This is a genomic window from Streptomyces sp. NPDC040610, assembly GCF_055594065.1.
In genome coordinates this window covers 1-111,916 of the sequence record NZ_JBVIXA010000012.1, presented here as the reverse complement: position 1 = coordinate 111,916, position 111,916 = coordinate 1, and the positions used below count along the sequence as shown (strand labels likewise).

104 protein-coding genes, 1 other RNA gene, 1 pseudogene and 1 riboswitch (1 of these 107 cut by a window edge) are annotated in these 111,916 nt (G+C 73.1%); of the genes and pseudogenes, 57 read left to right on the top strand and 49 right to left on the bottom strand.

The genetic code is table 11. The features are described from left to right. The 3 genes from efeB to ACZ6AA_RS32785 form a co-directional block, all read left to right on the top strand. Positions 1-1,012, top strand: the 3' portion of a protein-coding gene (gene efeB / locus ACZ6AA_RS32795; protein ID WP_471462084.1) for an iron uptake transporter deferrochelatase/peroxidase subunit. It extends 299 nt beyond the left edge of the window; 1,012 of the gene's 1,311 nt are visible here — the last part of the coding sequence; its start codon lies off the left edge, out of view; it ends in the stop codon at positions 1,010-1,012. A gap of 4 nt (positions 1,013-1,016) precedes the next feature. Continuing rightward, positions 1,017-1,880 (top strand): iron uptake transporter permease EfeU, encoded by an 864-nt coding sequence (efeU, locus tag ACZ6AA_RS32790; RefSeq protein ID WP_471462082.1) that lies wholly within the window; start codon positions 1,017-1,019, stop codon positions 1,878-1,880. 91 nt (positions 1,881-1,971) lie between these two features. Then, positions 1,972-2,946, top strand: a complete 975-nt coding sequence (locus ACZ6AA_RS32785; protein WP_468449391.1) for an SCO2278 family lipoprotein — start codon at positions 1,972-1,974, stop codon at positions 2,944-2,946. Positions 2,947-3,003: 57 nt separating this feature from the next. On the opposite strand, the gene ACZ6AA_RS32780 is transcribed toward ACZ6AA_RS32785, so the two are convergent. After that, positions 3,004-3,774, bottom strand: a complete 771-nt coding sequence (locus ACZ6AA_RS32780; RefSeq protein WP_471462080.1) for a bifunctional DNA primase/polymerase — start codon at positions 3,772-3,774, stop codon at positions 3,004-3,006. 170 nt (positions 3,775-3,944) lie between these two features. Between ACZ6AA_RS32780 and ACZ6AA_RS32775 the strand changes: the two genes are divergently transcribed. Next, a complete protein-coding gene (locus ACZ6AA_RS32775; protein ID WP_471462078.1) occupies positions 3,945-4,868 on the top strand; it encodes a glycerophosphodiester phosphodiesterase in 924 nt (307 codons plus the stop codon). On the opposite strand, the gene ACZ6AA_RS32770 is transcribed toward ACZ6AA_RS32775, so the two are convergent. Then, positions 4,811-5,443: a TetR/AcrR family transcriptional regulator gene (locus tag ACZ6AA_RS32770; protein WP_468449394.1), complete on the bottom strand. Its 633-nt coding sequence runs from the start codon at positions 5,441-5,443 to the stop codon at positions 4,811-4,813. The genes ACZ6AA_RS32775 and ACZ6AA_RS32770 overlap by 58 nt on opposite strands. A gap of 155 nt (positions 5,444-5,598) precedes the next feature. Here ACZ6AA_RS32770 and ACZ6AA_RS32765 point away from each other — a divergent pair, with 155 nt between their 5' ends. Further along, the gene (locus ACZ6AA_RS32765) at positions 5,599-5,778 is read left to right on the top strand and encodes a DUF6243 family protein (RefSeq protein WP_468449395.1); all 180 of its coding nucleotides are present in this window, start codon (positions 5,599-5,601) and stop codon (positions 5,776-5,778) included. Positions 5,779-5,974: 196 nt separating this feature from the next. After that, positions 5,975-6,802, top strand: a complete 828-nt coding sequence (gene ddaH / locus ACZ6AA_RS32760; RefSeq protein ID WP_468449396.1) for a dimethylargininase — start codon at positions 5,975-5,977, stop codon at positions 6,800-6,802. A gap of 66 nt (positions 6,803-6,868) precedes the next feature. On the opposite strand, the gene ACZ6AA_RS32755 is transcribed toward ddaH, so the two are convergent. The 5 genes from ACZ6AA_RS32755 to ACZ6AA_RS32735 form a co-directional block, all read right to left on the bottom strand. Next, a complete protein-coding gene (locus ACZ6AA_RS32755; RefSeq protein WP_471462076.1) occupies positions 6,869-8,806 on the bottom strand; it encodes a glycoside hydrolase in 1,938 nt (645 codons plus the stop codon). Positions 8,807-9,308: 502 nt separating this feature from the next. After that, positions 9,309-10,313, bottom strand: coding sequence for a small ribosomal subunit Rsm22 family protein (locus ACZ6AA_RS32750; RefSeq protein ID WP_468480969.1), 1,005 nt, complete (start codon positions 10,311-10,313; stop codon positions 9,309-9,311). 9 nt (positions 10,314-10,322) lie between these two features. Then, a complete protein-coding gene (locus tag ACZ6AA_RS32745) occupies positions 10,323-11,504 on the bottom strand; it encodes a serine hydrolase domain-containing protein (RefSeq protein ID WP_471462074.1) in 1,182 nt (393 codons plus the stop codon). Between the two features lie 11 nt (positions 11,505-11,515). After that, positions 11,516-12,892 (bottom strand): multidrug effflux MFS transporter, encoded by a 1,377-nt coding sequence (locus ACZ6AA_RS32740; protein ID WP_468449399.1) that lies wholly within the window; start codon positions 12,890-12,892, stop codon positions 11,516-11,518. A gap of 351 nt (positions 12,893-13,243) precedes the next feature. Continuing rightward, positions 13,244-14,872 (bottom strand): alkaline phosphatase D family protein, encoded by a 1,629-nt coding sequence (locus tag ACZ6AA_RS32735; RefSeq protein WP_468480966.1) that lies wholly within the window; start codon positions 14,870-14,872, stop codon positions 13,244-13,246. A gap of 133 nt (positions 14,873-15,005) precedes the next feature. Between ACZ6AA_RS32735 and ACZ6AA_RS32730 the strand changes: the two genes are divergently transcribed. From ACZ6AA_RS32730 to ACZ6AA_RS32720, 3 genes are all read left to right on the top strand, one after another. Further along, positions 15,006-15,782: an SDR family oxidoreductase gene (locus ACZ6AA_RS32730; protein WP_468449401.1), complete on the top strand. Its 777-nt coding sequence runs from the start codon at positions 15,006-15,008 to the stop codon at positions 15,780-15,782. Between the two features lie 162 nt (positions 15,783-15,944). Next, positions 15,945-16,409 carry a lamin tail domain-containing protein gene (locus ACZ6AA_RS32725; RefSeq protein ID WP_468449402.1) on the top strand — a complete coding sequence of 155 codons (465 nt, stop codon included), beginning with the start codon at positions 15,945-15,947 and terminating at the stop codon, positions 16,407-16,409. 67 nt (positions 16,410-16,476) lie between these two features. Further along, complete coding sequence (locus tag ACZ6AA_RS32720) at positions 16,477-17,361, top strand: PhzF family phenazine biosynthesis isomerase (protein ID WP_471462071.1); 885 nt, start codon at positions 16,477-16,479, stop codon at positions 17,359-17,361. A 57-nt stretch (positions 17,362-17,418) separates the two neighbouring features. Here ACZ6AA_RS32720 and ACZ6AA_RS32715 read toward each other — a convergent pair whose 3' ends face one another. Next, positions 17,419-17,742, bottom strand: coding sequence for a nuclear transport factor 2 family protein (locus ACZ6AA_RS32715; protein ID WP_468449404.1), 324 nt, complete (start codon positions 17,740-17,742; stop codon positions 17,419-17,421). A gap of 77 nt (positions 17,743-17,819) precedes the next feature. Here ACZ6AA_RS32715 and ACZ6AA_RS32710 point away from each other — a divergent pair, with 77 nt between their 5' ends. Continuing rightward, entirely contained in the window at positions 17,820-18,287 is a 468-nt protein-coding gene (locus ACZ6AA_RS32710) for a MazG-like family protein (RefSeq protein WP_471462068.1), read from the top strand. 19 nt (positions 18,288-18,306) lie between these two features. Beyond that, a complete protein-coding gene (locus tag ACZ6AA_RS32705) occupies positions 18,307-19,197 on the top strand; it encodes an SAM-dependent methyltransferase (RefSeq protein WP_471462066.1) in 891 nt (296 codons plus the stop codon). A 16-nt stretch (positions 19,198-19,213) separates the two neighbouring features. On the opposite strand, the gene ACZ6AA_RS32700 is transcribed toward ACZ6AA_RS32705, so the two are convergent. Together ACZ6AA_RS32700 and ACZ6AA_RS32695 are read right to left on the bottom strand one after the other, a co-directional pair. After that, on the bottom strand, positions 19,214-20,137 hold the full coding sequence (locus ACZ6AA_RS32700; protein WP_471462064.1) for a phosphotransferase family protein: 924 nt from the start codon (positions 20,135-20,137) through the stop codon (positions 19,214-19,216). 165 nt (positions 20,138-20,302) lie between these two features. Further along, entirely contained in the window at positions 20,303-20,770 is a 468-nt protein-coding gene (locus tag ACZ6AA_RS32695) for a hypothetical protein (RefSeq protein WP_468449408.1), read from the bottom strand. A gap of 416 nt (positions 20,771-21,186) precedes the next feature. On the opposite strand from ACZ6AA_RS32695, the gene ACZ6AA_RS32690 reads away from it, so the two are divergent. Beyond that, on the top strand, positions 21,187-22,071 hold the full coding sequence (locus ACZ6AA_RS32690) for a glycosyltransferase family 2 protein (protein WP_468449409.1): 885 nt from the start codon (positions 21,187-21,189) through the stop codon (positions 22,069-22,071). A 31-nt stretch (positions 22,072-22,102) separates the two neighbouring features. On the opposite strand, the gene ACZ6AA_RS32685 is transcribed toward ACZ6AA_RS32690, so the two are convergent. Continuing rightward, positions 22,103-22,879 carry an SAVMC3_10250 family protein gene (locus ACZ6AA_RS32685; protein ID WP_471462061.1) on the bottom strand — a complete coding sequence of 259 codons (777 nt, stop codon included), beginning with the start codon at positions 22,877-22,879 and terminating at the stop codon, positions 22,103-22,105. A gap of 345 nt (positions 22,880-23,224) precedes the next feature. Here ACZ6AA_RS32685 and ACZ6AA_RS32680 point away from each other — a divergent pair, with 345 nt between their 5' ends. The 3 genes from ACZ6AA_RS32680 (at position 23,225) to ACZ6AA_RS32670 (ending at position 25,667) form a co-directional block, all read left to right on the top strand. Next, positions 23,225-24,568, top strand: a complete 1,344-nt coding sequence (locus tag ACZ6AA_RS32680; protein WP_468449411.1) for a diacylglycerol/lipid kinase family protein — start codon at positions 23,225-23,227, stop codon at positions 24,566-24,568. 510 nt (positions 24,569-25,078) lie between these two features. After that, positions 25,079-25,276 carry a hypothetical protein gene (locus ACZ6AA_RS32675; RefSeq protein ID WP_471462059.1) on the top strand — a complete coding sequence of 66 codons (198 nt, stop codon included), beginning with the start codon at positions 25,079-25,081 and terminating at the stop codon, positions 25,274-25,276. 55 nt (positions 25,277-25,331) lie between these two features. Next, a complete protein-coding gene (locus ACZ6AA_RS32670; RefSeq protein ID WP_471462057.1) occupies positions 25,332-25,667 on the top strand; it encodes a hypothetical protein in 336 nt (111 codons plus the stop codon). Positions 25,668-25,867: 200 nt separating this feature from the next. Here ACZ6AA_RS32670 and rnpB read toward each other — a convergent pair. The 3 genes and pseudogenes from rnpB to ACZ6AA_RS32655 form a co-directional block, all read right to left on the bottom strand. After that, an RNA gene (rnpB, locus tag ACZ6AA_RS32665) (RNase P RNA component class A) lies at positions 25,868-26,276 on the bottom strand. 70 nt (positions 26,277-26,346) lie between these two features. Next, positions 26,347-27,177 (bottom strand): annotated as a pseudogene (locus ACZ6AA_RS32660) (DMT family transporter); the annotation flags it as partial. Positions 27,178-27,240: 63 nt separating this feature from the next. Then, the gene (locus ACZ6AA_RS32655; RefSeq protein ID WP_471462055.1) at positions 27,241-28,149 is read right to left on the bottom strand and encodes an AraC family ligand binding domain-containing protein; all 909 of its coding nucleotides are present in this window, start codon (positions 28,147-28,149) and stop codon (positions 27,241-27,243) included. A 267-nt stretch (positions 28,150-28,416) separates the two neighbouring features. Between ACZ6AA_RS32655 and ACZ6AA_RS32650 the strand changes: the two genes are divergently transcribed. Together ACZ6AA_RS32650 and ACZ6AA_RS32645 are read left to right on the top strand one after the other, a co-directional pair. Continuing rightward, complete coding sequence (locus ACZ6AA_RS32650; RefSeq protein ID WP_471462053.1) at positions 28,417-29,226, top strand: MerR family DNA-binding transcriptional regulator; 810 nt, start codon at positions 28,417-28,419, stop codon at positions 29,224-29,226. Then, positions 29,223-29,891: a hypothetical protein gene (locus ACZ6AA_RS32645; protein ID WP_471462051.1), complete on the top strand. Its 669-nt coding sequence runs from the start codon at positions 29,223-29,225 to the stop codon at positions 29,889-29,891. Before ACZ6AA_RS32650 ends, ACZ6AA_RS32645 begins: the two co-directional genes overlap by 4 nt. On the opposite strand, the gene ACZ6AA_RS32640 is transcribed toward ACZ6AA_RS32645, so the two are convergent. Further along, a complete protein-coding gene (locus ACZ6AA_RS32640; protein WP_468449423.1) occupies positions 29,842-31,293 on the bottom strand; it encodes an RNB domain-containing ribonuclease in 1,452 nt (483 codons plus the stop codon). The two genes, ACZ6AA_RS32645 and ACZ6AA_RS32640, sit on opposite strands and share 50 nt — an antisense overlap. Before the next feature lie 156 nt (positions 31,294-31,449). Here ACZ6AA_RS32640 and yaaA point away from each other — a divergent pair, with 156 nt between their 5' ends. Further along, positions 31,450-32,250, top strand: coding sequence for a peroxide stress protein YaaA (gene yaaA / locus ACZ6AA_RS32635; protein WP_471462047.1), 801 nt, complete (start codon positions 31,450-31,452; stop codon positions 32,248-32,250). A gap of 460 nt (positions 32,251-32,710) precedes the next feature. Next, positions 32,711-33,346 (top strand): bifunctional 4-hydroxy-2-oxoglutarate aldolase/2-dehydro-3-deoxy-phosphogluconate aldolase, encoded by a 636-nt coding sequence (gene eda, locus ACZ6AA_RS32630; protein ID WP_468449425.1) that lies wholly within the window; start codon positions 32,711-32,713, stop codon positions 33,344-33,346. 121 nt (positions 33,347-33,467) lie between these two features. Here eda and ACZ6AA_RS32625 read toward each other — a convergent pair whose 3' ends face one another. The 4 genes from ACZ6AA_RS32625 to ACZ6AA_RS32610 form a co-directional block, all read right to left on the bottom strand. Continuing rightward, a complete protein-coding gene (locus tag ACZ6AA_RS32625) occupies positions 33,468-34,874 on the bottom strand; it encodes a bifunctional RNase H/acid phosphatase (protein WP_471462043.1) in 1,407 nt (468 codons plus the stop codon). A 12-nt stretch (positions 34,875-34,886) separates the two neighbouring features. Beyond that, positions 34,887-35,630 carry a zinc ribbon domain-containing protein gene (locus tag ACZ6AA_RS32620; protein WP_468450143.1) on the bottom strand — a complete coding sequence of 248 codons (744 nt, stop codon included), beginning with the start codon at positions 35,628-35,630 and terminating at the stop codon, positions 34,887-34,889. Continuing rightward, positions 35,627-36,520, bottom strand: a complete 894-nt coding sequence (locus ACZ6AA_RS32615) for a Nif3-like dinuclear metal center hexameric protein (protein WP_471462040.1) — start codon at positions 36,518-36,520, stop codon at positions 35,627-35,629. Before ACZ6AA_RS32615 ends, ACZ6AA_RS32620 begins: the two co-directional genes overlap by 4 nt. Before the next feature lie 121 nt (positions 36,521-36,641). Then, positions 36,642-37,697 (bottom strand): ABC transporter substrate-binding protein, encoded by a 1,056-nt coding sequence (locus ACZ6AA_RS32610; protein WP_468449428.1) that lies wholly within the window; start codon positions 37,695-37,697, stop codon positions 36,642-36,644. 1,050 nt (positions 37,698-38,747) lie between these two features. Between ACZ6AA_RS32610 and ACZ6AA_RS32605 the strand changes: the two genes are divergently transcribed. Beyond that, a complete protein-coding gene (locus tag ACZ6AA_RS32605) occupies positions 38,748-39,827 on the top strand; it encodes a hypothetical protein (RefSeq protein WP_471462213.1) in 1,080 nt (359 codons plus the stop codon). 469 nt (positions 39,828-40,296) lie between these two features. On the opposite strand, the gene ACZ6AA_RS32600 is transcribed toward ACZ6AA_RS32605, so the two are convergent. The 3 genes from ACZ6AA_RS32600 to ACZ6AA_RS32590 all read right to left on the bottom strand — a co-directional run bounded on the left by ACZ6AA_RS32600 (position 40,297) and on the right by ACZ6AA_RS32590 (position 43,333). Then, positions 40,297-41,238, bottom strand: a complete 942-nt coding sequence (locus tag ACZ6AA_RS32600; RefSeq protein ID WP_468449429.1) for a 3-oxoacyl-ACP reductase — start codon at positions 41,236-41,238, stop codon at positions 40,297-40,299. 49 nt (positions 41,239-41,287) lie between these two features. Beyond that, positions 41,288-42,370, bottom strand: coding sequence for a Zn-dependent alcohol dehydrogenase (locus ACZ6AA_RS32595; RefSeq protein WP_468449430.1), 1,083 nt, complete (start codon positions 42,368-42,370; stop codon positions 41,288-41,290). Positions 42,371-42,460: 90 nt separating this feature from the next. After that, positions 42,461-43,333, bottom strand: a complete 873-nt coding sequence (locus ACZ6AA_RS32590; protein ID WP_468449431.1) for a MaoC/PaaZ C-terminal domain-containing protein — start codon at positions 43,331-43,333, stop codon at positions 42,461-42,463. A gap of 544 nt (positions 43,334-43,877) precedes the next feature. Here ACZ6AA_RS32590 and ACZ6AA_RS32585 point away from each other — a divergent pair. Both ACZ6AA_RS32585 and ACZ6AA_RS32580 read left to right on the top strand, forming a co-directional pair. Beyond that, positions 43,878-45,176: a sensor histidine kinase gene (locus ACZ6AA_RS32585; RefSeq protein ID WP_468449432.1), complete on the top strand. Its 1,299-nt coding sequence runs from the start codon at positions 43,878-43,880 to the stop codon at positions 45,174-45,176. Then, a complete protein-coding gene (locus tag ACZ6AA_RS32580; protein ID WP_468449433.1) occupies positions 45,173-45,778 on the top strand; it encodes a response regulator in 606 nt (201 codons plus the stop codon). Before ACZ6AA_RS32585 ends, ACZ6AA_RS32580 begins: the two co-directional genes overlap by 4 nt. 81 nt (positions 45,779-45,859) lie before the next feature. On the opposite strand, the gene ACZ6AA_RS32575 is transcribed toward ACZ6AA_RS32580, so the two are convergent. Together ACZ6AA_RS32575 and ACZ6AA_RS32570 are read right to left on the bottom strand one after the other, a co-directional pair. After that, positions 45,860-47,302 carry an MFS transporter gene (locus ACZ6AA_RS32575; protein ID WP_471462032.1) on the bottom strand — a complete coding sequence of 481 codons (1,443 nt, stop codon included), beginning with the start codon at positions 47,300-47,302 and terminating at the stop codon, positions 45,860-45,862. Positions 47,303-47,456: 154 nt separating this feature from the next. Next, the gene (locus tag ACZ6AA_RS32570) at positions 47,457-48,650 is read right to left on the bottom strand and encodes a thiolase C-terminal domain-containing protein (RefSeq protein ID WP_468480953.1); all 1,194 of its coding nucleotides are present in this window, start codon (positions 48,648-48,650) and stop codon (positions 47,457-47,459) included. Positions 48,651-48,878: 228 nt separating this feature from the next. On the opposite strand from ACZ6AA_RS32570, the gene ACZ6AA_RS32565 reads away from it, so the two are divergent. The 5 genes from ACZ6AA_RS32565 (at position 48,879) to ACZ6AA_RS32545 (ending at position 54,934) form a co-directional block, all read left to right on the top strand. After that, on the top strand, positions 48,879-50,648 hold the full coding sequence (locus ACZ6AA_RS32565) for an MFS transporter (protein ID WP_471462029.1): 1,770 nt from the start codon (positions 48,879-48,881) through the stop codon (positions 50,646-50,648). A gap of 265 nt (positions 50,649-50,913) precedes the next feature. Then, positions 50,914-51,576, top strand: a complete 663-nt coding sequence (locus ACZ6AA_RS32560) for a class I SAM-dependent methyltransferase (RefSeq protein ID WP_468449437.1) — start codon at positions 50,914-50,916, stop codon at positions 51,574-51,576. Positions 51,577-51,586: 10 nt separating this feature from the next. Further along, a complete protein-coding gene (locus tag ACZ6AA_RS32555) occupies positions 51,587-52,600 on the top strand; it encodes an N-acetylmuramoyl-L-alanine amidase (protein ID WP_471462027.1) in 1,014 nt (337 codons plus the stop codon). A 279-nt stretch (positions 52,601-52,879) separates the two neighbouring features. Then, positions 52,880-53,770: a hypothetical protein gene (locus tag ACZ6AA_RS32550; protein WP_471462025.1), complete on the top strand. Its 891-nt coding sequence runs from the start codon at positions 52,880-52,882 to the stop codon at positions 53,768-53,770. Positions 53,771-53,920: 150 nt separating this feature from the next. Next, entirely contained in the window at positions 53,921-54,934 is a 1,014-nt protein-coding gene (locus ACZ6AA_RS32545; RefSeq protein WP_468480950.1) for an LLM class F420-dependent oxidoreductase, read from the top strand. A 16-nt stretch (positions 54,935-54,950) separates the two neighbouring features. On the opposite strand, the gene ACZ6AA_RS32540 is transcribed toward ACZ6AA_RS32545, so the two are convergent. The 3 genes from ACZ6AA_RS32540 to ACZ6AA_RS32530 are packed head-to-tail and all read right to left on the bottom strand — an operon-like array spanning position 54,951 to position 58,565. Then, positions 54,951-55,739 (bottom strand): hypothetical protein, encoded by a 789-nt coding sequence (locus tag ACZ6AA_RS32540; protein WP_468449441.1) that lies wholly within the window; start codon positions 55,737-55,739, stop codon positions 54,951-54,953. After that, entirely contained in the window at positions 55,726-57,303 is a 1,578-nt protein-coding gene (locus ACZ6AA_RS32535) for a substrate-binding and vWA domain-containing protein (RefSeq protein ID WP_471462021.1), read from the bottom strand. The genes ACZ6AA_RS32540 and ACZ6AA_RS32535 overlap by 14 nt, the downstream gene beginning before the upstream one ends. Further along, complete coding sequence (locus ACZ6AA_RS32530; RefSeq protein WP_471462018.1) at positions 57,300-58,565, bottom strand: hypothetical protein; 1,266 nt, start codon at positions 58,563-58,565, stop codon at positions 57,300-57,302. The genes ACZ6AA_RS32535 and ACZ6AA_RS32530 overlap by 4 nt, the downstream gene beginning before the upstream one ends. A gap of 946 nt (positions 58,566-59,511) precedes the next feature. Here ACZ6AA_RS32530 and ACZ6AA_RS32525 point away from each other — a divergent pair. Together ACZ6AA_RS32525 and ACZ6AA_RS32520 are read left to right on the top strand one after the other, a co-directional pair. Then, positions 59,512-60,306 carry a matrixin family metalloprotease gene (locus ACZ6AA_RS32525; protein WP_471462015.1) on the top strand — a complete coding sequence of 265 codons (795 nt, stop codon included), beginning with the start codon at positions 59,512-59,514 and terminating at the stop codon, positions 60,304-60,306. 349 nt (positions 60,307-60,655) lie between these two features. Beyond that, complete coding sequence (locus tag ACZ6AA_RS32520; RefSeq protein ID WP_468449445.1) at positions 60,656-60,991, top strand: DUF6281 family protein; 336 nt, start codon at positions 60,656-60,658, stop codon at positions 60,989-60,991. A 46-nt stretch (positions 60,992-61,037) separates the two neighbouring features. Here ACZ6AA_RS32520 and ACZ6AA_RS32515 read toward each other — a convergent pair whose 3' ends face one another. Further along, the gene (locus ACZ6AA_RS32515) at positions 61,038-61,577 is read right to left on the bottom strand and encodes a hypothetical protein (protein ID WP_471462009.1); all 540 of its coding nucleotides are present in this window, start codon (positions 61,575-61,577) and stop codon (positions 61,038-61,040) included. Between the two features lie 170 nt (positions 61,578-61,747). On the opposite strand from ACZ6AA_RS32515, the gene ACZ6AA_RS32510 reads away from it, so the two are divergent. Beyond that, a complete protein-coding gene (locus ACZ6AA_RS32510; RefSeq protein WP_468449447.1) occupies positions 61,748-62,041 on the top strand; it encodes a hypothetical protein in 294 nt (97 codons plus the stop codon). Positions 62,042-62,059: 18 nt separating this feature from the next. Here the strand turns inward: ACZ6AA_RS32510 and ACZ6AA_RS32505 are convergent, their stop codons facing one another. From ACZ6AA_RS32505 to ACZ6AA_RS32495, 3 genes are read right to left on the bottom strand one after another with little or no spacing between them, the layout of a single operon-like run. Then, positions 62,060-63,133, bottom strand: coding sequence for a prenyltransferase/squalene oxidase repeat-containing protein (locus tag ACZ6AA_RS32505; protein WP_471462003.1), 1,074 nt, complete (start codon positions 63,131-63,133; stop codon positions 62,060-62,062). Further along, positions 63,130-63,894: a class I SAM-dependent methyltransferase gene (locus ACZ6AA_RS32500; protein WP_468449449.1), complete on the bottom strand. Its 765-nt coding sequence runs from the start codon at positions 63,892-63,894 to the stop codon at positions 63,130-63,132. The genes ACZ6AA_RS32505 and ACZ6AA_RS32500 overlap by 4 nt, the downstream gene beginning before the upstream one ends. After that, entirely contained in the window at positions 63,888-65,354 is a 1,467-nt protein-coding gene (locus ACZ6AA_RS32495) for a glycosyltransferase family 4 protein (protein ID WP_468480943.1), read from the bottom strand. The genes ACZ6AA_RS32500 and ACZ6AA_RS32495 overlap by 7 nt, the downstream gene beginning before the upstream one ends. A 298-nt stretch (positions 65,355-65,652) precedes the next feature. On the opposite strand from ACZ6AA_RS32495, the gene ACZ6AA_RS32490 reads away from it, so the two are divergent. Further along, positions 65,653-66,288 carry a TetR family transcriptional regulator gene (locus tag ACZ6AA_RS32490; RefSeq protein WP_405653623.1) on the top strand — a complete coding sequence of 212 codons (636 nt, stop codon included), beginning with the start codon at positions 65,653-65,655 and terminating at the stop codon, positions 66,286-66,288. A 59-nt stretch (positions 66,289-66,347) separates the two neighbouring features. Here the strand turns inward: ACZ6AA_RS32490 and ACZ6AA_RS32485 are convergent, their stop codons facing one another. Next, a complete protein-coding gene (locus tag ACZ6AA_RS32485; protein WP_468449451.1) occupies positions 66,348-66,581 on the bottom strand; it encodes a ferredoxin in 234 nt (77 codons plus the stop codon). Then, positions 66,581-68,059 carry an aldehyde dehydrogenase gene (locus ACZ6AA_RS32480; RefSeq protein ID WP_471461997.1) on the bottom strand — a complete coding sequence of 493 codons (1,479 nt, stop codon included), beginning with the start codon at positions 68,057-68,059 and terminating at the stop codon, positions 66,581-66,583. Before ACZ6AA_RS32480 ends, ACZ6AA_RS32485 begins: the two co-directional genes overlap by 1 nt. Positions 68,060-68,289: 230 nt before the next feature. Between ACZ6AA_RS32480 and ACZ6AA_RS32475 the strand changes: the two genes are divergently transcribed. Then, complete coding sequence (locus tag ACZ6AA_RS32475) at positions 68,290-68,931, top strand: DUF6461 domain-containing protein (protein ID WP_471461996.1); 642 nt, start codon at positions 68,290-68,292, stop codon at positions 68,929-68,931. Positions 68,932-69,130: 199 nt separating this feature from the next. Further along, a complete protein-coding gene (locus ACZ6AA_RS32470) occupies positions 69,131-70,228 on the top strand; it encodes an MBL fold metallo-hydrolase (protein ID WP_471461993.1) in 1,098 nt (365 codons plus the stop codon). Between the two features lie 66 nt (positions 70,229-70,294). Here ACZ6AA_RS32470 and ACZ6AA_RS32465 read toward each other — a convergent pair whose 3' ends face one another. Continuing rightward, positions 70,295-71,128, bottom strand: a complete 834-nt coding sequence (locus ACZ6AA_RS32465; RefSeq protein ID WP_471461991.1) for an SDR family oxidoreductase — start codon at positions 71,126-71,128, stop codon at positions 70,295-70,297. Between the two features lie 196 nt (positions 71,129-71,324). After that, a riboswitch (cobalamin riboswitch) is annotated at positions 71,325-71,401 on the top strand. 137 nt (positions 71,402-71,538) lie between these two features. On the opposite strand from ACZ6AA_RS32465, the gene ACZ6AA_RS32460 reads away from it, so the two are divergent. The 6 genes from ACZ6AA_RS32460 to ACZ6AA_RS32435 all read left to right on the top strand — a co-directional run bounded on the left by ACZ6AA_RS32460 (position 71,539) and on the right by ACZ6AA_RS32435 (position 78,006). Continuing rightward, positions 71,539-72,780 carry a prenyltransferase/squalene oxidase repeat-containing protein gene (locus ACZ6AA_RS32460; protein WP_471461987.1) on the top strand — a complete coding sequence of 414 codons (1,242 nt, stop codon included), beginning with the start codon at positions 71,539-71,541 and terminating at the stop codon, positions 72,778-72,780. Beyond that, complete coding sequence (locus ACZ6AA_RS32455; protein ID WP_468449457.1) at positions 72,777-73,469, top strand: SCO2322 family protein; 693 nt, start codon at positions 72,777-72,779, stop codon at positions 73,467-73,469. The genes ACZ6AA_RS32460 and ACZ6AA_RS32455 overlap by 4 nt, the downstream gene beginning before the upstream one ends. Next, positions 73,462-74,658: an energy-coupling factor transporter transmembrane component T gene (locus tag ACZ6AA_RS32450; protein WP_471461982.1), complete on the top strand. Its 1,197-nt coding sequence runs from the start codon at positions 73,462-73,464 to the stop codon at positions 74,656-74,658. The genes ACZ6AA_RS32455 and ACZ6AA_RS32450 overlap by 8 nt, the downstream gene beginning before the upstream one ends. A 2-nt stretch (positions 74,659-74,660) precedes the next feature. Further along, positions 74,661-76,400 (top strand): ABC transporter ATP-binding protein, encoded by a 1,740-nt coding sequence (locus tag ACZ6AA_RS32445; protein ID WP_471462211.1) that lies wholly within the window; start codon positions 74,661-74,663, stop codon positions 76,398-76,400. Next, entirely contained in the window at positions 76,397-77,239 is an 843-nt protein-coding gene (locus ACZ6AA_RS32440; protein ID WP_468449459.1) for an ECF transporter S component, read from the top strand. Before ACZ6AA_RS32445 ends, ACZ6AA_RS32440 begins: the two co-directional genes overlap by 4 nt. 347 nt (positions 77,240-77,586) lie before the next feature. Further along, positions 77,587-78,006 (top strand): aggregation-promoting factor C-terminal-like domain-containing protein, encoded by a 420-nt coding sequence (locus ACZ6AA_RS32435; RefSeq protein ID WP_468449460.1) that lies wholly within the window; start codon positions 77,587-77,589, stop codon positions 78,004-78,006. Between the two features lie 245 nt (positions 78,007-78,251). Here ACZ6AA_RS32435 and ACZ6AA_RS32430 read toward each other — a convergent pair whose 3' ends face one another. Then, entirely contained in the window at positions 78,252-79,841 is a 1,590-nt protein-coding gene (locus ACZ6AA_RS32430; protein ID WP_471461975.1) for an oxidoreductase, read from the bottom strand. 252 nt (positions 79,842-80,093) lie between these two features. After that, the gene (locus ACZ6AA_RS32425; protein ID WP_468449462.1) at positions 80,094-81,263 is read right to left on the bottom strand and encodes a steroid 3-ketoacyl-CoA thiolase; all 1,170 of its coding nucleotides are present in this window, start codon (positions 81,261-81,263) and stop codon (positions 80,094-80,096) included. A gap of 336 nt (positions 81,264-81,599) precedes the next feature. On the opposite strand from ACZ6AA_RS32425, the gene ACZ6AA_RS32420 reads away from it, so the two are divergent. Together ACZ6AA_RS32420 and ACZ6AA_RS32415 are read left to right on the top strand one after the other, a co-directional pair. Beyond that, the gene (locus ACZ6AA_RS32420; RefSeq protein WP_471462208.1) at positions 81,600-82,844 is read left to right on the top strand and encodes a cytochrome P450; all 1,245 of its coding nucleotides are present in this window, start codon (positions 81,600-81,602) and stop codon (positions 82,842-82,844) included. 203 nt (positions 82,845-83,047) lie between these two features. After that, complete coding sequence (locus tag ACZ6AA_RS32415; RefSeq protein ID WP_471461970.1) at positions 83,048-84,694, top strand: hypothetical protein; 1,647 nt, start codon at positions 83,048-83,050, stop codon at positions 84,692-84,694. On the opposite strand, the gene ACZ6AA_RS32410 is transcribed toward ACZ6AA_RS32415, so the two are convergent. After that, positions 84,651-86,936, bottom strand: coding sequence for a bifunctional glycosyltransferase 87/phosphatase PAP2 family protein (locus tag ACZ6AA_RS32410; RefSeq protein WP_471461967.1), 2,286 nt, complete (start codon positions 86,934-86,936; stop codon positions 84,651-84,653). The genes ACZ6AA_RS32415 and ACZ6AA_RS32410 overlap by 44 nt on opposite strands. 467 nt (positions 86,937-87,403) lie before the next feature. Here ACZ6AA_RS32410 and proP point away from each other — a divergent pair, with 467 nt between their 5' ends. Both proP and ACZ6AA_RS32400 read left to right on the top strand, forming a co-directional pair. Continuing rightward, entirely contained in the window at positions 87,404-88,834 is a 1,431-nt protein-coding gene (proP, locus tag ACZ6AA_RS32405; protein WP_468449465.1) for a glycine betaine/L-proline transporter ProP, read from the top strand. Positions 88,835-89,221: 387 nt separating this feature from the next. Beyond that, the gene (locus tag ACZ6AA_RS32400; RefSeq protein WP_468449466.1) at positions 89,222-89,896 is read left to right on the top strand and encodes an O-methyltransferase; all 675 of its coding nucleotides are present in this window, start codon (positions 89,222-89,224) and stop codon (positions 89,894-89,896) included. A 51-nt stretch (positions 89,897-89,947) separates the two neighbouring features. On the opposite strand, the gene ACZ6AA_RS32395 is transcribed toward ACZ6AA_RS32400, so the two are convergent. Beyond that, on the bottom strand, positions 89,948-90,343 hold the full coding sequence (locus ACZ6AA_RS32395) for an FHA domain-containing protein (RefSeq protein ID WP_471461960.1): 396 nt from the start codon (positions 90,341-90,343) through the stop codon (positions 89,948-89,950). A 107-nt stretch (positions 90,344-90,450) separates the two neighbouring features. On the opposite strand from ACZ6AA_RS32395, the gene ACZ6AA_RS32390 reads away from it, so the two are divergent. From ACZ6AA_RS32390 to ACZ6AA_RS32380, 3 genes are all read left to right on the top strand, one after another. Next, positions 90,451-90,855 (top strand): DnaJ family domain-containing protein, encoded by a 405-nt coding sequence (locus ACZ6AA_RS32390; protein ID WP_471461957.1) that lies wholly within the window; start codon positions 90,451-90,453, stop codon positions 90,853-90,855. Between the two features lie 64 nt (positions 90,856-90,919). After that, positions 90,920-91,264 (top strand): antibiotic biosynthesis monooxygenase family protein, encoded by a 345-nt coding sequence (locus ACZ6AA_RS32385; protein WP_468449468.1) that lies wholly within the window; start codon positions 90,920-90,922, stop codon positions 91,262-91,264. 5 nt (positions 91,265-91,269) lie between these two features. Next, positions 91,270-91,779 (top strand): GNAT family N-acetyltransferase, encoded by a 510-nt coding sequence (locus ACZ6AA_RS32380; protein ID WP_468449469.1) that lies wholly within the window; start codon positions 91,270-91,272, stop codon positions 91,777-91,779. 142 nt (positions 91,780-91,921) lie between these two features. On the opposite strand, the gene ACZ6AA_RS32375 is transcribed toward ACZ6AA_RS32380, so the two are convergent. After that, complete coding sequence (locus ACZ6AA_RS32375) at positions 91,922-93,970, bottom strand: DHA2 family efflux MFS transporter permease subunit (RefSeq protein WP_471461950.1); 2,049 nt, start codon at positions 93,968-93,970, stop codon at positions 91,922-91,924. A gap of 124 nt (positions 93,971-94,094) precedes the next feature. Here ACZ6AA_RS32375 and ACZ6AA_RS32370 point away from each other — a divergent pair, with 124 nt between their 5' ends. Continuing rightward, positions 94,095-95,114 (top strand): peptidoglycan-binding domain-containing protein, encoded by a 1,020-nt coding sequence (locus ACZ6AA_RS32370; protein WP_468480938.1) that lies wholly within the window; start codon positions 94,095-94,097, stop codon positions 95,112-95,114. Between the two features lie 54 nt (positions 95,115-95,168). On the opposite strand, the gene ACZ6AA_RS32365 is transcribed toward ACZ6AA_RS32370, so the two are convergent. Continuing rightward, the gene (locus ACZ6AA_RS32365; RefSeq protein ID WP_468449472.1) at positions 95,169-95,825 is read right to left on the bottom strand and encodes an HAD-IA family hydrolase; all 657 of its coding nucleotides are present in this window, start codon (positions 95,823-95,825) and stop codon (positions 95,169-95,171) included. A 144-nt stretch (positions 95,826-95,969) separates the two neighbouring features. Further along, positions 95,970-96,548 (bottom strand): TMEM165/GDT1 family protein, encoded by a 579-nt coding sequence (locus ACZ6AA_RS32360; RefSeq protein WP_468449473.1) that lies wholly within the window; start codon positions 96,546-96,548, stop codon positions 95,970-95,972. A 530-nt stretch (positions 96,549-97,078) separates the two neighbouring features. Between ACZ6AA_RS32360 and ACZ6AA_RS32355 the strand changes: the two genes are divergently transcribed. The 4 genes from ACZ6AA_RS32355 (at position 97,079) to ACZ6AA_RS32340 (ending at position 102,282) form a co-directional block, all read left to right on the top strand. Then, the gene (locus ACZ6AA_RS32355; protein ID WP_468449474.1) at positions 97,079-97,726 is read left to right on the top strand and encodes an HNH endonuclease family protein; all 648 of its coding nucleotides are present in this window, start codon (positions 97,079-97,081) and stop codon (positions 97,724-97,726) included. A gap of 120 nt (positions 97,727-97,846) precedes the next feature. Next, complete coding sequence (locus ACZ6AA_RS32350; RefSeq protein WP_468450150.1) at positions 97,847-99,538, top strand: alkaline phosphatase D family protein; 1,692 nt, start codon at positions 97,847-97,849, stop codon at positions 99,536-99,538. Positions 99,539-99,736: 198 nt separating this feature from the next. Further along, positions 99,737-101,749: an FAD/NAD(P)-binding protein gene (locus ACZ6AA_RS32345; RefSeq protein WP_471461938.1), complete on the top strand. Its 2,013-nt coding sequence runs from the start codon at positions 99,737-99,739 to the stop codon at positions 101,747-101,749. 71 nt (positions 101,750-101,820) lie between these two features. Then, positions 101,821-102,282 carry a DoxX family protein gene (locus tag ACZ6AA_RS32340; protein WP_471461935.1) on the top strand — a complete coding sequence of 154 codons (462 nt, stop codon included), beginning with the start codon at positions 101,821-101,823 and terminating at the stop codon, positions 102,280-102,282. Between the two features lie 111 nt (positions 102,283-102,393). Here the strand turns inward: ACZ6AA_RS32340 and ACZ6AA_RS32335 are convergent, their stop codons facing one another. Further along, positions 102,394-102,936 carry a superoxide dismutase family protein gene (locus ACZ6AA_RS32335; RefSeq protein WP_468449477.1) on the bottom strand — a complete coding sequence of 181 codons (543 nt, stop codon included), beginning with the start codon at positions 102,934-102,936 and terminating at the stop codon, positions 102,394-102,396. 275 nt (positions 102,937-103,211) lie between these two features. Between ACZ6AA_RS32335 and ACZ6AA_RS32330 the strand changes: the two genes are divergently transcribed. Then, positions 103,212-103,832: a DedA family protein gene (locus ACZ6AA_RS32330; RefSeq protein WP_468449478.1), complete on the top strand. Its 621-nt coding sequence runs from the start codon at positions 103,212-103,214 to the stop codon at positions 103,830-103,832. A 72-nt stretch (positions 103,833-103,904) separates the two neighbouring features. Here the strand turns inward: ACZ6AA_RS32330 and ACZ6AA_RS32325 are convergent, their stop codons facing one another. Then, positions 103,905-104,129 (bottom strand): DUF2277 domain-containing protein, encoded by a 225-nt coding sequence (locus ACZ6AA_RS32325; RefSeq protein WP_468449479.1) that lies wholly within the window; start codon positions 104,127-104,129, stop codon positions 103,905-103,907. A 131-nt stretch (positions 104,130-104,260) separates the two neighbouring features. Between ACZ6AA_RS32325 and ACZ6AA_RS32320 the strand changes: the two genes are divergently transcribed. The 3 genes from ACZ6AA_RS32320 (at position 104,261) to ACZ6AA_RS32310 (ending at position 106,002) form a co-directional block, all read left to right on the top strand. Beyond that, on the top strand, positions 104,261-104,632 hold the full coding sequence (locus ACZ6AA_RS32320) for a hypothetical protein (protein ID WP_471461928.1): 372 nt from the start codon (positions 104,261-104,263) through the stop codon (positions 104,630-104,632). 198 nt (positions 104,633-104,830) lie between these two features. Next, complete coding sequence (locus ACZ6AA_RS32315; RefSeq protein ID WP_468480935.1) at positions 104,831-105,133, top strand: hypothetical protein; 303 nt, start codon at positions 104,831-104,833, stop codon at positions 105,131-105,133. 137 nt (positions 105,134-105,270) lie between these two features. Continuing rightward, positions 105,271-106,002, top strand: coding sequence for a hypothetical protein (locus tag ACZ6AA_RS32310; RefSeq protein ID WP_471461925.1), 732 nt, complete (start codon positions 105,271-105,273; stop codon positions 106,000-106,002). On the opposite strand, the gene ACZ6AA_RS32305 is transcribed toward ACZ6AA_RS32310, so the two are convergent. Together ACZ6AA_RS32305 and ACZ6AA_RS32300 are read right to left on the bottom strand one after the other, a co-directional pair. Further along, the gene (locus ACZ6AA_RS32305; protein WP_471461922.1) at positions 105,972-106,922 is read right to left on the bottom strand and encodes a GlxA family transcriptional regulator; all 951 of its coding nucleotides are present in this window, start codon (positions 106,920-106,922) and stop codon (positions 105,972-105,974) included. The two genes, ACZ6AA_RS32310 and ACZ6AA_RS32305, sit on opposite strands and share 31 nt — an antisense overlap. Positions 106,923-106,976: 54 nt before the next feature. After that, positions 106,977-107,876 carry a S1 family peptidase gene (locus tag ACZ6AA_RS32300; RefSeq protein WP_471461919.1) on the bottom strand — a complete coding sequence of 300 codons (900 nt, stop codon included), beginning with the start codon at positions 107,874-107,876 and terminating at the stop codon, positions 106,977-106,979. 175 nt (positions 107,877-108,051) lie between these two features. On the opposite strand from ACZ6AA_RS32300, the gene ACZ6AA_RS32295 reads away from it, so the two are divergent. Both ACZ6AA_RS32295 and ACZ6AA_RS32290 read left to right on the top strand, forming a co-directional pair. Then, entirely contained in the window at positions 108,052-109,107 is a 1,056-nt protein-coding gene (locus tag ACZ6AA_RS32295) for a GlxA family transcriptional regulator (RefSeq protein WP_471461917.1), read from the top strand. A gap of 134 nt (positions 109,108-109,241) precedes the next feature. Next, positions 109,242-109,478, top strand: coding sequence for a hypothetical protein (locus ACZ6AA_RS32290; RefSeq protein ID WP_468449486.1), 237 nt, complete (start codon positions 109,242-109,244; stop codon positions 109,476-109,478). Positions 109,479-109,634: 156 nt separating this feature from the next. On the opposite strand, the gene ACZ6AA_RS32285 is transcribed toward ACZ6AA_RS32290, so the two are convergent. The 4 genes from ACZ6AA_RS32285 to ACZ6AA_RS32270 form a co-directional block, all read right to left on the bottom strand. Then, positions 109,635-109,934, bottom strand: a complete 300-nt coding sequence (locus tag ACZ6AA_RS32285; protein WP_468449487.1) for a hypothetical protein — start codon at positions 109,932-109,934, stop codon at positions 109,635-109,637. 160 nt (positions 109,935-110,094) lie between these two features. Beyond that, entirely contained in the window at positions 110,095-110,358 is a 264-nt protein-coding gene (locus ACZ6AA_RS32280) for a hypothetical protein (protein WP_471461913.1), read from the bottom strand. Positions 110,359-110,620: 262 nt separating this feature from the next. After that, a complete protein-coding gene (locus tag ACZ6AA_RS32275; protein ID WP_471461911.1) occupies positions 110,621-111,277 on the bottom strand; it encodes a class I SAM-dependent methyltransferase in 657 nt (218 codons plus the stop codon). Positions 111,278-111,516: 239 nt separating this feature from the next. Further along, on the bottom strand, positions 111,517-111,916 hold a 400-nt coding region (locus tag ACZ6AA_RS32270; RefSeq protein ID WP_471461908.1), incomplete at its 5' end, for a transposase.

The window sequence follows — 111,916 nt, the reverse complement described above, 5'->3', positions numbered from 1 at the left end:
GGAGTTCGTCACGCTCCTGAAGGACTGGACGAAGGCGGCCGCGCGGATGACCGCCGGGCACGCCGTCGGCGAGGGCGCGTTCGGCGGGCTCGCCGAGGCGCCGCCGGACGACACCGGCGAGGCCCTGGGCCTCAAACCCGCACGGCTGACCCTCACGATCGGCTTCGGCCCGTCCCTGTTCGCGAAGCACGGCAAGGCGTTCGGCCTCACGGACAGGCGGCCCGAGGCCCTGGTCGACCTGCCGAAGTTCCCCGGCGACAACCTGGACCGGGCCCGCAGCGGCGGCGACCTGTGCGTGCAGGCGTGCTCCGACGACCCGCAGGTCGCGGTGCACGCGATCCGCAACCTGGCCCGCATCGGCTTCGGCAAGGTCGCCGTCCGCTGGTCGCAGCTCGGCTTCGGCAAGACGTCATCGACGACTCCCGAGGCCCAGACGCCCCGCAATCTGATGGGCTTCAAGGACGGCACCCGCAACATCTCCGGCACGGACGAGAAGGCCCTCGCCGAGCATGTGTGGGTCGGCGCGAAGGAAGGCCCCGACTGGATGGTCGGCGGCTCCTACCTGGTCGCCCGCCGCATCCGCATGCACATCGAGACCTGGGACCGCACCTCGCTCCAGGAGCAGGAGGACATCTTCGGCCGCGACAAGGGCGAGGGCGCCGCCGTCGGCAAGGCCAAGGAGCGCGACGAACCGTTCCTGCGGGCGATGAAGCCGGACGCGCACGTGCGGCTCGCGCACCCGAGGAGCAACGGCGGCGCGACGATCCTGCGCCGCGGCTACTCCTTCACCGACGGCACCGACGGCCTGGGCCGCCTGGACGCGGGCCTGTTCTTCCTGGCCTACCAGCGCGACGTCCGCAAGGGCTTCATCCCGGTGCAGCGCTCCCTCGCGGCCTCGGACGCGCTCAACGAGTACATCCAGCACGTGGGTTCGGCGGTCTTCGCGATCCCGCCCGGAGTGCGGGACAAGAACGACTGGTGGGGCCGCGCGCTGTTCACCGGGAAGGCATGAGGCGATGCTCGGCAACTACCTGATCGGCCTGCGCGAGGGCCTGGAGGCCAGCCTGGTCGTCTGCATCCTCATCGCCTACCTGGTGAAGACCGAGCGGCGGGACGCACTGCGTCCGGTGTGGGCCGGTGTCGGGGTCGCGGCGGCGCTGTCGCTCGGCTTCGGCTGCGCGCTGACCTTCGGCTCGCAGGAGCTGACGTTCAAGGCGCAGGAGGCGCTGGGCGGTTCGCTGTCGATCGTCGCGGTGATCCTGGTGACGTGGATGGTCTTCTGGATGCGGCGCACCGCCCGCCACCTCAAGGCCGAACTGCACGGCAAGCTCGACGCGGCGCTGCAGATGGGCACGGCGGCGCTGGTCGCCACGGCGTTCCTGGCGGTGGGGCGCGAGGGCCTGGAGACGGCGCTGTTCGTGTGGGCGTCGGTGCGGGCCTCCAACGACGGCACGCACGCGCCGCTCGCCGGTGTGCTCCTCGGCCTGCTCACCGCGGTCGTCCTCGGCTGGCTGTTCTACCGCGGCGCGGTGCGCATCAACCTGGCGAAGTTCTTCACCTGGACCGGCGCGATGCTGGTCGTGGTCGCGGCGGGCGTGCTCGCGTACGGCGTGCACGACCTCCAGGAGGCCGAGTTCATCGGCGGTCTGCGCAACAAGGCGTTCGACATCAGCGCGACGATCCCGCCGGACAGCTGGTACGGCACGCTCCTGAAGGGCGTGTTCAACTTCCAGCCGAACCCGACGGTCGTCCAGGTCGTGGTGTGGTCGCTGTATCTGGTGCCGGTGCTCGCGCTGTTCCTGGCCCCCTCCACGGCCCGGCCGCGCACGCCCGCCCCCAAGCAGGCGAATCCGGCCAGTGCGGACACTGCGGGCTCTTGAGGACGTCTGCCGCACTGCCGGAGCCCGGCGTCCGGCGCCTTCCCGGCCCCGATAGGGTTCGGGCCCGGGAAGGGGTAGGTGAGGACATCCGATGAGCAGGGTTCGCAGACTCGGACGGCCGGTCTCGTACGCGGCGGCGCTGGCGGTGCTCTCGCTGACCGCGAGCGGGTGCGTGACGGTGCACGGCGAGCGGGAGGTCGTGCGCACGGCCACCAAACCCGAGGCCGCCCGCGCGCTGAAGGACTTCCTCACCGCCTACAACAAGGCGGACAAGACGTACGACCCGACGCTGAACGCCGCCCGCGTCACCGGCCCCCTCGGCGCCATCAACCAGGCGGGCCTGAAGGCGCGGCACGCGCAGCACCCGGACGGCAACTCCCGGTACGTGCCGCTGAAGCTGACGGATGTGACGTACTCCATCCCCAAGAAGGCCGGCTGGCCGCGGTGGTTCGTCGTCGACGCGGAGGCCAACCGCAAGCCGCACGGCTACCGCTGGCTGATCGCCTTCACCCGCGCCGACGCGGACTCCTTGTGGGAGGCGACGTACCTCAACCTGGTGCTGCCCGACCGGCTGCCCGAGCTGAAGAAGGACGAGGACGGCCACGTCGAGCCGGTCGCCGTCGGCGGTTCCGGGCTCGCGGTGGCGCCGCGGCGGCTCGGCGGCGAGTACACCGCGTTCCTGAAGTCGGGCGGCGACACCTTCGAGCCGGGCCCGCACACCACGCAGTGGAAGGCGGCCCGCGACCGCAACAAGCGGCGGCTCGGCCTCGCCGTCCAGTACATCGACGAGCCGCGCGACGCGGGCGCGTTCGCCCCGCTCGGCCTGCGCACGAAGGACGGCGGCGCGCTGGTGTTCTTCTCCACGCACCACTACGAGAAGCAGACCGCGTCCAAGGGCCTCAACGTCACCGTGGAGGCGGACGTGAAGGCGCTGATGAAGGGCGAGGCGAAGCAGTCCGTCATGCTGGAGCGCGTCTCGAACCAGGTGGCCCTCGACCCCGAGGGCACGGGCAAGGTGAAGGTTCTCAGCCGGATGCAGGGGCTGGTGGGGGCGAAGGGCGAGTAAGCCCGGGCGGCCCTGCGGCACGCGCTTCCCCCCGGGCCCCACGGGCCCGCCCCCGCGCTAGCCCCGCAGTGGCCAGGCCCCCGCGCCCGCCGCGTCCTCGGCGCCCTCCCCCGGCTCCTGCGCGTACCGCGCGCACTCGTCGGTGAGGGTCTCCAGGAGCGTCAGCGGGTCGGGCAGCGCGAACTCCGGTCCGCGGACCCAGCCGACGGCGAGGTCACCGGGCAGCCGCGCGGGCGGCACCAGGACGTACGAACCGCGGCAGTGCCAGCGCAGGCCGGGGTGCTCGTCCATCGTCTCCGGGTGGCAGTCCAGCTCGCACGGCCACCACTCGTCCTCGTCCTCGGGGGTGCCGCGGGTCGCCGTGAAGAACAGCATCCGCCCCTGGTCGCCCGCGCCTTCGGACTCCGCGACGGGGCCGACCTCCACCTCGGCGGCGAGCAGCCTCGCCAGGGCGGCGCGGCCCGCGTCGAGGGGGACGTCGAGGACGTCGTGCACCATGCCGGTCGCGGTGATGAAGTTGGCCTGGGGCTGGTGCCGGGCCCAGCGCTCGATCTGCGCGCGGTCGGTGGTGGACTGCGTCTGCCAGGCGAAGGACACGGGGTGCCGGGCGGGGGTGGGACAGCCGATGCGGTCGCAGGAACATCGGTACCCGGCGGGGTGGGCGGCGGGGGCCAGTGGCAGCCCCGCGGCGGCGACGGCGAGCAGCAGGTCCTCGCGGCGGGCACTCTCGGCGCCCGCGCTCGCCTCGGCGCCGGAACGCGCGCGTCGGCGGAGCCACTGGGAGATCCTGCCCTGCGCGCCGGACGTCCGGCCGAACTCTGCGCCCATCTATCCCCTCACCTCGCCATTGTGCGGAACAGCATGACCTATGGTCCCACCATCCTGCGCCCCGGGTGGCCGTAGTCCACATCCGGGGTACCTGGGGTGATGCCAGCCGCTGGGTGACATAGCGCGTCATTTCACGCTGTGCGGCGAATCGCGCACCTACGGTGTTCGACATGGCCACTAGGACTGTGCTGACGGGACTCACCGCCCTCGCCCTCGCGGGCCCGGCCGGTTTCCTGACCCCCCTGGAGTGGGGCGGCGGCCCGCTCACCGTCGACGCGCTCCCCCCGGTCGTGTACACGGCGCACCGGGGCGGCGCCCTCGAAGTGCCGGAGAACAGCATGTCCGGCCTGATGGCCGCCTTCGAGCGGCGCACGGCGCAGGTCATCGACGTCGACACCAGGATGCTGCGCGACGGCACGCTGGTGGTGATGCACGACGCGACCCTGGACCGCACCACGTTCTCGCGGGGTCCGGTGCGCGCGCTGACCCTGCCGGAGTGGCAGCGGGTGCGGCTGCGCCCGCCGACGGGCGTACCGGGCCGCTGGCGCGCCGAACGGCCGCCGACGGTGGCAGAGGTCCTCGACCGCTTCGGCGGCCGCGTGGTGCTGATGCTGGAGGCCAAGGACCCGCAGAGCCTGGCCCGGCTCGGCACGATGATCCACGCGCGCGGCCTTGCCCGCTCGGTGTTCGTCAACACCAACAAGCCCTGGGTGGCCCGGCGCGCCCACCACCTGGGCCTGCTCGCCCAGCTGTGGCGCTCCCGGACCCAGCTGCGCTCCGACCGCCCGCGGGACTGGGTGCCGTTCGTCGACGTCCTCGACGTGGACTACAAGGCGCGGGACGCGGATCTGCTGCGGGCCGTGAACTCCGGCATCCCCCGAGTGTGGGCGCACACCGTGACCACGCCCCGCCAGCGCGACCGGGTGCTGCGGCTCGGCTGCGACGGCGTGATCACGGACGCGCCCGGCCTGCTCTCGCGCACGCCGGTCAAGGACCGGGCGAAGGCGGCGCGGGCCACGGTCCGGCCGGCCGCGGGTCAGCGGGGCGCGATGCCGTACAGGGCGTACTCGACGAGGGTGTCGGTGTACTCGTAGCCGAGCGGGGCGGTGCGCTGGAGCCAGCGCTGGGCGAGCGGCCCGGTCCAGAGTTCGAGGGCGATGCGCGGGTCGACGTGCGGGGCCACCTGGCCGCGCTCCTGGGCGGCGCGCAGCCGGTCGACGTAGAGCTGGAGCTGCGGCTCGAGCAGCTTCTCGACGAATTCGGCGCCGAGCGCCTCGTTGACGACGCCCTCGGCGGCCAGGGCGCGGGCCGGGGCGTCGAACTTGGGGTTGGTCATCTCGTCGACGGTGGCGCGCAGCACGTACTTGAGGTCGGCCTCCAGGTCCCCGGTGTCGGGGATGGCGGTCGCGACCTCGTCGAGCCCGGCCTTCGCGCTCAGCTCGGCGGAGGCCTGCTCGGACAGGTCGAGGAAGGCGTCGAGGAGGACGGCGCTCTTGGAGGGCCACCAGCGGTAGATCGTCTGCTTGCCGACACCGGCGCGGGCGGCGATGGCCTCGATCGTCATCTTGCCGTAGCCGGCCTCGCCGACCAGGGAGAGGGCGGCGTCGTAGATGGCGCGGCGCGAGCGCTCGCTGCGGCGGGTGGAGTCAGGGGCGGTTTTCTGAGCCATGACAACGAATGTAGCAGCGCCGCGAGACGCCGCGTCTCACCAGCGCCCCGGCCGCGCGTAAAACCACTCGACAAGACGGCACGTCTCGCCTACTCTCGACCAAGACGAGACGATACGTCTCGCCACCTGTATGCACTCTCCCCTGGAGGTACGACATGTCACGAGGCGGATCCGGAATGCTCGGCGTCGGCGGTACGCGCACCAACCTCTCCCGCAAGGCGCTGCGCGGCGGCCGCGGCTCCGGCCGGGTCGGCGGCGGCCTCAGCCCGCAGGAGCAGAAGCGCGAGCTGCTGCGCAAACTCCAGGAAGGCCGGGCGGCGAAGAACGAGTCATGACCCCCAGCACCCGACCGACGAGCGGCCAGCGCCCCCGAAAGCGCCGGTCGAAATACAACTCAGGGCCCCAAAAGCGCCCGGTTCATGAGTAAATACCCGCCCAGATCGCAGCAGATAGGGCTCAGATCGCTGCGCGAAGGCTCCTCAGACCGCACCATGGGCAGCACCAGCCCCTGCGGTCCGTGAGGAGCCTTCGTTGCATCGAGTTGCCCGGCGCGCCACACCCCGGCGCTACCTGATGTGCGCACCCGCACACTTCAAGGTCACGTACTCCATCAATCCCTGGATGGACCCCACCAAACCCGTCGACGTCCCGCTCGCCGTCGCCCAGTGGGAGGACCTGCGCGACCGCTACCGCTCGCTCGGCCACACCGTCGAGGAGCTGACGCCGCACCCGGACCTGCCGGACATGGTCTTCGCGGCGAACGGCGCGACCGTCGTCGACGGCCGCGTCCTGGGCGCGAGCTTCGTCCACCCCGAGCGGCAGCCCGAGGCGGCCGCGCACCTGGAGTGGTTCCGGGCCAACGGCTTCACCGAGGTCCAGGAGCCGACCCACATCAACGAGGGCGAGGGCGACTTCGCCGTCACCTCCAGCTATGTGCTCGCGGGCCGGGGCTTCCGTGCCAGCCCGCTCTCGCACGGCGAGGCCCAGGAGGTCTTCGGCCGCCCGGTGATCGGGCTCGACCTCGTCGACCCGCGCTATTACCACCTGGACACGGCGCTCGCGGTCCTCGACGACGCCACCGACGACGTCATGTACTACCCGGACGCGTTCTCGCCCGGGAGCCAGGCGGTCCTGCGCCGTCTGTTCCCCGACGCGCTGATCGCCACGGAGACGGACGCCCTCGCCCTCGGTCTGAACGCGGTCTCCGACGGCCTGCACGTGCTCCTCCCGCAGGCCGCCGTCGGTCTCTTCGAGCCGCTGCGCGAGCGGGGCTACGAACCGATCGGCATGGACCTCGGCGAACTGCTCAAGGGCGGCGGCAGCGTGAAGTGCTGCACGCAGGAGCTGCGCGCCAAGTAGCGCACGGCACACGACAGGTGCGGGTGGTCACGGACCACCCGCACCCCTTCGACCGTCGGCCTCGCGTCAGCGCAGGTCCGCCGGGCACAGGCGACGCGGCCGGTCGTCACCGCGCAGCCGGGCGTCCACGCAGCCGCCGGGCAGCCCGTCGCGGGCGGTGGCGCCGAAGTTGGCGGTGACCGTCAGCTTGCCGTCGCCGAAGACCGTGCGCTGGACCTGGCGGTCGGCGGTGAGGAACCGGAAGGACGTGAGCCGTTCGGCTCCGGCGGCCCGGTGCAGCGGCGCGAAGTACTGCTGCAGCGCCGCGATCTCCCGCCCGTGCCGGGCCAGCGTCGGGCCGTCGAGGACATGGTTCAGCGGCCGGTTGTAGAGCATCGCGAGCAGCGCGCGGCGGGTCTTCTCGGCGGGCAGCTTCTCGTACGACAGCTCCCAGCGCTCGGCGCTCACGGTCGCCCCGTGCAGGGCTGTCCCGTACAACGGGACGCGGTAGCGCGGGTCGTACATGGCCGTGGAGAGCGAGGCCGGGAGCCGGACCGGCTTGAAGAAGACGCCCGGGGCGGCCTCCGGGTAGTAACCGCCCCACTTCTCCCGGTCCTTCTGCAGCGCCCACAGTCCGTCGGCGACGGGCGTGGCGCTGCCGTGGTCGAAGGCGACCGCCTCGTTGGCCCAGGCCTGGGCGGACTCGGAGCCGAGGACCAGGCCGGAGTCGGCGATGCGGCGCATCCGTGCCAGGCGGTGGGCGCGGTCGCCCGCCTTCGTCATCGGGTGCGCGGCGGTGTGGTCGCGGAACAGCTCGCCGGTGGCGTCGACGTCCAGGAAGTAGCTGTCAGCCCCGTTCCGCACCATCGCGCGGGTGCGGTGCGCGAGGAGGTGCCGGGTGGGTTCGGCGCGCTCGAAGGCCGCCGAGCTCAAGTAGCAGCCGCGGCCGCCGAATCCGGTGCGGGGGCGGCCGTCGGCGTCGCGGACGCAGAAGTCCGGGTAGACGCTGCCCGGCCACACCGACGTGGGGCTGTCCGCGGCCTTCGGATCCTGGCCGTTGGCGAACGTGTCGTACGGGCCGACGAGGTACCCCGCCTTCCTGGCCGCCGCGACGGCCGCCTTCCCCATCGGGTCGGGACCGGCGTCGTACCCGAGCCACATCCCGTCCACGCCGAGGGCGCGCAGGCGCCGGATGCCCGCCGGGGTGCGGGCCTCTCCCCACACGTACGCGTGCGAGGCGCCGAGGAGACGCTTCGTCGCCGGGTTGCGGCGGATCTTCTCCTTCAGGCTGCCGAGGCGGCCGCGTTCGGAGAGGTACGCGCGGTAGTCCGCGGCCGGGGCTGTGGGGGTGCCGTCGGTCAGGGCGAAGGTGACGGTGTACGCGCGGGTGCCTTCGCCCTTGTCGAACGTGTGGGCCGCTGTGGTCCGCAGATGACCCCCTGCCCTCTTGCTGAACGCCAGATCCGTCCCGATATCCGTCGGTATGAGGTAACTGACGCCGTGGCGTCCCGCCGAGTACCCCCACAGGGGCAGGGTCAGGTCGGCGCTCACGTCGGCCGTCGTGCCCGTGAGCTTCTGCTCGCCCGAGGTCCAGAAGGGGTCGGCCGTGGGGATGTCCAGGCCCTCCCCTCGCGGGAGTTGGAGGCTCCCCCTGGCCCCCGTCACCGGCCACCTGACCTTCGTGTCCCGGTCCGCGGTGAGAGTGAGCGCCAGGCGGCCGTGGTCGACGCGGGCGGTGGCCTTCAGCCCCCTCTCCGGATAACTCCACCCCGCCCGCCCCTTGCCGGCGCGCCGCACGGGGCCGGGGCGGCCGAGGTCCGTGGCCGCGGGGGCGCTCAGGCGCTGGGTGCGGCCGTCGTCCCTGCGGGCGCTCACCGCGAGGGTCTCGGGGTCGACGCGCGCCGTGCCGCCGTCGACGGCGAAGGTCACTCCGTGGGGGTGGGCGGGGGGCGGCTCGGGGGCCGCCGCGGCGGTGAGGGTGGCGGCCGTCGCGACGGCCAGGGCGAGGGTTCGCTTGGGGGGCATGGGGATTGGATAGTTGGTGGGGTTAAGAGGGTTCTAAGAAGGTGCGGTCCGGGGTCCCTGCCGGGGGCTCCCCAACCCCGCCCCTTTCCCGAAACCGGGGCTGCGCCCCTGGACCCCGGGGGTGGGTGTCCCCTCCGGGTGGGACGGGGGCACCGCCGAATCGGCGCTCCGCGCCTCGTCCTCAAACGCCGGACGGGCTGAGAACTTCGCCGGGGCGGGCCAGAAGGCACTGCGGGGCCAGGCCGGGAAGACGCCGTGGGGCCGGGCCGAAGGGGCGCTGCGGGGCCGGGCCGGAGGGGCGCAGGGGGCCGGGTCGGGAAGGTGACGTTGTGGGGTGGGGTGGGGTGGTGTTGTGGGGTGGGGTGGTTCGGGGCCCGCGAGTGCCGGGCTGTTGTCCAGCCCGTGGACAGGTGGGGCGGGTGGGTGGGAGAGAGCCTGTCCGGCGATTGAGGACGAGGCGCGGAGCGCCGATAGCGGGGGTGAGCCCGGGGCAGCCGTGGGGTCAGGTCCCGGGTGGGGGCCAGGGGTTGCCCCAGGCGGCGTCGCGGGCCTCGCGGTACAGGGCGCCGTGCCGCTTCGTCACCGTCTCCCGGCGCAGCGCACCCTCCACGTCGCACAGATCGAGCAGCACCATCCCCTTACGGATCTGAGGCTTGCGGACGACACGGGCGGGCGAGGGGACGGGAGAGACAGCGCCGGGCCGGACTGCGGCGACGTACGAGAACTTCTCGTCCTCGTAGGCGAGGGACCCCCCCTTGACCTGCCGGTGGAGGGAGGACCGGGCGACGCGGACGGAGAAGTGGCACCAGTCCTCACCGGGCACGATGGGACAGGCGTCGCTGTGGGGGCAGGGCGCGGCGACCCGGAACCCGGCATCGAGCAGCCGCGAGCGGGCGTCGAGGACCCGCGCGTACCCATCGGGCGTACCGGGTTCGACGATGACGACGGCGTCGCCGGCGGCCCGCGCGGCGGCGTCGACGACGGCGCCGCGGTCGTCCTCGGTGAGCTCACCGAGGACGTACGAGACGGTGACGAGCGCGGCGGACGGCACGTCGAGGGACCCGCTGATGCGGGCACGCTGCCACCGGACGGGACCCAGCTCCGGGTTGGCGGCGGCGATCTCCCTCCCGAGGGCGAGCGCGGGCTCGGCCCAGTCGAGGACGGTGACGGACCGCTCACCGGGCCAGGTGGCGTTGACGGCCCAGGTGGCGGCGCCGGTGCCGCCACCGATGTCGGTGTGCCCGGCGGGGCTCCAGCCGGCGGGCACGGCGGCGGCGAGCGCGTCGAGCGCGGAGCGGGCCGCTTCGAAGGTGGCGGGCATGCGGTACGCGGCGTAGGCGCTGACGTCGGCTCGGTCGCGCAGGACGGGCGCGCCGGTGGGGGTGGTGCCGCGGTAGTTCGCGATGAGCCGGTCGACGGCCTGGGCGGCCGCCTTGGGCGGCAGGTCCTCCAGGAGGCCCGCGAGGGCGGTACGGAGGGTCTCTGCGGGGGAAGCTTGGTCGCGCACCCCGTGAGTTTAGTGGCCCGCGGTGCCGGGAGGCCGCCGGGCGGCCCCGGGCCGGGGCACCGCCGCCACCGCCCGGGCCAGCGTCGTGGCCGCACGGACCCGGGGACCGTTGTCGTGGGGCTGCCGCCGGGGGTGGACGGTGTTGGCGAGGAGCACCAGGAACGTGTCCGTGGCGGGGTCGAGGACGAGGGACGTACCGGTGAAGCCGGTGTGCCCCGCGGCTCCCCGCCCCGCGAGGTCCCCCATGAACCACGCCTGGTCCACGCCGAAGCCGAGGCCGGGCGCGGCCAGCATCAGGCGGACGTGGTCGGGCCCGAGGATCCTGGCGGAGCCGTACGTACCGCCGTTCAGCAGCGTCCGGCACAGCACGGCCAGGTCACGGGCGGTGCCGAAGAGCCCGGCGTGCCCGGCCACACCCCCGAGCGCCCACGCGTTCTCGTCGTGCACCTCGCCCCGCAGCATGCCCCGGTCCGCCTTGGCCCACGGCCGCCGCTGGTCCTCGGTCGCGGCGGCGCCGGGGCACGGCCCGAACCCGGTGGCGCTCATGCCGAGCGGCCGGGTGATCCCGTCCCGGATCAGCACGTCGAGGCGGCGGCCCGTGACCCGCTCCAGGACCTGCTGGAGGAGCAGCATGTTCAGGTCCGAGTAGACGTACGCGCCCACCTCGCCGGAGGGCGCCTCGGCGCGCAGCGCCCGCAGCCGCGACGGCACGTCGGGCGACTCGTACAGCGGAAGTTCGGGCCGCAGCCCCGAGGTGTGCGTGAGCAACTGCCGCACCGTGATGCCGTGCGCGACGACGCCCGTGCACTCGGGGGCGTACCGGCCGACCGGCGCGTCGAGGACGAGCGCACCGCGCTCCAGCTGCTGCACGGCGGCGACGGTGGTGCAGAGCTTGGTGAGGGAGGCGAGGTCGAAGGGGGTGTCGACGGTCATGGGTACGCGGTCGGCCGGGGGCAGTTCGACGGGGGCGCCGTCGGCCGCGCCGGGCACGGCGGTCCCGTCCGCCCCGGCGTACCGCACGGCCCACCCCACCGCCTCCGCCACCGCGATCACCGGGCCTCGCCCGGCGAGGACGACGGCACCGGCGCACCACGGGCGGGGGCCCTCGGGCAGGGACCGCACGTCGTGGACGAGTCGGCGCAGTTCGGCCGCGTCGAGTCCGGCGTGCTCCGGGGTGCCGGGGCGCAGCACCGGGGATGCGGTCAGTGGTCCGACTTCCGGGGCCGGGGCACGGTCGCGGTCCCCTCCGCCGCCGACGCGGTCCCCGGCTCCGTCGCCTGCGCGTTCTGGTTGTGCTGCCACGGGCGGCACAGTCCCACGAAGCAGACGACGGCCGCCAGCGCGCACGACAGCTGGACGACGGCCATCGGCACGGCCGTCCGTTCGCCCGCGATGCCGACCAGGGGTGAGGCGATCGCGCCGATGAGGAAGGAGGACGTACCGAGCAGCGCGGAGGCGGAACCGGCGGCGTGGCGGGTGCGCATCAGGGCGAGGGCGTTGGTGTTGGGCATGGCCAGACCCATCGCCGACATCAGCACGAACAGGCCGACCGCGATCGGCGCGAGCCCGATGTCGTCGCCGAAGACGCCGCTGGTCATCAGGAGCAGCGCGGTCGCGGCGAGCGTGATGACCGCGAGGCCGAAGCCGAGGGCCTTGTCGAGGCTGACGCGGCCCACGAGCAGCTTGCCGTTGATCTGGCCGACGATGATCAGGCCGACCGAGTTCACGCCGAAGAGCAGGCTGAACGTCTGCGGCGACGCGCCGTAGATCTCCTGGATCACGAACGGCGAGGCCGAGATGTACGCGAACAGCGCGGCGAAGGCGAAGCCGCCCGCGACCATGTAGCCCGCGAACACGCGGTCCGCGAGCAGGCCGCGCATCGTGCGCAGCGCCTGGACCGTGCCGCCGTCGTGGCGGTCCGCCGGTGCCAGGGTCTCCGGCAGGCAGCGCCACACCAGGACGGTCAGCGCGATCCCGATGACCGTCAGGACGACGAAGATGCCGCGCCAGTCCGTCAGGCGCAGGACCTGGCCGCCGATCAGAGGCGCGACGATCGGGGCGACGCCGGAGATCAGCATCAGTGTGGAGAAGAACTTGGCCATCTCCACGCCGTCGTACAGGTCGCGGACCACCGCCCGCGCGATCACGATCGCCGCGGCGCCCGCGAGGCCCTGGAGGAGGCGGAAGGCGATGAGGAGTTCCGCGGTGGGGGCGAGGGCGCAGATCGCTGTCGCGAGGATGTAGACGAGGAGGCCGCCGAGGAGGGGGCGGCGGCGGCCCCACTTGTCGCTCATCGGGCCGACGACGAGTTGGCCGAGGGCCATGCCGGTGAGGCAGGCCGTGAGGGTCAGCTGGATCGTGGCCGCGGGGGCGTGCAGGGCGTCGGTGACCTCGGGCAGGGCCGGGAGGTACATGTCCATGGACAAGGGGGGCATGGCGGTGAGGCCGCCGAGGATGAGGGTGACCAGGGCGCCGGTGGCCACGCGCAGGGCGGCGGGGTCCTTGGCTCCGGTGGGCCCCGCCGCCCCGGGTATCCGGCCCTCGGTCTGTCTCTCCGCCGCCTGTCCGCGCTCCGGCATCGCGCCCCTCCCCGGTAGTTGGTAGTGCCCCCTATCGTCTCAGGACGCGGGGTGTGCTCGGTCCTCGCGGGGCGCCCCGGTCCCACCCCTTCTCCGAAACCGGGGCGCTGCGCCCCCCGGACCCCAGCCCGGCGCCGACGTCCCGTGCGGGTGGGACAGCCCACCGCCGATCGCGCTGCGCGCTCGTCCTCAAACGCCGGACGGGCTGAAACGTCCTGGGCCAGAGGGTGCCGGGCTTGTGGGTGGCCCGGGGGAAGGTTGGGCGGGTGGGTGGGAGATAGCCCGTCCGGCGATTGAGGACGAGGCGCGGAGCGCCGATATCGGGGGTGCCCCCGGCCCACCCGCACCGGGTCAGGCAGGCCGCAGGCCCGGCTCCCCCGCCTCCACCACGAACGACGCCGCCGTCACGATCGGCGCCCCCGGCGTGGTGACGGCCGACACCGTCTTGAAGTCGGCCCGGGCCTGCCGCCGGTCCAGACCGACGGTCACATAGCCCCGGCGCCCGTTGTAGAACTTCAGGTGCGGGTTGGCCTTCATGTACGTCTCCCAGTTGGCGGGCCGCTCCGCCCCGTCCTTGCCGCTGGCGATGGACGTGGCGACGATCTCGGTCCCGACGACGTCGGACGACGGGTCGTCGAAGTCCTCCTTGATGTCGAAGGCGTACCCGACGTGCACGTCCCCGGTGAGCACCATGAGGTTGTCGACCCCGGCGGCCTCGGCCCCGGCGAGCACCCGGGCGCGCGAGGCGGCGTAACCGTCCCAGGCGTCCATGCTGACCTTGGCGACGGGGTTGAGGTCGAACTTGCGCTGGGAGAAGGTGACCTGCTGCGGGACGACGTTCCAGACGGCGCGCGAGCGCCGCCACCCGTCGATGAGCCACCGCTCCTGGCTCGCGCCGGTGATGGTGCGCTTGGGGTCGAGGGACTCGGGCCCCGGCACGTGCGCCCCGTCGCCGTAGGCCTGGTCGGACCGGTACTGCCGGGTGTCGAGGATGTCGAACTGGGCGAGGCGGCCCCAGCCGATGCGGCGGTAGAGCTGCATGTCGGACCCGGTGGGCCGCTGTGGGCGGCGCAGCGGCAGGTTCTCCCAGTACGCGCGGTAGGCGGCGGCGCGGCGCAGGAGGAACTCCTCGGGCGGGTTGCCGTTCTCGTCGACGTCGTCGGCGTAGTTGTTCTCGACCTCGTGGTCGTCCCAGGTGACGACGAAGGGGTGGGCGGCGTGCGCGGCCCGCAGGTCGGGGTCGGTCTTGTAGAGCGCGTACCGGCGGCGGTAGTCGTCGAGGGTCTGCGTCTCGCGGTTGAAGACGTCGGGCAGCACGCGGTCGGTGTACTTGCGGGCTCCGCCGACGGAGTTCACGGCGTACTCGTAGAGGTAGTCGCCGAGGTGGAAGACGACGTCGACGTCGTCTTCGGCGAGGTGCTTGTACGCGGTGAAGTAGCCGTCGTGGTAGGCCTGGCAGGACACGGCGGCCAGGGTGAGCGCGGACCGGCTGGAGGCGTGCGGGGCGGTGCGGGTGCGGCCGGTCTCGCTGAGCCACTTCCCAGCACGGAAGCGGAAGTAGTACGTCCGGTCGGCGTCGATGTGGTCCACCTGGACGTGCACGGAGTGGGTGAACTCCGGGTGCGCGGTGGCCGTGCCGCGTCTGACGACGCGTTTGAAACGCGGGTCGCGGGCCAGCTCCCAGTGGACGGTGACGCGCTCGGCGGGAAGCCCGCCGTTCTCCTCGAAGGGCCTGGGCGCGAGCCGGGTCCACAGCAGCACGGAGTTCGGCTGCGGGTCGCCGGAGGCCACGCCGAGGGTGAAGGGGTCGTCGGACACGCGGGCGGCGTCCATCTCGGCGGCGCCCGCGACCCCGGCGGTGGGCAGGTTGGTGGCGAAGGCCAGGGCGGCGGCCGCTCCGGTGCCGGTGAGGAACCGGCGGCGCCCCAAGTGGCGTGCGGCGGCGCGGAGTTCGGGTGCGTGCGGTGCTGCGGGTGTCATGTGCCCCTCCCCTGACGATGGTTGCAAGATGCATTGGAGTGTCTGGGGACGACACCCGACTGTCACGTACACAACAGCCAAATGGCGGGCAGATGAGGTCCGGGTGGCGGACCCTCCCGTACGCTGCGGGGCCATGAACGCTGAGCCAACGGCACCGCCGAAGAACGCCGTGGTCACCGGAGCGGGCTCCGGAATCGGCCGCGCCGTCGCCCTCGAACTCCTCCACGCGGGCTGGTCGGTGGCGCTCGCGGGCCGCCGCGAGGAGACGCTGCGCGAGACCGCGGCCCTGGCCAGCACCCCGGCGGCGGCCCGCGCCCTCTGCCTGCGCACGGACGTCACGTCCCCCGACGACGTCGCGGCCCTCTTCGCCGCCGCGGCCGACCGTTTCGGCCACCTCGACCTGCTCTTCAACAACGCCGGTACGTTCGGCCCCCGCGGCACGCCCGTCGAGGAGCTGGACTACGCCGAGTGGCGCCAGGTCGTGGACACCAATCTGAATGGCGCGTTCCTGTGCGCCCGGGCCGCGTTCCGGCAGATGCGGGAGCAGCGCCCGCAGGGCGGCCGCATCATCAACAACGGCTCCGTCTCCGCGCACGTCCCGCGCCCGCACTCCGTCGCGTACACCACCACGAAGCACGCGCTGACGGGCCTGACCAAGTCCCTGTCCCTGGACGGACGCCCGTACCGCATCGCCGTCGGACAGATCGACATCGGCAACGCGGCCACCGACATGACCGACCGCATGCGCTCGGGGATCCTCCAGGCCAACGGGCAGCTCGCGGTAGAGCCGGTGATGGACGCCGCGGACGTGGCCCGCACCGTGCGGCACATGGCGGAGCTGCCGCTGGAGGCGAACGTTCAGTTCGCGACCGTGCTCGCCACGACGATGCCGTACGTCGGACGCGGCTGACGGCGAGGCCCCCCGACGGACCGTGCGTAGGCCAGGGCGGGCCGATTGCAGTACGGCGAGGAGGGCTGAGTTCCAGTCATATGCCCGGAGCGGCCCCCGATGTCGTACAACGACGCACTAAGCTCGCTGCTCTCCACGGGAACTTCACATACGGAGCACAAGTTGCGCATACGTTCGATGGCCACCGCCGTCCTCGCCGCCACCGCCGTCGCGGCCCCGCTGCTCGTCGCCGCGCCGGCGTCCGCCGCGGCCCACCAGGGCGGCCTGCACCTCGGCTTCATCCAGTACGACAGCCCGGGCCGTGACACCGGCTCCAACTCCTCGCTGAACGCGGAGTGGGTGAACATCCACAACAACACCCGCGGCGCCATCCAGCTGAAGGGCTACAAGCTGAAGGACAACACCGGCTACACGTACACCTTCGGCAGCTACAAGATCGGCGCGGGCAAGACCGTGAAGGTCCGCACCGGCAAGGGCACCAACGCCTCGGGCGTGCGCTACTGGGGCCGGGGCTCGTACGTGTGGAACAACACCAGCGACAAGGCCCGGCTGCTCAAGCCGAGCGGCACGCAGGTCGACTCCTGCTCCTGGACGACGCGGGACGGCGGGACCAAGAACTGCCACTGAGAAACACGAGGTGAAAGCCGCCGCGTGACCGGGAATGGACCCGGCCGCGCGGCGGTTGTCGTCCGGCATGAGCCACAGTGAATCCGCCCCGGACCGCCCCGACGTGCTGCGCTACACCGCCTTCGCCACCGACCCCGCGGGCGGCAACCCCGCCGGCGTCGTCCTGGACGCGCGGGGCCTCGACGACGCGGCGATGCTCGCCGTCGCGGCCGAACTCGGCTACAGCGAATCGGCGTTCCTCACCCCGGGCCCTGCCGTGCCCGACACCGAGGGCCGCTCCTTCACCGTGCGCTACTTCAGCCCGCAGGCCGAGGTCCCCTTCTGCGGGCACGCCACGGTCGCGACAGCCGTCGCCCTCGCGGAGCGCGACGGGCCCGGCGACCTCGTGTTCACCACCCGCGCCGGGACCGTGCCGGTGCGCGTCACCGAGTCCGGCGGCGCGCTGCGGGCGACCCTGACCAGCGTGGAACCGCACATCGAGGAGGCCGCGGCGGCCGACGTCGAGGAGGCGCTCGCCGCGCTCGGCTGGCGCGCCGACGAGCTCGACCCCGGCCTCCCGCCCCGGATCGCCTTCGCGGGCGCCCGGCACCTGGTCCTCGCCGCCGCCACCCGCGCCCGCCTCGCCGACCTCGACTACGACTTCGACCGCCTGAAGTCCCTGATGCTCCGGCTCGACCTGACGACCGTGCAGCTGGTGTGGCGGGAGAGCGCGACGGTCTTCCACGCCCGCGACCCGTTCCCGGTCGGCGGCGTCGTCGAGGACCCGGCGACGGGCGCGGCGGCGGCCGCCTTCGGCGCGTACGCCCGCGCACTCGGCCTGGTCCCCGCCACCGCCGAACTGACCCTCCACCAGGGCGCGGACATGGGGCGCCCCGGGCTGCTCACGGTGACGCTGCGGGACGGGGACGCGCGGGTGCGGGTGGCGGGGGCGGCGGTGCGCATCCCGGAGTGAGGGGGCGTACGGGGCCGGGGGCGCGCCCCGACGTGACGGTCGTACGGCGGACCGGTGTCAGGCCTGGCCCGTCTCGAACCGGGACACCTTGTCGCCGTCCACCGTGAACCGCCACTTCGTGCGCATCTCGCCCCAGGTGTCGTTGCGGTAGCTGACCAGGAGCGTGCGCCCGCCGTCCGACTCCGACTCAACGTCCATGTGGCCGTTGGAGGAGAAGATCTCGCGCTCGGTCCAGTCGGCGATGTCCCGGTCGGAGCCGTCGTCGGACATCGTCGCGTCCGGTGTGAGCACGGCCTGGAAGGCGGCCTGGTCGTTGGCGTTCACCGCGGTGACGAAGGCCCGGACCGTGGGGTCGCTGAGCCGGTTTGTCTGAATGCTCATGCGCCCACGCTCGCACCGGGCCCGCCGCCCCGCCACCCGGGCACGCCCGCCCCCGCGGCCGTGGCAGGCTGCACCCCATGTCCGACCCGAAGCCCGCGCCGCCCCTGACCGCACCCGACCTGTGGGAGACCGTCGACCGGCTGCACGGCTGGCTGGAGTCCCACAGCAGGCACCCGGCCCGCGAGACCCTGCTCCTTCGGATGCTCAAACTGTCGGAGGAGGTCGGCGAGGTCGCGCAGGCCGTCGTCGGCGCCACCGGGCAGAACCCGCGCAAGGGCACCACGCACACCTGGGACGACGTGGAGTCGGAGCTGTGCGACGTGGTCATCACGGCGCTGGTGGCCCTGCGCACCCTCACCCCGGAGCCGGAGGGCGCGCTCGCCGCCCGGCTGCGCGCGGTCGCGGCCCGCTCCACGCCGCCGCCGTCGCCGGGGCCCGCTGACACTCCGGCTCCGGGCCCGGGTCCCGCTCCGGTTCCGGCTCCCGGCCCCGCCGAGGCCGTACGCCCCGAGACCGCCGAAATCCAGGAGCGTCCCGGCACCTGACGAGTTAGCGTCACCCGCCATGGACTCCACCAGCACCAGCACGAACACAGGCACCACCGACACCGCCGCGAACGCCACCACCACCAGTACCGCCCCGCACGCCGACACCACCGGCCCCCACGTCACCGACCCCGACGCCGCCCCGCCCCGCCTCACCCGCCTCACCTTCCACGGCCCCCTGTCGCAGGCGCGCGCCGACCGCATCGTCCAGCGCGCCGCCGAGCCCCTCGTGCGTGCCGGCGGCGGTACCGTCCTCGACCTCGGCTGCGGCTGGGGCGAGACGCTGCTGCGTGTCCTGGAGGCGGCCCCCGGGTCCACGGGCATCGGCGTGGACCTCAACGAGGAGGACCTGGAGCGGGGCCGCGCGTCCGCACGCGCACGCGGGCTCGGCGCGCGGGCCGAGTTCCTCGCCGAGTCGGCCACGGACACCGCGCGCGGCCCCGCCGACGTCGTCCTGTGCTTCGGCTCGGCGCACGCCCTGTGCCCGGCCGACGCCCCGCCCCCGTACTCCGCCGACGCCCTGCGCGCGCTGCGCCTCCTGGTCGCGCCGGGCGGACGCGTCGTACTCGGCGAGGGCTTCTGGCAGCGCACGCCCACGGCCGCCGACCTGGCCGCGCTGTGGCCGGACGCCCGCGCCGACGAGCACCTCGACCTGGGCGGCCTGGCCGACGCGGCGGTCGCCGCCGGTTTCCGGCCGCTGTGGGTGGAGACGGCGGGCGAGGAGGAGTGGGAGGAGTTCGAGTCCGCGTATCTCGCCGACACCGAGGAGTGGCTGGCCTCGCACCCGGACCACCCGCGGGCCGCGGAGCTGCGCGAGCGCAACGACCGCCACCGCGCCACCTTCCTGCGCGGCTACCGCCGACTCCTGGGCTTCGCCTACCTCACGCTGGTGCCGGTGGCCACGGACTGAGCGGGCGCGCGCCGGGTCAGTGCCCGAACCACGCCTCGGCCAGCGCGTCGAGCGTCGATTCGGGCGGCGCGGGCAGTTCGCGCAGGTACCAGGGCAGATTGCTGTACACGTGCAGCAGCGTGTAGGCGAGGAGCAGCCGCGGCTCGAAGGTGCGGCCGTACGCGGCCATGAACCGGGTGAGCAGCCGGGGCTCCGCGCGCGTGACGAAGAGGCCGACGCCCACGAAGTCGTAGGCAGGGTCGCCGATCATCGCGGGCTCGAAGTCGAAGAGGCCGGTGAGGCGGTGGCCGTCGCCCGGGTCCACCAGCAGGTGCTGGCGCATGAACTCCGTGTGCAGCAGGGCGGGTCGGGGCGCGGCGGGCAGCGGGACGGCGTCCAGGAAGCCGGGGATCTGCTCGGCCCAGCTCTCCGGGAGCCCGCGCTCGCGCTGCCGGTCGACGGCGCCCGCGCGCTGCCGGGCGGTGAACTCCCGCCAGTCGCCGGGCCCGAGGACGTCGGCGAGCGGCGCGTGCCCGAGCGTGTGCAGCGCGGCGAGGGCCTCGCCCGCCCGGGCCACGACCCGGTCCCGGTCGGCCGCCGGCATCCGGGGCCACGCGAGGTGCAGGCCCTCGCCGGGCAGCCGGGACATCAGGACATAGCTCCAGCCGTTGACGTACGCCCCGAAGTCGTGCAACTCCGGCGTGGGCACGGGCAGTTGTCCTTGTACGTGGCCGAGGACCCGCGCCTCGGTGGCGCCGTCGTCCGCCGCGGAGCCGGGGAAGAGCTTGAGGACGTGCCGCTCCCCCACCGCGTACACGGGCTGCGAGCCCTCGCCGTAGCGCGTGAGGGGCGCGCCCGCGAGGCCGAGCCGGGCGCTGAGGTCCTCGGCGGCGGGCCGCATGACGGCTTCGTCGGGGACGACGGCGTCCCAGTCCTGGTCGGTGTCCACGGGGGGCAGCATGATCGGCACGGTAAGGGGCGCGGGTGGGGGCGGCAACGCGTTTTCGTCCGGCGCGGGGGGCGCGGTGGGCGGTCTCGTACGCGGAAGGGTGTCGCGGTCCGCCGTCCGGACCGCGACACCCTCGACACCGTACGTGCGGGCCCGGAACCCGGGCCGGGGACTTGATCAGAACTTGAACGGTCCCGGCGCCTGCGCCGAGGTGGCGTTGCAGGTCACCGTGATGCCGAAGACGACGATCTTCAGGGAGGTGGCCTCCAGGCTGTCGCCCGCGGCGACGGTGCCGCCGAGCGGGCCGGTGGAGACGGGGCTGCCCGCGGGGATCGCCGGGTTGGAGTTGCCGCTGAACGTCGTGGTGCCGGAGCCGTTCTTGGTGAGCGTGAGCGTGGAGTTGACCGCGCCCGCGCCGACGTCGATCGGCGCGGTGATCGCCGACGTCGACACGTCGATGGTGGCCGCGGTGCCGTTCTGCGTCGCCTTGAGCGTCGCCGAGCCCGAGCCGAACGAACCGCAGTCGAAGCCTATGGTCGCCTCCTGCGGCTCCACCGCGCCCGCGGTCGGCGCGAGGACCAGGGCGCTCACGGCGAGCGCACCGGCACCGAGGGCCGAGCCGAGGGCCAATCTGCCATGCCTCATGGGGGGCCTGCCTTCAATGGGGGGAGTGTGGGGTCCCCCGCATCGCCGACGGCCGCCGGTGTCCCGCTGCCCGCTTGCCCGAGGAGCGACGCGCCCGCCTCTAGCGACGGTCGGCTACTGACGGACAGTCAGCGATGTGGGTTGGGGTCATTGAGACACAGGGCCCTTGAGAGAACAAGACACATCCTCATGATTTTTGACATGTCACAGCCAAATCTGGCCATGCCGTGCGACGCCACCGGGGTGAACCCGGCCGCCTCACCCGACATGAACGACCCACGTCCCGGATGAAACACATCAGTGAACGGCTACCATCGCGAACGTCAGACCATATGACCGCGCCGCCACACCGGCCGCGCGGCAGCCCCCGGGACCGACCCCGCGCGCCCCGGCCCGACCCGCCCTGGAGGCCCGCCTTGTCCGAACCGCGCCTGGGTGTGGCCATCGTGACCATGGGCAACCGCCCTAAGGACGTCGACGCCCTCCTGGCGGCCGTGGCCAAGCAGGACGTCGCGCCGACCCGCCTGGTCATCGTCGGCAACGGCACCCCGCTGCCGGACTTCCCCGCCTACCCCGGCGAGGTCACGACGATCGAGCTCGACGAGAACCTGGGCTGCCCCGGCGGCCGCAACGTCGCCCTGCGCCGGCTGCGCGAGTTCGGCGACGTGGACGTGGCCGTCGAGCTGGACGACGACGGCCTGCTCGTCGACCCGGACGTCTTCCGCACGGTCCGCCGCCTGTTCGCCGAGGACCCGCGGCTCGGCATCGTCGGCTTCCGCATCGCCGACGAGCACGGCGAGACGCAGCGCCGCCATGTGCCGCGGCTGCGCGCCAAGGACCCGATGCGCGGCGGCCTCGTCACGTCCTTCCTCGGCGGCGCGCACGCCTTCTCCATGGAGATGCTGGCGCAGACCGGCGACTGGCCCGCGGACTTCTTCTTCACGCACGAGGAGACGGACCTGGCCTGGCGCGCGCTCGACGCGGACTGGAAGGTCCTTTACGAACCCTCGCTGCTGCTCCAGCACCCGAAGACGTCCCCCGCCCGGCACGCCGTCTACCACCGCATGACGGCACGCAACCGCGTCTGGCTGGCCCGCCGCCGTCTCCCCCTCCCCCTCATCCCCCTCTACCTGACCGTCTGGACCCTCCTCACGGTGGCCCGGACCAGGTCCCTCGGCGGCCTGAAGGCCTGGGCGGGCGGCTTCGTCGAGGGCTGCCGCACGTCGGGGGGCGAGCGGAAGCCGATGCGGTGGGCGACGGTGTGGCGGATGACGCGGCTCGGGCGCCCGCCGCTGATCTGAGGGCCCCGCCTTCTTGTCGGTACGCCACGCGCTACTCGGCCACGTACTCCACGTGCTCCACGTACTCCACGTACTCCACGTACAAGGGAGTCGCGACGACGTACCGCACGGCGCCGCTGCCCAGCGCGGCGGTGACGCGGGCGTAGCCGCGCATCCAGGCGGCCGTCTCCACCGGCAACTGCCGGTCCAGGGCGGCCAGGAGCTGCCGGGTGCCCTCGACGAGGGTCACCGGGCTGACGGGCTCGTGGGCCTGGTCCTCGCTGATGGCGTCGGGCCGGTCGGTGAGGGAGCCGAGGAGCGCGGAGGCGTGGGTGGTGACGAGCTCGACCCAGTCGCCGCCGGCGCTGCTTCCCCACGAGCCGCCCTCGTGGTGCACCTCCTCCGACAGGGCGGGCGGCTCGGCGACGACGGGCACGCGGCCGCCCGCCAGATGCTCCACGGACCCGTGCAGGAGCAGCCGCACCTCGCCCCCGGTCCCGTACCCGTCCACACCCTCCGGCGGATCGACGAACAGCACCATCCCCGGAGCCACGTCCCGCAGCACGCGGAAGTTCAGCGGCGCCTCGAACTGCACCCAGCTCCCGGCCCGGAGCCCCGGCTCCGCGAACCACCCCGCCGCGGCCGACACATGCCGCACGATCCGCCGCAGCCGCTCCCCGCGCTCCCGCTCGGCGTCCGGCACCTCCTGCTCGACCCCCACCCCGCCCACCGGAGTCGTCAGCTGCCACCCGCCCCGGACCAGCCGCCGAGGCCTCTCCGGCATGAACTGCCGCAACTTCCGGTCCGACAGATAGACAAGCTCGCGCACGGCGCTCCTCGGGGGGTGAGCTGACTCCACGACGACTCCACACGGCGGTAGTTCACGCCGGTGAACGTCATTGTGGGGTCGCCCGGCCCCTGAAGCGGACCGGACGGTCGAACCGGGAACAAGTGCCCGAGACCCGTATCAATGCCTGACGCGACAGCCGTCGATGCGACGCGACAGACATCAACGCCTGACGCACGGCAGCGCGGGCCCCTCACCCATTGCGGTTGAGGAGCCCGGGGCCCGCCGGGGTGTGCGTGGAGCTGCGCCCCCGGGTGCCCCCGCGAAAAGGCATGACGCACCTCCTCGCAGCAGCCTGTTCACCCCCGGCAGGGGTACCCGGCCGCCATGCGAACCCACGAATCGCCTCCCGTCGCCCGCACGAAGCTCGCATCCCTGGCCGCGAAGGCTCTGACCGGCAACCGCAGCACACGCCGGGCCGCCCTGCGCGGCACCGGCTCGCTGGCCCTGGCCTGCGCCGCCATCCAGGCGGCCACCAAGGTGCTCGACAGCCGTCGGCCGCTGAGGCAGCCGCCGAGCGACGCGTCGTCGTCCCACCGCACGGCCGGAGCCGCCGCCTTCGCGACGGCCGCCGCCCTGGAGACACCCCGGCTGGGGGCCGCCCTCATACCCGTCGCCGCGGGCATCGCCCTCGCCCGCGTCCGCGCGGGAACGCCCGCTCCCCGCCACGTTCTCGTGGACGTCGCCTTCGGCGTGGGGGTCGCCGCCGCCACCTGCCGCTGGTGGCCGCTGCACCACGACAAGCCCGCCGACAGTGCCCGGCCGCAGCTCCCGGCTCCCGCCCTGCCCGCCGGCGAGGGTCTTGTCGTCGTCGTCAACAGCGACGCCGGCGGCGAGGCCCCGGCCGAAGTCGAGCTGAGGGCCCTGCTGCCGAAGGCGGACGTGCGGCTCTGCGATGCCGGTGAGGACCTGGACACCGTGCTCCGGCAGGCCGCCGCACAGGTGCAGGCGCGCGGCGGCGCACTGGGGGTGGTCGGGGGCGACGGCACGGTCAACGCGGCGGCCGTGCTGGCCGTCGACCATCAGCTGCCGCTCGCGGTGTTCCCCGGCGGCACCCTCAACCACTTCGCCGCCGACCTCGGCCTCGTGACCCTCCAGGAGGCCGCCGACGCCCTGGAGGCGGGCCGCGCCGGAACCGTCGACCTCGGCCGGGTCACCGGCGACGGCAGCTGCGCCTACTTCCTCAACACCTTCAGCATCGGCGTCTACCCCGAACTCGTCCGGGCCCGCGAAGCCCGCGAGACGGCCCTGGGCAAGTGGCCCGCCCTCGCCGTCGGCCTGCTGCGCGTCCTCGCCGACGGCACCCCCGTCGACGTCACCCTCGACGGAAGGCCCCGGCGGCTGTGGCTGCTCTTCGCCGGCAACGGCCGCTACGACCCGCCCGGCTTCGCCCCCACCTACCGCCCCACCCTCGACGACGGCCTCCTCGACCTGCGCCTCGTCGACGCGAAGCGCCCCTTCGCCCGCACCCGCCTCGTCGCGGCCTTCCTCACCGGGACCCTCGCCCGCTCCCGCGTCTACCGGGAAACCACCGTCACCCGCCTGCGTATCGACGGCGTGAGCAAGGCGGGCGACTACTCCCGCGACGGGGAGGTCAGCCCCGCCACCGACACCCTCGTCCTCGACAAGAGGAGCCGCGCCCTCACCGTCTACCTGCCCGCCCCACGCTGATTCCCACGTCGTCGGCCGCGGTGCCGCACAGGAGGTGGTCGCCGCACGCAGGGCACCTACGTCACCGGTGGTGGAGGAGGGCGAACAGGAGCACGAACACGGCGGGCCTCCCGGGAGCGGAACGAGGCATCGCCGCCGGGACACCGGGGCCTCACCCCCACGCCGGTCCTGCCCAGAGCCTTGGAACACCTCGCCGTGTCACCGCGGGCCCGCCGTATCCGCTGTATCCGCTGTATCCGCTTACGTAGATGTGTACTTGACGTCTGGTCAGTGACCGCGACCGCGGCTAGCGTGCGCCGTGCCGCCCCGGCCCCCGGCAGGCGAGCGCCGAACAGCCCTCGCGCCCCCCTGGGCGCACCGTGCGCATCGCTGCCGGAACCGCCGCGTCACGAGCGTGGCCGCTCCCGCACCCGCTCCGCGCCATGTGATCCGGGCGCGGCCCGATGCGCTCCCCGCGGGCATCGATCTGCTGCCCGCCGCGTCGCACGCATCTGACTCCAGGCGGTACGCATGTACGCGCTGATCGTTCCGGCCGCGGCCCCCTTCGTCCTGCTCGCCACCCTCATGGGCCTGTCCTGGTGGGAGGATCACGTCCTGCCCCCGGCCGAGCACGCCGAGGTTCCCGACGGGACTCCGACCACCCCGGCCCCGTTCCCCCAACCCGCCCGCCCCAAGGGTTCGTTGACAAGGGATGCCGCCGGGAGTTGACTCGCCCGGACCCCGCGGAAGCCAGGAGCACTCCCCGCGATCTGGAGGCCCGGCCATGATCATCGCCGTAGTCGTCGCCGTGCTCGTCGTCGCGGCCGCCGCCCTCTTCCTCGTCCGGCGAGGGCGAGCCCGGGGCGGTGGTGGACGCGGCGGCCTGAAGCGGCGCTTCGGACCCGAGTACGACCGTGCTGTCGCCCGGCACGACGGCGACACCAAGGGTGCCGACCGGGAGCCCGGTGAGCGGGTGAAGCGGTACGACTCCCTCAAGGCACGCCCCCTTTCGCCCGAGGCCCGCGCCCTCTTCGAGATCCTGGCCACCGGGCAACCGGCCGACCCCGACCGGCGCGCCCCGCGGTCCTCCGACGATCGCGCCACGCGCCGTCGGCAGTGAGCCGACGTCATGCGACGAAGCCGTCACCCAGCTGACCGAGACCCTCACGGAGCAACGCCGCGCCCTGCGCACGGGCTGCTGCGCCTGTAGCGCCAGCGCCTGCCGGGCAGTGAAGCGACCCTTCACAGGACTCGCGGGAAAGGGCACGAGCACGCATGCGTCGGAAAGCATGCGCCCTGACCTGCGAAGACGGAGAGCGGCAGACGAGTCGGGCTGTACGCCGGGTTCTGTCGCCCGGGCGCCTCGCGGCGGCCGGGGAGACGGCCATCCATCTAGGGTCGGCATTGCTGCCGGCCTCGTGCGGTCTACCCGCGGACTCGGGCGGGCAGCCCTCGAACGTCCGCGCAGAGCCGCTTTTCACGGCGGCTCCTTTTGACCTTGCTCCAGGTGGGGTTTACCTAGCCGCCTGAGTCACCTCAGGCGCTGGTGGTCTCTTACACCACCGTTTCACCCTTACCCGGCGCCGAAGCGCCGGGCGGTCTGTTCTCTGTGGCACTGTCCCGCGGGTCACCCCGGGTGGCCGTTAGCCACCACCTTGCCCTGTGGAGCCCGGACGTTCCTCGGGAAGGGCCCCCGAAGGGGTCTTCACGCGGCCGTCCGCCCGGCTCGTCTGCCGTGTCGACCATGGTACCCGCCGGGGTGCGGGCCGGGTGCCGGTGGCGGCCGTGGCCAGGAAGGAACCGGCGAGGATCAGGGTGAAGGCGGCGGCGAAGGTCGCGGTGAGGGATTCGGAGAGGAAGGCGAAGCCCGCGGCGGCGGCGACGGCGGGGTTGATGTAGGTGAAGACCACCGCCCGCGTCGGACCCGCCTCGCGGATCAGTTCGAGGAAGACGATGAAGGCGAGGGCCGTGCAGATGACGCCCAGGCCCGCGAGCGCCGCCAGGGTCCGGCCGTCCGGGAGCGTGTCGGGCCAGGTCACCGCGGCCGCGGGGGCGTAGACCAGGGCCGCCAGGGTCAGGCAGGGCGCGATGAGCTGGAGGGTCGGTACGTCCTTGAGGTGGCGGGCCACGATCAGGGGGGCGATGGCGTAGCCGAGCGCCGTGAGCAGGACCTCCGTCAGGGACCAGGCGTCGCCTCCCGCCAGGTGCGGGACGGTGAGCACCGCGACCCCGGCGAAGCCGAGCGCCAGTCCCGTCACCCGGCGCGGGCCGAGGCGTTCGGTGTCGCCGAAGAAGCGGGCCAGGAGCGCCCCGATGATCGGGACCGCGGCGATCAGGAGGCCCGCCGTGGAGCTGGACAGGTGGCGCTCCGCGTCCGTCAGGGTCCACCAGGGGCCGAGGATCTCCACGCAGGCGAAGGCCAGCATCGGGCGCCAGTGGGTGCGCAGCACGGCGGGCATGCCGCCCTGGCGTATCGCGAAGGGGAGCAGCAGCGCGGCGCCCAGCGCGCAGCGCGTGAACACCACCATCGACGGTGTCAGATCGCTGTCCACCGCCACTTTGATCATGAGGTACGGGATGCCCCACAGGACGCCCATGACGGAGAAGAGAAGCCAGCCTCGTGCGGTCATGGGGGGAGTTTCGGACAGGGGGGAGGGCCGTGTCTTGAACGTTGTTGCGGCCTCCGGTGCCGGTTACTCGCGGTCGGCCTCGCACGGGCGCTCTCCCGCCCGCACGCTGTTGCGGTACGCCGCCGGGGTCACCCCGACCACGCGCCGGAACCAGCGCGTCAGATGCGCCTGGTCGGCGAAGCCCACCCGGCCCGCCACCGCCGCCGGGCGCAGGCCGCTCTCCAGGAGCGCGCGGGCCCGGGTGACGCGGTGCTGCGCCAGCCAGGCGTACGGGGGCATCCCCATCGTCGTACGGAAGGCGCGGAGCAGTTGGTAGCGGGACAGGCCCAGTTCCGCGGCCAGTTGGGCGAGGGTGGGGGGTGTGAGGACGTCGTCGGCGAGGCGGTCGCGGACGGCCAGGGCGATGGTGGTTGCGCCGGGGACGGGGGCGGCCGGGTCGGAGGCCGGGCGGGCGCTGCCGTAGCGGTCGGCCAGGGCGGTGAACAGGCCGGTCAGGCGGCTCTCCGCGGTGAGCACGGCCAGCCGGTCCTGCGGGCCGGGCGCCCGGGCGGCCGCGCTCAGGCCGGTGTGGGCGGCCCGCAGCGCCGCCGCGAGGCGGGGGTCGTCCAGGACCGCGTCGCGGAAGTGCGGCGGGGTGCGGGCGCCGTCGGCGAACAGGTCCGGGGAGGGGTACATCGAGCGGTACGCGTAGCCGTCGCCGGTGGCGGGGCGGCCGGTGTGCGGTTCGCCGGGGGCGAGGATCACGATGGAGCCGGGGCCTATGTCGAGGCGGCCGCCCCGGTAGTCGATGATCTCGGTGCCGCCCACGCAGACGCCCACGGTGAACTCCTCGTGGGCGTGCGGGGCGTAGCGGTGCCGGTCGAAGCGGGCGGTCAGGAGGTCGAGGGACGCGCCGCCGCCCAGGGGCGCCCGGGTCCACAGGGCGCGCTCGCCGGGCGAGGTGCCGTGCGGCGGGTCGGTGCGGTTCTCCATGGGGCCCACCCTCTTCCGTGCCTGGGTGTGCGCCCACGGCAGTACGGTTCCGGTTCCGCGTGTGCTTCTCGGCGTGTGCTTCTCGGCGTGCGCTTCTCGGCGTGCGCTTCTCGGCTGCAGCATGCCCGCGCTCCGGCGGTGCGGTCAGCCTCGTCTCACCTCTTGAACGCGGCCGCGCCCGCCTTTCATACCCGTGCCCGATGTCCGTTCGCGCCCCCGCCCGCGTCCGCTTGACCTTGCCGCAGCGTCAACGTTTCTACTGAGGGCATGCGAATCGGAGAGATCGCCGCCGCCGTCGGGCTCACGACGCGCGCCATCAGGCACTACCACCACCTGGGGCTGCTGCCGGAGCCCACGCGGCGGCCCAACGGGTACCGGGACTACGGGCTCCGCGAGGCCATCGTCCTCGCCCGCGTCAAACGGCTCACCGAGCTGGGGCTCGGCCTCGACGAGGTGCGGGACGTGCTCGCGGACGACGCGGGGCGCGAGCTCACCGAGGTGCTCGCCGAGCTGGACGACGACCTGGCCCGGCAGGAGGCGGACATCAAGGCGCGGCGGGCCCGGCTCGCCGAGCTGCTGCGGATGGCCGAGGAGGGGCTGCTCACCGGGGAGGGGCCGGTCTCGGCGGGGCTCGCGGAGCTGTTCGGGCGGTTCGGGCCCGCCGCCGCTGGCGGGTCGCCCACCGCCGCCAAGGACCTCGAACACCTGGCCCTCTTCGACGCCACCCTCGACCCGGGCGTACGCGACCGCCTCTACGGTGCGCTGCACCGGCTCGCCGACGACACCGAACTCGCCGCCCGCGTACGCGCGTTGTACGCCCGCATCGACGAACTCGCCGACGCCCCGCGGGACGACCCCCGCATCGAGCCGCTCGGCCGGGATCTCGCGGCCGTCGTCCCGGAGGACTTCCTCGCCGCCCTCACCGAGGGGCACGGGGAGGCGGAGGAGGGTGCGGGGCGGCCCCGGCACGGCGGCGCCTTCGGCGAGGCCTTCCTCGACGACTTCGCCCCCGCCCAGGCCGCCGCCGTGCGCGCGATGCTGAGGCACCTCGGCGACCGGACGGGGTGGACGCCGTGAAGCGCCTGGTCCGGGTCGTGCGGCGGCTCGCCGTGCACGAGCTGCGGGGGTTCCACAGCCTCGCGCTGTGGGTGGCGCGGCGGCGGCACGGGCTCGGGGCGGGGACGCGCCCGGCCGCGTACACCGGGCCGCAGACCGCGATGCTGTTCGGCTTCGCGTTCGTGGCTGTCGTGGAGACCGTCGTCCTCGCGCTGATCGTGCCGTGGCCGCTGGTGCACTCGGCGCTGCTCTTCGTGGACCTCTACACGGTCCTGCAGATCCTCGCGCTGCACGCGGCCTGCGTGACGCGGCCTCATGTGGCGGGCGGGGACGGGTCGCTGCGGGTGCGGTACGGACAGTTCCTCGATCTGCGGATCGCGGCCGCCGACATCCTGCGGGTACGGGTGGAGCGGCGCTACCCCGAGGGGCGCACCGTCCAGCTCCACGAGGACGGCACCCTCGACGTCGCCGTCGGCAACCAGACCACCGTCACCGTCGAACTCGCCCGGCCCGTCGCCTTCGTACGCCCGCTGGGGCTGCCCGCGACGGCCCGCGTGGTGCGGCTGCACGCCGACGACCCGCGCGCCCTGGTCGACGCGCTCACGCGGCCCGCCGCCGACGACGTGCCGAGTCCCCTCACGCCGGAGCGAACAGCACCTTCGCCCGCCCCGGATCGGCCTGTGTGAGCCGCACCCGCAGCCGCTCCCCCAGCGGCAGCGCACCCGCGCCGCCCGGCCCCGCCTCGATCCGGGCGACGACCGCGGGCTCCGCCAACTGCACGGTTCCCACCGCCGGTTCACGCTCCTTCACCTCGACCACCACCCCGTCGAACACCTCGCCCACCCGGTCCTTCAGGAGCGCCGCCTCGACGATGTCCACGCAGCCGCGCTCCACGGCGTTGGCGCGCCGCGTGCCCTCGGCCATCTCCCGGGGCAGCTCGGGCAGGGCGGCGAGCACCCAGTCCGGCGGCGGCGTGCCCGCGCACGCGGCGAGGCAGAGCTCGGCGGCGTAGCGGTCGACGAGGCGGCGCAGGGGCGCCGTGCAGTGCGCGTACGGGGCGGCCACCGCGGCGTGCGTCGTCAGCTCCGGGACCTCGCCGCCGCTGAACGCCGTGTACCCGGCGCCGCGCAGCAGCGTCGTGCACTCCTGGAGGAACGCCGCGTGGCGCGGGTCGCGCGGGTCGAGGGAACGGACGAGGCGGGCGTACGGGACGTGGTGCGGCCAGTCGATGCCGAGGGCCTTCGCGGTGTGGCGCAGGCGGGCGACCGCGCCGTCGGGGGCGAGCGGCAGGGTGCGCAGGACGCCGGCGCCCGAGGCGATCATGAGGTCGGCGGCGGCCATGCCGGTGAGCAGGGAGATCTGAGCGTTCCAGCCGTCGGCGGGCAGCGGGGCGCGGAAGCCCAGTTCGTACGTCCCGTCCCTCTCGGTGACCTCCTGCTCGGGCACGTTCAGCGAGATGCCGCCGCGCTCGACCTCCAGTCGCTCGCGCAGCCGCCCCACCTCGGCGAGCAGCGCGAGGGGCTCCTCGGCGGTGCCCGCGTCGATGGCGTGCTGTACGCCCTCGTAGTCGAGCTTGGCGCGGCTGCGGACCAGGGCGCGGCGCACGTCGGCGCCTTCGGTGCGGCCGTCCGCGTCCAGGTCGAGGGTCCACAGGACGGCCGGGCAGGTCTGGTCCGGGAGCAGGCTGGCCGCGCCCTCGCTGAGCGGGGTGGGGTGCAGGGGAACCTTCCCGTCGGGGAAGTAGAGGGTGGTGACGCGGCGGTGCGCCTCCGCGTCCAGCGGCCCCTCGGGGGTGACGTACGCGGCCACGTCCGCGATCGCGTACCGCACCCGGAAGCCGCCGCCCGGCCGCCGCGACAGGTGCATCGCCTGGTCGAGGTCCACGGACGTCGGCGGGTCGACGGTGAAGAAGGGGACGCCCGTCGCGTCCTCGTCCGGGAGGCGGGGGGCCGCCGCGGCGCGCTCGGCCTCCGCGAGCACGTCGGCCGGGAACGTCTCCGGTACGTCGAGTTCGGCGCGCAGGTCACGCAGCGCGGCCCGCAGCGGAGCCTCGGCTGCGCCGGTCACATGCAGATGGCGGCGGGGCATGCACCGAGCGTATGGCGGGGGCCGGGGGTCGGCACCCCGTACGCTTTCGCGGGGGCCGCACCCCCCGTACGCACCCGGCTGACGGAGCCCGTACCCGGCCGCGAAGACGGTCGGCGGGGCCCGTGCCCGGCCGAGAAAGAAAACGGAGAAGCGATCGTGCTCGTCCTGTTGCCGCCGTCCGAAGGCAAGGCCCCCTCCGGACGGGGGGCGCCCCTGAAGCCGGAGTCGCTGTCCCTGCCCGGGCTCGCCGACGCGCGCGCCGCCGTCCTCGACGAGCTCGTCGAGCTGTGCGCGGGCGACGAGGACAAGGCGCGTGAGGTGCTCGGGCTCAGTGAGGGGCTGCGGGGGGAGGTCGCCAAGAACACCGAGCTGCGGACCGCCGGGGCGCGGCCCGCCGGGGAGATCTACACCGGTGTCCTCTACGACGCCCTCGGCCTCTCCTCCCTCGACGCCGCCGCCAAGCGGCGCGCCGCGCGCTCCCTCCTCGTCTTCTCCGGCCTGTGGGGGGCCGTCGGCGTCACCGACAAGATCCCCTCCTACCGCTGTTCCATGGGCGTCAAGCTGCCCGGGCTCGGGGCGCTCGGGGCGTACTGGCGCGGGGCCATGGCGTCCGTGCTGCCCGCCGTCGCCGGGGACGGGCTCGTGCTCGACCTGCGGTCCGCCGCGTACGCCTCCGCGTGGAAGCCCAAGGGGGAGGTGGCCGGGCGGACCGCCACCGTGCGGGTGCTGCACGCCCAGGTCGTCGACGGGGTGGAGCGGCGGTCCGTCGTCTCCCACTTCAACAAGGCCACGAAGGGCCGGATCGTCCGGGCCCTCCTCACCGCGGACATCTCCCCCACCGGCCCCGCCGAACTCGTCTCCGCCCTCCGCGACCTCGGCTACGTCGTCGAGGCCGAGCCGCCCTCGCGGGCCGGGCGGGCTTGGGGGCTGGATGTTGTGGTGCGGGAGATTCATTGAGGGTGCGGTCCGGGGGCCCTGCCGGGGGCTCCCCAACCCCGCCCCTTCTCCGAAACCGGGGCTGCGCCCCTGGACCCCAGAGGTGGGACTCCCCTCCGGGTGGGACGGGGGCACCCCCGAATCGGCGCTCCGCGCCTCGTCCTCAAACGCCGGACAGGCTGAAAACTTCGCCGGGGCGGGCCAGAAGGCACTGCGAGGCCAGGCCGAAGGGGCGCAGGGGGCCGGGTCGGGAAGGTGACGTTGTGGGGTGGGGTGGTGTTGTGGGGTGGGGTGGTTCGGGGCCCGAGGGTGCCGGGCTTTTGTGAGTCGGGGGGATAGGTGGGGCGGGTGGGTGGGAGAGAGCCTGTCCGGCGATTGAGGACGAGGCGCGGAGCGCCGATAGCGGGGGTGAGTCAGGCAGGCGTTGCGGGGTGTGCAACGAGCTTTGCGCACGGTGCGTACCGCGGGGCACGATGACCCCATGAACCCCCCTGCCGCCGCCAAGGCCTCCGTGCTGGACCTAGCCCCGGTCATCCCCGTAGTCGTCATCGACGACCCCGCGGACGCGCTCCCCCTGGCGCGAGCCCTGGTCGCGGGCGGCCTCCCGGCGATCGAGGTGACCCTGCGGACACCCGTCGCCCTGGACGCCATCCGAGCCATCGCGGCCGACGTCCCGGACGCGGTCGTCGGCGCCGGGACGGTCGTCTCCCCGGAGAACGTCACCGCCGCGGCCGACGCGGGCGCCCGCTTCCTGGTGAGCCCGGGCTGGACGCCGAAGCTGCTCGACGCGATGGCGGCGTCGGGCCTGCCGTTCCTGCCGGGCGTCTCGACGACGTCGGAGGTCGTGGCGCTGCTGGAGCGCGGCGTGGAGGAGATGAAGTTCTTCCCGGCGGAGGCGGCGGGCGGCACGCCGTATCTGAAGTCGCTCGGGGGCCCGCTCCCCCAGGCCCGCTTCTGCCCGACGGGCGGCATCTCGGCGGCGTCCGCCCCCGCCTACCTCGCCCTGCGGAACGTGGGCTGCGTGGGCGGCAGTTGGATGCTCCCGGCGGACGCGATCGCGGCGAAGGACTGGTCGCGGGTGGAGTCCCTGGCCCGCGAGGCGGCGTCCCTGCGCTGAGGCCCGCCATGTGAGGGGCGGGGGGCAGGGGACGACCGACCCCGCAGCGTAAAGGCCGACCCCGCGACGTAAAGAGGGGCGAGGGCCGGACCCCACCGGCACCACCGCCCCTCCCCCTGCCTCAGCGCAAATGCGCCGTGTCGTTCAGCAGCCGCAGGCTCGCGTTGCCGTCCGCGTAGTACGCCACCGCCGACAGCGAAGCCGCCGACAGTTCCATCCGGAACAGGGACTCGGGCGGCGCGCCGAGGGCGAGCCGGACGAGGGTCTTGATGGGGGTGACGTGCGTGACGAGCAGCACGGTGCGGCCCGCGTAGGCGGCGACGAGGCGCTCGCGGGCGGCCTCGACGCGGGTCGTGACCTCGGCGAACGACTCGCCGCCGGGCGGCGCGACGTCGGGCGAGGCCAGCCACGCGGTCAGCTCGTCGGGCTGCCGCTCGCGCACCTCCGCGAAGGTGAGACCTTCCCAGTCGCCGAAGTCCGTCTCGCGCAGCCCCTCTTCGAGGTGGACGTCGAGGCCGAGCCGGGCGGCGACGGTGCGGGCGGTCTCCTGGCAGCGCAGGAGCGGTGAGGAGACGACGGCCTGGACGGTGCCGCGCGCGGCCAGCGCCGCGGCGACGCGGACGGCCTGCTCCCGGCCGACGTCGGAGAGGGAGGGGTTGCTCCCGCCGCTGCCGGAGAAGCGCTTCTGGGGCGTGAGGGGGGTCTCGCCGTGCCGGAGGAGTACGAAGGTGGCGGGCGCGCCCAGGTCGGCGGCGGCGCCCCAGCCGACGGGCGGCACCGCCGTACCGGGCACGTCGGCCGCGGCGACCGCACCGTTCCCGCTCGCGGCAGCGCCCTCGCCGACCCCGGCCGCCACGGACCACGCGGCCCGCACGTCGGCCGCCTGGGCCACACCCGATGAACCCTGCGCCCCCGCGGTCGCGTCGCCGAGGGAACCGGCGGTGAACCCACCGCCCCCGGCCTCCGCGCCGCGCCCCGCGGACGCCCCGGCCAGCGCGGCCCGAGCCTTCGCCGCGCCCGCGGCCGCGTCCCCGGGCGGCCCGGCGGGCGCACCGGTGCCCGCCGTGCGCGCGGGCCGGTCCAGCTCGGCGGTGGACGCCGACGGCGACCACTGCTCGCCGCGCTTGCCCGCGTCCATGGCCTCGTTGGCGAGCCGGTCCGCGTGCTTGTTCTTCTCGCGCGGGATCCACTCGTACGTCACCTGGGACCCGGGCAGGACCCGGGCCGCCTCGGCGGCGAGGGGCTTCATGTCGGGGTGCTTGATCTTCCAGCGGCCCGACATCTGCTCGACGACGAGCTTGGAGTCCATGCGGACGTGCACGCTCGCCGTCGGATCCAGCGCGTGGGCCGCCTTGAGGCCGGCGACCAGGCCTTTGTACTCGGCGACGTTGTTCGTCGCGACGCCGATGTACTCCGCGGCCTCGGCCAGGGTCTCCCCGGACTCCGCGTCGATGACGACCGCGCCGTAGCCCGCGGGCCCCGGGTTGCCCCGGGAGCCGCCGTCGGCCTCGACGATGAACTCCCGCACCGTACGCGCCCCTTACAGACCGGACTCGGAGGTGCGCACCAGGATGCGGCTGCAGTTCTCGCAGCGCACGACCTTGTCGGGGGAGGCCGCCTTGATGTCGTTCACCTCGGTGATGTCGAGCTCCAGGCGGCAGCCCTCGCAGCGCCGCTGGTGGAGCTTGGCCGCACCGATGCCGCCCTGCTTGGCACGCACCTTGTCGTAGAGCCCGAGCAGGTCGGCGGGGATGGCGGCGGCGACGACCTCGCGGTCCTTGGTGACCGAGCCGGCCTCGCGGTCCAGCTCGCCGGTCGCCGCGTCCCGGCGGCCCGTCGCGTCGTCGATCTTCGACTGGACGGAGCCGACGCGCTCGGTCAGCTCGCTCACGCGCTCCTGCGCGGACTCGCGGCGCTCCATGACCTCGAGGACGACGTCCTCCAGGTCGCCCTGGCGCTTGGCGAGGGAGGCGATCTCCTTCTGGAGGTTCTCCAGGTCCTTCGGGGAGCTGACCGTGCCGGAGTCGAGGCGCTTCTGGTCACGGGCGGCGCGCTGGCGCACCTGGTCCACGTCCTGCTCCGCCTTGGTCTGCTCGCGGGCGCAGTCGCTCTCCTCGGTCGTCGCGGCGACGAGCAGGTCGCGGAGCTGCGTGAGGTCCTTCGTCAGCGACTCGATCTCGGCGTGCTCGGGCAGCCCCTGGCGCTTGTGCGCGAGCTGCTTGAGGCGTACGTCCAGGTCCTGGAGGTCGAGGAGACGGATCTGGTCGGCGGGCGCGGCGTTCAGTTGGGGGCTCCAAGGGAATCGGGTTCGGAAGGCGCGCGCGTAGCGCTCGCTGCGAGGGTGGTGGTGGACGACGCCGCGTGGGCGGTCCAGGGGTCGGTGACGGTCTTCGACACGTGGACGCGCAGGCCCCAGCCGTGCCGGTCGGAGATCTCGTCGAGCTGCGCCGCGGCCAGCTCGCACCACGGCCACTCGGTGGCCCAGTGCGCGGCGTCGAGCAGCGCGAGCGGCGCCTGTGCGCGGGCCTCCGACACCGGGTGGTGGCGCAGGTCGGCGGTGAGGAACGCGTCCACGCCCGCGGCCCGGACGGCGTCGAAGAGGCTGTCGCCGGAGCCGCCGCTGACGGCGACCCTGCGGATGGTCTGCCCGGGGTCGCCCGCGACCCGGACGCCCTGCGCGGTGGCGGGCAGGCACGCGGCGGCGTGGTCCGCGAACTCGGCGAGCGGCAGCGGGTGTTCGAGCTCGCAGACCCGGCCGAGGCCGCGGCGTCCCGCGGGGTCGGACGGGTCCGGCACGAGCGGCCCCACGACGCGCAGGCCGAGGGCGCCCGCGAGGGCGTCGCTCACCCCCGGGTCGGCGGAGTCGGCGTTCGTGTGCGCGACGTGCAGGGCCACGTCGTGCTTGATCAGGTCGTGCACGACGCGGCCCTTGAACGTCGAGGCCGCGACCGTCGTCGTACCCCGCAGATACAGCGGGTGGTGCGTGACCAGCAGGTCCGCGCCGAGGCGCACCGCCTCGTCGACGATCTCCTGGACGGGGTCGACGGCGAACAGGACCCGCGAGACCTCGGCCTCGGGGTCGCCGCACACGGTGCCGACGGCGTCCCACTGCTCGGCCCGCTCCGCGGGCCACAGGGCGTCGAGGGCGGCGATGACTTCAGACAGACGGGGCACGCAGCAAGGCTACCTGGCCCCCTTGTGCGCCTGAACCGGCGCCGCTCTCGCGGACCCGGCCGACCGGCGTCCGGTTCCTCGACCGACGGCAGCGGTGACCGTCACCACCGCTGCCGTCGCCCTACTTGGCCAGGTGGTTCCTCAGGTCGTCCAGGACCTTGTCGGCCGCCGTCACACCGAGGCCGAGGTACCAGGTCTCGTCGGGGACGTCCTTGGCCCGGCCGTTCTTGACGGCGTCGAGCTTCTTCCACAGCGGGTTCTTCTCGGCGCCGGAGCGGCCGGTCTTCTTGGCGTCGCCGTAGACGCCGGTGAAGATCCAGTCGGCGTCGGCCTCGTCGATCTTCTCCGGGCTGATCTCCACGGCGAGGTCGTTGACCTGCTGGTTCTTGGGCCGCGGCAGACCGGCATCCTGGAGGATGGTGCCGACGAACGACGCCTTGGCGTAGAGCCGGATGCGGTCGGGCATGTAGCGCAGCATCGTGACGGTGGGCTTGTCCGCGCCGAGGTCCTTGTCGAGGGCCTTCGCCTTCTTCTCGTACGCGCCCAGCTGGGCCTTGGCCGCGGCGGTCCGGTCGAGCGCGGCGGCGTTGAGGAGGTAGTTCTCCTTCCAGGTGAAGCCGGGGCGCACCGAGAAGACGGTCGGGGCGATCTTGGCGAGCTGCGGGTAGAGCTTGGCGGCGCGCAGCTCGCTGCCGAGGATCAGGTCGGGCTTGAGGTTCGCGATCGCTTCGAGGTTGAGCGCGTTGATGGTGCCGACGTTCTTCGGGCTCCCGGCGTTCTTCCTCAGGTACGAGGGGACGCCGTCGTCGCCCTCGGTCGGGGCGTAGCCGACGGGCTTCACGCCGAGGGACACGACGTTGTCCAGCTCACCGACGTCCAGGACCACGACCCGCTTCGGCGCCCGCTTCAGCTCCGTCTTGCCCAGCGCGTGCTCGATCGTGCGCGGGAACTGCCCCGGCTTCGCACTCGTACCCATCTTCGCCGTCTTCTCCGCCGCCTTGGCGAAGTCGTCCCCGCCCTGCGCGACGGCCTTGCTGCCGGTGCCGCGGTCGGACTTCCCGGAGTCGTCGCCCGACCCGCACGCGGACAGGGCGAGAGCACCGGCCACGGCGAGGGCGAGGGCGGCTGTGCGGTGGTGGGGGCGGCGAGGGTGGTGCGGGCGGCGGCGCGGGGACATCGGGGCTCCAGGGGGCTGTGCGGGGGTGGTGCTGTTGGGGGGGGTGGTGCTGGGGGTGGTGGTGCTGGGGGTGTGGCGGGCCGGTGGGGTGACCGGCACCGGGCTCCGGCCCCCGGGCGGACTTAGGTTCGCCTAACCATAAGCGCCGTTTTCCAGCCAGCACAGTCGCCCCCTCCCCCTCAGGCGAATCGTCACTTCGCCACACGTACGCGTGAAGCGGGGAGCCTCGTCTGCCACGCCAGTGCGTGCGAAAACTAGCGTCGCGGACGGAGGTGACCCCAGATGACAGCCCCTGTGGCCGAGCCCTCACCCGTGCCCCCGCCCCCGCGGTCCGCCCCTCCGGGGAGCGAGGACGCGGCCGGAATCCGACCGAAGCGTGCGGCCGGGGCGGAGGCGGCACCCGCTCCGGCGCCGGGCCTTGGCCCGACACCGGCCCCGGCACCGGGTCCCACCCCCGCCCCGGCTCCGGCTCCGGCTCCGGGCTCGGCTCCGGTCCCGGCTTCGGTTCCGGGCCCCGTCGCTCCGGTTCCGGGCCCCGTCCCGGACTCGGCCTTCGGTCGGGCCTCGGCTTCGGGGGCGGTGTCAGGCTCTGCGCCCGCCTGGGTTCCGGCTTCAGATCCGGCTTCGGTCACGGGCCTGGCCTCGGTCCAGATCCCGGCTCCGGCTCCGGCTCCGGCCAAGCCTGGCTGTGGTGTCGGGGCACCTGCGCCGTCGCTGGGCGAGGGTGCCGGGCGGGTGAGGGGTGGTCCGGCCTCGTTCGATCGGGTGGGTGCTCCTGGGGCGTTCGATCAGGTCGGTGGACCGGCTCCGCCCGGGGGGCTCGACGCGGCGGCTGGATCCGGTGGGCGAGGCGTATCGGCTTCTTCCGGCGGGGATGATGCACCGACGCCCTCCGGCGGAGCAGGCGCGTCGGCGCCCTCCCGTGCGCCGAGCGCGCCGACTCCCCCCGGCGAGGCGCGCGCCCCAGCCACCCCCGGCGGGCCCCCCGCACCACCCCCACCCGGCCGCGCCCCTGCCCCCACCCCCGCCCTCAGCCCCCCACCCCCCGCCATCACCGCCGACGGCGCCTACGCGGCGCGGCTCGCGCACCGGGGTGGGTGCTGGTTCCCGGAGCGGTGGACGCTGGACTCCGCCGAGCCGTACGCGGTGCCGTTGCCCGCGCATCAGCCCGAGGAGCCCGGTACGCGGGTGCTGCCGATGGCCGACGGGCGGGTGCTCGTCCACCGGCGTGCGGCCGGGCGGCACCTCTTCTCCCTGCTGTACCCCTCCGGGCCGAGCACCGGGGAAGTACCGCTCGGCGGCGTGGAGTGCGAAGGCGCCGACCTGACCCTGCTGCCGCCCGCCCCCCGCGGCGCCTACGCCTACGCCCTCGCCGTCGGCGCGCGCTCCACCGCCGTCTGGATGGTCGCGGGCGGCTCCTTCGGGCCCGAGCACCTCGCCGAGATCCCCGGCCGCTGCACCGGCGGCGTCTGGCTCGACCGCACCAACCGCATGCTGGCCCTCGACCGCGAACTGGACGGCCCCACCAAGACGGTCGCCGTCGACCTGGAGCGGGGCGGCGAGGTCACCCCGCTGCTCCAGATCGCCGCCGACAGCGACGACCGGCTGCTCCTCGCCGACGCCGACAGCGGGCTGCTCCTCATCCGCTCCGACGCGCCCGGCGAAACCCGCCTCGGCTGGGGCGTGTTGGGCAGCTCCCGGCCCGTACGCTTCCCCGAATGCCTGCGGATGCCCGGGCGGGCGGTGACGCCGTTCGCGATCCAGCCCGGGCAGGTGCTCATGCCGGAGAGCTGCACGGTGGCCCTACGGGTGGATGAGGGGTCCGGCAACTCCGCCCCCCGGCTGTGCGGTTGGCGCCCCTCGGAGCGGCGCGTTCATCAACTCGCCGCCCCCGAGGGGTGGTTGTCCGGTGCCGGGCGGTGCACCCGTGACGGGGTTCTTGAGTTGCCCTACGTCACGGGGACCGTGCCCTGCGGGATGGCCCGGGTCGAGGTGCCCTCTGCCCGGTCCGGTCCCGAGCCGGGGAGTGAGGCGTCCGGGCAGGTCACGGGGGTCGTCGGGGCCGTGCGGGCGCCTCGGCCCGTGCCGTTGCAGCAGGCGCCTCTCGGGGGGCGGGGGGTGGGCGGTTAGACTCGCCCGGCTGTACGAACGATCTTTGCTACGGGGTGAGTTTGTTGAAGACCGAGAATGTGGCTGTCGAGCCGCGGCAGCAGGGTGTGGTGGACCCTCGGGAGGGGGTTTCGCTCTCCGGGGGTGCGGAGGTTGGCGGTGCCGGGCGGCATCGGGGGCCGGTGTCAGACCATGACGAGGAGGCGGTGCCGCGGGGGCGGCATCGTCGGGAGGGCGGGGCCTGAGGCCGGGGGCCTTGCCGGGGGCTCCCCCATCCCACCCCTTCCCGAACCCGGGGCTCCGCCCCAGACCCCGCTCCTCAAACGCCGGAGGGGCTATACAAGTCGCCGGTGCGGCACGGTTTTGGCCCGTCCGGCGATTGAGGACGAGCCGCGGAGCGGCGATAGCGGGGGTCTGGGGGCGGAGCCCCCAGTTTCGGGAAGGGGTGGGGTTGGGGAATGCCCCGCAGGGCCGCCGCCCCCACCCCTCCTCACCCCCTCCTCAACCCCAACACCTCCGCCGCCCCGAACGTCTCCCCCTCCGGGCGGCCCGCGAAGTACGGGGACACCGCCTCGTCAAGCTCCTCGAAGCTGAACACGCCGTCGGCGGAGTCGAACTGGGCCGCGACCCGGGGGCGCTCGACGACGGCGACCATCCCGCCGTGGACGACGAGCACCTGCCCGTTGACGCGCCGCGCCGCAGGCGAGGCCAGGTACCCGACAAGCGGAGCGACATGCTCCGGGGACAAGGGATCCAGCTCCCCCGCCCCGGGCTCGGCGAACCCGGCGAAGACGTCGGAGGTCATCCGGGTCCGCGCCCGCGGACAGATGGCGTTGGCGGTGACGCCGTACTTGGCGAGGGCGAGGGCCGTGGAGGTGGTGAGCCCCACGATCCCGCCCTTGGCGGCGGCGTAGTTGGGCTGCCCGGCGGACCCGGCGAGGAACGCCTCGGAGGAGGTGTTGACGATGCGCCCGTACACGGGCCCACCGGCTTCCTTGGAGCGCTCGCGCCAGTGGGCGGAGGCGAACCGGATGGTGTTGAAGTGCCCCTTGAGATGGACGCGGATCACCGAGTCCCACTCGTCCTCCGTCATGGAGAAGATCATCCGGTCCCGCAGGATGCCCGCGTTGTTGACCAGGATGTCGAGCTTGCCGTACGTGTCGACGGCCAACTGGACGAGGGCACGGGCCTGTTGGAGGTCGGCGACGTCGCCGGTGTGGGCCACGGCCTTCCCGCCGGACCGGCTGATCTCGGCCGCGACCTCCTCGGCGGGCGCGGCCGACGCCGCGCCGGACCCGTCACGGCCCGGCTGCCCGAAGTCGTTGACGACGACGCTCGCGCCGAGCCGGGCGAGTTCCAGCGCCTCGGCCCGGCCGAGCCCGCGCCCCGCGCCGGTGACGACGGCGGCGAGACCTTCAAGTGGCAGTGACATACGGGTACGTACTCCTCTCACCTGGCTTCACGCGCACACGGCCGTCGCTTCAGATCTCGATGCACGTCCGCAGCGCCACCCCCGACCTCATCTGCTCCAGCGCCTCGTTGATCTCGGTGAGCCGCACCCGGTGGGTGATCATCCCCTCCAGGTCCACGCGGCCCGCACGCCACAGGGCGATCGCCCGCTCGTACGACCGGAGCACGTCCCCGCCCCCGTACAGCGAGGGCAGGATCCGCTTCTCGTCGAAGAACAGCTCGAACATGTTGAACTGCACCTGGTCGTCCATGGCGCCCGCGCCGACGACGCAGAGGGTGCCGCCGCGCCGGGTCATCTCGTACGCGGTGCGGGTCGTCGCGGACTTGCCGACGACCTCGAAGACGTAGTCGAAGCCCTCGCCCTCGGTCACGCGCTGGCGGACGTCGGCCAGTTCGTCGGGGGCGACGGCCTGGGTCGCGCCGAAGCGGAGCGCGGCCTCGCGCCGGGAGGCGACCGGGTCGACGGCGACGATCTCGGCGGCGCCCTTGAGCCGGGCGCCCTGGATCGCGGAGACGCCGACGCCGCCGCAGCCGATGACGGCGACGGACGAACCGGTCGCCACGTCGGCGGTGTTGATGGCGGCGCCGAGCCCCGTCGTCACGCCGCAGCCGATGAGCGCGGCGATGTCGAAGGGCACGTCGTCGGGTATGGGTACGGCGCAGGACGCGTCGACGACGATCTCCTCGGCGAAGGTGCCCGTCCCCGCGAAGCCGAAGACGTCCGAACGGTCGCCGGAGCGCCGGAAGTTGGGGGTTCCCGCGTTCATGAACCCGGCCAGGCACAGCTGGGTCTGGCCGCGGCGGCACGCCGGGCACTGCCCGCACGCCGGGAGCCAGCACACCAGGACCCGGTCGCCCGGCTTGACGTTGCCGACGCCGTCGCCGACCTCCAGGATCTCGCCCGCGCCCTCGTGGCCGGGGACGAACGGCGCGGGCTGCGGCAGCACGCCGTTCATCGCGGACACGTCGGAGTGGCACAGGCCGGTGGCCCGCACCCGGATCCTGGCCTTGCCCGGGCCGAAGCCCACCGCCTCGACGTCGTCGAGCACATCGAGCTTGTCCTGGCCTGTCTCGTGCAGTACGGCTGCGCGCATGGCTGTGCGGCTCCTCTCATCCCGGCGGTACGTGACCGGCGGTGCGTGACGTCAGTTCAGCTCCACACGTCAGTGGTCCGGCTCCACACGTCAGTTCAGCTCCACGACCGTGTCCGTGAGGACCGGCGCGTCCTGCCGTTCGACGGCCGTGACGGCGACCCGCACCCGGTCGTCCGACTCCCACATGCCGACGCGCAGCGTCTCTCCGGGCAGCACGATCCCGGCGAAGCGCGTGCGATAGGACCGCACCCGGCCCACGTCGCCGCCGAGCACGGTGTCGACGACGGCCTTGAGCGTCATGCCGTACGTGCACAGGCCGTGCAGGATCGGCCGGTCGAAGCCGGCGAGCTTGGCGAACTCGGGGTCGGCGTGCAGCGGGTTCCAATCGCCGGACAGGCGGTAGAGCAGGGCCTGGTCGGGACGGACGGGGCGCAGGGCGGTGTGGTCGCAGGGGCCCTGTGGCGCCTCGGGGCTGCCCGACGGGCCGCGTTCGCCGCCGAACCCGCCCTCGCCGCGCACGAAGATCTGCGCGTCGCTGGTCCACAGCGGGCCCTCGTCGTCGGCGGCTTCGGAGCGCAGCACGAGGACGGCGGCCTTGCCCTTGTCGTAGACGGCCGCGACCTTGGAGCTGGTGGTGGCCCGGCCCCTGACGGGGATCGGGCGGTGCAGTTCGACGCTCTGGCCGCCGTGCAGTACGGCGGCGAGGTCCACGTCGATGCCGGGTGCGGCGAGGCCGCCCATCATGCCCATGCCCGCGCCCGCCACGGTGGCGAAGCTGGGCAGGACGTGCAGCCGGGACTCCAGGGTGTAGCGGAGTTCGTCGGCGTCGGTCGCGGGGTCGGCGAGGTCCGGGTTGGCGCCCGCGCCGAGGCCCAGGTGGTAGAGCTGGATGTCCTTGTGGTCCCAGGTGATCTCGGCGCTGCGGGGCTTCGCGGCCAGGGCCTGCGCGGCATCGATGGGCATGGGGTGACGGCTCCTCGCGGGCTGCGGACGACGGTCCTACGGGTGCGCGTGACGGTCCTCGGGGCGGTGTACGGGGCGATCCTCGGGTGCGGTGTTACGGGGCGGGGTTGGCGGTGTGCTCCGGGGGAAGACCTCGGTGCGACCGTCCGCACCGTCGGCCGCACCGAGGTCGTCTGCGGCGGCCAAGGCGCCCTTGCCGCCGGTCCACCGGTCCGCCGGTCCACCGATCCGCCGGTCCACCGGTCCGCCGGTCCACCGGTCGTTCTAGAACGCGTTCTAGGCCGATGGCCCCATGTATAGCCCAGCGCCCCACGGTTGGGAAGAGTGCTGACGTCACGTCAGATCCAGGGGGCGCGTCATGTCGGGTCCGGGGAGGGCGCGCCCCGCCGGGTCCGGGGTCCTGCCCCGCCCGCGGCCGCCGACGGTGACATTTGTCCCGGTCGACTCGGTACGGACCTCACTGCCGCCGCGGCGCCCCCGCTCCGTAATGTCGAGGGCACGGGGACCGCGGGGGACGCGGGCCCGGCCGAGCGGGGAGCGAGACATGTCCTGGAAGCGCGGGGTCACCTGCCGACTGCACGGCCTGCGGGAGCAGCGGGCCGCCTGGCGGGAGCAGCGGAGTTCCTGGCGGGAGCAGAAGGCCGACTGGCGGGAGCGGAAGCGGGCCGGCGACGCGGACGCCCTCGTGCAGTCGGGCCCGCCCAACGGCTTCGCGCTGCTCCCGTGGCTCCTGATGGGCCTCGGCGCGTTCTCGCACCTGCTCCAGGGCAAGACGCCCAACCCGTGGATCGGTGGCATCGGCCTGTTCGTCTTCAACTCCCTCTACATCGGCGTGGCCTTCCGCGCCTTCGACAAGCGGGCGCGGGAGTCGCGCGCGACGCTGGTCGCGCTCCTCGTGATGGGCGCGCTCACCGTGGGCCTCGCCGCCGGGTACGGGGGCAACTGGCTGATGTACTTCCCGCTGTTCGGCCTGGCCGTGGGCGCGGTCGTGCGGGGCCGCGGTCTCGGTCCGGTGGCCCTCGGCCTGAGCGTCCTCGCGGGCGCCGTCGCCGGGTTCCGGGAGGGCTGGGACGGCGTCAACATCGCGTACGGCACGTTCCTGTCCACGATGGTCACGGCCGCGATCCTGTCCCTGTCCGAGGCGGTACGCGACCTGCGCGCCGCCCGTGAGGAACTGGCGCGGCGGGCCGTGGCCGAGGAGCGCCTCCGCTTCTCGCGCGACCTGCACGACCTGCTCGGCCACACCCTCTCGCTGATCGTCGTGAAGTCGGAGGCCGCGCGCCGCCTCGCCCCGCGGAGCATGGACGCGGCCCTGGCGCAGATCACCGACATCGAGTCCGTCGGCCGCCAGGCGCTCACCGAGATCCGCGAGGCCGTCACCGGCTACCGGGACGCGGCGCTGGCCGCCGAGCTGGACCGGGCCCGCGAGCTGCTCGACGCGGCCGGTGTCGAGGCGGTCGTACGGCAGTCGGGGCCGCCGCTCGGGCCCCGGACGGAGGCGCTGCTCGGCTGGGTGGTGCGGGAGGCGGCCACCAATGTCGTACGGCACGCGCGGGCGCGCCGGTGCGGGATCGAGGTCGCCGCGACCTCCGAACAGACCCGTCTGACGATCACGGACGACGGCCGCGGCGTAGGCTCGACCACGCCCGGCAGCGGGCTGAAGGGCCTGGCCGAACGGATCACGGCGGCGGGCGGAGCACTGGAGTCGGGGCCCGAGCCGCGCGGTGGCTTCCGGGTCACGGCGGTGCTGCCGGTCGACGGGGACCGCGAGGCCACCGGCGCCACCCACGTCACCGATGCGGCGCCCGCGCGGGCGGGCGCCCACGAGGAGCGCGTTCGATGATCAGAGTCCTGCTCGCCGAGGACCAGGGCATGATGCGCGGCGCACTGGCCCTGCTGCTCGGGATGGAGGAGGACATCGAGGTCGTGGCGCAGGTCGCCGCGGGCGACGACATCGTGCACACCGCGCTCACCGCGCGGCCCGACGTGGCGCTCCTCGACATCGAGCTGCCCGGCCGCAGCGGCCTCGACGCGGCGGCGGACCTGCGTGCGGAGGCGCCCGACTGCCGGGTCCTGATCCTCACCACCTTCGGCAGGCCCGGCTATCTGCGGCGCGCCATGGACGCGGGCGCGGCGGGGTTCCTCGTGAAGGACGGGCCCGTGGAGGAGCTGGCCGAGGCGATTCGTGCCGTGCTGCGCGGGGAGGTCGTGGTCGATCCGGCGCTGGCTGCCGCCGCGCTCGGGGCGGGGCCCAATCCGCTGACGGCGCGGGAGGCCGAGGTGCTGAACGCGGCCGTCGACGGGGCGACTGTCGCGGACATCGCCGCGGTGCTGCGTCTTTCCGAGTCGACGGTGCGGAATTATCTTTCCGCGGCGATCGGCAAGACGGGGAGCCGTAATCGGATGGAGGCGGTGCGGGTCGCTCGGCGTGAGGGGTGGCTGTAGGTCGTTCCCTCGCCGTGGGGCGGTGTTGCCCTCCGGGGCTGCGCCCCCGGACCCCCGCTGTCGGCGCTCCGCGCCTCGTCCTCAATCGCCGGACGGGCTGGATCTGTCCGGCCGCGGCATCGCCACCAGCACCAGCACCACCGCCCCCGTCAGGAACACCGCTCCCCACAGGAACGCCTGGGCGTAGCCCTCGGCCAGGGCGTGGGTGCCGGGGCGGTCGCCGGTGCGGGAGGCGGCGATGGTGGAGAGGACCGCGAGGCCGAGGGAGCCGCCCATGGTGCGGGAGGTGTTGATGAGCCCGGCGACCAGGCCCGCGTCGCCGGGGTCGGCGCCGCTCGTGGCGAGGGAGGCGAGGGGGGTGCCGGCGAGTCCGGCGCCGAGCATCATCAGGATGCCGGGCAGCATGATCGAGGTGACGTACGCCCCGTCGGCGTCGAGGGCGCGCCACTGCCAGAGGAAGCCCACGGCGGCGACGAGGACACCGATGACGGTGACGCTGCGGGCGCCCATGACGCGCATCAGGCGGGGGGCGACCTTGGAGCCGACGACGACGCTGACCGAGCTGGGGATGAGGGCGAGCCCGGCCTCAAGCGGGGTGTAGCCGAGCACGTTCTGGGCGTACAGGGTCATGAAGAACCACATGGCGAACATGCCCATGCCGCACACGAACATCGTGGCGTTGGCCGCCGACACGGAGCGCACGCGGAACAGCGCGAGCGGCATCAGCGGTGCCTTGGCGCGCGCCTCGACGGCGAGGAAGGCCCCGATCAGGGCGAGCCCGACGGCCAGCGGCACCAGGGTGGTTGCGGCGGTCCAGCCGTCCACCTCGGTCTGCACGATGCCGTACGCGAGGGTGGCGATACCGCCGGTCACGAGCACGGCCCCGGGCAGGTCGAGGCGGCGCGCCCCACTGGCCCGGCTCTCGCTGATCCAGCGCAGCGCGGCGGCGAGGACGAGGACGCCGATGGGCACGTTGACGAGCAGCACCCACCGCCAGGAGAGGCCGTCGGTGAGCACACCGCCGACGAGGCCGCCCGCGGCGCCGCCGCCCGCGCCGACCGCGGACCAGGTGGCTATGGCCCGCACCCGGGCGGGCCCCTCCGGCACGGCGGACGTGAGGATCGTCAGCGTCGACGGGGCGAGCACGGCGGCGCCGAGTCCCTGCACGGCCCGTGCGAGCAGCAGTTGCCAGCCCTCCTGGGCGAGCCCGCCCGCGAGCGAGGCGAGCGTGAACAGCCCGAGGCCCACCAGGAACATCCGCTTGCGCCCGAAGAGGTCCCCGGCCCGCCCGCCGAGCAGCATGAACCCGGCGAACGCGATGGAGTACGCGTTCACCACCCACTGCAACCCCGTGGCGCTCAGGCCGAGATCGGTCCGCATCGACGGCAGCGCCACGTTCACGACGGACACGTCGAGGACGACGAGGAACTGTCCGGCGCAGGCGGCGGCCACGACGAGCCAGGTGGGCGGAGTGGGGCGACCCGCCATGCGGGAGGTCGGGGTGTCGGCGGGGGTCTGGAGCATGGCCCCCATGCTGGCAGCCGGGCGCGTGCCCCGTACATCGGAAATACGGGGCAGGGGACCTGGGTCGGGAGTCCTAGGTCCTGGCGCGGCACGGCGGGCGCGGCGTGGCCATCGCAGCCGTGGCCACCACCGCGTGAGCAGTGTCACCCCCGGGCTACGCCCCCGGCCGCGTGAGGAGCGTCACCACCGCCGCCCCGCCGAGGCCGACGTTGTGCGCGAGCCCCACCCGCGCCCCGGCGACCTGGCGCGGTCCCGCCTCGCCCCGCAACTGCCAGCTGAGCTCGGTGGCCTGGGCGAGGCCGGTGGCGCCCAGGGGGTGGCCCTTGGAGATGAGGCCGCCGGAGGGGTTCACCACCCAGCGGCCGCCGTAGGTCGTCGCGCCGGACTCCACGAGCTTGCCGGATTCGCCCTCCTCGCACAGGCCGAGGGCCTCGTAGGTGAGGAGTTCGTTGACGGAGAAGCAGTCGTGCAGCTCGATGACGTCGAGGTCGTCCGGGCCGAGACCCGAGGCCTCGTACACCTGGCGGGCGGCCGCGCGGGACATGGGGGTGCCGACGACGTCGAGGCAGCTGCCGGAGGCGAAGGACTCCTCGGTGTCGGTCGTCATCGCCTGGGCCGTGATCTCGACCGCCCGGTCCCCGAGGCCGTGCCGGTCCACGAACGCCGCGGAGGCCACGACCACGGCGGCCGCGCCGTCCGACGTCGGGGAGCACTGGAGCTTGGTGAGGGGCGCGTGCACGGTCCGTGCGGCGAGGATCTCCTCGGGCGTGTACGCGTCCTGGAACTGGGCGTTGGGGTTGTTCGTGGAGTGCTGGTGGTTCTTCGCCGCGACCGCGGCGAGCTGCGCGGGCGTCGTGCCGTACCGCTCCATGTGCTCGCGCGCCGCGTTGCCGAAGAGCTGGGCCGTGGGCGGTGTCGCCTCGAAGCCGTGGCGGGCCGCCATGACGCGGTAGTGCCGGGCCACCGGGGATGTCGCGAAATCGCCGTCGCTGCCGCCGCCCAGCGAGCCGCGCCTCATCTTCTCGAAGCCCAGGGCGAGCACGCACTCGCTCTGCCCGCCCACCACGAACTGCCGGGCCATCATCAGGGCCGTGGAGCCCGTGGCGCAGTTGTTGTTGACGTTGTAGACGGGCACTCCGGTCAGGCCCAGCTCGTACGCGGCGCGCTGACCCGCCGTCGAGGCCTGGAAGCAGTATCCGGCGACGACCTGCTGCACCTGTTCGTACGCGATCCGGGCGTCGGCGAGCGCGGCGGTGCCCGCCTCCTTCGCCATGTCCCAGTACTGCCAGTCGCGGGTCTCGGGCTTCTCGAACTTCGTCATGCCGACACCGACGAGGTAGCTCTTCACCGCTGGGGCTCCTTCCGAGAGCGGGCGGCAAGACTAGAACACGTTCCACTTCACCGGAAGGGCGGCGGCGTCGGCCGCGTACAGAACCGGTCAATGGCGGGTCAAGACTTCCCTTGGTTCGACGGCCGTCGGAATAGTCGCCCAGGGATACAGGTTCATCCTGCATATACCTGCGGGTGCCCCACCACGTCCCACGCTCCGTCTCTTCGCTCCGGAGGCCGCACGCCCATGTCCCACGCGACGACCCACCCCCGCGGTGACCGCGCAGCACGCGGCACCGGCGGTGTCGTCCCCGTCCTCGCCTTCGCGGGCATCGTCGTCGCCGTCATGCAGACGCTGCTCGTCCCCGTCATCAAGGACCTGCCGACGCTGCTCGGCACCGAACCCTCCAACGCCACCTGGGTCATGACCTCGACCCTGCTCGCGGGCGCCGTCTCCACGCCGATCATGGGCCGCCTGGGCGACCTCTTCGGCAAGCGCCGGATGCTGCTCACCAGCCTCGCCGTGATGGTCGTCGGCTCGCTGGTCTGCGCGTTCACCGACGACCTGCTCGTGATGATCGTCGGCCGTGCCCTGCAGGGCTTCGCGATGGGCGCGATACCGCTGGGCATCGGCCTGATGCGCGACGAGCTGCCGCGCGAGAAGCTCGGCTCCGCGATGGCCCTGATGAGCTCGTCCATCGGCGTCGGCGGCGGACTCGCCCTGCCCGCGGCCGCGCTCGTCGCCCAGCACACCGACTGGCACGCGCTGTTCTTCGGGTCCGCGGGCCTCGGCGTCCTCGCGATGCTGCTCATCTTCTTCCTGGTGCCGGAGAGTCCGCTGCGCGCCCCGGGCACCTTCGACGTGGCCGGCGCCCTCGGCCTGTCCGCCGGACTCGTGCTCTTCCTGCTGCCCATCACCAAGGGCAGCGACTGGGGCTGGAGTTCGGGCCTGACCCTCGGGCTCTTCGGGGCCTCGGCCACCGTGCTGCTCCTGTGGGGCGTGATGGAACTGCGCCTGAAGGCACCGCTGGTGGACCTGCGCACCACCGCCCGGCGCGAGGTACTGCTCACCAACCTCGCCTCGATCATGGTCGGTGTCGCCTTCTACGCCATCTCGCTCGTCCTGCCCCAGCTCCTCCAACTGCCCACGTCCACCGGGTACGGCCTCGGCCAGTCCATGGTCGTCGCGGGCCTGTGCGTGGCGCCGCTCGGCCTGACGATGATGTTCACCGCGCCGGTGTACGCGCGCCTCTCGGCGAAGTACGGCCCGAAGATCACCCTGATCCTCGGCCTGCTGATCATCGCGATCGGCTACGGAGCGGGCCTCGGCCTGATGAGCGCCGCCTGGCAGACCATCGTCATCTCGGTGATCGTGGGCGCGGGCATCGGCCTCGCCTACTCCTCGCTGCCCGCCCTGATCATCGGCGCCGTCGACCCGTCCGAGACGGGCGCGGCCAACGGCCTCAACACCCTGATGCGCTCCATCGGTACGTCGGTGTCGAGTGCCGTCATCGGCATGGTGCTCGCCAACACCGCGACCCACGCGGGGCCGGTCGACGTGCCCACCATGGAGGGCTTCCGCGCCTCCTTCCTCATCGCCACCAGCGCCGTCGCCGTCGGGCTCCTGCTCGCCCTGTTCCTGCCGGGCCGGGGACGCGCCCCCGCCCAGGACAAGCCGCAACTGCGGGCCAGCAGCGAGGAGGACGCGGCCATCGAGAACGCCGAGCGGGCCGCGCGGGCCCTCGGCGGCTTCCAGGGCCGGGTGCTCGCCGCCTCCGGAGCGCCGGTCGCGCGGGCCAAGGTCACGCTGATCGACCACCGGGGCAAGCAGGCGGGCGCCGCGCTGACGGACGGCGAGGGGCGCTACGCCCTGGACGTCCCGGCCGACGGGCCCTACGTCCTCGCCGCGACGGCCGCGGGCCACGGGCCGCACGCCGCGTCGGCCGCCCACCCCGGCGGGGAGCGGCCGGTGGAGGTCGACCTGGCGCTGCCGAGCGAGAGCGAGGTCCTGGCCTGAGGGTGCAGTTCCGGCCCGAGGACCCGGGCCGGGGTCTCGCCCGAGGCCGATGGCCCGCCCGAGACCGGTGGCCCGCCCGGGGCCGACCGCCACCACACGGACCACCACACCCCCGTCACCACCCCCATCACCCCCGTGACGGGGGTGTGGTGCACGATGGGGCGCCCCGCGTGTCCGTACGGGGCGCCCAGCGCGTCCGTACGCGCGGGCCCGTTCGCAACGCGCACCCCGCGGGCCTCCACGCGCCCGCCCCGAGGAGGAACCCATGGCCGCCGAGCCCGGTCCTGACGTTCTCGACGCCTTCGAGGCCGCGAAGGGCTTCATGCCCGTGAAGGAGGGCCTCGCCCTGTACGCGGCGGCCGCCGAGGCCGCGGCGCTCGGGCTGCCCCTCCTCGAAGTCGGCACGTACTGCGGCCGCTCCACGATCCTGCTCGCGGACGCGGCCCGCGCCGCCGGTGTGAGCGTGATCACCGTCGACCACCACCGGGGCAGCGAGGAGCAGCAGCCCGGCTGGGACTACCACGACCCGGCGACGGTCGACCCGGAGATCGGCCGCATGGACACGCTGCCGACGTTCCGCAGGACCCTGCACCGGGCCGGTCTGGAGGACCACGTCATCGCGGTCGTCGGCCGATCCCCGCAGGTCGCGGCGGTGTGGAACTCCCCCGTCGCGCTCGTCTTCATCGACGGCGGCCACACCGACGAGCACGCGAACGCGGACTACGAGGGGTGGGCGCCGCACGTCGCGGAGGGCGGGCTGCTCGTCATCCACGACGTGTTCCCCGACCCGGTGGACGAGTGGACCGGGCAGGCCCCGTACCGGATCTATCTGCGGGCCCTGGAATCCGGGGCATTCACGGAGATCTCGGCCACGGACTCGCTCCGCGTCCTGCGCCGAACCGGCGCGGGCGCCCAACGGCGGGACTAGGCTCGCTCCCGTGTCGTACGTAGGTCCGGACAGTCATCCACCGCGCCCGCCCCGCCGCTTCCGCGGTGGCCGCCCGCTCGCGGTCGCCCTCGCCGTGCTCGTGCCCGGCGCCCTCGCCGGGTATCTCCTCATGGACACCGCGAGCGATTCCGACGACGGCAAACCGGCCAGAACGCTGCCGTCCGCGAGCCGCTCGGAGCAGGGCTCGCCCTCGAAGCCGAGCGCGGACGCGACGAGGTCCGCGAAGTCCCCGAAGCCCGGCAAGCCGTCGAAGCCCTCGAAGTCCTCGAAGCCCGCCGACGACCCCGAGCCGTCGGGCCGCCCCGCCGGTGGCCGCCCCGCCGCGTCCGGCCCCCTCAAGGGCAAGGTCGTCGTGGTGGACCCCGGCCACAACCCGGGGAACTTCAAGCACACCGCCGAGATCAACCGCCCCGTGAACATCGGGACGAACAGCAAGGAGTGCGACACCACAGGCACATCCACCAACCACGGCTACACAGAAGCCCGGTTCACCCTGGACCTCGCCCACCGCCTGCGCGACCTGCTGCACCGGCAGGGTGCCACGGTCCGCTTCACGCACGACGCCGACCGCCCCTTCGGGCCCTGCGTCGACGAGCGCGCCCGGATCGGCAACGCGGCGCGCGCGGACGCCGTGGTCTCCCTGCACGCGGACGGCTCGGCCGTCGGCAACCGCGGCTTCCACGTCATCCTGCCCGCGAAGGTGCGCGGCGGCGCCGCGGACACCACCGCGATCGTCGGGCCCTCGCGCGACCTGGGCGAGCGCATCGCGGGCAAGTTCCTGAGCGTCACCAAGAGCGCCCCCTCCAACTACGTGGGCGGCGGCACCGGCCTCGACGTCCGCAGCGACCTCGGCGGCCTCAACCTGTCGAAGGTGCCGAAGGTGTTCATCGAGTGCGGCAACATGCGCGACCCGAAGGACGAGGCCCTGCTGACGAGCGGCGTCTGGCGGCAGAAGGCGGCCCAGGGTCTCTCGGACGGCATCGAGAGCTTCCTGCGCGGGTAGACACAGGCGGGCGCCGGGCGCGAGCCGGGCGCCCGAGGGGGCGGATTCCGGGGTATCGCCCCATGTCGTGATGTGTTCGACGCCGTCTCGTCACGGGACGGCAACCGGCAGATCTTCACTGAGTGACGATCTTTATCCCAAGCAGACACCCCGGCTGACCGGAGGATAGTGTCCCCCCTACGATGAGGGGCCACCCCCGCGCTTCGCGCACCGCGACACGACCGCGACTACGGCGACAGCGACGCCTCTACCGACGAGACGACTGACGAAGGACCTGAAGTGAATTTCCGCTCCCTCACTCGAGGCGACGGCGTGGTGATCGGAGCAGCGGTGTTGCTCTTCATCGCGTCGTTCCTCGACACCTTTGACGACGCGGGCGACGACGCCCCCAATGCCTGGGAAAACGGCAGCCTGCTGATGGGCATGTACCTCATCGGCATCATCGGCGCCGTGTGCATCGTTCTCGGCCGTGCCACGGGCGGGCAGCGCAAGATCGTCGGCCTGGACCTCATCCAGGTCGGCATCGCCTTCGCCATTGCCTCCGCCTGGAGCTCGCTCGGCGCGATCTTCGACACGGACCAGTCGTTCGGCTTCTTCTTCGAGGCGCTCAGCAACAGCGGCCTGGGTGGCCAGCGCAGCGGTGGCTCCGACTCTCCCGACGCGGGCATGGGTCTGATCCTCGGCCTGATCGGCGCCCTCGCACTGGCCGCCGCCGCGGTCGCCACGAACATCGTCCCCGCCCTCAAGGCCCCCCTCGCCGGCGCCGGCGGCCCCAAGCCCCCGCAGCCCTACGGCGGCCAGCCGCAGGGTGGCTACGGCTACCCGGGCGCGCAGGGCGCCCAGCCGGGCCAGCCCGGTCAGCCGTACGGCGCCCAGCCCGCCGCTCCGGCGCAGCCCTACGGCGGTCAGCCGCAGGGTGGCGGCCAGACGCCGCCGCCCGCGCAGGCGCAGCAGGCCGGCGCCCCGGCCGGGGACTTCTCGCCGTTCTGGTTCGCCGTGCCGGTGCCGCGTCCGCTGTACGCGGAGGACGGTTCGCCGACCCCGATCGCGGAACTGGCTCCCGGCACCTGGTACTTGGCCGTGGAGCAGCGCGGCCAGAGCCTGGTGGCGCAGACGCAGGACGGCCGTCGTGGCGTCCTGCAGGACACCACGGGCATCCAGCGCGGCTGAGCCCACGCGCTCGCGCGCACCCGCAGCACCTCAGCGGCCCCTCGCCCCTTCCGGGCGGGGGGCCGCTGGCGTACCCTCCTCCAGTCGATCCAGATCTGATGCACCATCAGCTCACTCTCCGGCTCTCTCGGTCTGCTCCCTGGAGGACCCATGCGGCTCGGGCTCGCGCTCGGATACTGGGGCCGAGGCCCCGAAGCCCGGCACCTGGAGCTCGCCCGGGAGGCCGAGCGGCTCGGGTACGACTCGGTGTGGACGGCGGAGGCCTGGGGGTCGGACGCGTTCACGGCGCTGACGTGGATCGCCGCGCACACCTCACGGATCCGCCTCGGCACCGCTGTCGCACAGATGGCGGCCCGCTCCCCCACCACCACCGCCATGCACGCCCTCACCCTGGACCACCTCTCCGGCGGGCGGATGCTGCTCGGGCTCGGCCTTTCGGGGCCGCAGGTCGTGGAGGGCTGGTACGGGCGGCCGTTCCCGAAGTCGCCGCTCACCGCGACGCGGGAGTACGTCGATGTCGTACGGCAAGTGCTGCGGCGGGAGTCCCCCGTGGCGCTGGACGGACGATTCCACCCCCTCCCCTACCCGGGTGAGGACGGCACCGGGCTCGGCAAGCCCCTCAAATCCATCACCCACCCGCTGCGCGCCGACCTCCCGATCCTGCTCGGCGCCGAGGGACCCAGGAACATCGCGCAGACCGCCCGGATCGCGGACGGCTGGCTGCCGCTGTACTGGTCGCCGACGCGCACGGACGTGTACGAGGCGTCGCTCGGCGAGAGTCTCCGGGAGGGGTTCATGGTGGCGCCCCTGGTGCGGGCCACGGTGTGCGACGACGTGCGCGAGGGACTGCTCCCGGTCAAGGCCATGCTCGGCTTCTACATCGGCGGCATGGGACACGCGGCCCGCAACTTCCACGCCGATCTGATGGGGCGGATGGGGTACGAGGAGGAGGCGCGGCGGGTGCAGGAGCTGTTCCTGGCCGGGCGGCGCGAGGAGGCCGTGCTCGCCGTGCCGGACACGTTCGCCGACGAGATCTCACTGGTGGGGCCGCGTGCGCGGATCGCGGAGCGGCTCGACTTGTGGCGCAAGGGGCCGGTGACGGACCTCCTTGTCCTCGCGACCGACCCGCACACCCTGCGCACCCTGGCCGACCTCAACGCATGACCGGTCCCGCGCACCCTCAGCGGAATATCGCCACCGCGTCCAGCGTCAGCTCGCCCGCCTCCCGGTTCCACGTGCGGACCTTTCCCAGGCAGCGGGCCTGGAACTCGCCGCTGAAGTAGTCGTCCTCGTTCAGGAACTCCTCGCGGATGCCGTCGGCGGCGCAGGTGATGCGGACGTGGGCGGGGGGTGCGCCGTCGCCGTAGCGGGCGCGCAGGACGACCTCGTCGCCGCCGACGCGGCGGGCGGTGAAGCGGCCGGTGACGGAGACGAACTCCGACATGACGGCGCTCAGCGGCACCCGCTCGTCGTCGCTGTCGCGCAGCGCGTCGGCCAGGGAGCGGTTGGGGACGAGCAGGCCGGTGGTGAGGTCGGCGTGGACGACGGCGTCCTCGCGGCGCATGGTGTCCATGAGCAGGCCGATGACGGTGATCGGGGTGTTCTGCTGGACGTAGGTGGTGAAGCGCTCCTTCGTCACATCCCGGCGGGCCTTCGCGCCCGCCGCCCCGGTGACCTTCGCCCACAGCCCGAAGCCGGACGTGACGTTCGTGCGGTCGGCCACCTCCTGCTCCAGGGCCGCCGAGAACCCGCCCGTCTGGTAGAGATCCATGACGCGCTGTTCGTGCAGGTAGAAGCACATGCCGTGGAAGGTGCGGCGGCGCCGTGACGCGGGCCCGCGCCCCGGCCGCCGCAGCGCCCAGCGCACCACGGCGTACCGCGCGAGGACGCCCACGCACACCGCTGTCGCCAGCCAGACCGTGACCCACGGCCACCAGATTTCCCACCACTTGCCGTCAACGACACCCACGGATCTCCTTGAACGCCTGGGAGAGGGAAGAGGAGTTGGCGTCCACCATGCGCCCGCCGGTGGTGTCGGCGGCCCGCCGCAGCTCGCCCGCGTCGGCCTCGCCGAAGTGGACGGGGAAGGTGGGCACCGCGCGGGCGGCGGCGCCGAGGCGGGCGTGGTCGCGGGTGAACTCCCCGTACGTACGGCCTTCGTTGTTCTCGCCGTCCGTCATCAGGACGATGGAGACCGGCTGTTCGGGATGGTCGGCCACGGACTTGGCCGCCACCTCGTAGCCACGGCCGAGCGCCGACCACACGGCCGTGTCGGCGCCGAACCCGCCCTTGCCCACGAAGGAGTTGAGCGCCCGCAGGTCCCCGTCCCCCCGCACGGTCACGGTGCGCTCCTGCAGGACCCGGCCCGCGAACCGCACCACCGTGAGCCGCTCGCCCCGGTAGAAGCGGGCGAACTTCCCCGCCGCCGTCGGATCGGCGCCGCTGAGGTCGGCGAAGGCCGCCCGCAGGTCCGCCATCCGCCGCCCCCTCATGGACGTCGAGAAGTCGAGGAGGAACACGACGTGGTCGGCCGCGCGGCTGCCGGGGGTGCCGTAGTCGTCCATCAGGCGCCGGACGACGGCGATCCTGTCGGGGTACGACAGGGCGTTGCCGATCTCCGCGCGCAGCCGGGCGGGGCGTGGCACGTCCTGGCTGACGGGCCGCCGCCAGGTGCGCTCCATCAGTTTCTTCTGCACCTCGTCGCGGCGCAGCCAGTCGACGACCTTGCGGTACGCCTTGTGCTCGCCCGCGTCGAGCAGCATCAGCGGGAAGTCGGAGAGGACCATGCCGTCCTCGGGGTGCACGATCTCCAGGGGGCGCTTCAGCTTCCCGGCCGCGTTCAGGGTGAGCAGCTCCGACTCGTGCGCGATGAGCGCGTCGGCGGAGTCCTGACGGCGTACGTAAGTGTCGATCAGCGCACGGGAGTTGGCGCCGGTGAGGGTCTGGCCGGAGCGGAAGCCGCGCAGCCGGTCGCAGGACAGGTCCCGTTCGCGCAGCGCCCGGCCGGTGCCCGCCGCCGCCGTGGCCACGCCCACGAGCGCGGCGCGCCCGGTGTCGCTGCGGCGCGGGTCGGGCATGCCGAAGCGCAGGGATCCTTCGGCGGCGGCGTCGGCGATGTCCGCCCAGGACAGGCGCCCGCCGGGGACGCCCCGGCGCAGCCGGTCGGCGGTGGCCGGGGTCAGGCCGACGACCACGGGCGACCGCATGATCGCCGTGGACTCGGGCCGGGCGGCAGGCGTCCCGGAGTCCTGGAGCCGCAGCAGGTACGAGCGGTCGGATGCGGGCCAGGCCAGGTCGTAGGGGCCGAGGGGGCCCGCGAGGTCGGCGGTGGCCTTGTAGTCCAGCTTCAGCTCGACCCCCGTGTCCTCCTCCAGATCCCCCAAAAGGGGCTCGACGTCGGCGAGTTCGGGGCTGGCGAGGACGCGCAGGGTGTGGTGCGGCTTGTCCTTCGTGCAGCCGGTGAGGGTGGCGGCGGCGAGGAGGAGACAGAGGGCGAGCAGGGGCTCGGGGCGGCGGCGGCCGGTCCGGCTCATTCGTCGTCGTCCCGTCCGGGGGGCGGGCAGCTGCCCACGTGGTTGATGATCCGCTCCAGGGCGTTCAGGTCGGGGGCGTCCACCTTCGTCTGGTCCGGGTTCGGCGTCGGCACCTGCACCTCGTGCTCGCGCAGGTACGCGTTCAGCTGCTCGCTCGTCCCGTCCTCCCCGGAGAACCGGACGCGGAAGCCCAGTTCGATGGCGCGGCGGCGCAGCTCGGAGTCGGTCTCCATCAGCTCGGTGAGGCGGTCGCCCCGGTCGCCGAGGGAGATCAGCTCGGGCTCGGTGAGGGCGTGCGGGGAGGGGTAGAGCAGGACGCGCCGGCTGTCCTGCTCACCCTGTTTGCCCTGGTGGTCCACCTGGTGCTTCAGGAACTGGTGCTCGTAGACGAGGGAGACCGGCGCGATGGACTCGCCCTCGTCGGAGAAGTAGCTGTCGGCCTGCTCGTCGGCGGCCATGCCCTGGAGGTTGATCAACGGCTTGACCTGCGCGGCGACATCGAGGACCGGGTCGCCGCCCGCGCGCCGCACGGACCCGCGCCTGCGCTCCGTACCCGGCGCCTGATTGCCGTTCTTCACGAACGCGAGAATGCTCAAGTACGTGCCCGCGGCGTTGGATTCGCAGACGCTGGAGGTACGGACCAGGACGCGGCCGCCGTTGCTGCGCCGGGAGTGCTTCTGGAAGCCGACGCCGTTCCAGGTCCGCTCCTGCTCGATCAGCTTCAGGAACTTGCGCATGTCGAGGTCGTAGTAGAGCGTGTCCCCGCCGCCCGCCGCCTTCTGCGGGCGCGCCACTCCCGCCGCCACCAGCGTCGTCGCGTAGTCGCGGAACGTACCGAGCACCAGCGGCGTCACGAACGGCCGCGCCGTGCGCACCGAGCGCTGCTGCCGCTGCAGAATCAGCTTCGCCGCGGGCTGGCCCGAGGGGAACACCACGTCCATCCCCCGCAGCGACTGCGTCGCGATGCCGCGCGAGCCGAGCCGGTGTATCTCCACCCGTATCCCGTGCTTCAGAAGCAGACGCTGGACCTCCGGGTCCTTGAAGAAGTCCGACTTCGACGCCATCTTCCCGTCGATCGTCGTGATCCGCTCGAAGGGGCGCAGCGCATTGCCCGACACCATCAGCGCGAGGAGGCCCGCGACGGCGAGGGGGAGCGCGGCTATCACGTGGCGGGGGTGCCGGTGGCGGCGGCGCGTCGGGCGCCGCGTGGTCAGACGTGGCTCTTCTCTGGGTGTCCGGTCGGGTGTTCGGGTGTCTGACACCGGGGGCTCCTGCGTGTGGCGGGGGCAGGATCCTCGGGGATGGGGGCGAAGGGGGTCCCTCGGAGGGGCTAACTCCGTGTGAACCAGGGGGGAATGACGGGGTGTCATATGTGCTACAGGTGGGCGCGGGGCTCGGCTGGCACGGGCATGGGCCCGCTCATGTTTCAACACTGACGCAGTGCCGAGGATCCGGGTTTTCCGCTGGTCGACACTGTCGCACCCCTGAACTCTGCGGCTGAGACACACACCTCGACCAGAGAGCCGCAGCTCACGGGCCTAAGACCTGGCGAATTCCTTTTCAGAGCGCCGATGTCAAACAGTGGACGCCAGTTGGCGTGTCCTCATAAGAGGGGAACTCACTACACCACCCACCCCAAGCACCATAAATCTTAGCGGTCGAGAAGAGTTGCATATGACAAATCACCCGAAGCGCATAGGCCAGGGCATGCATTTCGACAATTTCGATCATGACCATGAGATGGATCTTCGCTATAGCGACCTCGCAAAATGACTTAAACGGATGTATGGCGGGAGCTGTGAACTCGGTAACGTACGGAACTCCCCCACCGGCGCCCGGCTCACGCCGACGTATCAACGGGAATGCCCGCGGCTGACATCACGGCCATTTCGCCAAGCCTCAGGGCAACTTCGCCTGTGGCGACCGACAGGACCGAAATCAAACACAGTGAGGGATGCGTCCATGTTCACATTCCATCGTCACCGCCGCTCCCCGGCAGCATTGAAGCGCTTACGCCGCCGCTTCGACTTCACGCTCCTGCTGGCTGCTTTCGCACTCGGAGTGACGGCCGCCATCGCGCCCGGAGGGGCGGCAGCCGTCACGGGTGAAGCCTCTGGTAGCTCAGAATGCAGGCTCCCTCAAGGCATCCTCTCCCCGAGAGATCTCCCCGCTGGCTCATCCGTAGTCGAGTGTGATGCCGTCGGACGCGTGATCAGCGTCGATGGAGTGGCGCTGACCATCCCGGAACCTGGGCTCGTGGTTTCGATGAACGGCCTGGCGGCGAGAGGAGGTCCGCAACATTTCCAACTCGAGGTATCTGGGGACGGGGTCATTTCCTACCCCGAAACGAGCAGCCCGGGACACGGCGAAGAATCCGACGCACCGTCGCCTGCCGCCGACCCCAGCGCCTGCAACGACAAGGCGTACACGCTGCTCAGCTGGTCCGCCTACCCCTCGTACGAGTGGCACATCGGCGACGGCGCAATGCCCAGTGCGCTCTCTCGAACGGCAGCTCAGAAGGCATTCAAAGATGCCATCAACAACATAACCGGAAGCTACAACAACTGTGGCCTTGCGGACGAGGTCTCGGTGGGGCACACCTACAAAGGAACCACAACATACGAGAGCGACTTCACTGCTGACGGCGGTGGCTGTGCCGAACGCGACAAGGTTGGCACGTGGGACGCCGGAAACATGCCCTCCAGAACAGTTGCGGCAGCATGCATATGGTACTTCAGTGGCGGAGGCTCCATGGGCCAGGTCGTGGAATCTGATGTGCGATTCAACACCGACCATGAATTCACGAACAATCCGAATGGGGCCTGCGTCGACAAGTTCGACATACGGGCAATAGGTACGCATGAGGCCGGACACATCTATGGGTTGGATCACGTCGGTGATGGTCACTCGAATCTGACCATGCACACCTACTCCTTTTCCTGCAGCACGAAGGCAAGGACGCTGGGCAAGGGGGATGTCCTCGGTCTCCGGAAGCGCTACTGAGCACCTTCAACTGATGCGTCTGCTCGTACGGGGGCACAAACTCACATGCCTCGACTGCAGGTTGCCCCCTGATGAAACCTGATCGGTACGTCGCTCGTCACAAGCCCAGGGCGGTCGGACGCTGCCCCGTCGTCGAACACGAGCGAGAGTTCCACATCCGGACGGCAGGAGGCAGGTCATGGCAGCTTCTAACCGATTACGCGGAACGAAACCAACCTGGGCCACCGCTGCGGCTGTGGGTGCCATCCTCGTAGCGGGCTGCGGAGCACCCTCTGGCCAGGGAGACAGTCCACCGTCACGAGACCATGACAGCAGTCCGGCGGCAAGGGACCAGGGAGGCGGCGGCGCTGTGGCCGGCTCCTGCGCGAGGGTCATGGCCTTCAGCGGCCGCTCGTACTGGGAGGCCCGAAAGGTCGAGTTCACAGTGGGGGACAAGGTGGGTACCGCCCGGCCCTCGCCTTGTCACGATGTCGGAGGAGTCGACCTCGGGGGCGCCAGCCGCTCGGACGACGCGAAGACAACCACGAGGAACACCGCTTCTTACAACGTCTACAAGGTGAAAGGGCTGGACACAGCCGTTGCCGTCGCCATCGGCGACTCACCCGACCAGACGGTTCTCTTCTCCGTCCGCGGAGAACGAGGAGGCATTCCGCCCGAGGTCAAGAAGCTGATCAAGCCCACGTAGATTTCACCTCACCGGGCTGTTGCGGGCCGGAAGTTCGTGACGTCGATCAGCCCTTCGCCAGCTCCCCCGCCGACGGCACCCTGTCCGTCACCTCGGCGCCCGCGCCCTTCCCCGCGTCCTTGACCTTGTTGATCGCGCTGTCGAAGGACTTCACCACGGACTCCGTGGAGTCGCCCTTGCGGAGTTTGGACGGGAGGTCCTTGAGGGCGTCGACCCCGGCGGTGAGGGGGGCGACGGCCTTGGCGAGGGTCGGGTCGCCCTTGGCGTTGCGGAGGGCGGCCTTGAGGCGGTTGTAGGTGAAGGCCCCGGCGAGGCCCGCCTTGATGAGGGCGAAGCGGCGGCCGTCGGCGCCGGAGGCGAAGGTGCCCGCGCGGTAGGGCTTCACGATCCACTGGTACGTCGCCCCGGCGGCGAGCCCCGCGTTGGCGACGAAGCGGGTCTTCGCGAGCTTCTGGCGTTCGGCCGTGCTCGTGCCCGTGGGCGTGGCCCCGGAGTCCTTGTCGTCGCCGTCGCACGCCGCCGTCGTCCCCGCGAGGAGCGCGCAGAGGAGCAGGGGGACGAGGGCGCGGAGCAGGGAGCGGGGCACGGTGACCTCCGGGCGGGGTGGAGTACAGCCGTCGCCAGCCTCGCCCCGTGCCGCCGGGTCCGCCACCGGGGCGCGGCCGGCGGAGTGGCCACCCCACCGGCCGGTGGCCGCCGCACGGCCTCCGCGCAACCCACACGTTTCGGCCACCCCGCCCCCGGTACCCGCCCCTCATGTCCCCCGTGAAGACCCGACGTACCAACGAAGCCGCCAAGGCCGTCGCCGTCATCGCTGACGTGCTGGCCTTCATCCTCGCGCTGTGGATCCTGATGGACCTGCTGGACGCGAACCGTGCCAATGACCTGGTGCGGGTCGTGCACGACGCCGCCCGGTGGTTGGCGAGCTGGTCGCACGACCTGTTCACGTTCGACGAGCGGTGGGCCCGGGTGGTCGCGGGCTACGGCCTGGCCGCGGTCGTCTACCTCCTCGCGGGGCACTTCATCGCGGGGCGCCTGCGACGGCGCTGACGACGCCCCGGGGCGGCCCTACGCGCAGCAGTCCGGGTCCAGGCCGACCGGCAGCCCCGCACCCGAGAACACCCCGCACGTCGCCTCGTCGCCGCCGAGCGCCGCCACCGCGAGCAGCAGGGAGCCCGCCGTCCAGGTGGTGAGCTCGACGGGCCAGATCGCGGCGTCCTCGAAGACGTAGCCGGTCCAGTAGAGGCCGGACTCGGGGTCGCGCAGGTGCTGGATGGACCTGAGGACGTCCAGGGCGCGGTCGGACTCCCCCAACACCCAGAGCGCCAGGGCGAGTTCGGCGCTCTCGCCGCCGGTCACCCACGGGTTGGGGTCGACGCAGCGCACGCCGAGGCCGGGGACGACGAAGCGGTCCCAGCCTTCCTCTATGCGGGACTTGGCCTCCGTGCCGGTGACCGCGCCGCCGAGGACCGGGTAGTACCAGTCCATGGAGTAGCGGTCCTTGTCGAGGAAGCGCTCGGGGTGGCGGCGGATGGCGTGGCCGAGGGCGCCGGTCGCGAGTTCCCAGTCCGGCTGCGGGTCGTCGCGCAGGTCGGCGAGGGCGAGGGCGCAGCGCAGCGCCTGGTAGACGGAGGAGCAGCCGGTGAGGAGCGCGTCCGGGACGGGGCTGCCGTCGGGGTCGCGCTTCCAGCCGATCTGACCGCCGGGCTGCTGGAGTGCGAGGACGAACTCGACGGCGGCGACGACGACCGGCCACATGCGGTCGAGGAACGCCTCGTCGCCGGTGCTCAGGTAGTGGTGCCAGACGCCGACGGCGACGTACGCGCAGAAGTTGGTCTCGCGGCCGCGGTCGGTGACGTCGTCCGGGTCGCCGTCGGCGTACGCCGCGTACCAGGAGCCGTCCGGGTTCTGATGCCGGGCCAGCCACTCGTAGGCGCGGGCGGCGGCCGCGTGCTCGCCGGACGCGTCCAGGGCCATGGCGGCCTCGGTGTGGTCCCACGGGTCGAGGTGGTGGCCGCGGAACCAGGGTATGGCGCCGTCCTCGCGCTGGACGGCGAGGATGCCGCGGACCGTCGCCGTCGCCTGATCGGCCGTCAGAACGCCCGGCAGGACCAGGTGTTCGGTGCGCTCGGGAATCGTCACGCCCCGGCCTTCGTGTCGGCGTCCGGGTCGGGGGTGACGGCGGCGGGCAGGTGCGGCTTGGTCGCGTACGCCACGAAGCTCTTGCCGACGACCGGGTTCAGGAGCTGCTCGGCGACGCGGGTGGCCAGCGGCTTCTTCATGATGTCCCAGACCAGGAGCTTGTGGTACGCCCGCACCGGCAGCGCCTTGTCGTTGTCGACGCCGAACGCGCACTTCAGCCACCAGTACGGCGAGTGCAGCGCGTGCGCGTGGTGGGTGCCGTACGGCTTGAGGCCCGACTCGCGCATCCTGGTGAGGAGTTCGTCGGCCTTGTAGATGCGGATGTGGCCGCCCTCGACCTCGTGGTAGGCGTCGCTGAGCGCCCAGCAGACCTTCTCGGGGCCGTAGCGCGGCACGGTCACGGCTATCCGGCCGCCCGGCTTGAGGACCCGGACCATCTCGGCGAGCACGCCCTTGTCGTCCGGGATGTGCTCCATCACCTCGGAGATGATGACGACGTCGAACGACTCGTCCGGGAAGGGCAGATTGAGGGCGTCGCCCTCCATGGCGGTGGCGGTCGCGCCCGCCGGGGCCTCGCCCGCCTCCTTCATCGCCGCGAACCACTTGGCGACCTCGCGGATCTCCTCCGCGTTCTGGTCGAGGGCGACCACCCGGGCGCCGCGCCGGTAACACTCGAAGGCGTGACGGCCCGCCCCGCAGCCCAGATCGAGCACGCGGTCCCCCGCGGCGAGCGGGAAGCGGGTGAAGTCGACGGTCAGCACGTGGCCCTGCTTTCGGGTTGAGGTCCTGCAACTTCGCCGACGGCCGCGGCCCCGGCCGTCGGGAGCGCGTGGCCGCGGGCCACCGCGCGGGCGGCGCCCCGGCCCGCGGAGCGGTCGATCGCCGCGCGGTACAGCTCCGCGGTGCCCTGGGCGGCGCGGGCCCAGGTGAACTTGGCGAGGACCCGGGCCCGGCCCGCGGCGCCGAGCCGCGCCCGCAGCTCCGGGTCGCCGAGGAGCCTGGTGAGGCCCGCGGCGAGGGCGCCCGCGTCGCCCGGGGGCACCGCGAGGCAGGTGTCGCCGTCGCGGCCCGCGACCTCCGGGATCGCCCCGCCCGTCGTGGCGAGCAGCGGCGTCCCCGTCGCCATGGCCTCGGCGGCGGGCAGCGAGAAGCCCTCGTACAGGGAGGGCACGCAGGCGATCTGGGCCGAGCGGACGAGGTCCACCAGTTCCTCGTCGGTGATGCCCTTGACGAACTCCACGGCGCCTTCGAGGCCGTACTTCTCGATGGCCTGCGCCACCGGGCCGTCCTCGGCGCGCTTGCCGACGACGACGAGGTGCGCGGCGGGGTTCTCGGTGCGGACCTTGGCGAGGGCCTCGACGAGGTGGATCAGGCCCTTGAGCGGTACGTCCGCGCTGGACGTCGTCACGATCCGGCCCGGCACCTCGGGCACCGCCGGGTCGGGCGAGAAGAGGTTGGTGTCGGCGCCGATGTGGACGACGTCGACGCGGTCGCGGCGGACGCCGAGGTGGTCGACGATCTCCTGGCGCGAGGTGCCGGACACCGTGAGGATCGACGGCAGGCGCCGCGCCACGCGCTTCTGCATCCGCGTGAACGCGTACCAGCGGCGGACCGAAGCGCGGCGCTTCCAGTCGGGCGCGGCGTCCAGCTCCAGGCGGCGGTCGACGGTGATGGGGTGGTGGACGGTCGTCACCAGGGGGGCGCCCAGGTCGCCGAGGAGGCCGTAGCCGAGCGTCTGGTTGTCGTGCACGACGTCGAACTCGCCGCGCCGGGCCCGCAGGTGGCGCCGCGCGCGCAGGCTGAAGGTGACCGGCTCGGGGAAGCCGCCGGTCCACATGGTCGCCACTTCGAGGGCGTCGATCCAGTCGCGGTACTCGTCGCGCCTGGGGGTGCGGAAGGGGTCCGGTGAGCGGTAGAGGTCCAGGCTCGGCAGCTCGGTCAGGCTGAGGCCGCGCAGGTCCTCGCCCTCGTCGAGCACGGGGTAGGGCTGCGCGCCGATGACCTCGACACGGTGACCGAGGCGGACCAGCTCGCGGGAGAGATGGCGTACGTAGACGCCCTGGCCGCCGCAGAACGGGTTCCCCTTGTACGTGAGGAGCGCGATGCGCAGCGGGCGGTCGCCGTCGGCGGCCGCGCCCCGCGGCACGTCCGGCGTCGTGCCCGGTGTCGCACCCGGCACCGGCCCCGGCAGGGGACCCGCCTCCATGGCCTCAGCGGTCACTCTGGCCCCCTTCTGCCTTCAGTTGTCCGCGAGATTACGCCGGGACGGTAATGTAGAACAAGTTTCAGACTTGTTCCTGTCATGATCGTCCTTGATCGCCGGACCCGCTCGAATCTACCGGCAGGTAGCCGGGCCGGAAGGTCCGGATCAGGTGATTCGCGCCACGGCGGCCGCCCTGCCATGCTGTGCGGTCCCGATGGATCGGAACGGCCGGGCACGGCTGGGAACGGCCGGGACGGGACGGGGACTGGGCGGGACCGATGGACACCGCTGACGGGACTGACGGGGCGACGGGACTATGACGGCTGACGCGAAGACGGCGGGAGCGGGCGCGGCACATCCGGCGTCGCCGCCCCTCACCGAGCGCCAGGAGGCGCGCCGCCGCCGCATTCTGCACGCGAGCGCCCAACTGGCGAGCCGGGGCGGCTTCGACGCGGTCCAGATGCGGGAGGTGGCGGAGTCGTCGAGCGTCGCCCTCGGCACGCTCTACCGCTACTTCCCCTCGAAGGTGCACCTGCTCGTCGCGACGATGCAGGACCAGTTGCAGCACATGCACACCACCCTGCGCAAACACCCCCCGGCCGGGGAGACCCCGGCGGAGCGGGTCGCGGAGACCCTGATGCGGGCCTTCCGCGCCCTCCAGCGCGAGCCGCACCTCGCGGACGCCATGGTGCGCGCCCTCACCTTCGCCGACCGGTCGGTGAGCCCGGAGGTCGACACGGTCTCGCGGCTCACCACGGCGATCGTCCTGGACGCCATGGGCCTGGACGGACAGCCGACCGCCGCACAGCTCTCCGCGGTGCGGGTCATCGAGCACACCTGGCACTCCGCGCTGATCACCTGGCTCTCGGGGCGCGCCTCGATCGCCCAGGTCAAGATCGACATCGAGATGGTGTGCCGCTTGATCGACCTGACGGTGCCCGACCCCGCCTGACGGCCCTCGCCCGCGGGGGCGACGCATCGCAGAAGGCCCGGAGGCCCGCCGGACACTCCCTAGTCCTCCGGCGGGAACACCACCTCCCCGCTGCCGAGCAGGGTCAGGGTGATGGCCTCGACCGGGCAGCTCTCGGCCGCCTCCAGGATCTTCTCGGCGGCGTCCGTCTCGGGGCGCGTGGGGTGCGACTGGCGGGCGGTGTCGAGGGCGAAGCCGTCCGGCGCCGTGCCCACGCACATCCCGGAGCCGATGCACACCGACCGGTCGACCTCGACGTGCCAGCGGTCGCCCATCAGGCACCGCCCCCTTCGCCCGCGGCCTCGTACCCGACGGGCAGGTGGATCATCTTGTGCTCGAAGTACTCGCCGTAGCCCTCGGGCCCGAACTCCCGCCCCAGGCCGGAGTTCTTGTAGCCGCCGAAGGGGCCGAGCATGTCGAGGCTGAAGGAGTTCACGGAGTACGTGCCGGTGCGCACCCGGCGCGCCACGTCGATGCCGCGCTCGACGTCGGCGGTCCACACACTGCCGCTCAGGCCGTAGTCGGAGTCGTCGGCGATGCGTACGGCCTCGTCCTCGTCGCCGTACGGGAGCAGGCAGATGACGGGGCCGAAGATCTCCTCGCGGGCGATGCGCATGGAGTTGTCGACGCCGCCGAAGAGCGTCGGCTCCACGTACCAGCCCTGGTCGAGCCCCGCGGGACGGCCGCCCCCGGCGAGGATCTTGGCGCCCTCCTCCTGCCCGATCCGGATGTAGTCGAGGGAGCGGCGCTGCTGGCGCTTGGCGACCAGCGGGCCCAGTTCGGTCGCGGGGTCCATCGGGTCGCCGACCTTCAGGGCGGACGCGGCGGTGGCGAAGGCGTCGGCGAACTCGTCGTAGCGGGAGCGCGGGAGCAGGATGCGGGTCTGGGCCACACAGGCCTGGCCGTTGATCATCCAGGCGAAGGGCACGATGCCGGCGACGGCGCCCGCGAGGTCGGCGTCGGGGAGGATCACGGCGGCCGACTTGCCGCCGAGTTCCAGGGTGACGCGGGTGAGGTTCCGCGCGCAGAGCTCCATCACCCTCTTCCCCGCGGCGACGGAGCCGGTGAAGGACACCTTGTCGACGCCCGGGTGCCCGACCAGGTACTCACTGACCTCGCGGTCGGCCGAGAGGATCGAGAGGACGCCGTCCGGCAGGCCCGCCTCGGCGGCGATCTCGGCGAGGATGTACGCGTCGAGCGGGGCCTCCGGCGAGGTCTTCAGGATCACCGGGCACCCGGCGAGCAGCGCGGGCGCGAGCTTGGCGGCGGCGGTGAACTGCGGGACGTTCCACGGCACCACGGCCGCGACGACCCCGACGGGCTCGCGCCGCACCAGGATCCGTCCGAGCGCCCCGTCCCGCGCCTCCTCGTACGTGAAGCCGCGCGCGGTGGTGATCGCCGCGTCCCACACCATCATCGCCGACAGCGCCTGCACCATCACCGACGCGGTGTACGGGGTGCCGTTCTCGGAGCTGATGACCCGCGCGATCTCGTCGTGCCGCGCCCCGACCCCGTCCTTGATCCGCTCGACGACCGCGATCCGCTCCGCCACCGACATCCGCGGCCAGGGCCCCTCGTCGAAGGCCGCCCGCGCCACCGCGACGGCCCGGTCGACATCCGCGGGCGCGGCGTGCGGCACCCGCGCGAACACCTCCCCCGTGTGCGGCGAGACCACCTCGATGACGTCCTTGCCCAGCGGGTCGACCAACTCCCCGCCGATGAACAGCTGTCCGTGTTCCACGAGCTCGCTCATGACTGACTGCCTCCTGCGGGACGCGTGCCACACCGGCACCGGACTCCCGACGCCGTCCGTTCCTGACGCCGCTTCAGAACTGATACCAGTTCTACTTAAAGGAGACCAGGGCCAGCACGAATCAGGCCCTCACCAGCGGATACCGCACCGGTGCGATGTCAGTACCGACCGTTAGCGTGCCGCCCGCGAGGCCGCGACCAGGGCGGAACGCGGCGTGAAGGAGCACTTCGATGAACCAAGGACCTACGCACACGGACAAGGGGCTGTCCTGGATAGCCGACGCCTACGAGACGGGCTTCACGCTCACCCTCAGCGAAGGGCTCTCTCCGCACGAGCTGCTGGGGACCGCCGGCGCCGAGGAGCACCACATCGTCCCGCTGTCCCGCTCCGCCGCGTCCGAGCTGCTGCTCAGGGACGAGGAGGACCACATCAGCGACCTCGACTTCCTGGACTGGGAGGACGAGGAGGCGGTCGCCCGCCTGACGAACGGCGGCTTCCTGCCCGCCCCGCCGGACGCCATCGTCAGGGCGGGTTCGGTGGCGGGCTGGGCGTACGCACTGGAGGAGTCCAGCTGCCACACGGGGGAACACATCGCGGCGCTGTCCCGCCGGGGACGCGCGCTGTGCGTGCACAGCAGCGCGAAGGGCTTCAGCCACGTCGACTACGCCTTGCGCGGCGAGGCGGTGACCTCCTTCGAGCCCGGCCTGCCCCACCTCACGAACGGCACCCCCGCCGAGGTGGCACTCGGTTTCGTCCACGGCGGTGACGAGGTGGGCGATGTCGCGTTCCTGCGGTTCCTGGAGGGCGAGTTCGGGCTCCGCATCCCCTGGGAGGAGACGGAGGCGGAGCTGGCGTCGGCCGCGTTCATGTGACGCGATCCTCGATCCGTACGGTGACCGCCAGGAAGGGCGTCTTCCTGTCGGTTGTCGAGGCTCTCGGTGGATAGTCCGGCGACCGGCCCGCACATCGGCGCGGGGTGGCCCAATCCCCCCTCGCCTCGGTCGACTTGGGCGACTATCGAAACGGGTTCTAGTTATAGTGGGGGCCCTCGGCGGCGAGCGGGGGCAACGGATGACTCAGGGCAGCGGCACGGGGACCGTCGCGCACGGCGGGGGTGTGTGGAGCATCCGGGTGCCCATCCCCGACAACCCCCTCGGGCACACCCTCGTCCACCTCATGGACACCGATCGCGGGCCCGTCCTGATCGACACCGGGTGGGACGACCCGGAGTCGTGGGACACCCTCGTCGCGGGGATCGCCGCGTGCGGGGCCGACGTCGGGGACGTGCACGGGGTGCTGATCACGCATCATCACCCCGACCACCACGGGCTCTCCGCGAAGGTGCGGGAGGCGTCGGGGGCGTGGATCGCCCTGCACGACGCCGACGCCGATGTGGTGCGGCGTACCCGTGAGCACGCGCCCGCACGCTGGTACGGGTACATGGCCGACAAGCTCGCCGCCGCCGGTGCCCCCGCCGAGCACGTGGCCCCGCTGCTCGCCGCCCGGGACGCGGGCCGCACCCCGCGCCTCCCCGGCCTCGCCCCCGCCCTGCCCGACCGGTCCATCGCCCCCGGCGAGCTCGTCCCCCTCGCGGGCCGCGCGCTGCGGGCGATCTGGACCCCGGGGCACACCCCCGGCCACGTCTGCCTGCACCTGGAGGAGGCCCACCCGGCCGGGCTCCCCGGGCACGGCCGCCTCTTCTCCGGCGATCACCTGCTGCCCGGCATCACTCCGCACATCGGGCTGTACGAGGATCCCGACGACGCCACCGCGACCGGCGCCTCGCCCAGCTCCCGCCTTCGCCCGAGCGGAGGCGACCCCCTCGGCGACTACCTGGACTCCCTGGAGCGGGTCGGGCGGCTCGGCGTCGCCGAGGTCCTGCCCGCCCACCAGCACGCCTTCACCGAAGCCCGGCCCCGCGTACGGGAGTTGATCGACCACCACGAGCAGCGCCTCGCCCAGCTCCTCACGCTGCTCACCGCGCCCCGCACCCCCTGGCAGCTCGCCGAGCGCATGGAGTGGAACAGGCCCTGGGCCGACATCCCCTACGGCTCACGGAACATCGCGGTGTCGGAGGCGGAGGCGCATCTGCGGCGGCTGGTGAAGCTGGGGCGGGCGGAGGCCGTGGCGGGGAGCGATCCGGTGACGTACGTGGCGTGCGGGGCCTAGGCCCCGGTGCCACCGGCGCCCCCGGCCGACTCGATCACCGCCTCGGCCAGCCCCCGGAGGGCGCCCTCACCAGCCCTCGTCCCCCCGCAGCACCGCGTCCGCGCCCCCGTCGATGAACACCACCTGACCCGTGACGTGGGTGTTCTCCGGCGCGGTCAGATGGTCGACGAGCGGGGCGACCTGTTCGGGGTCGGCGTAGCCGTGCAGGGGCATCGGTACGCCCGCGTCGGCGACGGCGCGGAGCTCGGGGTTCTCGAGCATGGCGCGGCTGAGCGGGGTGCGGATGATGCCGGGGGCGATGACGTTGAGGGGGATCCCGGCGCCCGCCCAGGCGTCGGTGACCGCGGCCCGGCGCACCCAGCGGACCAGCGCGCGCTTCGCGGAGGCGTACACGAGCTGCCCCTCGCCGCGGTCGACGGCGGCCCGCGCGGCGGCCACGGCGGCCTCCTCGTCGTCCGCTAGGACGGCGGCGACGATCGCCGGGTCGGTCTCGTGCACGGCGGCGACGGACGACACGGCGAGCGCGCGCGGGTCGCGGCCCACGGCGAGCAGCGGCCGCAGGCCCGCCAGCGTGGCGATGGCGCCGAAGCCGTTGACCCGCACGGTGACGGGGTCGAACGCGGCGATCCCCGCGCACGCCACCACCGCGTCCAGCCGCCCGCCGCCCAGCTCGGCGGCGGCGTCGGCGAGCAGCGCCCGCCCCTCGGCGGTCGCCAGGTCGGCCTGGATGTCGACGCCGTCGGTGTCCTTGACGTCGGCGCCGAGGACGCGGTGGCCCCGGCCGGTGAGGCGGCGCGCGACGGCCCGGCCGATGCCGGACGCGGCGCCGGTCACGAGGCAGACCCGGGCGCCGTCCCGCCCGCCCGGCCTTGTCTCACGCTCCGTCGCAGTGCCCGCCATGCGTGCTCCCCCTCAACTCCCGTATCCAGAGGCCCGAGCCAACGTAACGCCGCCCCAGCGGCCCCTGCCAGACCGCGCCGGGAGCACGCGCCGGGGCCCGGCGCGCGCCGGAGCGAGGATGGCGGGACCCCGTGCCGGGCCCCGGGGCGCGGGCTACGGGCCGGTAGAGTGGGCGGGTCGTCTCATGCGCACACGAGGGGAAGCCGGTGGAAGTCCGGCGCTGACCCGCAGCCGTACAGCCGCGCACAACCCGCGCGGCAAGCCGGAACGCCTCGCACGCCGCATGACCGGCTCGCGTCATCGGAACGTGCCGATGGCCGGCACCGTCGAGGTATACGGAGCCGGAGCCGCCCGGTGCCCCTCCGTGCCGTGCTGCCCGGCCCCCCGCAGGGAGAGGCACCCGCCGCATCATGAACGTTCGCCGCAGCGCAGCTGCCCTGGCCGTGGCCGTCGTCGCCCTCGGCACCGCCGCCGCCCCGGCCGCCTTCGCCGACGACGCCTCGCCGTCGGCGGAATCCACCGGGGGGCCGCTCCCGTCCGGCCTGTACGGCAAGAAGGACCCGCAGTTCGACGGCGTGTTCCGGCAGTCGTACGCGCTGCTCGCGCAGAAGACCGTGGGCGTCACCCCGGCCGCGAAGGCCGTGGACTGGCTCACCGGCCAGCAGTGCGCGAGCGGCGGCTTCGCGGCGTACCGCGCGGACGCGAGCGAGCCCTGCAACTCCAAGACGCAGGTCGACTCGAACTCCACGGCCGCCGCGATCCAGGCGCTGCACGCCGTCGGCAACGAGTCGGACGCGGTGAAGAAGAGCCTCGACTGGCTGAAGTCCGTGCAGAACCAGGACGGCGGCTGGGGCTACAACCCGGGCATGCCCAGCGACGCCAACTCCACCGGCATCGTGATCGGCGCCCTCGCCGCCGTCGGTGAGAAGCCCGCGTCCGTGAAGTCCCAGAAGGGCAGGTCGCCGCTCGACGCGCTGACGAAGCTCGCCATGGACTGCGGCAAGGACGGCGGCGCGTTCGGCCTCGCCGACGCCAAGTCCGGCAAGCTCGCCCCGAACGCCGACGCGACCGCGGCCGGTGTCCTCGGCGGCCTCGGCCAGGGCCTGGTGCCCGCGAAGGGCAAGAAGGCCGACGCCGCGCCGAAGTGCGCGAAGCCCGGCACGGCCGAGCAGGCCGCCGACAACGGCACCGGCTACCTCCTGAAGACCCTCGCCAAGACCGGCCACCTCACCTCCACGATGCCCGGCGCCAAGGACCAGCCGGACGTCGGCAACACCGCCGACGCGGTGGTCGCGCTCGCCGCGGCGGGCCAGCAGGAGCAGGCGAAGAAGTCCGGCGAGTGGCTGTCGAAGAACTCCGCGGCCTGGGCCAAGGACAGCGGCCCCGCCGCCTACGCCCAGCTGGTCTTCGCGGCCCTCGCCGCGGACATGGACGTACGCGACTTCGGCGGCGCCGACCTCGTCAAGCAGCTCAACGCGCAGGGCCCGACGCCGAAGGCCGTCTCGGAGACGACCGACACGGCCAAGGAGAAGGACGAGAAGGACGACGACGGGTCGGGCGTCAGCGTCTGGTGGATCGTCGGCGTCGGCCTGGTCGCGGGCGCGGGCATCGGCTTCCTGATCAGCGGCCGCAAGAAGAAGAACCAGCTGTGAGCCGGCGCCACCCGGGGCGCGGCCGCCTCACGGTGGCCGCCCTGCTCACCGCGCTGCTCGCTCTGCCCGCCGCGCTCCTGGCCGGGGGCCCCGCCCACGCGGCCGACTACCGCTACTGGTCGTTCTGGCAGCAGGGCAAGGGCGGCGCGTGGGTGTACGCGACGCAGGGGCCCTCCATCGCCCGGCCCGACGACGGCGACGTCGAGGGCTTCCGGTTCGCCGTGTCCGCGAACTCCGGCAGCGCCGAGAAGCCGCGCGGCGCCGCGGACTTCGACGCGATCTGCGCGGACACCCCCGCGCAGGACGGCCAGAAGCGCGTGGCGCTCGTCGTCGACTTCGGCACGCCGGACGACGCCCCGGGCGGCGAGCGGCCGCCGAAGCGGCGTACGGCGTGCGCGCGCATCGGCTCCGACGGGACCAGCGCCGACGCGCTCGCCGCCGTCGCCAAGCCGCTGCGCTACAACAGCTCCGCGCTGCTGTGCGCGATCTCCGGCTACCCGGAGCAGGGGTGCGGCGAACAGGTCTCCGGCAAGGAGTCCGGCGGCAAGGGCGACAAGTCCGAGTCGGCCCAGGGCGACGGGGACGGCGGGGACGACGGCGGTCCCTCCGTGGGCCTGCTCGCCGGGGTCGCGGCGATCGTCGCGCTCGGTGCCGCCGCCGTCTGGCAGGCCCGCCGCCGCCGTGGCTGACACGGCCCCCGACCGGCTCGTCGCGCGGCGGCGCCGAGCGCCCCAGGCGCACCGCTCCAACGCGCTGCACCCGGGTGCCTGGTGGCTGTGGGCGCTCGGCCTCGCCACGGCCGCGTCCCGCACCACCAACCCGCTCCTGATCGGGCTGCTCATCGGCGTCGCCGGGTACGTCGTCGCGGCCCGGCGCACATCCGCGCCGTGGGCCCGCTCCTACGGCGCGTTCGTGAAGATCGCCCTCGTCGTCATCGGCATCCGGCTGGTCTTCGCGATCGTCCTCGGCTCGCCGATCCCCGGCACCCACCTCATCGTGACGCTGCCCGAGGTGCCCCTTCCGGACTGGGCGCAGGGCGTGCGCATCGGCGGCCGGGTCACCGCGGAGGGCGTGCTTTTCGCGCTGTACGACGGGGTGCGCCTCGCGGGCCTGCTGATCTGCGTGGGCGCCGCGAACGCCCTCGCCAGCCCGGCCCGCCTCCTCAAGTCCCTGCCGGGGGCGCTGTACGAGGCCGGGGTGGCCGTCGTCGTCGCGATGACGTTCGCGCCGAACCTGATCGGCGACGTCCAGCGCCTGCGCGCCGCGCGCCGCCTGCGCGGCCGTCCGGACAAGGGCGTACGGGGACTGCTCCAGGTCGGCCTGCCCGTCCTGGAGGGCGCCCTGGAGCGTTCCGTCGCGCTGGCCGCGGCGATGGACGCGCGCGGCTTCGGCCGCACCGCCGCCGTGCCCGCGCGGGTGCGCGGGACGACGGCGGTCCTGACGCTCGGCGGCCTGATGGGGGTCTGCGCGGGTACGTACGGGCTGCTCACCGCGGACGGCACGGCGTACGGCCTGCCGGTGCTCGCCGTCGGGCTCGGCGCCGCGCTCGGCGGGCTCTGGCTCGGCGGGCGGCGGTCGGTGCGCACGCGCTACCGGCCGGACCGGTGGGGGGTGCGGGCCTGGCTGGTCGCCGGTTCCGGTGCGGCGGTCGCCGCCCTGATGATCGCCGCGAACTCGTCCGCCGCGGCCGCCCTGCACCCCGGGGTGGTCCCGCTCGTCGCCCCCACCCTGCCGCTGCTGCCCGCTGCGGCCGTCCTGATCGGCCTGCTCCCGGCGTTCGTGGCCCCGGTGCCACCGCCCGCCGAGTCACCCGTGCCCGCACGGGCCCGCACCCGCCGTACCACCGCCGACACCGCCGCCGAGGAGAAGACCTCATGACCATGATCAGGTTCGAGGACGTCTCCGTACGGTACGAGGGGGCCGCCGGGCCCACCGTCCAGGGCGTCGACCTGGACGTGCCCGAGGGCGAGCTGGTGCTGCTCGTCGGCCCCTCCGGTGTCGGCAAGTCGACCCTGCTCGGCACGGTCAGCGGCCTCGTCCCGCACTTCACCGGCGGCACCCTGCGCGGCCGCGTGACCGTCGCGGGCCGCGACACCCGCACCCACAAGCCCCGCGAACTGGCCGACGTGGTCGGCACGGTGGGCCAGGACCCGCTCGCCCACTTCGTCACCGACACCGTCGAGGACGAGCTGGCGTACGGCATGGAGTCCCTCGGCATCGCCCCCGACGTGATGCGCCGCCGCGTCGAGGAGACCCTGGACCTCCTCGGCCTCGCCGAGCTGCGCGACCGCCCCATCACCACCCTCTCCGGCGGCCAGCAGCAGCGCGTCGCGATCGGCTCCGTCCTCACCCCGCACCCCCGCGTCCTCGTCCTCGACGAACCGACGTCGGCCCTCGACCCCGCCGCCGCGGAGGAGGTCCTCGCCGTCCTCCAGCGCCTCGTCCACGACCTCGGCACCACCGTCCTGATGGCCGAGCACCGCCTGGAACGCGTCGTCCAGTACGCCGACCAGGTCCTCCTCCTCGCCGCCCCCGGCGAGCCCCCGCTCCTCGGCGACCCGGCCGAGGTGATGGCCGTCTCCCCCGTGTACCCGCCGGTCGTCGGCCTGGGCCGCCTGGCGGGCGTGACGCCGCTGCCGCTGACGGTGCGGGACGCGCGGCGGCGGACCGGGGGGCTGCGGGAGCGGTTGGCGTCGGTGGTGCCGGGAGTGGGCGGTGCGTGGGACGGCGTGGCGGCGGCTGCGGGGCCGGGTGCCCCTGTGCCGGGTGCGTCGGGGCCGCAAGCCCCGAAGCCCGCAGCCTCGAAGCCCGCAGCCCCGAAAACGGGGAAAGCCGCACCGGCCGACGCGCTCGCCGCCCGGGCCGGCGGGCTCGCCGTGCTCCGGGGCCGGGTCGAGGCCCTGCGCCGGGTCGACCTCACCGTCGCCCCCGGCGAGACCGTCGCCCTGATGGGCCGCAACGGCGCGGGCAAGTCCACCCTCCTGTCCACCCTGGTCGGCCTGCTGCCGCCGACCTCCGGAACCGTGCGGGTCGGCGGCGCCGCTCCGCACCGCATGCCGCCGCGCGAACTCATCCGGCACGTCGGCCTCGTACCGCAGGAGCCGCGCGATCTGCTGTACGCGGACACGGTCACGGCCGAGTGCACCGCCGCCGACCGCGACGCGGACGCGGCGCCGGGCACCTGCCGGGCCCTGGTGGCCGAGCTGGTCCCCGGCATCGCGGACGACACCCACCCCCGGGACCTGTCCGAGGGCCAGCGCCTGGCCCTGGCCCTCGCGATCGTCCTGACCGCGCGCCCGCCCCTGCTCCTGCTCGACGAGCCGACCCGCGGCCTCGACTACGCGGCCAAGGCCCGCCTGGTCGCGATCCTGCGCGACCTCGCGGCCCGCGGCCACGCGATCGTCCTGGCCACCCACGACGTGGAACTGGCCGCCGAGCTGGCCCACCGGGTGGTGATCCTCGCCGACGGCGAGGTGGTGGCCGACGGCCCGACGGCGGACGTCGTGGTGTCGTCCCCGTCGTTCGCGCCGCAGGTGACGAAGGTGCTGGCGCCGCAGCCGTGGCTGACGGTGACGCAGGTACGGCGGGCCCTGCGGGCGGCGGAAGGGGAGGCTCCGTGACCGACGCCAGGGCCGGGCACCACGACCGGCAGGTCCGCCCCGTGCGGCTGGGCCCGAAGTCGATCGCCGCGCTCGGGCTCGTCAGCGCGATCGGGGTCGTCGCCTTCGGGTGGCCGCTGTTCGCCGGGGGCGAGTCCGCGCTGAGCGCGCACGCGAAGGACGCCCCGTGGCTGTTCGCGGCGCTGCTCCCGCTGCTGCTCGGCGTGGTCGTGGCGACGATCGCCGACGTCGGCCTGGACGCGAAGGCCATCGCGATGCTCGGCGTGCTCGCCGCGGCCGGGGCGGCCCTGCGGCCGCTGGGCGCGGGCACGGCGGGCATCGAGCCGATGTTCTTCCTGATGGTGCTGAGCGGACGGGTGCTCGGGCCGGGGTTCGGCTTCGTGCTCGGCGCGGTGTCGATGTTCGCGTCGGCGCTGCTCACGGGCGGTGTGGGTCCGTGGATGCCGTTCCAGATGCTGGCCATGGGGTGGGTGTGCATGGGGGCGGGGCTGCTGCCGGGCCCGGACAGGCTGCGCGGGCGGGGCGAGCTGTACGTCCTGGGGGCGTACGGGGCGGTGTCCTCCGTCCTGTACGGCACCGTGATGAACCTCCAGGGCTGGCCCTACATCGGCGGCCTGGCCACGGGCGTCTCCTTCGTCCCCGGCGACCCGGTGGGCGAGAACCTCGCCCGTTTCATCGCGTACTGCCTGGCCACCTCCCTCGGCTGGGACCTGCCGCGCGCCGTCGTCACGGTCGTCCTCAGCGTCACGCTCGGCCCGGCCGTCCTGAAGGCGCTGCGCCGGGCCACCCGGCGGGCGGCGTTCGAGACGCCGGTCACATTCGAGCCCTCGGAGCGGTGAACGGCCTTGCGCGTTCTGTGATGAAACAGGTGGGTGGCGGGTGAGGCGGCCCACAGGACTTTGGTCCTCTACTACCGGGGTTAGCGGCCGCATCACCTTGTCGCGTACGCGCCAATCCTCGCCCTGACCTGCGGATTGAGAGCCAGATCACACGAGGGACGTCCGGCGCGGGTGCGAGTGCCACTAGTAAGAGGGGTCATTGCGGCGGCGTAACAGCCCTGCTTCTCTGGATGAGTCGCACGGCGCCGACGAGCCCACCCGGGCCTCGGCGCCGAGGCATTCCCCCCACGGTCCGCGTGACCGCGGCGTGCCCCGCGACCGCCCTGTTCCCCACCGGAAGGTCCTCTGTGTCCGTCTCGCTCCTCCGCCGCATCGCTTCCCCGAAGAAGGCCCTCGCCGCCGGCGCCGTCACGGCTGCCGCCACCGGCATGGTCTTCGCTGCGGCCCCCGCCCAGGCCGCTCCGGCGGCGGCGACCTCCGACTCGGCCAAGGCCGTGGCTCAGCGGATGATCGCCGACGACGCGCAGTTCCAGTGCTTCGACCGCATCGTCTCCCACGAGAGCGGCTGGGACGTCAACGCCAAGAACGCCTCCTCCGGCGCGTACGGCCTGGTCCAGGCCCTGCCCGGTTCGAAGATGGCCTCCGCGGGCGCCGACTGGCAGACCAACCCCGAGACCCAGATCAAGTGGGGCCACGAGTACATGAAGGACCGCTACGGCAGCCCGTGCGGCGCGTGGAGCCACTGGCAGGCGAACGGCTGGTACTGAGCCTGGCCCCTGGGCCCTGAGCAGTGAAGGAGGGCGGCACCCCGTGGGGGTGCCGCCCTCCTTCGCGCTGCGCGCTCGTCCTCAAGCGCCGGACGGGCTTTTTCCCACCCACCCGCCCCAACCGTTCGGTCGGCAGAAGTTGGCGGCACCATCTGCCCGACACCCTCCGGCCCACCCCGGCCAACTCTCAGCCCGTCCGGCGATTGAGGACGAGGCGCGGAGCGCCGGTAGCGGGGGCGGGCGCCTCAGTTGCGGCGGAAGATCACTGCCGCCGCGCCGGCCGTCACGATGGTGGCGAGGAGCCAGCCCAGGACGACCAGGGCGAGCGCGATCCACTGGGAGGCCCCGGAGGTGCGCCAGGCGGCTTCCTGGCCCAGGTTGAGGATGGGCAGCAGCAGGTCGAGGGCGTAGATCACCGGCTGCCAGTGCGGGGCCTCGTCGGGATTGAGGGGCGGCGGGGGCTTCCAGGCGAACCACACCGACCCCCAGGCCCACAGCGTGCTCAGCCATATGGCGGCCCGGCCGGGACGGTATCCGTAGCCCAGGGCGATGTCCTGGATGTGGTCCCACACCTTGAGGGACAGCGGCAGCGTCTCACGCCGTCGGCGCATCTTGGCGAGGAGCACCTCGTCCCCGGCAGGGCCCTCGCCCGCCGCGCTCAGGGAGGCGGCCAGCCGGTCGTACGGCTCGGGGGCGTATTCGGGGCTCGCCGCCGCCAGCCACTCCAGCCGCTGGGACAACGGGAACACCCCGTACGGGACGAGGGTCTCGTAGGTGAAGCCCCCGAGATCGAGCATGCCGGGGCCCGGCCAACTGGTGGCGCGGTCGCGCAGCCGCCGCACCACGGCGTTGGCCAGCACGACCTTGCCCTGTTCCGGCCGCTCGACGAGGAAGCGCAGCTCCACGGCCTGGATCCCGCGCAGCGACAGCTCCTGGTCGTGGTCGAGGCCGAGCCTGAGCCCGTCCAGAACCAGCGCGCCGCCGAAGGTGGAGCCGTCGAGGCGGACGCCGCCCCGCACCGTCGGCCGCTTCATGCGCACGCTGCGTGACTCCGGGTCCTCGGTTCCCAGCGACGACTCCGGGCCGAAGAAGCAGGGGGCGAACACCAGGTCCTCCTCGACCGCCATCCGGGAGGCGTTGAGCACCACCGCGCCACGCGGGTTGCGCAGGGCGCAGCCGCGCAGGCTCATGGTGCCGCCGACACGAGCGCCGCGCAGCGTCAGCTCCCCCACGGCGTCGAGCAGGTCGGCGTTGACGTCCTGCCTGACGTTCATGCCGTCGGCGTCCAGCGCCCTCCCGTCCCGGGATCCGGATCCGCCGAGGCGCAGGCGGTCCAGGGTGAGGTCCATGCCGATCTGGGCCTGCGCGAGCGCGAGCCCATCGGGCACCACACAGCCCTTCAGGCTCAGATCGCCGCCGGTGACGAGGCGTGTCGCCTCCAGGCGCGGCATCCGGCAGCCGTCGAGGATCAGGGTGCCCGCCTGACAGTCGACCAGACGCAGCGGCAACTCCAGGTGGCAGTCCCGCAGTTCGAAGGGGACGGTGATGCCGGAGTTCGACAGGTCGAGCACCCCGGTGATCCGGCCGCCCCAGACCTTCAGCGCGGCTGCCCTGCCGGAGAGCGGGGGCGGGCCGTCGAGGAGGAGATACGCGATCACCTGGGCGCGCAGGGTGCGTTCGCCTCCCCAGGCGTGGCCGCGTTCCACCGCGTCCGCCTCCTCCACACCGGACCGCAGATCGAACGTGCTGCCGTTCCGGTACGCCTGCCACAGCCCCCATTCGGCCGCCGTCAGCTCAAGCTCCTCGGGCGGCTCCCCCGGACCCCGCTCGCTCACCCGCCGCCCTCTCCCCCGAAAGACCCCGTCGGGACCGAAGTGTGCCAGCGCGCCCCTCACCCCGTCCGGCGAAGCTTTCAGCCCGTCCGGCGAAGCTTTCACCCCGTCCGGCGTAGTTTTCAGCCCGTCCGGCGTTTGAGGACGAGCGCGCAGCGCGACCGGCGGTGCCCCCGTCCCGCCCGGACGGGACTCCCACCCCCGGGGTCCAGGGGCGAAGCCCATGGTTTCGGGAAGGGGCGGGGTTGGGGAGCGTCACAGCCGCTGCAGAATCGTCGCCGTAGCGACCGCACCCCCCGCGCACATGCACACCAACGCGAACTCCTTGTCCGCCCGCTCCAGTTCATGAAGCGCGGTGGTCAGCAACCGCGCCCCCGTCGCCCCGACCGGATGCCCGAGGGCGATCGCACCTCCGTTGACGTTCACCTTCTCCAGGTCCTGCCCGAAGACCTGAGCCCAGCTCAACACCACAGCGGCGAACGCCTCGTTGATCTCGACCAGATCGATGTCCGCCAAGGACATCCCGGCCTTCCCGAGCACGGCCCGGGTGGCATCGATGGGCCCGTCGAGGTGGAAGTGCGGATCGGCCCCGACGAGCGCCTGCGCGACGACCCGGGCCCGCGGCCGCAACCGCAGCGCCCGAGCCATCCGCTTGGAGGTCCAGAGCAGCGCCGCCGCCCCGTCGGAGATCTGGGAGGAGTTCCCGGCGGTGTGCACGGCGGTGGGCATGACGGGCTTGAGCCGCCCGAGCGCGTCCATGGAGGTGTCGCGCAGCCCTTCGTCGCGGTCGACGAGCCGCCACATCCCCTGCCCGGCGGCCTGCTCGGCCTCGGTGGTGGGGACCTGTACGGCGAACGTCTCGCGTTTGAACCGCTCCTCGCCCCAGGCGACTTGGGCCCGCTCCTGCGAGATGAGCCCGAGGGAGTCGACGTTCTCCCGGCTGAGCCCCCGCTTGCGGGCGATCCGCTCGGCCGCCTCGAACTGGTTGGGCAGGTCGATGTTCCACTCGTCGGGGAACGGCTTGCCGGGCCCGTGCTTGGAGGCGGACCCGAGCGGCACCCGCGACATGGACTCGACGCCGCAGCTGATGCCGACGTCGATGACACCGCCCGCGACCATGTTGGCGACCATGTGGGAGGCCTGCTGGGACGAGCCGCACTGGCAGTTGACCGTCGTCGCCCCCGTCTCGTACGGCAGGCCCATCGTGAGCCACGCGGTGCGCGCCGGGTTCGCGGACTGCTCGCCGGCCTGGGTGACGGCGCCGCCGACGATCTGCTCGACGCAGTCGGCGTGGATGCCGGTGCGGCCGAGGAGTTCGCGGTAGGTCTCGCCGAGGAGATAGGCGGGGTGGAGGTTGGCGAGCGCACCCCCGCGCTTGCCGATCGGCGTTCGTACGGCTTCGACGATCACAGGTTCAGCGGCCACTAGCCCGTCCTCTCCATCCGCATCCCGCGGGACGTCCCGGCATCCCCCGCACCATAACTAGTACGCGTTCTAGTTATGTCGACAGTCTGCTGAGCCGGACCCCGCCGCCGCAAGGGTCGTGCACGCACCACCCGCACAACCGGAGCCGGAAGGGATCCCGTCGCGGGCCTTGCGACTTGTAGAACCCGTTATTACGTTGCGACGCATCTCCTGATGGACCGTCAGACGTCGATGGACCGTCGGACGACGACCGCTCGACAACGTGACCGCACCCGAGCACCACCCGGCACCACAGCCCCCGCAGTCATGCACGTCCCGAAGCACCTGGAGTTGCCGATGCCCTGTCCCGCGCTGCCCGACGGGTTCGACTTCACCGACCCCGATGTGCTGCAAGACCGCGTGCCCTTCCCGGAGTTCGCGCGGCTCCGGCAGTCGGAGCCGGTGCGCTGGATCGCCCAGCGGCCCGGCATCGCCGGTTTCGAGGACGCGGGCTACTGGGCCGTGACCCGGCACGCCGACGTCAAGTACGTCTCCACGCACCCGGAGTTGTTCTCCTCGAACCTCAACACCGCCGTCATCCGCTTCAACGAGTCGATCAGCCGCGACCAGATCGAGGTCCAGAAGCTGATCATGCTCAACATGGACCCGCCCGAGCACACCCGGGTGCGCCAGATCGTGCAGCGCGGCTTCACCCCGCGCGCCATCCGCTCCCTGGAGGACGCGCTGCGCAGCCGCGCGCACCGGATCGTCGCGTCCGCCCTGGAGAGCGCCGCCGACGACGGCTCGTTCGACTTCGTCACGCGGGTCGCGGTCGAGCTCCCGCTGCAGGCCATCGCGGAGCTGATCGGCGTACCGCAGGAGGACCGCTCGAAGATCTTCGACTGGTCCAACAAGATGGCGGCGTACGACGATCCGGAGTACGCGATCACCGAGGAGGTCGGCGCCGAGGCCGCCATGGAGATCGTGTCGTACGCGATGAACCTGGCCGCCGCCCGCAAGGAGTGCCCGGCCAAGGACATCGTCAGCCAGCTGGTCGCGGCGGAGGGCGAGGGGAACCTGTCCTCCGACGAGTTCGGGTTCTTCGTGATCCTGCTGGCCGTCGCGGGCAACGAGACCACCCGCAACGCGATCACGCACGGCATGCACGCCTTCCTCACCCACCCCGGCCAGTGGGAGCTGTTCAAGCGCGAGCGCCCGGCGACGACCGCCGAGGAGATCGTGCGCTGGGGCACGCCCGTGGTCTCGTTCCAGCGCACCGCCACCCAGGACACCGAACTCGGGGACGCCCGGATCAAGAAGGGCGACCGCGTCGGAATCTTCTATTCCTCCGCCAATCACGATCCCGAGGTCTTCGAGAACCCCGACGTGTTCGACATCTCGCGGGATCCGAACCCCCATCTCGGCTTCGGCGGCGGGGGCCCGCACTTCTGCCTCGGCAAATCCCTCGCCGTCCTGGAAATCAACCTGATCTTCCAGGCGGTCGCCGAGGCCATGCCCACGCTCCACCTGGTCGGCGACCCCCGCCGACTGCGCTCGGCCTGGCTCAACGGAGTCAAGGAACTCCAGGTCAGCACCCGCTGACCCGGCTGACGGGAGGCAGGGGCACACCCCTACGCCCCGCCCCTGCCTCTCCGCCGTCCCGCCCCTTCCCCGCACGGAAACGGACCGAGGAAATCCGCCAAATGTTCACTTGATCGGCATTCACCGCCAACGTTTTCGTCGAACAAAGCGTCTTGGGAGGTGTACCTGAGCCCTCCGACCCTCCACGACGTCGAACGGAAACGGTGACCGTGGTCTCTGCCGACCTCTCGATCCTCCCTACCGGCAGTTCACCCACCGAACGGAAGAATCCCTTCCGCCGTGCCGTACGCGCCGTCCGCGCCTTCTGCCGACGCCACCGCATCCCGGTCCTCGCCACCGCCCCCACCCTTCCCCTGTACGCGGTGTGGGCGGCGTTCCTCGCCACCGGCGGCGGCGACCTCGCCGCCCAGCAGGCCTGGGCCAGATTCGCCTCCGACCACGGCTCGGCGGCGTACAGCCTCTTCTGGTACGGCGGCATGCACACCGCCAACTACAGCCTGATATCGCCGTACTTGATGGCCGCGATCGGCGTGAAGACCCTCACGGTCCTGTCCGGTGTCGCGGGGGCCTGGCTGGTCGCCGTGCTCATCGAGCGCGCGGGCGTGCGCCGCCCGCTGTGGCCCGCGGTCCTCGCCTCCCTCGCCGTGTGGTGCAACGTCGCCTCCGGGCGCACCACGTTCGCCCTCGGCCTCGCCTTCGGGCTCGGCGCGGTCCTCGCGGTGCTGTGCGCGAAGCGCCTCGCCGTCGCGGTGGTGTGCTCGGCGCTCGCCACCATGGCCTCCCCGGTGGCGGGCCTGTTCCTGCTCGTCGTGGGGTCGGGCTACTTCTTCGTACGGGAATGGGGGCGCGCCGCGGCGCTGCTCGCGCCGCCGGTCGTGGTGGTCGGTGTGACGACCGTGCTCTTCCCCTTCAAGGGCGAGCATCTGATGTGGGCGGACCGGATCTTCCCGCCGGTGTTCTTCAGCCTCGTCCTGGTGGTGGCGGGGCCGCGGGAGTGGCGGGTGCTGCGGTGGGCGGCGGGGGTGTACGCGGTGGGGACCGTCCTGACGTATCTCATCCCGTCACCGATCGGCACGAACGTCGAGCGCCTCGCCGAACTCGTCGCGCCCGCTCTGCTGCTCGCGGCGCTGCTGACCCCGGCGCTGCCCGTGATGCGGCGGATGGCGCTCGTGACGGCCCTGGTCCTCTCGACGGCGTGGGTGGCGCAGAAGACGGCCGACGACCTGGAGGTGTCCACCGTCGTCCCGGCCTGGGCGACGGACACCCAGGCCGTCGTCGGCGAGCTGAAGCGGCTCGGCGCCGACCGGGGCCGGGTCGAGGTCGTACCGGCCCGCAACCACCGCGAGGCCACCGCGCTCGCCCCGTACGTGAACATGGCGCGCGGCTGGAACCGCCAGCTCGACATCGAGCGCGGCCGCCTCTTCTACGACGGCTCGTTCTCCGCCACGACCTACCGCGCCTGGCTCGACAAGTGGGCGGTCGGCTTCGTCGTGCTGCCCTCGGGGCGGCCCGACGGGCCCGCGCTCGACGAGGCCGCGCTGGTCAGGAGCGGCCCGAAGTGGCTGGAGCCGGTGTGGAAGGACGAGCACTGGCGGATCTTCCGGGTGAGGAACGCCGTGCCGATGGCGTCGGCGCCCGCCTCCGTCGTCCGCTCCACCAGCACCGATGTGGTGGTGCGGGTGCCGGAGCGGGGCTCGGTGACCGTGCGGATCGTGTACTCGCCGTGGCTTCGGGCCGAGGGTGCGTGCCTGAAGCCGAACGGCGAGTTCACGGAGCTGACAGTCCGGACGCCCGGCACCTACCGGATCAGCTCGGGGTACGGTCGCCCTTCACGTCCTTCGGTGTGCTGACCGGACCGTCCGGTTCGCGGGAGCCGTCCCCCGCACCCGACGGCTCCTCGACGGCGACCTTCGCCTTCGCGGCCTTGGGCTCCATCGCCTTCGGCTCCACGGACTCGGGCTCGACGGACTTCGGCTCCACGGACTTGGGCTCGACGCCCTGTGGCTCCGCGACCCCGGCTCCCGCCACCGCGGGCCGCAGCCCCTTCCCGAACCTCTGCCCGAGGCTCTTGCCCAGGCCCTTCCCGAGCCCCGTCCCGCTCGTGAGGACCTGCTTCACCCGCGGCCCCTGGAGCAGGTACGTCAGCCCGAATCCGGCGCCGACGACGGCCGCGCCGCCCACCGCGTCGAGGATCCAGTGGTTGCCGGTGCCGACGATCGCGCACACCGTGAAGAACGGGTGCAGCAGGCCGAGGGCCTTCATCCACCACTTGGGCGCGAGGATCGCGATGGTCAGACCGCACCACAGCGACCAGCCGAAGTGCAGCGAGGGCATCGCCGCGTACTGGTTGGTGAGCTGCGTGAGCGTGCCGTAGTCCGGCTGCGAGAAGTCCTGCGGGCCGTGGATGGTGTCGATGAAGTTGAGGTCCTCCATCAGGCGCGGCGGCGCGAGCGGGTAGCCCCAGAAGCCGACGAGCGCGAGCAGCGTGGCGAAGCCGAGCGCGGAGCGCGCCCAGCGGTACTGGGCGGGGCGGCGCAGATACAGGATCGCGAGGACGCTCAGCGGGACCACGAAGTGGAACGACGTGTAGTAGAAGTTGAAGAAGCTCTCCATCCACGGCGTGCGCGCCGTCAGATGGTTGAACCAGTGCTCGATGTCGATGTGCAGGAACTGCTCGATGGAGTGGATCTGCTCGCCGTGCGTCTCGGCCCGCTCCCGGCCGCCGGAGATGGTGCCGCCGGTCGCCGCGAGGCGGGTCTGCTGGTACGCGGAGTAGCCGACGCGGATGAGGAGCAGTTCGAGGAGCAGGTTCGGGCGGGTGAGCACGCGCCGCCAGAACGGGAACAGCGGCACCCATTTCCAGCGCGCGGGGACGGGATCGGCGTAGGAGGTGGGGATCGGCCGCTGGTACTCGGGAGCCGTCCGGGACAGGAACGGCACGATCAGCGCGGAGGCGAGCGCGGCGAGCAGGACCACGTTGTCGCGCAGCGGATCAAGGACCGACATGTTCGGCAGCATCATCTTGGACGGCAGCGTCATCACCAGGACGACGGCGATCGGCCACACGTACCGGTCCGACGCCCGCTTGCCGACCCGGCCGACGACGGCGAGCAGCAGCCACAGGAGCTGGTGCTGCCAGCTGGTCGGGGACACGGCGATGGCGACGCAGCCGGTGAGCGCGACGGCCAGGAGCAGCTGCCCGTCGCGCGCGTACCTGACGGCCCGGCGCAGTCCGAGGAAGGCGACACCGGCGCCGAGGCCGAGGAAGAGCCCTATTTCGAGCGGTCCCTCCAGGCCGAGGCGGAGCAGGGCGCCGTGCAGCGACTGGTTGGCGTTGGCGTCCGGGTTGGCGCCGAGGCCGGCGCCCGCCAGGTGGTGGATCCAGTACGTCCACGAGTCGTGCGGCATGGCCGCCCAGGCGACGGCGGTGGCGGCGGCGAAGGTGGCGCCCGAGGACAGGGCGGCCTTCCTGCGTCCGGTGAACCACAGCAGCGGCGCGAACAGGAGCACGGTGGGCTGCAGGGCCGCGGCGAGGCCGATGAGGACGCCGCTGGCCCGCTCCCCGCGCACGGCGAAGCAGCCGAGCAGGACGAGCAGGACGGGGATGATGCTGGTCTGGCCCAGGTGCAGGGTGTTGCGCACCGGCAGGGACAGCATGAGCAGGGAGATCGCGAGGGGGGCCGCGAGCAGCGAGGTGCGGCGCGAGACCGGCTGCGGCAGCGCGCGGGCGGCGACCAGGCCGAGGACCACGACCAGGCCGAGGGTGCCGAAGGTCCAGGCCCAGCCGAGGGCGTCCTCGGCGAAGCGGGCGAAGGGCTTGAGGACGAGTCCGGCGAAGGGCGTGCCGGTGAACTTGTCCGTGTCGTACAGCGAGCCGTTCACGTGCAGCACGCCGTTCGGCCCGACCCAGGTCTCCCAGTCGGTCAGGCGCTCGCCCTTGGGGGTGCGCAGGACCACGGCCACCTGTCGGACGGCCAGGACGGCGGCGATCAGCCAGAGGGCGACACGGACCGCTCCGATGCGCCCCTCGGGTGTCCCGGATGCCCCCGTGCCCAAGGCATTCCCCGGTCCCCTGTGCTCAACATTCGCCACGCCCTGTCGGCCCTCCCGCCCCATCCGTCATCCTTGATCAAAGTGCCAGGAGATTCCTGATCTCACCCAAAGAGGCTCGCATGCCCCTGAGTGAGACGCGCGCAACCCCCGGTTCGCCTGGCAGTCACACCCGCTTTCTACCGGCTTTTGTGCGCCGGTGCCCAACCGCCCCGCTGCGACCGTGCTGCTCGGTGGCCGTTTTCGGGGCGGGCCCGGGGCCGGTTCCCCCGATTCCACGGGACTCATCCAGGCAAGGACGGCGGGACCCCCCCTGCCCGGTTCCCCCTCCCGGACGCGACATAGATCACATGAGGCCCATGCCGCCCCCGTCGGAAGTAACCCTGTTTGGCCTGAATACAGCGCGATTGCGGACCCTGCGCGATCACTTCCGCACCCCCCGTAATGATGGTTACTGCACCTAAGGTCACCGGGTCCTTGTCGTCCACGAAAGGCAGGCGAGCGAGCCCTTGCCGACCGCGCAACACGTCGGACCCCGCACCCCCGCGGCCCCCTCCCCCACCGGTCCCGGCCCCGCCCCCGCGGCGGCGTCCCGGCCCGCCGCGGAAGCCACCGTCACCGACCCCGTGCTGGTCAAGCGCGCGGTGAAGGCCGCCGCGCTCGGCAACGCCATGGAGTGGTTCGACTTCGGGGTCTACAGCTACATCGCGGTCACCCTCGGCAAGGTCTTCTTCCCCTCCGGCAACCCCACGGCCCAGCTGCTCTCCACCTTCGGCGCCTTCGCCGCGGCCTTCCTGATCCGGCCGCTCGGCGGCATGGTCTTCGGCCCCCTCGGCGACCGCGTGGGCCGCCAGAAGGTGCTCGCCCTCACCATGATCATGATGGCGGCGGGCACGTTCGCGATCGGCCTGATCCCCTCGTACGCCACCATCGGCGTCTGGGCGCCGGTGCTGCTCCTGGCCGCCCGCCTGGTCCAGGGCTTCTCCACCGGCGGTGAGTACGCGGGTGCCGCCACGTTCATCGCCGAGTACGCGCCCGACAAGAAGCGCGGCTTCCTCGGCAGTTGGCTGGAATTCGGCACCCTCGCCGGGTACATCGGCGGCGCGGGCCTCGTGACCCTGATGACGGCCCTGCTCTCCAGCGACGACCTGCAGTCCTGGGGCTGGCGCATCCCGTTCCTGATCGCCGGGCCCATGGGCCTCATCGGCCTCTACCTCCGCATGCGCCTGGAGGAGACCCCGGCGTTCGCCGCGCAGCTGGCCAAGGCCCACGAGGACGAGCAGTCGCGGCCCAAGGTCCGGCTCCGGGACCTGGTGGCCGGTCAGTGGCGGGCCCTGCTCCTGTGCGTCGGCCTGGTCCTGGTCTTCAACGTCACCGACTACATGCTCCTGTCGTACATGCCGAGCTACCTCACCGGTGAGCTGGAGTACGACGAGACGCACGGGCTGCTCGTCGTGCTCGTCGTCATGGCCCTGATGATGTGCGCCCAGCCGTTCGTCGGCGCCCTGACCGACCGTGTCGGCCGCCGCCCGGTCATCGCCGCGGGCTGTGCCGGGTTCCTGCTCCTGTCCGTCCCCGCCCTGCTCCTGATCCGCGACGGCTCCCTGTGGGCCATCGGCCTCGGTATGGCGGCACTCGGCCTGCTCCTGGTCTGCTTCACCGCGTCCATGCCCGCCACCCTTCCCGCCCTCTTCCCCACCCCCGTCCGCTACGGCTCCCTCTCCATCGGCTTCAACGTCTCCGTCTCGATCTTCGGGGGCACGACCCCCCTGGTCGTCACGGCCCTGATCGGCGCCACGGGCGATGTGATGATGCCCGCGTACTACATGATGGCGGCGGCGGTGGTCGGCGGCGTGGCCGTCTGGTACCTGAAGGAGTCGGCGGGCCGCCCCCTCCCGGGCTCCCCACCGGCGCTGGAGGCCCGGGCCGACCCGGCCTGACCGGCAGCCCGGCACCTCCAGCCCCGAAGGGGGCACCCCCGCATCGCGCTCCGCGCTCGTCCTCAAACGCCGGACGGGCTTTCCCCCACCCACCCGCCCCCACCCATACTTCGGCCGGGCTGGCCCGCACCGCCTGCCCGGCGCCATTCAGCCCGCCTCGGCGAAGCCTTCAACCCGCCGCGGCGAGGATTCCAACCCACCGCGGCGAACTTTCCAGCCCGTCCGGCGTTTGAGGACGAGGCGCGGAGCGCCGATTCGGGGGCGCCCCCGGCCCACGGCAACGGGACACCCACCCCCGGGGTCCAGGGGCGGAGCCCCGGTTTCGGGAAGGGGCGGGGTTGGGGAATGCTCAGCGCAGCGCCGTCCGACCCCAAGGAGCAAGCCCGCATGAGCCCCGACCCCACCCTCTGGGACACCGTCGACCACTACTTCACCGACCTCCTCACCCCCGCGGACCCCGCCCTCACCACCGCACTCCAGGACAGCGAAGCGGCCGGCCTGCCGGCCATCGCCGTCGCCCCCAACCAGGGCAAACTCCTCCACCTCCTGGCCCAACTCCAGGGCGCCCACCGCATCCTGGAGATCGGCACCCTCGGCGGCTACAGCACGATCTGGCTGGCCAGGGCCCTCCCCGCCGACGGCCACCTGATCACCCTGGAGTACAGCCCCGAACACGCCGAGGTGGCCCGAGCCAACCTCGCCCGCGCCGACCTCGACAAGATCACCGAGGTCCGCACGGGCCCGGCCCTGACCTCCCTGGCCGCCCTGCACGACGAGGCCCAGGCCCCCTTCGACCTGGTCTTCATCGACGCGGACAAGGCCAACAACGCGAACTACCTGGAGTGGTCCCTCAGGCTGACCCGCCCGGGCAGCCTGATCATCATCGACAACGTCGTCCGCGGCGGCGCCGTCACCGACGCCACCAGCGACGACCCGAACGTCCGCGGCACCCGCGCCGCCCTGGACCTGATCGCGAGCCACCCGAAGCTGGACGGCACGGCGGTGCAGACGGTCGGCACGAAGGGCTACGACGGCTTCGCGCTGGCCCGCGTACTGGACTGAGAGACGGCGACCGAGAGACGGGCTCCGAGCCCGCGCCGCCGCTCGATCCTCTCAATCCTCGTGGTAGAAGCCCACGTTGACGCTGCGCGGCCCCGACCGGTCCTGCACGACGACCTCACCGGAGCCGCCCCGGGGCAACGGCGTCGTCCCTCCGTAAGCGAGGGGCACCGCCGTCCCCCCGGCCAGGATCCGCACCTCGGACGCCGGGTCGGGCTGGGAGCCGCGCACCCAGGTCACCGTCCACGCGCCGTCGACGCGACAGCGGAACTCCAGATGCGTACGGGAGACGAACAGCCAGTCCTGCGGCGGCACGAGCCGGCACACGGCGCGGTCGCGCCCCACACGGAGCACCGCGCCGGGCTCGCTCGGCTCCTCCGCGAGCAGCATCCCGGCGGTCGCTCCCGCGTCCGACACCCCCGACACCATCGCCATGGTGAGTTCAAGCACCTGGGTACCCCCTGACCCGAAGTCCGGACAACCGGCCGCATCCTAGCCCCGCGGTGTTGCGGGCCCGTGGCTCCGCGCCGCCGGGGGCCCTCTGCCACCATGGTCGTATGACTGAACGGAAGCCACCGGGAGTCAACTTCGAGTCCTGGGTCGACAAGCAGATCCGTGAGGCGGAGGAGCGGGGCGACTTCGCCGCCCTGCCCGGACGCGGCAAGCCCCTGCCGGAGGATCCCGGGGCGGCGTACGACGAACTGTGGTGGGTCAAAAGGAAGCTGGCCCGTGAGGGCATGGGCGTCCTGTCCCCGACCCTGGCCCTGCGCAAGGAGGCCGAGGACGTCCTCGCGGCCGCCGCCGAGGCCCCCTCGGAATCCATGGCCCGCCGCCTGGTCACCGACCTGAACGACAAGATCCGCGAGGCCCTGCGCACCCCGCCCCCCGGCCCGCCGCTCGGCCTGCGCCCCTTCGACGTCGACGAGGTCGCCCGGGACTGGCGGCGGCGGCACGAGGCCTGAGCCCCACGGGTGCGTTGCCGGGGCGGGCGTCACGCCCGCGCGGGCGTGCGCGACGATGGTCCCCATGAGCATCGTGAAGATCAACGTCCTGACCGTGCCCGCGGAGCAGCGCGAGGTCCTTGAGCGCAGGTTCGCGTCCCGCGCGGGAGCCGTCGAGAGCTCGGACGGCTTCGAGTGGTTCGAGCTGCTCCGCCCCGTCGAGGGCACCGACCAGTACCTGGTGTACACGCGCTGGCGCGACGAGGCGGCCTTCCAGGCGTGGATGGAGGGCCCGATGAAGGCGGCGCACCAGGGCGGGGGCGGCGGGCAGGCCGAGGGCGAGCGCCCCAAGCCGGCGTCGTCCAGCTCCGCCGTCTGGACCTTCGAGGTGGTCCAGCAGGCGGCGCCGGTGGCCCCGGAAGGGGACTGACCCCCATGCACACCACGTCCTCCTGGGCCATAGCCCCCGAACCGGTCGACTCGGCGGTGGCCGTCGCGCTGTGGCGCGCGTACTACACCGAGGTCAGCGACCGGTGGTACGAGCTGCACGAGGGGCGCGCCACCGACCCCGCCGAGCTGGAGCGTGAGATCGCGGCGGACGCGGGGGCGGGGCTCACGCCGCCCCGCGGTGTGCTGCTGGTCGCCCGCTGGGACGGCGAGCCCGCGGGCACGGCAGGGGTGCGCCTCGTGGACGACGGCACGGCCGAGCTGACGCGTGTGTTCGTCGCGGCGGGGCTGCGCGGCAAGGGCGGCGGCTCGGTGCTTCTCGGCGCCGCGGAGGAGGCCGCCCGCGGGCTGGGGGCGACCCGCGTCCGCCTCGACACCCGGAACGACCTGGTCGAGGCGCGGGCCCTGTACGCGCGGCACGGGTACGTGGAGGGGCCGCGGCACAACTCCGACCCGTACGCGGAGCATTGGTTCCGCAAGGAGCTGTCAGCGGGGTAGGGCACCACGGCGGACGCCAGGCGCTCCGCTGGAGGTGCGGCGACATGCCGTCGATCGTCTGCGGCACCGACGTGGCTGGTCGCGCAGTTCCCCGCGCCCCTTCAGGGCGCGGCCGAACCGCAGCCGACTTCGCCAGCCCCGCTTAGCGGACCGGCCCCCGGCCTCCGGAGGGCCGCTCCGCGTCCGACCCGCACATCTGTGCCCCCAACTCCTCGACCAGCTGCATGAGATCGGTGGGCCGCCCTGGCCCCCACCAGTCCCCGAGCAGCTCCGCGAGCGACTCCTCCCGGGCCTTGGCGAGGTTCTCGGCCACCTCCCTGCCGGATTCGGAGAGGCGCAGGCCGAGGCCCTGGCGGATGGCCAGGCGCCGTTCCTCCAGTTGCCGGGAGGCCTGCGTGACGACGGCGAGGGGGATCATGCTGCGCTCGGCGAGCGTGGCCGGTTCGACGTGCCCGTGCCGGGCGATCCGCAGGAGCATCCAGCTGGCGGCGGGCAGCAGGTCGTACCCGGCCCGCCGGGTGATGCGGACGTACACCTCGCGCCGCCCCTCCCGCGTCCCGAGCAGGGACAGCGCGCGTGCCACCTCGTCGTAGGAGGACCGTTCGACGGGGTTGCTGGCAAGGGTCTGGGTGGGGTCGGGCGCGGTGACGGCCCCGCGCAGCCGGTCCTCGCGCAGGAACCAGGCGAGGACGAAGGCGACGAGGGCGACCGGCGCCGCGTACAGGAAGACGTCGGTGATGGCGGACGAGTAGGCGTGCAGCACTCCGGGCCGCAGCCCGGCGGGCAGTTCGGCGATGCCGCGCGGGTCGGCCTTGAGGGAGTCGGTGGTGACGCCGGCGGGCAGGTCCTGCCCGCGCAGGGCGTCGGTGAGCTTGTCCCCGAGCCTGCTGGTGAACACGGTGCCGAAGATGGCGACGCCGAACGACGCGCCGATGGACCGGAAGAACGTGGCGCCGGAGGTGGCGACGCCGAGGTCCTCGTAGCCGACGGCGTTCTGCACGATGAGGACGAGGACCTGCATGACGAGGCCGAGGCCGAGGCCGAAGACGAAGAAGTAGGCGCTCATCTCGCCGGTGGGGCTGTTCTCGTTGAGCTGGTGCAGCAGGAGCAGGCCTAGGGTGGTGACGGCGGTGCCCGCGACGGGGAACACCTTCCAGCGCCCGGTGCGGCTGACGATCTGCCCGGACACGGTCGACGCGAGCAGCAGCCCGACGACCATGGGCAGCATGTGGACGCCGGACATGGTCGGCGAGACGCCCTGGACGACCTGGAGGAACGTCGGCAGGTAGGTCATCGCGCCGAACATCGCGAAGCCGACGACGAAGCTGATGACGGCGGACAGGGTGAAGGTGCGGATCCGGAACAGCTTCAGCGGGATGACGGGCTCCGCGGCCTTGCGCTCCACCGCCACGAAGCACACCGCGAGCACCGCGCCGAGCACGGCGAGCCCGATGATCTGCGGCGAGCCCCAGCTCCAGGTCGTACCGCCGAGCGATGCGACGAGGACGAGGCAGGTGGCGACGGAGGCGATCAGGAAGGTGCCCAGGTAGTCGATGACGTGCCGGGCCCGGCTCGCCGGGATGTGCAGCGCGGCGGCGATGACGACGAGCGCGACGACGCCGATGGGCAGGTTGATGTAGAAGACCCAGCGCCAGCTGAGGTGCTCGGTGAACAGCCCGCCGAGGAGCGGCCCGAGGACGCTGGTCGCGCCGAAGACGGCGCCGAAGAGGCCCTGGTACTTGCCGCGTTCGCGGGGCGACACCAGGTCTCCGACGATCGCCATGGACAGCACCATGAGGCCGCCGCCGCCGAGGCCCTGCAGCGCCCGGAACCCGATGAGCTGCGGCATGTTCTGGGCGACGCCGCACAGCGCCGAGCCGATCAGGAAGATCACGACGGCGGTCTGGAAGAGCTTCTTTCGGCCGTACTGGTCGCCGAGCTTGCCCCACAGCGGGGTGGCGGCGGTCGCGGCCAGCATGTACGCGGTGACGACCCACGACAGGTGGTCGAGGCCGCCGAGGTCGCTGACGATGGTCGGCAGCGCGGTGGAGACGATGGTCTGGTCGAGGGCGGCGAGGAGCATGCCGAGGAGCAGGGCCCCGATGGAGACCAGTACGCCGCCGCCCACGTGCTCCGGAGGTCCTTTGCCGGGCCGCGGCCCGGCCGGGCGGGTGCTCACGTCCTGCGTCATGGACACCTCCTGCGGTGCTTCCCACCTTCCATCGTGGTCCGAGTCATCCGTTATGGCCTGTCGAGCCGAGTCGCTGCATACTCCTTCAGAGCTCTGCGGAGCCGGCGAGGGAGGGGAGCACGCGATGAGCGAGGCGAACGGACGGGCCGGACGACGCCGGGAGCCCGAGGGGTCCGGGGGTGCCCGGGGGCCCGAGGGAGTGGCGGGTGCGGCGGAGGCCGCAGGTACGCCGGGCACGGCAGGCGCGGCGAGCCCGGCAGGCGCGGACGGGCCGGTGTGTCCCGGCTGCGGCACGCCCCGCCCGCCGAGGGCCGCCCCTTCCTGCGGCTGCGCGCGCGAGGCCGCGGACGCCGCCCTGGAGACCCGGTCCGCGGAGGCGGCCGCGGCGGAGGACTTCGATCCGATACGCATACGTCCCTACGTGACGCTGCCGGAGCCGTCGGCCCCCTTACCCGCGCTGTCGTCGGCACCGCTGCCGCCCCAGGTGCCCGTGGCCGCGGACGCCACGCCCGCCGAGGCCGCGGCCGGGCCGGAGCGGTCCGCGCGGCGGGGGCGGGGGGCGCTGTTCGCCGGGGCGGGCCTCGTGGTCGCGGCGGCCGCGGTGTTCACGGGCGGGGTGATGTCGGGGGACGCCGGTGACGGGGCGGGCGGCGACGGGGGCGGCACGGACCGCGCGCTGCCGGACCTGGCGGACAACACCCCGGACAGGGCCTCCAAGGAGCCCGCTCCGCGCACCGTCCCGAGGGCCGCACCGGCCCCCTCGCCCCCCCGCTCCACGCCGACCCGCACCCCGTCGGCCACGGCACCGCGCTCGGTGCCGGTACGACGCAAGTCCCCGGCGCCCTCGCCCTCACCCTCGCGCACGACGGCCCGCGCCACGGGTTCGGTGGGCCCGCCCCCGTCCCGCACCCCGGCCGCCGCGCCCACCCTGCGCAGCGGCGACCAGGGCCCCGAGGTCGCCGAACTCCAGCACCGATTACGCCAGTTGTCCCTCTACTCCGGCCCGGCGGACGGCCGCTACACGCCCCCGGTGACCGATGCAGTGTCCCGCTACCAGCGGGCCCGGGGCATCAAGACGGACCCCCGGGGCACCTACGGCCCGGCGACAAGAAGATCCCTGGAGTCCGAGACCGACTCCCCCTAGCCGACGGCGCTCCCGAGCCGACGGCACTCCCGGCCCAGGAAGGGCCACCCGGCCTCACCCGAACGAAAGCGTCAGAATCCCCGCGTCGGCGGAGACCCGCACCTGCCTGAGGTCGTCCACCCACACCGTGGGCTCGTACTCCCCGGCCCGCGGGCCGACCCCGACGACCCGCATCCCGGCGGCCCGCCCGGCCGCGATCCCGGCGCCCGAGTCCTCGAAGACCACGCAGTCGGCGGGGTCGAACCCCAGCTCGGCGGCGCCCTTGAGGAACCCCTCGGGGTCGGGCTTGCTGGCCCCGACGTTCTCGGCGGTCACCCGCACCTCGGGCAGCGTGAGCCCGGCCGCGGCCATCCGCCCGGTGGAGAGCCCCACGTCGGCGGACGTGACGAGGGCGTGCGGCAGCCCCGCGAGGGAGGCCATGAACTCCGGCGCGCCCGGTATGGGCACGACGCCGTCCATGTCGGCGGTCTCGCGCGCCAGCATCTCGCGGTTCTCGGCGTAGTTCTCGGCCATGGGCCGCTCGGGCAGCAGCAGGGCCATGGAGGCGTATCCCTGCCGCCCGTGCACGACCTTCATCACCTCGTCGGCGTCGAGGCCGTGCTTGGCGGACCACTGCCGCCAGCAGCGTTCGACGACGGCGTCGGAGTTCACGAGGGTGCCGTCCATGTCCAGGAGGAGGGCTCGGGCGGTCAGGACGTTCGCAGCCGTCATCGGCGTACTCCAAGGGAAGGGCCCGCACACGGAAGGGGAAGACAAGGCGGCTCCGCCCGCCGGTCAGGGAGTACGGGCGAAGCCACTTTGTTCCCCCACGGTACAAAACAAGCCCCACGAGCGCCAATACCGCAGGTCAGCCCCTTATGCGATCGCCTCGTAGAGGCTCCACACCCCGAGCGCCAGCATCAGCATCGCCGCGATCTTCGTGATGAGGGCCAGCGGCACCCGCTTCATCAGCGCCTTGCCGCCCACGATCCCGAGGCCCGCGACCGCCCACAGCGCGAGCACCGCGCCGAGGCCCACGGACAGCGGGTCGTCGTACCGCGCCGCCATGTTGGCCGTCATGATCTGGGTGAGGTCGCCGAACTCCGCGACCAGGATGAGCATGAAGCCCGCCCCCGAGACCCGCCAGAAGCTCTGGTCCTTGGGGGCCTTGACCTGCTCGTCGTCATCGTCCCTCTTGAGCAGCAGCATCGCCGCGCCGCCGAGGAAGAGGACGCCGGTGAGGGCGTGGACCAGTTGCTGGGGCAGCAGGGTGAGCACGCTGCCCGCCGCCACGGCGAGCACCACGTGCACGGCGAACGCGGCGGCGACGCCCACGAAGACGTACGAGGCGCGGTAACGGGTGCCGAGGACGAGCCCGGCCAGCGCTGTCTTGTCGGGCAGTTCGGCAAGGAAGACGACGCCGAAGACGAGCGCCGTCACGCTGATGCTGATCAAGGTTCCTCAATCGGTCGGGCCGCCCCACCGAGAGTTCCGCAGCCTTCGCGTACGACACCTCGGCACGGCAGCGCTCGGTGACGTACACGGAGGTGTACGTCTGGCACTGCTGGCCGAAGGTCTCGCTGGCCGCCCACATCCGTGGGCTGCCTCCGGGCGCCGGCTCAGAACGAGCTGAGCAGTATGTCGACGGTCCGGCGAAGAGCTACTCCCCTTCTGCTCCGACCATCGTACGCGACCCGCACACCGCCCCGGCCAGGGACTTTCGGCCCGGGCCCGCCGTGACCGGAGCCACATTCGCTCCGGCGCCCGACCCGGCGATCCCCCGCGAACCGGAGCAACCCGTGCGGGGCAATTCCCCCGAAACGCCAACTTCCGCCCCGGCGCGCCTCCATGACGAGGCGCCAGAACCCTTGATGTTTACAGGTGATTGACGCGACCCTGTCACCCGGTACACACCTCGGGGCAACCCGAGCGCACCAGCATGGCCGCCCCACCGGTCAATGTCCCCCCACATCAAGGGAGTTCGCATGCCCGCAATCTACGCGCGTCACCGTCTCGCCGCCCTGGGCGCCGTCGCCGCGCTCGCCTCCGCCGCGACCCTGCTGTCCGGCTCCCCCGCCCAGGCCGCCCCGCCCACCCCGGTCAGCGCCGCCACCGCCCGCACCTACCTCGGCCAGCTCACCGTGGCCCCCGAGGGCTCGTCCGACGGCTACAGCCGCGACAAGTTCCCGCACTGGTCCACCCAGTCCGGCGCCTGCAACACCCGCGAGGTCGTCCTCAAGCGCGACGGCGAGAACGTCCAGCAGGACGGCAGCTGCGCCGCCGTCTCCGGCACCTGGAAGTCCCCCTACGACGGCGGCACCTGGACCGCCGCGTCCGACGTCGACATCGACCACGTCGTCCCGCTCTCCGAGGCCTGGAAGTCCGGCGCCAGCGGCTGGACCACCGCCCGGCGCGAGGGCTTCGCCAACGACCTGGGCCAGCCCCAGCTCATCGCCGTGACCGACAACGTCAACCAGGCCAAGGGCGACAAGGACCCGGCGAAGTGGCTGCCGCCCACCACCTCGTACCACTGCTTCTACGCCCGGATGTGGGTGGACGTGAAGCAGCACTACGGCCTCACCGTCGACTCCGCCGAGAAGAGCGCGCTCAGCTCCATCCTGAACGGCTGCTGAGCCGCGCGGGCGGCCGCTGATCCCGCCTGATCCCGCCCCAGGCCGGTCCGCTTGCGCGGAACCGTCCCGCCCGCCTCCGTCGTTCCGTACCGTACGGGGCGACGGAGGAGGGTGATCACTGTGGCGCGGCTGCGTCTGGGTCCACTGCTGAGGTACGTCGACGGCGCGCGGGCGACCGTCTGGGTCGAGGCCGACCGGCCCTGCACGGCCGAGGTGCGCTGCGCCGACGGCACGCGCGGCGCGGCCCGGACCTTCCAGGTCGCCGGGCACCACTACGCCCTGGTGCCGGTCGAGGGGCTACGCCCCGGCACCGACACGGCGTACGAGGTCACGCTCGACGACACTCCCGTGTGGCCGCTGCCCGACTCGCCGTTCCCGCCGAGCACGATCCGCACGCCGGGCGGGGACGGGGCCGACGCCCTGCGGGTGACCTTCGGCTCCTGCCGGTGGGCCGCGCCGCCCGCCAAGACGTCCCACCTGCACGACCTGGGCCACCGGGGCGGAAGGGACACCGGCAAGGAGCACGACCCGGTCGGCCCCGACGCCCTCGACACCCTCGCGGCCCGCATCGCCGCCGACCCCGCCGCCCCGCGCCCCGACGTGCTCCTGCTCCTCGGCGACCAGGTGTACGCGGACGAGGTCTCCCAGGCCACCCGCCGCTGGCTCGCCGCCCGCCGCGACCTCTCCGAACCCCCGGGCGACCAGGTCGCGGACTATGAGGAGTACACCCACCTCTACTACGAGTCCTGGCTCGACCCCGAGGTGCGCTGGCTGCTCTCCACCGTCCCCAGCTGCATGATCTTCGACGACCACGACGTCATCGACGACTGGAACACCAGCGCCTCCTGGCTCGCCGAGATGCGCGCCACGCCCTGGTGGCGCGAGCGCATCCTCAGCGGCCTGATGTCGTACTGGGTCCATCAGCACCTGGGGAATCTCTCGCCCGAGGAACTGGAGCGCGACGAGCTGTTCGCGGCCGTGCGCGCCGCACCCGACGGCACCGACGCCCTGCGCGCCCACGCGGCCGCCGCGGACGCCGACCCCACGGCCGCCCGCTGGAGCTACCGCCGCGACTTCGGCCGCGTACGCCTGCTGATGGTCGACACCCGGGCCGCCCGCGTCCTCGACGAGGACAAGCGCGCCATGCTCGACCCCGGCGAGGCGAGCTGGCTGCGCGAGCAGGCCCTGGAGGGCGGCTGCGACCACCTCCTGATCGGGACGTCCCTGCCGTGGCTGCTCCCCCATCTCATCCACGACGCCGAGGGCTGGAACGCCGCCCTGTGCCGGGGCGAGCGCGGCGCCCGCTGGGCCCGCTTCGGCGAGGACCTGCGCAGACGCGCCGACCTCGAACACTGGGCCGCCTTCCCCACGTCCTTCGACGCCCTGGCCGCCCTCATCGCCGAGGCGGGCTCCGCGGCGGACGCGCCCGCGACGGTGTGCGTCCTGTCCGGCGACGTCCACCACGCGTACGTCGCCGAGCCCACCTGGCCCGCGGGCGGCGGGCCCGACGCCCGCGTCCTGCAGCTCACCTGCTCGCCGGTGCACAACTCCATCCCCGCCTCGATAAGGGTCGGCTTCCGGTTCGGCTGGAGCCGCGTGGGCCGCGCCCTCGGCCGCCGCTTCGCCCGGCACGGGCGGCTCCCGCGCGCCGCCGTGAACTGGCGCAGGACGGGCGGCCCCTGGTTCGGCAACCACCTGATGACGCTGACGCTGCGCGGGCGCTCGGCGGAGCTGCGCCTGGACCGGGCGCGGGCGGAGAAGGGCGGCGGGGAGCGCCTGGAGACGGTGGAGCGGACGACGCTGACGCCGTGAGTCCCGTGCGTCCCGTGTGCGCGGTTGCTGTGGGTACGGGTGGGACGGGGCGAACCTCCCACGGGTAGCGGTGATGTCCGCCTTGGCCGTGACTCAGGACACAACCGGATGGAGATCCTCCGAAGCGGGCTTCGGCAACGGTGTCCGCGGCGGCATGATGAGCCGGTCCTCGCCCCGTCCGTACCGGGAGTCACGCTCTTGTCTGCTGCTGCGACCGTCGACCACTCCATAGCCGTCGTCGGCGCGGGGCCGCGCGGCACCAGCGTCCTGGAGCGCCTGTGCGCCTCGGCCGCCGAGCTGCTGCCGCCGGGGGCGCGGCTGACGGTGCACATGGTCGATCCGGCGCCGCCGGGGCCCGGGCGGGTCTGGCGCACCGCCCAGTCACGGGAGCTCCTGATGAACACCGTGGCCTCCCAGGTGACGCTGTTCACCGACGCGAGCGTCGACTGCGCGGGGCCGATCAGCCCGGGCCCGAGCCTGTACGAGTGGGCGGCACGCGGGCACATACCGGGGCTCGGCCCGGACGACTACCCGACGCGCGCCGACTACGGCCGCTATCTGGAGTGGTTCTTCGCCGAGACGGTGCGCGCCGCCCCCGGCTCCGTCCGCGTCCGCACGCACGCGGCCCGCGCGATCCGCCTCGACGACACCGACGGCACCGACGGGGGCGCGGGGACCCTCGTCCTCGACGACTCCCGGGAGATATCCGGGCTCGGCGCCGTCGTCCTCGCGCAGGGCCACCTGCCCGACACCGCCGACCGCGAACGGGCGGAGCTGTCCGCGTACGCCGACCGGCACGGCCTGCGCCACGTCCCGCCCGCCAACCCCGCCGACGTCGACCTCACCGCGGTCGCCCCGGGCGAGCCGGTCCTGCTGCGCGGGCTCGGCCTGAACTTCTTCGACCACATGGCGCTCCTGACGTCGGGGCGCGGCGGGCGCTTCGTACCCGACGGGCGGGGCGGGCTGCGCTATGTGGCCTCGGGCAACGAGCCGCGCCTGTACGCCGGTTCACGGCGGGGCGTGCCGTACCAGGCGCGCGGCGACAACGCCAAGGGCCCCTACGGGCGGCACCGGCCCGCCGTGCTCACCCCGGAGGCCATCGCCCGCTTCCGCAAGCGCGCCGACAGCGGGGACGCGCCGGACTTCCTGACCGAGGTCTGGCCGCTGGTCGCCAAGGAGGTGGAGACCGTCCACTACGAGGCGCGGCTCGCTGCGGCCGGAGCGGCGGGGCGGGCCGCCGCCTTCCGCGACCGTTTCCTCGACACCGCGCACGGCAGCCCCGAGGAGTCCGCCGTCCTGGACGCGTTCGGGTTCGCCGCCGACGACCGGTGGTCCTGGGAGCGCCTCGCGCGCCCGTACGCGGGGCGGGTCTTCCGCTCGCCCGGGGACTTCCGCGGCTGGCTGCTCGGGCACTTGCGCGAGGACGCCGCGCAGGCCGCCCTCGGCAATGTCGCGGGGCCGCTCAAGGCCGCCCTGGACGTGCTCCGCGACCTGCGCAACGAACTGCGGCTCGTCGTCGACCACGGCGGCCTCGCGGGCGCGTCGCGCCGGGCCCATCTGGACGGCTGGTACACGCCGTTCAACGCGTTCCTGTCCATCGGCCCGCCCCGGCGGCGTATCGAGGAGTTGACGGCGCTGATCGACGCGGGGGTGGTGGAGGTGCTGGGGCCACGGCTCGAAGTGCGGTGCGGGGGCGAGGAGTCCGCCGGGGCGTTCCACGCGCACTCGCCGGACGTGCCCGGGTCCGGGGTGCGGGTGACCACCCTGGTGGAGGCGCGGCTGCCCGAGCCCGATCTGCGGCGCACCGGGGACGCGCTGCTCGCGGAGCTGCTGCGGTCGGGCCGGTGTCGCCCGCACACCGTCGACGGCCACGAGACGGGCGGCCTCGACGTCACCCCGCGCCCCTACCGCCTGCTCGACCGCAGGGGCCGGGCGCACGCGCGGCGGTTCGCGTTCGGGGTGCCGACGGAGGGGGTGCACTGGGTGACGGCGGCCGGGGCGAGGCCGGGGGTGGACTCGGTGACGCTGTCCGACGCGGACGCGGTGGCGCGGGCGGCGCTGCGGGCGGTGACGGGGGGCGGGTCGGCTGCGGCTTCGGCCGGGGCGGTGGCGGTTCCGGCCGGGCCGCTGAACTCCGGGGACGCCTGCGACGGCTGGATACCGCCGATTCTCACGAAACACTCAGATGTTGAAGTTGCAAGTACTAATTAGGCGGACCTAATCTTGGGTCTTCGATCGGTTCCCGTCCCCAAACCGAGTCAAGACCGAAGGAGTCCCCCACCATGACTGGACGTCTCAACAGCGCCCAGCCCTATGCCCTCGGCCTGTTCCGCATCGTCGTCGGCCTGCTCTTCGCCTGCCACGGCGCCGCCTCGCTCTTCGGCGTCCTCGGCGGCACGGACGGCGGCGGCGGCATCGTCGACGCGGGCACCTGGCCGGGCTGGTACGCGGCCGTCATCCAGCTCGTCGGCGGCAGCCTGGTCCTGCTGGGCCTCGGCACCCGCGCCGCCGCGCTCGTCTCGTCCGGCTCGATGGCCTACGCGTACTTCAAGGTCCACCAGCCGGAGGCCCTGTGGCCGATACAGAACGGCGGCGAGGCCTCGGCGATGTTCTGCTGGGTCTTCCTGCTCCTCGTCTTCACGGGCTCCGGCGCGTTCAGCCTCGACCGCGTGATCGCGGCGACCCGCGGTGAGCGGGGTGCGAAGGCGACGACGGACGCGGAGCGCACGCCCGTCGCGGCCTGACGCACCGAACCTCATCGCGGCCCGACCCGCGGTCCGCCTGAGCGGCGCCCCCTTCTCCGTACGTGGTTCCCGGTACGGAGGAGGGGGCGCCTTCATGTCCGCCGCGGCGGCCTACGCGCGCGGCGCGAACGGCACCGTGAAGCAGGCCACCCGGTCCCCCGCGCCGCCCTGCTCCCGGTGGAGCACCACCGACGACGCCCCACCCGGCCGGAAGCCCCACGCGTGGACCGCCGCCGCCTTCCCCGAACCATCCGGCTGTGCGGTGAAGTCCAGCCACACTTCGTTGGCCGGATTGACGTAGGCCGGATCCTTCGAGGGCTGCACGGGGTCACGGCGGTGCTGGTAGTGGCCGCCCGCCGCGGCCGGGTCCGTACCGCACGGCTTCTGGTGCACGTGCACGCCGTACGCGTGCCCCGGCTTGACGCCCCGCACCCGCAGGGCGACCCGGGTGCCGGACCGTTCGTGGCGCTGCGTCACCTCGATCCGGGCGCCCGGCGGCACCAGTTGCCGGTCGTAAGTCAGCGCGGGCGACAGCATCTTGGACGGCGCGAACCGTCCCTTCGCGCGCACGCAGTCGCCACCCTCGTTCGGTACGCCGCCGCTCGCGGCGAGCACGGCGGCCGCCACGGCCGCGGCGAGTATCCCTGCCACCATTGTCGAGTTCTCCCCTTCTCCTACATGTCGACTTGTCTGCGATTGAGCGCCCGATATGCACACTCCTGCTCCGTTCGTACGGGACTTCAGGGGTGCGCGCCGCGTCGGGAAGGGCAGCCGGGTGAACGTGATGTAGCGAACATCTGAGCCCCCAGTGGATCTACGGCCGGAGGCGCGGCGTACGCTGTACAGCTGTTATCAGGCCGCCACCCGCCGCTCCCGCGAACATCGCGGCGACGAGTTGCCGACTGGGGAGTAACAACGGGGGAGTTTCGGTGTTGGAGAGTGTGGGGGCGCTGACCGGCAGCCCATGGATCTACGCGGTCGTGGCCCTCTCCGTCCTGTTCGACGTCTTTCTGCCGCTGCTGCCGAGCGGTGTGCTCGTCATCACCGCGGCCACGGCGGCGGCCGCCGCCGGTTCCGGCACCGGGCGGGTCCCGCACGACGTGCCGGACATCCTGCTGCTCATGCTCTGCGCCGCGACGGCGTCCGTGCTCGGCGACCTCGTCGCGTACCGCATCGCCTGGCGCGGCGGTGAACGCCTCGACCGTGCCATCGCCCGCTCCCGGCGCCTGACCAGCGCGCAGGAACGGCTCGGCACGGCGCTCGCGCGCGGCGGCGGCGTCCTCGTCGTCATCGCCCGCTTCGCGCCCGCGGGCCGCTCGATCGTCTCGCTCGGCGCGGGCGCGGCCCACCGCCGGGTGCGCGAGTTCCTGCCCTGGTCGGTGCTCGCGGGCGTGGCCTGGGCCGGATACAGCGTGGGCCTCGGCTACTTCGGCGGCCAGTGGCTGGGCGCGACGTGGCTCGCGACCGGCGTCTCGCTCCTCGCGCTGTTCCTGGCGGGGGCGGGGGCGGCGTTCCTGGTGCGGCGGCCGAGGGAGTCGACGGCGGGCTAGGGCCTGCCCGAGGGTGTACGAGCCGTAGGTCCCGCTCCCGCGGGAACCTACGGCTTCGCGCGTTTCCGGCCCCTAGGAGGCCGCGCGCGCCCCGCGCACCTCGATGTGGGCGAGCAGGTCCGCGGTGGCCTCGGCGACGGCGTCGACGGCGCGTTCGAAGACCTCGCGGTTGTGGGCGGCCGGGGCGCGGAACCCGGAGACCTTGCGCACGTACTGGAGCGCGGCGGCCCGGATCTCGTCGTCGGTGGCCTTCTCGGGGATGGCGGGCGGGCGGAGAGTCTTGATGCTGCGGCACATGCCTCCAGCTTCGCGCGTACGCGGCCCTGACGGGAACCGATCACAAAAAGCGGGCCACAGCCCCGACCGACACACCCCCCACACCCCCGTACCACTCGCCCCACGAATTCGAACAGGAGTACCATTACGGGGTGCCCCCAACCCCCGCGTACGCGTTCCCGAGCGACCTCCTCGCCGGCCAGGAGGAACTGCACCAGGTCAGGTCGGAGCTGCACTCCCTGCTGCGGCGGCTGCCCTGGTCGGTCGAGCCCCTGGACGGCTTCAGCGACGACAACGGCTGGCGGAAGGTCGAGCGCCCCGCCTCCCCGGGCTGGACGCCGGACGATCAGGCCGAGGTCGAGAAGCTGCGCTCACGGGAGCGGGAGCTCGCGGTGTTCGTGAGCTGCCACCGCTTCTGGGAGCAGGTTTCGGGCCCGGACACGGTGGATACTCGGATGTTGCTCAAGCACGCGCACGAACACACCGGGGAAGCCGCGTCCGGCACCTCCGCCGAGGAGCATTGACAGGCGGTGGCGGCGGGCGTTGACTCCCGGTACGAGGGCCGAACGAGCCCTCGTACGACCCCGTGACAGCGGGCCCGCGCTCCGGAGCCGCCCCCGCCCCGCGCCCGTGCGGTCCCTGTCAACGATCACACCTGTCATCGATCACAACTGACGCCGAGCGACCCAGGCTGCCCGCGTCCAGCGTGCGGAGGTTCAGCCATGAACGTACTGATCGTCGCCGTACTAGCCGTCCTGATCGCCCTGGGCTTCAAGCAGCCCCTGCTGTGGGTGGCCGCCGCGGTGCTCGTCTACTTCCTCGTCCGCCGTCACGACGGCGGCCACGCCCGGCCGCCGGGACCCGTGGGCGGCGGGGTCGGCGCGGGCGCCGGGGGCGGCTCCGGCGGCGGGGGTGGGGGCACCCCCTCCTCGTACCGCGACTACCGCATCCGGCGGGACCGCCAGGAGCGCTGGGACCGCAGGTACCGGCGCTCGCATCCGGCGGCGCAGCAGCGTCGCGGGTAGCGGTCGGCGCGCCGCTCGGCCGCCGGTAGTGGTCAGCGCGGCCGCTCACCGGTCCGGGTGACAAGGCGCTTAACGCGGCGGTCCGTGGGGAGGGTGCGCATGCACCGCGCACCGAACCAGCCCCAGGAGCCGCCCGCATGCGCCGAGAAGCCACCTCCCGAGAGCCCCTGGAGGCGGGGGCGCGAGCCGGGCGAAGCGGCGACGCGCGTCCCGGTCGTCCCCGACCGGCGCAGGCCGTCGGGCGCGCGCACCTGTCCGTACCGGAGCTGCGCCCGAAGCTGCCCGAACCAGGCCCGCGCCCGCGCCTTTCCGCACCGGGCCCCCGCCCGCACCCGTCCCTCCCCCGCCTCCGCACCCTCGCGGCCCTCCCCCTGCTGATGCTCACCGTCCTGGCCGTCGGGTGCGCGCCGTCCGCCGGGCGGACGTCCTCACTGGCGCCCGACGACATGATCAAGGCGGCGCAGCAGCAGCTCACCGAGACCTGTCTGACCCGCAAGGGCCTGACCCCGCCGCGCCCCGGCAGCCGCCCGGCGTCCACGGCCGAGCAACAGCGGGTGACACGGGCCCTGTTCGGCACCGGCCGCGCGGAGCTGTCCCTGACGCTGCCCACCGGCCACTCGGTGCGCGCCCACACCGACGGCTGTCTCGCCTCGGCCCAACGCACCCTGTACGGCGACCAACGGCGCTGGTTCCGCGTCTCCACGGTCGTCAACAACTTCAAACCGGAAGCCGCCTTCCGCGACCAGCCGCTCACCGAGATCCGCGACCGCCACCGCACCGACCTCACCGAGTGGCGCCGCCTGCGCGCCCGGGCCCTGATCAACGCGAAGGCCCACCTTCAGTCGGAGTCGCACCGGGCCGCGCGGTAGCCGCGGGGCGTCACGCCGGTCGCCTCGCGGAAGTGCCGGCGGAAGCCCGCCGACGAGCCGAACCCCACGCGCGCGGCGATGTCCTCGATCGTGGCGTCGTCGTGCTCCAGGAGGTGGCGCGCCCGGTCGAGGCGGACGCGCAGCAGGTACTGGAGCGGGCTGAGCCCGGTGAGCGCGCGGAACCTGCGGTCGAGCGTGCGGGGGCTGAGGCGGGCGTGCGCGGCGATGTCGGCGAGCGTGAGGGGCCGGTGCGCGGATGCCTCCAGCCAGCGGACGGTCGGCTCCAGGCCGCCGGTCTCAGCGAGCGCACGGTCCAGTTCGGCGCGCGCGGCCTGCGCCTCGTCGGACACGGGCAGGACGAGCTGCCGGGTGGTCGCGGCGGCCACCGCGGGGCCGTGGTCCTCCTCGACGATCCGCAGGCACAGGTCGAGCCCGCCGAGGAACCCGGCCGACGTCCGGAACGGCCCGTCCACGACGAGCGTCCCCGCCGGGTCGACGGCCACCTCCGGGTGGCGCGCGGCCAGTTCGGGGACGTGACTCCACTCGGTCGTGGCCCGGTGGCCGTCGAGCACCCCGGCCGCGGCGAGCGTGAACGTGCCGGTGCCCACGGCGAGCACCCGGCTCCCCCGGCCGACGGCCGCGCGCAGGGCCTCGGCCACCCCCGGCGGCGGCTCCGCCCGGAACCCGTCGTGCCCGGCCACCAGCACGGTCCCGGCCCCGTCCAACCCGTCGAGCCCCCGGTCCGCGGTGACGGTCAGCGGGGCGGGGCGGGCGGTGGTGACGGTGCCCGGGACCGCGCAGACCCGCAGCTCGTACGCGGCCTCGGGGGCGCTGCGGACGACGGCGTCCAGGACCAGACCGGGGGTGGTGAGCTGGTGGGCGGGGACGCCGTCGAGGACGAGCAGCGCGATGACTGACATGCCCGGCATTATCCGCATCCGCCGGGAGCCACCGAACGCGCCGCCCGCCCGACGTCAGCGCTGGGAGGCGATCGTCTTCTCGATCCACTTCTTGTACGCGGGCACGGAGGTGTAGATCCCGGGGCCGCCCGCGCAGCGCCGGTCGACGGCCGCGTCGCCGTCGCCGGAGGTGGCGCCGACGAGCTGCCAGCGCCCGCCGACGCGCTGGATCTGCGGCCCGCCGGAGTCACCGTTGCAGGCCATCGCGTCGCGGACCAGGCTCTGCGTACACAGCTCCGTCCTGCCCTTGATGTCGAGGCACTTGTCGGCCGCGGCCCTGCGGGTGTCGAGCTGCTGGAGGCGCTCGGAGAACCTCCACTCCTCCAGGTCGGTGCTGTCGACCGTCGTACCGAAACCGAGGATCCGGGTGTGCGCGCCGACCTTCGGGGCGTGGTCGGCGACGCGGATCGGGGCGTGGCGGGTGACGGGGCGGTCCAGGCGGAGCAGGGCGATGTCGTCGTGGGAGCGCTTGTCGCCGCCGATGTCGTAGGCGGGGTGGACCACCTTCTTGACGATGGTGCGCACCGTGCCGCCGGAACTCAGCCGGTCGCTGCCGACGCGGACCTTCCCGGTCGGACGGGCCACGAAGTCGTCCTGGGCGCAGTGGGCCGCGGTGACGACCCACTCGGGGTCGATCAGGGTCCCGCCGCACACGCCCTTCAGCTTGCTGCCGTCCTCCTGCTCCACGGTCATCGGGATCGACACCATGAACGGGTACGCCTTGGTGGCGTCCTTGCCGCCGACGATGGCCTGGGCGCTGCCGGTGAGGCCGGTGGCGCACAGGGCGGTGGCCGCGCCGACGGCTCCGAGGCCGCCGAGGACGCGCCGGGCCGTACGGGACGGACGGGAGGCCGAGGTCGAGGCCGAGGTCGAGGCCGACTGGGCGGGGGTGGCCGGAGTGGCTGGAGTAGACATGGAGGTGCCCTTCGCCTGATGCGTGTGCTGAGTAAATGGGTGAACAGCCGGGGTGAACGGGCGGACGGCCCGGGGCATCCACGTCGCCCGGTCCCCGCCTCGTGTTCCTCCATGCTCCGTGGGACGGGGGGCCGGGAAAAAGCGTCCTGCTGCCACCGTGGGCTAAATTCTGGCCATGCCCACGATCGCCCTGCTCGCGCTCGACGGGGTGCCCGCGCCCCAGCTCAGCACGCCGGCGCTGATGTTCGGTGCGGCGTCGCGGACGTTCTACCGCCGCCCGCCGTACGAGCTGCGGGTGTGCGCCGCGCGGGACGCGATCACCACAGCTCCGCCCGGCCCGTTCCGGGTGACCCCGGAGCGGGGCCTGGACGGCCTGGCGGACGCGGGGACGGTGCTCGTGACGGGGTACGGCGCGTGCCCCGACCCGCCTCCCGCCGACGTACTGACCGCACTGCGGGCGGCGGCCGACCGAGGTGCCCGCATCGCGACGATCGGCACCGGCACCTTCGCCCTCGCGGCGACCGGCCTCCTCGACGGCCGCCGCGCCACGACGGCCTGGTCCCACGCACCGGAACTGGCCCGCCGTCACCCCCGGATCGAGGTCGAACTCACCGACTGGCCGGTCACCGACGGCCAGTTCCTCACCTCCTCGGGCGTGCTCGGCGGCAAGGACGTCTGCGTACGCATCATCGAGGAGGACCACGGCAAGGAGGCGGCCCAGGAGGCCGACCGCCAACTCTTCCTGATGCTCCCGAACCCGTCGGAGGCACTGCGCGCGGACGCGCCCACCGGGGCGCGAGCGGACACTCTCGCCGCGGCACGGGCGGACACCCCCACCAGCGCGCGAGCCGACGAACCCCCGGCCCCCGACACCACCACCCCCCTCACCCCCACCACGACCTGGCTGGAGTCCAACCTCCACCGCCCCCTGACCCTCGCGGACATCGCGGCCCACGCGCACACCAGCGTCCGCAGCCTGAACCGAAGCTTCCGCGTCCACACGGGCCTGACCCCGCTCCAGTACCTCCTGCGGGCCCGCGTACGCCACGCCCAGTGGCTCCTGGAGCACACGGACACCCCCGTGGAACACATCCCGGCCCGCACCGGCCTCGGCACCCCCGCGAACCTCCGCCACCACTTCCAGCGCCTCAACGGCACCACCCCCATCGCGTACCGCACGGCGTTCCGCACCCTGGTGGGCCTTTTCGCCCCGGCGGACGAGCCGAAGTAGCAGCCCCCGCGCCCGAGTTCACCGACGACAGCACGTCGGCACCCACTTCGATGGGTTCCCCCGCTGTTCCCGCCCGATCACACCCACCGCGCCGCTACGCTCCGGGCCCTCGACACCCGTCCCCGGGGGGACCCATGCGCCGCTCGACCATCTTCATCCCCGCCTCCACCCTCACCATCGCAGCAGGCATCACCGGCCTCGTTCTCTGGCTGAACCACTCCTCGTACGAGGACCGCGTCGAGGGCTGCGCCCAGGCCCTGGAGAAGCAGTACGCCGAGGGCGGCGAAGGCCGACCGGGCACGTGCGACGGGGTCAAGAAGGACGACTACACCGCGCTGGTCGCCGACGCCGACGGCACCGGCGGCCCGTAGCGGCAACGCTGCCCACCCACTCGGCGCGCCTTGAGACGCGGCCGTGGTGTCGCAAGCACTGACGCAAGCACCATGCCCGGTGCGCAAGTCTGGCGTCCTGAACCGCGCAGCGGGCGGCCCTGGGGGTTGAAGTCCCAGGGCCGCCCGTGGCATATCTCAGATCGTGTAGGCGGTCCAGCCGATGGTCTCCGTGGTGTGCTTGCCGTCAGCCGACACGCCCCCGCCGAGGATCTCGTTGAGGCGGATGCGGAACCCGGTGTTACTGACGTTGTGCAGCCGGACGCCCGGTGTTTCGGGGCCGTTGAAGGTTTGCACGGTTACCTGCACGATCACGTCCGAGCCTGCCGGGAACGGGGTGGGGAAGTTGACCTGCTTGAAGGTGTCGATCTTGCCGCCCACCGTCTCAGTGGAGTTCGGTGAGTCCAGAGCCAGCTTGCCGCTTTGAACCATGCTCATGGCATTACCCCTTCGATTCCGCCCTCCGAAGGCACCGACTGGCACCCCGGCTGCCGCTGTAAGGAGGCTGCCGAGTCAAGCGCCGTGCGCACAGTCGAGGAAAGGCTCTTTCCCGACAGCTTCGTGAGCCATGACCAGGACCACGCGGACGAAATCACGCCTACAAGCTCAGTAACGGGAGGTCCCCGTCGCCGACGAGCCAACGGCCGGGGAGGTCGTGCGCCGCCTCGAGGATGTCCGCCAGGACGTGAAGGAGGACATCCACGGAGTCGTCGCGCTCGTCGGCCACAAGGTCGATGGAGAGATTCTGCGGCTGGGTCAGGAAGCGCAGGACGAGCGGCACACCGTCCTCGTGGCGCGGGTCGTCAAGCTGGAGGACCAGCTCGCCGAGGCAGGCCGCAGAGCTGTCCCGCGACCTGCGCACCGCCAACTCCGCTCGGGACGCGCTCGCGAGGCAGGTGCAAGGCCTCGGCGAGAAGCCGGTGGCCGGGCCGCCCGGCGACCCCGACGCCCTAGTGCGCCGACGCGACGGCGCCCCCGACCCCGGCGACGATCCGCCGCCGCAGGCCGCCGCGTTGGACCCCACCCGACGCCAGTACGCATGAACACGGGCCCCCTTCCGCCTTCGGGTGGAAGGGGGCCTTCGTCGTGTCCGGGGTAAGAGCCGTGTCACCGATCCTGCTGGCTTATTGTGCGGTGGCCTCGACGGTGTCCTCCGACTTGCGGGCCAGCAAGTGGGCGTCGAGGAAGCCCCGCTCAGAGGCCGGGTCGTGGAGCAGCCGCGCGAACGTGACGAACCCGGACCGGGCCAGCAGCTCGGCGAACCGGTCCGCCGGCCAGCTATAGGCGGGCGTCACCTTGTGGTCGAAGCGGAGCGGCTCAGGCCCCTCGGTCCCAAAGAAGGACACCAGGAGCAGGCCCCCTGGTGCCAGGACACGCGCCTGCTCGGCGAGCAGCGCGGGCAATTCCCCAGGCGGGGTATGGATCATCGAGTAGTGGGCCAGCACGCCGCCGAGCGCGCCGTCCTCGACTGGCAGGGCCTCCATGCGCGCCTCGTCGAACTGTAGCGCCGGATGGGCCCGCCGGGCGTGGTCGACCATGGCTGGGGAGAGGTCGAGCCCGAAGGCATCCAGCCCCAGGTCATGCAGCATGGCCGTCAGATGTCCGGGCCCGCAGCCGACATCGGCCGCCCGCGGGTTCCCCGTCCCGCGCACGAGCTCGGCGAAGGTGCCGATCATGTTCCGCGAGAACGGCTGCGTCTCCAGCCGGTCAGCGAACATCGACGCATACAGCTCGACGACCCCGTCGTAGGCCGCCCTGGTCTCGTCCTGGTGCTCCGCCACGGGAAGGAAGTTAACACCCGCCGTTCGCAGCTGTTCTCCCACCTCGTGCCGAATCCCGCGCCCGTCGCCGCAGACGCTCTCGCTACCACGACAAGACCACCACCCGGCTCCGCAACGAGGCCGGTGGGACCCGGAGCCGATACACCGTTGGCAACCACAGTCGGTCACCAACTGGCTGGGTTCCTCGGGAAACCGGCGACAGTTGATTAGGCGATCACACCAGTAAGACCCCTATTCGGTCACGCGGCGAGGGAGAGGTCGAGTCGGGCAAGGCGGCTGACGCGGGTGCGGTCGAGCGGGTGGCCGTTCCACCAGGCATCGAGGCGGATGAGGTTGAGCGCAACGGCGGAGAAGACGTGCTCCAGGTGGGTCTTCTGGAGACCGAGGTAGCGGGCACGTCTCATCCCGGTGACCGCGACGGCCTGGTGGATGGTTCCCTCGATGCCCGCGCGGGTTCCGTACCTGGCTCGCCACTGCTCGTCGTCCTGCTGGAGGCGGGCATGGTCGAGGACTTCTTGCAGCTCGCGGGGTTGCAGGGAGAGGGTCCGGCCGCCGGTCTTCGAGCGGGTGCACTCGTCGCGCACCGGGCAGGGGCGGCATGTCTCCTTGTCGAACTTGATGACGATGGCCTTGGTACCG

Bases quoted from the DNA above. Each gene is read 5' to 3' on its own strand.
- efeU (WP_471462082.1), top strand. From the start codon at position 1,017: ATGCTCGGCAACTACCTGATCGGCCTGCGCGAGGGCCTGGAGGCCAGC.
- ACZ6AA_RS32785 (WP_468449391.1), top strand. From the start codon at position 1,972: ATGAGCAGGGTTCGCAGACTCGGACGGCCGGTCTCGTACGCGGCGGCG.
- ACZ6AA_RS32780 (WP_471462080.1), bottom strand. From the start codon at position 3,774: ATGGGCGCAGAGTTCGGCCGGACGTCCGGCGCGCAGGGCAGGATCTCC.
- ACZ6AA_RS32775 (WP_471462078.1), top strand. From the start codon at position 3,945: ATGGCCACTAGGACTGTGCTGACGGGACTCACCGCCCTCGCCCTCGCG.
- ACZ6AA_RS32770 (WP_468449394.1), bottom strand. From the start codon at position 5,443: ATGGCTCAGAAAACCGCCCCTGACTCCACCCGCCGCAGCGAGCGCTCG.
- ACZ6AA_RS32765 (WP_468449395.1), top strand. From the start codon at position 5,599: ATGTCACGAGGCGGATCCGGAATGCTCGGCGTCGGCGGTACGCGCACC.
- ACZ6AA_RS32755 (WP_471462076.1), bottom strand. From the start codon at position 8,806: ATGCCCCCCAAGCGAACCCTCGCCCTGGCCGTCGCGACGGCCGCCACC.
- ACZ6AA_RS32740 (WP_468449399.1), bottom strand. From the start codon at position 12,892: ATGCCGGAGCGCGGACAGGCGGCGGAGAGACAGACCGAGGGCCGGATA.
- ACZ6AA_RS32735 (WP_468480966.1), bottom strand. From the start codon at position 14,872: ATGACACCCGCAGCACCGCACGCACCCGAACTCCGCGCCGCCGCACGC.
- ACZ6AA_RS32730 (WP_468449401.1), top strand. From the start codon at position 15,006: ATGAACGCTGAGCCAACGGCACCGCCGAAGAACGCCGTGGTCACCGGA.
- ACZ6AA_RS32720 (WP_471462071.1), top strand. From the start codon at position 16,477: ATGAGCCACAGTGAATCCGCCCCGGACCGCCCCGACGTGCTGCGCTAC.
- ACZ6AA_RS32715 (WP_468449404.1), bottom strand. From the start codon at position 17,742: ATGAGCATTCAGACAAACCGGCTCAGCGACCCCACGGTCCGGGCCTTC.
- ACZ6AA_RS32710 (WP_471462068.1), top strand. From the start codon at position 17,820: ATGTCCGACCCGAAGCCCGCGCCGCCCCTGACCGCACCCGACCTGTGG.
- ACZ6AA_RS32705 (WP_471462066.1), top strand. From the start codon at position 18,307: ATGGACTCCACCAGCACCAGCACGAACACAGGCACCACCGACACCGCC.
- ACZ6AA_RS32700 (WP_471462064.1), bottom strand. From the start codon at position 20,137: ATGCTGCCCCCCGTGGACACCGACCAGGACTGGGACGCCGTCGTCCCC.
- ACZ6AA_RS32695 (WP_468449408.1), bottom strand. From the start codon at position 20,770: ATGAGGCATGGCAGATTGGCCCTCGGCTCGGCCCTCGGTGCCGGTGCG.
- ACZ6AA_RS32680 (WP_468449411.1), top strand. From the start codon at position 23,225: ATGCGAACCCACGAATCGCCTCCCGTCGCCCGCACGAAGCTCGCATCC.
- ACZ6AA_RS32675 (WP_471462059.1), top strand. From the start codon at position 25,079: ATGTACGCGCTGATCGTTCCGGCCGCGGCCCCCTTCGTCCTGCTCGCC.
- ACZ6AA_RS32670 (WP_471462057.1), top strand. From the start codon at position 25,332: ATGATCATCGCCGTAGTCGTCGCCGTGCTCGTCGTCGCGGCCGCCGCC.
- ACZ6AA_RS32655 (WP_471462055.1), bottom strand. From the start codon at position 28,149: ATGGAGAACCGCACCGACCCGCCGCACGGCACCTCGCCCGGCGAGCGC.
- ACZ6AA_RS32650 (WP_471462053.1), top strand. From the start codon at position 28,417: ATGCGAATCGGAGAGATCGCCGCCGCCGTCGGGCTCACGACGCGCGCC.
- ACZ6AA_RS32640 (WP_468449423.1), bottom strand. From the start codon at position 31,293: ATGCCCCGCCGCCATCTGCATGTGACCGGCGCAGCCGAGGCTCCGCTG.
- eda (WP_468449425.1), top strand. From the start codon at position 32,711: ATGAACCCCCCTGCCGCCGCCAAGGCCTCCGTGCTGGACCTAGCCCCG.
- ACZ6AA_RS32610 (WP_468449428.1), bottom strand. From the start codon at position 37,697: ATGTCCCCGCGCCGCCGCCCGCACCACCCTCGCCGCCCCCACCACCGC.
- ACZ6AA_RS32600 (WP_468449429.1), bottom strand. From the start codon at position 41,238: ATGTCACTGCCACTTGAAGGTCTCGCCGCCGTCGTCACCGGCGCGGGG.
- ACZ6AA_RS32595 (WP_468449430.1), bottom strand. From the start codon at position 42,370: ATGCGCGCAGCCGTACTGCACGAGACAGGCCAGGACAAGCTCGATGTG.
- ACZ6AA_RS32590 (WP_468449431.1), bottom strand. From the start codon at position 43,333: ATGCCCATCGATGCCGCGCAGGCCCTGGCCGCGAAGCCCCGCAGCGCC.
- ACZ6AA_RS32585 (WP_468449432.1), top strand. From the start codon at position 43,878: ATGTCCTGGAAGCGCGGGGTCACCTGCCGACTGCACGGCCTGCGGGAG.
- ACZ6AA_RS32580 (WP_468449433.1), top strand. From the start codon at position 45,173: ATGATCAGAGTCCTGCTCGCCGAGGACCAGGGCATGATGCGCGGCGCA.
- ACZ6AA_RS32575 (WP_471462032.1), bottom strand. From the start codon at position 47,302: ATGCTCCAGACCCCCGCCGACACCCCGACCTCCCGCATGGCGGGTCGC.
- ACZ6AA_RS32565 (WP_471462029.1), top strand. From the start codon at position 48,879: ATGTCCCACGCGACGACCCACCCCCGCGGTGACCGCGCAGCACGCGGC.
- ACZ6AA_RS32560 (WP_468449437.1), top strand. From the start codon at position 50,914: ATGGCCGCCGAGCCCGGTCCTGACGTTCTCGACGCCTTCGAGGCCGCG.
- ACZ6AA_RS32545 (WP_468480950.1), top strand. From the start codon at position 53,921: ATGCGGCTCGGGCTCGCGCTCGGATACTGGGGCCGAGGCCCCGAAGCC.
- ACZ6AA_RS32535 (WP_471462021.1), bottom strand. From the start codon at position 57,303: ATGAGCCGGACCGGCCGCCGCCGCCCCGAGCCCCTGCTCGCCCTCTGT.
- ACZ6AA_RS32510 (WP_468449447.1), top strand. From the start codon at position 61,748: ATGTCCCCCGTGAAGACCCGACGTACCAACGAAGCCGCCAAGGCCGTC.
- ACZ6AA_RS32490 (WP_405653623.1), top strand. From the start codon at position 65,653: ATGACGGCTGACGCGAAGACGGCGGGAGCGGGCGCGGCACATCCGGCG.
- ACZ6AA_RS32485 (WP_468449451.1), bottom strand. From the start codon at position 66,581: ATGGGCGACCGCTGGCACGTCGAGGTCGACCGGTCGGTGTGCATCGGC.
- ACZ6AA_RS32480 (WP_471461997.1), bottom strand. From the start codon at position 68,059: ATGAGCGAGCTCGTGGAACACGGACAGCTGTTCATCGGCGGGGAGTTG.
- ACZ6AA_RS32475 (WP_471461996.1), top strand. From the start codon at position 68,290: ATGAACCAAGGACCTACGCACACGGACAAGGGGCTGTCCTGGATAGCC.
- ACZ6AA_RS32470 (WP_471461993.1), top strand. From the start codon at position 69,131: ATGACTCAGGGCAGCGGCACGGGGACCGTCGCGCACGGCGGGGGTGTG.
- ACZ6AA_RS32465 (WP_471461991.1), bottom strand. From the start codon at position 71,128: ATGGCGGGCACTGCGACGGAGCGTGAGACAAGGCCGGGCGGGCGGGAC.
- ACZ6AA_RS32460 (WP_471461987.1), top strand. From the start codon at position 71,539: ATGAACGTTCGCCGCAGCGCAGCTGCCCTGGCCGTGGCCGTCGTCGCC.
- ACZ6AA_RS32445 (WP_471462211.1), top strand. From the start codon at position 74,661: ATGATCAGGTTCGAGGACGTCTCCGTACGGTACGAGGGGGCCGCCGGG.
- ACZ6AA_RS32420 (WP_471462208.1), top strand. From the start codon at position 81,600: ATGCCCTGTCCCGCGCTGCCCGACGGGTTCGACTTCACCGACCCCGAT.
- ACZ6AA_RS32400 (WP_468449466.1), top strand. From the start codon at position 89,222: ATGAGCCCCGACCCCACCCTCTGGGACACCGTCGACCACTACTTCACC.
- ACZ6AA_RS32390 (WP_471461957.1), top strand. From the start codon at position 90,451: ATGACTGAACGGAAGCCACCGGGAGTCAACTTCGAGTCCTGGGTCGAC.
- ACZ6AA_RS32385 (WP_468449468.1), top strand. From the start codon at position 90,920: ATGAGCATCGTGAAGATCAACGTCCTGACCGTGCCCGCGGAGCAGCGC.
- ACZ6AA_RS32380 (WP_468449469.1), top strand. From the start codon at position 91,270: ATGCACACCACGTCCTCCTGGGCCATAGCCCCCGAACCGGTCGACTCG.
- ACZ6AA_RS32375 (WP_471461950.1), bottom strand. From the start codon at position 93,970: ATGACGCAGGACGTGAGCACCCGCCCGGCCGGGCCGCGGCCCGGCAAA.
- ACZ6AA_RS32370 (WP_468480938.1), top strand. From the start codon at position 94,095: ATGAGCGAGGCGAACGGACGGGCCGGACGACGCCGGGAGCCCGAGGGG.
- ACZ6AA_RS32365 (WP_468449472.1), bottom strand. From the start codon at position 95,825: ATGACGGCTGCGAACGTCCTGACCGCCCGAGCCCTCCTCCTGGACATG.
- ACZ6AA_RS32355 (WP_468449474.1), top strand. From the start codon at position 97,079: ATGCCCGCAATCTACGCGCGTCACCGTCTCGCCGCCCTGGGCGCCGTC.
- ACZ6AA_RS32340 (WP_471461935.1), top strand. From the start codon at position 101,821: ATGACTGGACGTCTCAACAGCGCCCAGCCCTATGCCCTCGGCCTGTTC.
- ACZ6AA_RS32335 (WP_468449477.1), bottom strand. From the start codon at position 102,936: ATGGTGGCAGGGATACTCGCCGCGGCCGTGGCGGCCGCCGTGCTCGCC.
- ACZ6AA_RS32325 (WP_468449479.1), bottom strand. From the start codon at position 104,129: ATGTGCCGCAGCATCAAGACTCTCCGCCCGCCCGCCATCCCCGAGAAG.
- ACZ6AA_RS32315 (WP_468480935.1), top strand. From the start codon at position 104,831: ATGAACGTACTGATCGTCGCCGTACTAGCCGTCCTGATCGCCCTGGGC.
- ACZ6AA_RS32310 (WP_471461925.1), top strand. From the start codon at position 105,271: ATGCGCCGAGAAGCCACCTCCCGAGAGCCCCTGGAGGCGGGGGCGCGA.
- ACZ6AA_RS32305 (WP_471461922.1), bottom strand. From the start codon at position 106,922: ATGTCAGTCATCGCGCTGCTCGTCCTCGACGGCGTCCCCGCCCACCAG.
- ACZ6AA_RS32300 (WP_471461919.1), bottom strand. From the start codon at position 107,876: ATGTCTACTCCAGCCACTCCGGCCACCCCCGCCCAGTCGGCCTCGACC.
- ACZ6AA_RS32295 (WP_471461917.1), top strand. From the start codon at position 108,052: ATGCCCACGATCGCCCTGCTCGCGCTCGACGGGGTGCCCGCGCCCCAG.
- ACZ6AA_RS32290 (WP_468449486.1), top strand. From the start codon at position 109,242: ATGCGCCGCTCGACCATCTTCATCCCCGCCTCCACCCTCACCATCGCA.
- ACZ6AA_RS32285 (WP_468449487.1), bottom strand. From the start codon at position 109,934: ATGAGCATGGTTCAAAGCGGCAAGCTGGCTCTGGACTCACCGAACTCC.